Annotated in this window: 114 protein-coding genes and 2 pseudogenes (1 of these 116 running past the window's edge); 49 read left to right on the plus strand and 67 right to left on the minus strand. The window is 68.8% G+C overall.

Going from position 1 to position 109,328, the window contains the following annotated elements:
• Positions 1-82: 82 nt before the first annotated feature.
• Positions 83-862 (minus strand): cobalt-precorrin-6A reductase, encoded by a 780-nt coding sequence (locus AB0M70_RS31685; RefSeq protein WP_365825346.1) that lies wholly within the window; start codon positions 860-862, stop codon positions 83-85.
• A gap of 18 nt (positions 863-880) precedes the next feature.
• Here AB0M70_RS31685 and AB0M70_RS31690 point away from each other — a divergent pair, with 18 nt between their 5' ends.
• Positions 881-1,996, plus strand: coding sequence for a cobalt-precorrin-5B (C(1))-methyltransferase (locus AB0M70_RS31690; RefSeq protein ID WP_365825348.1), 1,116 nt, complete (start codon positions 881-883; stop codon positions 1,994-1,996).
• 44 nt (positions 1,997-2,040) lie between these two features.
• On the opposite strand, the gene cobM is transcribed toward AB0M70_RS31690, so the two are convergent.
• From cobM to AB0M70_RS31715, 5 genes are all read right to left on the minus strand, one after another.
• Positions 2,041-2,790 carry a precorrin-4 C(11)-methyltransferase gene (cobM, locus tag AB0M70_RS31695; protein WP_365825350.1) on the minus strand — a complete coding sequence of 250 codons (750 nt, stop codon included), beginning with the start codon at positions 2,788-2,790 and terminating at the stop codon, positions 2,041-2,043.
• Complete coding sequence (gene cbiE, locus AB0M70_RS31700; protein WP_365825352.1) at positions 2,787-4,046, minus strand: precorrin-6y C5,15-methyltransferase (decarboxylating) subunit CbiE; 1,260 nt, start codon at positions 4,044-4,046, stop codon at positions 2,787-2,789. The genes cobM and cbiE overlap by 4 nt, the downstream gene beginning before the upstream one ends.
• A gap of 238 nt (positions 4,047-4,284) precedes the next feature.
• On the minus strand, positions 4,285-4,812 hold the full coding sequence (locus AB0M70_RS31705; protein WP_365825354.1) for a copper chaperone PCu(A)C: 528 nt from the start codon (positions 4,810-4,812) through the stop codon (positions 4,285-4,287).
• Positions 4,809-7,097 (minus strand): heavy metal translocating P-type ATPase, encoded by a 2,289-nt coding sequence (locus AB0M70_RS31710; RefSeq protein ID WP_365825356.1) that lies wholly within the window; start codon positions 7,095-7,097, stop codon positions 4,809-4,811. Before AB0M70_RS31710 ends, AB0M70_RS31705 begins: the two co-directional genes overlap by 4 nt.
• Entirely contained in the window at positions 7,097-7,366 is a 270-nt protein-coding gene (locus tag AB0M70_RS31715) for a hypothetical protein (RefSeq protein WP_365825359.1), read from the minus strand. The genes AB0M70_RS31710 and AB0M70_RS31715 overlap by 1 nt, the downstream gene beginning before the upstream one ends.
• A 275-nt stretch (positions 7,367-7,641) precedes the next feature.
• Between AB0M70_RS31715 and AB0M70_RS31720 the strand changes: the two genes are divergently transcribed.
• Positions 7,642-7,914 (plus strand): DUF4873 domain-containing protein, encoded by a 273-nt coding sequence (locus AB0M70_RS31720; RefSeq protein WP_365825361.1) that lies wholly within the window; start codon positions 7,642-7,644, stop codon positions 7,912-7,914.
• A gap of 54 nt (positions 7,915-7,968) precedes the next feature.
• Here the strand turns inward: AB0M70_RS31720 and AB0M70_RS31725 are convergent, their stop codons facing one another.
• Complete coding sequence (locus AB0M70_RS31725) at positions 7,969-8,523, minus strand: MFS transporter (RefSeq protein WP_365825363.1); 555 nt, start codon at positions 8,521-8,523, stop codon at positions 7,969-7,971.
• Between the two features lie 61 nt (positions 8,524-8,584).
• Here AB0M70_RS31725 and AB0M70_RS31730 point away from each other — a divergent pair.
• Both AB0M70_RS31730 and AB0M70_RS31735 read left to right on the plus strand, forming a co-directional pair.
• Positions 8,585-8,959: pseudogene (locus AB0M70_RS31730) on the plus strand (SUMF1/EgtB/PvdO family nonheme iron enzyme); the annotation flags it as partial.
• A gap of 282 nt (positions 8,960-9,241) precedes the next feature.
• Positions 9,242-10,801 carry an FAD-dependent oxidoreductase gene (locus tag AB0M70_RS31735; protein WP_365825365.1) on the plus strand — a complete coding sequence of 520 codons (1,560 nt, stop codon included), beginning with the start codon at positions 9,242-9,244 and terminating at the stop codon, positions 10,799-10,801.
• Between the two features lie 105 nt (positions 10,802-10,906).
• Here AB0M70_RS31735 and AB0M70_RS31740 read toward each other — a convergent pair whose 3' ends face one another.
• The 4 genes from AB0M70_RS31740 to AB0M70_RS31755 form a co-directional block, all read right to left on the minus strand.
• Positions 10,907-13,576 (minus strand): catalase, encoded by a 2,670-nt coding sequence (locus AB0M70_RS31740; protein ID WP_365825367.1) that lies wholly within the window; start codon positions 13,574-13,576, stop codon positions 10,907-10,909.
• 56 nt (positions 13,577-13,632) lie between these two features.
• Entirely contained in the window at positions 13,633-14,631 is a 999-nt protein-coding gene (locus AB0M70_RS31745) for an iron-containing redox enzyme family protein (RefSeq protein WP_365825802.1), read from the minus strand.
• A 153-nt stretch (positions 14,632-14,784) separates the two neighbouring features.
• Positions 14,785-15,501: a HemK2/MTQ2 family protein methyltransferase gene (locus AB0M70_RS31750; protein ID WP_365825369.1), complete on the minus strand. Its 717-nt coding sequence runs from the start codon at positions 15,499-15,501 to the stop codon at positions 14,785-14,787.
• 213 nt (positions 15,502-15,714) lie between these two features.
• Positions 15,715-16,527, minus strand: coding sequence for an amidohydrolase family protein (locus AB0M70_RS31755; protein WP_365825371.1), 813 nt, complete (start codon positions 16,525-16,527; stop codon positions 15,715-15,717).
• Between the two features lie 342 nt (positions 16,528-16,869).
• Between AB0M70_RS31755 and AB0M70_RS31760 the strand changes: the two genes are divergently transcribed.
• Positions 16,870-17,265: a CBS domain-containing protein gene (locus tag AB0M70_RS31760; RefSeq protein ID WP_365825373.1), complete on the plus strand. Its 396-nt coding sequence runs from the start codon at positions 16,870-16,872 to the stop codon at positions 17,263-17,265.
• Positions 17,266-17,365: 100 nt separating this feature from the next.
• On the opposite strand, the gene AB0M70_RS31765 is transcribed toward AB0M70_RS31760, so the two are convergent.
• Together AB0M70_RS31765 and AB0M70_RS31770 are read right to left on the minus strand one after the other, a co-directional pair.
• A complete protein-coding gene (locus tag AB0M70_RS31765) occupies positions 17,366-18,343 on the minus strand; it encodes an alpha/beta fold hydrolase (RefSeq protein WP_365825375.1) in 978 nt (325 codons plus the stop codon).
• 271 nt (positions 18,344-18,614) lie between these two features.
• Positions 18,615-18,851, minus strand: a complete 237-nt coding sequence (locus AB0M70_RS31770; protein WP_365825377.1) for a hypothetical protein — start codon at positions 18,849-18,851, stop codon at positions 18,615-18,617.
• 264 nt (positions 18,852-19,115) lie between these two features.
• Here AB0M70_RS31770 and AB0M70_RS31775 point away from each other — a divergent pair, with 264 nt between their 5' ends.
• The 3 genes from AB0M70_RS31775 (at position 19,116) to AB0M70_RS31785 (ending at position 21,551) form a co-directional block, all read left to right on the plus strand.
• Complete coding sequence (locus AB0M70_RS31775; RefSeq protein ID WP_365825379.1) at positions 19,116-19,898, plus strand: hypothetical protein; 783 nt, start codon at positions 19,116-19,118, stop codon at positions 19,896-19,898.
• A 350-nt stretch (positions 19,899-20,248) separates the two neighbouring features.
• The gene (locus tag AB0M70_RS31780; protein ID WP_365825381.1) at positions 20,249-20,794 is read left to right on the plus strand and encodes a hypothetical protein; all 546 of its coding nucleotides are present in this window, start codon (positions 20,249-20,251) and stop codon (positions 20,792-20,794) included.
• Positions 20,795-21,104: 310 nt separating this feature from the next.
• Positions 21,105-21,551, plus strand: a complete 447-nt coding sequence (locus tag AB0M70_RS31785; protein WP_365825383.1) for a hypothetical protein — start codon at positions 21,105-21,107, stop codon at positions 21,549-21,551.
• A gap of 283 nt (positions 21,552-21,834) precedes the next feature.
• On the opposite strand, the gene AB0M70_RS31790 is transcribed toward AB0M70_RS31785, so the two are convergent.
• Positions 21,835-22,377 carry a hypothetical protein gene (locus tag AB0M70_RS31790; protein WP_365825386.1) on the minus strand — a complete coding sequence of 181 codons (543 nt, stop codon included), beginning with the start codon at positions 22,375-22,377 and terminating at the stop codon, positions 21,835-21,837.
• 275 nt (positions 22,378-22,652) lie between these two features.
• Positions 22,653-23,432 (minus strand): NAD(P)H-dependent oxidoreductase, encoded by a 780-nt coding sequence (locus tag AB0M70_RS31795; RefSeq protein WP_365825388.1) that lies wholly within the window; start codon positions 23,430-23,432, stop codon positions 22,653-22,655.
• A 139-nt stretch (positions 23,433-23,571) separates the two neighbouring features.
• Between AB0M70_RS31795 and AB0M70_RS31800 the strand changes: the two genes are divergently transcribed.
• Positions 23,572-24,429 (plus strand): helix-turn-helix transcriptional regulator, encoded by an 858-nt coding sequence (locus AB0M70_RS31800; RefSeq protein WP_365825390.1) that lies wholly within the window; start codon positions 23,572-23,574, stop codon positions 24,427-24,429.
• An 8-nt stretch (positions 24,430-24,437) separates the two neighbouring features.
• Here AB0M70_RS31800 and AB0M70_RS31805 read toward each other — a convergent pair whose 3' ends face one another.
• The 5 genes from AB0M70_RS31805 to AB0M70_RS31825 all read right to left on the minus strand — a co-directional run bounded on the left by AB0M70_RS31805 (position 24,438) and on the right by AB0M70_RS31825 (position 29,636).
• Positions 24,438-25,580 (minus strand): FAD-dependent oxidoreductase, encoded by a 1,143-nt coding sequence (locus AB0M70_RS31805; protein WP_365825392.1) that lies wholly within the window; start codon positions 25,578-25,580, stop codon positions 24,438-24,440.
• 5 nt (positions 25,581-25,585) lie between these two features.
• Positions 25,586-26,989 (minus strand): oligopeptide:H+ symporter, encoded by a 1,404-nt coding sequence (locus AB0M70_RS31810; protein WP_365825394.1) that lies wholly within the window; start codon positions 26,987-26,989, stop codon positions 25,586-25,588.
• A gap of 188 nt (positions 26,990-27,177) precedes the next feature.
• Positions 27,178-27,747: a cupin domain-containing protein gene (locus tag AB0M70_RS31815; RefSeq protein ID WP_365825396.1), complete on the minus strand. Its 570-nt coding sequence runs from the start codon at positions 27,745-27,747 to the stop codon at positions 27,178-27,180.
• A 168-nt stretch (positions 27,748-27,915) separates the two neighbouring features.
• Positions 27,916-28,242, minus strand: a complete 327-nt coding sequence (locus AB0M70_RS31820; RefSeq protein ID WP_365825398.1) for a nucleoside triphosphate pyrophosphohydrolase — start codon at positions 28,240-28,242, stop codon at positions 27,916-27,918.
• Between the two features lie 20 nt (positions 28,243-28,262).
• Complete coding sequence (locus tag AB0M70_RS31825; RefSeq protein ID WP_365825400.1) at positions 28,263-29,636, minus strand: CoA transferase; 1,374 nt, start codon at positions 29,634-29,636, stop codon at positions 28,263-28,265.
• Between the two features lie 112 nt (positions 29,637-29,748).
• Between AB0M70_RS31825 and AB0M70_RS31830 the strand changes: the two genes are divergently transcribed.
• The 4 genes from AB0M70_RS31830 to AB0M70_RS31845 all read left to right on the plus strand — a co-directional run bounded on the left by AB0M70_RS31830 (position 29,749) and on the right by AB0M70_RS31845 (position 32,440).
• The gene (locus tag AB0M70_RS31830; RefSeq protein WP_365825402.1) at positions 29,749-30,126 is read left to right on the plus strand and encodes a nuclear transport factor 2 family protein; all 378 of its coding nucleotides are present in this window, start codon (positions 29,749-29,751) and stop codon (positions 30,124-30,126) included.
• A 161-nt stretch (positions 30,127-30,287) separates the two neighbouring features.
• On the plus strand, positions 30,288-31,124 hold the full coding sequence (locus AB0M70_RS31835) for a helix-turn-helix domain-containing protein (protein ID WP_365825404.1): 837 nt from the start codon (positions 30,288-30,290) through the stop codon (positions 31,122-31,124).
• Positions 31,125-31,223: 99 nt separating this feature from the next.
• Positions 31,224-31,691, plus strand: a complete 468-nt coding sequence (locus tag AB0M70_RS31840) for a cupin domain-containing protein (protein WP_365825406.1) — start codon at positions 31,224-31,226, stop codon at positions 31,689-31,691.
• Positions 31,688-32,440: a GDSL-type esterase/lipase family protein gene (locus AB0M70_RS31845; protein WP_365825408.1), complete on the plus strand. Its 753-nt coding sequence runs from the start codon at positions 31,688-31,690 to the stop codon at positions 32,438-32,440. Before AB0M70_RS31840 ends, AB0M70_RS31845 begins: the two co-directional genes overlap by 4 nt.
• An 18-nt stretch (positions 32,441-32,458) precedes the next feature.
• Here AB0M70_RS31845 and AB0M70_RS31850 read toward each other — a convergent pair whose 3' ends face one another.
• Positions 32,459-33,265, minus strand: a complete 807-nt coding sequence (locus tag AB0M70_RS31850; protein ID WP_365825410.1) for a lysozyme — start codon at positions 33,263-33,265, stop codon at positions 32,459-32,461.
• Between the two features lie 296 nt (positions 33,266-33,561).
• Here AB0M70_RS31850 and AB0M70_RS31855 point away from each other — a divergent pair, with 296 nt between their 5' ends.
• A complete protein-coding gene (locus AB0M70_RS31855) occupies positions 33,562-33,987 on the plus strand; it encodes an MmcQ/YjbR family DNA-binding protein (RefSeq protein WP_365825412.1) in 426 nt (141 codons plus the stop codon).
• 94 nt (positions 33,988-34,081) lie between these two features.
• Here AB0M70_RS31855 and AB0M70_RS31860 read toward each other — a convergent pair whose 3' ends face one another.
• Complete coding sequence (locus AB0M70_RS31860) at positions 34,082-36,895, minus strand: glycosyl hydrolase (protein WP_365825414.1); 2,814 nt, start codon at positions 36,893-36,895, stop codon at positions 34,082-34,084.
• Positions 36,896-37,489: 594 nt separating this feature from the next.
• On the opposite strand from AB0M70_RS31860, the gene AB0M70_RS31865 reads away from it, so the two are divergent.
• Positions 37,490-37,960, plus strand: coding sequence for a nuclear transport factor 2 family protein (locus AB0M70_RS31865; RefSeq protein WP_365825416.1), 471 nt, complete (start codon positions 37,490-37,492; stop codon positions 37,958-37,960).
• A 57-nt stretch (positions 37,961-38,017) separates the two neighbouring features.
• Here AB0M70_RS31865 and AB0M70_RS31870 read toward each other — a convergent pair whose 3' ends face one another.
• Together AB0M70_RS31870 and AB0M70_RS31875 are read right to left on the minus strand one after the other, a co-directional pair.
• On the minus strand, positions 38,018-38,650 hold the full coding sequence (locus tag AB0M70_RS31870) for a DUF2461 family protein (RefSeq protein WP_365825418.1): 633 nt from the start codon (positions 38,648-38,650) through the stop codon (positions 38,018-38,020).
• A 47-nt stretch (positions 38,651-38,697) separates the two neighbouring features.
• Complete coding sequence (locus AB0M70_RS31875; protein WP_365825420.1) at positions 38,698-39,549, minus strand: LysR substrate-binding domain-containing protein; 852 nt, start codon at positions 39,547-39,549, stop codon at positions 38,698-38,700.
• An 81-nt stretch (positions 39,550-39,630) separates the two neighbouring features.
• Here AB0M70_RS31875 and AB0M70_RS31880 point away from each other — a divergent pair, with 81 nt between their 5' ends.
• The 8 genes from AB0M70_RS31880 (at position 39,631) to AB0M70_RS31915 (ending at position 45,436) form a co-directional block, all read left to right on the plus strand.
• The gene (locus AB0M70_RS31880) at positions 39,631-40,125 is read left to right on the plus strand and encodes a cupin domain-containing protein (protein WP_365825422.1); all 495 of its coding nucleotides are present in this window, start codon (positions 39,631-39,633) and stop codon (positions 40,123-40,125) included.
• A 123-nt stretch (positions 40,126-40,248) separates the two neighbouring features.
• Entirely contained in the window at positions 40,249-40,608 is a 360-nt protein-coding gene (locus AB0M70_RS31885; protein ID WP_365825424.1) for a DoxX family protein, read from the plus strand.
• Positions 40,609-41,044: 436 nt separating this feature from the next.
• Positions 41,045-42,109, plus strand: a complete 1,065-nt coding sequence (locus AB0M70_RS31890) for a TerC family protein (RefSeq protein ID WP_365825426.1) — start codon at positions 41,045-41,047, stop codon at positions 42,107-42,109.
• A gap of 508 nt (positions 42,110-42,617) precedes the next feature.
• Positions 42,618-42,959, plus strand: coding sequence for a metalloregulator ArsR/SmtB family transcription factor (locus tag AB0M70_RS31895; protein ID WP_365825428.1), 342 nt, complete (start codon positions 42,618-42,620; stop codon positions 42,957-42,959).
• A gap of 3 nt (positions 42,960-42,962) precedes the next feature.
• Positions 42,963-43,469: an SRPBCC family protein gene (locus AB0M70_RS31900; RefSeq protein WP_365825430.1), complete on the plus strand. Its 507-nt coding sequence runs from the start codon at positions 42,963-42,965 to the stop codon at positions 43,467-43,469.
• Positions 43,469-44,089: a dihydrofolate reductase family protein gene (locus tag AB0M70_RS31905; protein ID WP_365825432.1), complete on the plus strand. Its 621-nt coding sequence runs from the start codon at positions 43,469-43,471 to the stop codon at positions 44,087-44,089. The genes AB0M70_RS31900 and AB0M70_RS31905 overlap by 1 nt, the downstream gene beginning before the upstream one ends.
• Before the next feature lie 111 nt (positions 44,090-44,200).
• Positions 44,201-44,587 carry a hypothetical protein gene (locus tag AB0M70_RS31910; protein WP_365825434.1) on the plus strand — a complete coding sequence of 129 codons (387 nt, stop codon included), beginning with the start codon at positions 44,201-44,203 and terminating at the stop codon, positions 44,585-44,587.
• A 183-nt stretch (positions 44,588-44,770) separates the two neighbouring features.
• Entirely contained in the window at positions 44,771-45,436 is a 666-nt protein-coding gene (locus tag AB0M70_RS31915; RefSeq protein WP_365825436.1) for an MSMEG_1061 family FMN-dependent PPOX-type flavoprotein, read from the plus strand.
• A 400-nt stretch (positions 45,437-45,836) separates the two neighbouring features.
• On the opposite strand, the gene AB0M70_RS31920 is transcribed toward AB0M70_RS31915, so the two are convergent.
• Complete coding sequence (locus tag AB0M70_RS31920; RefSeq protein ID WP_365825438.1) at positions 45,837-45,968, minus strand: hypothetical protein; 132 nt, start codon at positions 45,966-45,968, stop codon at positions 45,837-45,839.
• 518 nt (positions 45,969-46,486) lie between these two features.
• Here AB0M70_RS31920 and AB0M70_RS31925 point away from each other — a divergent pair.
• Both AB0M70_RS31925 and AB0M70_RS31930 read left to right on the plus strand, forming a co-directional pair.
• A complete protein-coding gene (locus tag AB0M70_RS31925) occupies positions 46,487-47,065 on the plus strand; it encodes a phosphoesterase (RefSeq protein ID WP_365825440.1) in 579 nt (192 codons plus the stop codon).
• Complete coding sequence (locus AB0M70_RS31930) at positions 47,062-48,627, plus strand: alkaline phosphatase D family protein (protein WP_365825442.1); 1,566 nt, start codon at positions 47,062-47,064, stop codon at positions 48,625-48,627. Before AB0M70_RS31925 ends, AB0M70_RS31930 begins: the two co-directional genes overlap by 4 nt.
• A gap of 204 nt (positions 48,628-48,831) precedes the next feature.
• On the opposite strand, the gene AB0M70_RS31935 is transcribed toward AB0M70_RS31930, so the two are convergent.
• The 3 genes from AB0M70_RS31935 to AB0M70_RS31945 all read right to left on the minus strand — a co-directional run bounded on the left by AB0M70_RS31935 (position 48,832) and on the right by AB0M70_RS31945 (position 50,574).
• Entirely contained in the window at positions 48,832-49,368 is a 537-nt protein-coding gene (locus AB0M70_RS31935) for a hypothetical protein (protein ID WP_365825444.1), read from the minus strand.
• A gap of 197 nt (positions 49,369-49,565) precedes the next feature.
• Entirely contained in the window at positions 49,566-50,093 is a 528-nt protein-coding gene (locus AB0M70_RS31940; protein ID WP_365825446.1) for a DinB family protein, read from the minus strand.
• A gap of 103 nt (positions 50,094-50,196) precedes the next feature.
• A complete protein-coding gene (locus AB0M70_RS31945) occupies positions 50,197-50,574 on the minus strand; it encodes a cupin domain-containing protein (protein WP_365825448.1) in 378 nt (125 codons plus the stop codon).
• A gap of 106 nt (positions 50,575-50,680) precedes the next feature.
• Here AB0M70_RS31945 and AB0M70_RS31950 point away from each other — a divergent pair, with 106 nt between their 5' ends.
• Positions 50,681-51,523 carry an AraC family transcriptional regulator gene (locus AB0M70_RS31950; protein ID WP_365825450.1) on the plus strand — a complete coding sequence of 281 codons (843 nt, stop codon included), beginning with the start codon at positions 50,681-50,683 and terminating at the stop codon, positions 51,521-51,523.
• Between the two features lie 81 nt (positions 51,524-51,604).
• On the opposite strand, the gene AB0M70_RS31955 is transcribed toward AB0M70_RS31950, so the two are convergent.
• Positions 51,605-51,802, minus strand: coding sequence for a hypothetical protein (locus AB0M70_RS31955; RefSeq protein ID WP_365825452.1), 198 nt, complete (start codon positions 51,800-51,802; stop codon positions 51,605-51,607).
• A gap of 350 nt (positions 51,803-52,152) precedes the next feature.
• Positions 52,153-52,842, minus strand: coding sequence for a snapalysin (gene snpA, locus AB0M70_RS31960; RefSeq protein WP_365825454.1), 690 nt, complete (start codon positions 52,840-52,842; stop codon positions 52,153-52,155).
• Positions 52,843-53,498: 656 nt separating this feature from the next.
• Between snpA and AB0M70_RS31965 the strand changes: the two genes are divergently transcribed.
• Complete coding sequence (locus AB0M70_RS31965) at positions 53,499-54,017, plus strand: 2'-5' RNA ligase family protein (RefSeq protein WP_365825456.1); 519 nt, start codon at positions 53,499-53,501, stop codon at positions 54,015-54,017.
• 135 nt (positions 54,018-54,152) lie between these two features.
• Here AB0M70_RS31965 and AB0M70_RS31970 read toward each other — a convergent pair whose 3' ends face one another.
• The 3 genes from AB0M70_RS31970 to AB0M70_RS31980 are packed head-to-tail and all read right to left on the minus strand — an operon-like array spanning position 54,153 to position 54,888.
• Positions 54,153-54,401 carry a hypothetical protein gene (locus AB0M70_RS31970; RefSeq protein WP_365825458.1) on the minus strand — a complete coding sequence of 83 codons (249 nt, stop codon included), beginning with the start codon at positions 54,399-54,401 and terminating at the stop codon, positions 54,153-54,155.
• Between the two features lie 7 nt (positions 54,402-54,408).
• Complete coding sequence (locus AB0M70_RS31975) at positions 54,409-54,678, minus strand: hypothetical protein (RefSeq protein WP_365825460.1); 270 nt, start codon at positions 54,676-54,678, stop codon at positions 54,409-54,411.
• Between the two features lie 9 nt (positions 54,679-54,687).
• Entirely contained in the window at positions 54,688-54,888 is a 201-nt protein-coding gene (locus AB0M70_RS31980) for a hypothetical protein (RefSeq protein WP_365825462.1), read from the minus strand.
• Between the two features lie 396 nt (positions 54,889-55,284).
• On the opposite strand from AB0M70_RS31980, the gene AB0M70_RS31985 reads away from it, so the two are divergent.
• The 3 genes from AB0M70_RS31985 (at position 55,285) to AB0M70_RS31995 (ending at position 57,540) form a co-directional block, all read left to right on the plus strand.
• A complete protein-coding gene (locus tag AB0M70_RS31985; protein WP_365825464.1) occupies positions 55,285-56,052 on the plus strand; it encodes a DUF899 family protein in 768 nt (255 codons plus the stop codon).
• A gap of 104 nt (positions 56,053-56,156) precedes the next feature.
• Positions 56,157-56,606: a nuclear transport factor 2 family protein gene (locus tag AB0M70_RS31990; protein ID WP_365825466.1), complete on the plus strand. Its 450-nt coding sequence runs from the start codon at positions 56,157-56,159 to the stop codon at positions 56,604-56,606.
• Between the two features lie 157 nt (positions 56,607-56,763).
• Positions 56,764-57,540 carry a class I SAM-dependent methyltransferase gene (locus AB0M70_RS31995; RefSeq protein WP_365825804.1) on the plus strand — a complete coding sequence of 259 codons (777 nt, stop codon included), beginning with the start codon at positions 56,764-56,766 and terminating at the stop codon, positions 57,538-57,540.
• A gap of 230 nt (positions 57,541-57,770) precedes the next feature.
• On the opposite strand, the pseudogene AB0M70_RS32000 reads toward AB0M70_RS31995, so the two are convergent.
• Positions 57,771-58,025 (minus strand): annotated as a pseudogene (locus AB0M70_RS32000) (KR domain-containing protein); the annotation flags it as partial.
• 323 nt (positions 58,026-58,348) lie between these two features.
• Here AB0M70_RS32000 and AB0M70_RS32005 point away from each other — a divergent pair.
• From AB0M70_RS32005 to AB0M70_RS32015, 3 genes are all read left to right on the plus strand, one after another.
• Complete coding sequence (locus AB0M70_RS32005; protein WP_365825468.1) at positions 58,349-58,753, plus strand: hypothetical protein; 405 nt, start codon at positions 58,349-58,351, stop codon at positions 58,751-58,753.
• 160 nt (positions 58,754-58,913) lie between these two features.
• Complete coding sequence (locus AB0M70_RS32010; RefSeq protein ID WP_365825470.1) at positions 58,914-59,735, plus strand: serine protease; 822 nt, start codon at positions 58,914-58,916, stop codon at positions 59,733-59,735.
• Between the two features lie 120 nt (positions 59,736-59,855).
• Positions 59,856-60,230: a VOC family protein gene (locus AB0M70_RS32015; protein WP_365825472.1), complete on the plus strand. Its 375-nt coding sequence runs from the start codon at positions 59,856-59,858 to the stop codon at positions 60,228-60,230.
• A 122-nt stretch (positions 60,231-60,352) separates the two neighbouring features.
• Here AB0M70_RS32015 and AB0M70_RS32020 read toward each other — a convergent pair whose 3' ends face one another.
• Positions 60,353-60,841: a hypothetical protein gene (locus AB0M70_RS32020; RefSeq protein WP_365825474.1), complete on the minus strand. Its 489-nt coding sequence runs from the start codon at positions 60,839-60,841 to the stop codon at positions 60,353-60,355.
• Positions 60,842-61,224: 383 nt separating this feature from the next.
• Here AB0M70_RS32020 and AB0M70_RS32025 point away from each other — a divergent pair, with 383 nt between their 5' ends.
• Positions 61,225-61,572: an STAS domain-containing protein gene (locus AB0M70_RS32025; RefSeq protein ID WP_365825476.1), complete on the plus strand. Its 348-nt coding sequence runs from the start codon at positions 61,225-61,227 to the stop codon at positions 61,570-61,572.
• Positions 61,573-61,763: 191 nt separating this feature from the next.
• On the opposite strand, the gene AB0M70_RS32030 is transcribed toward AB0M70_RS32025, so the two are convergent.
• Together AB0M70_RS32030 and AB0M70_RS32035 are read right to left on the minus strand one after the other, a co-directional pair.
• On the minus strand, positions 61,764-63,092 hold the full coding sequence (locus tag AB0M70_RS32030) for a bifunctional GNAT family N-acetyltransferase/ATP-binding protein (RefSeq protein ID WP_365825478.1): 1,329 nt from the start codon (positions 63,090-63,092) through the stop codon (positions 61,764-61,766).
• Positions 63,093-63,297: 205 nt separating this feature from the next.
• Positions 63,298-63,675 (minus strand): DUF1801 domain-containing protein, encoded by a 378-nt coding sequence (locus tag AB0M70_RS32035; RefSeq protein ID WP_365825480.1) that lies wholly within the window; start codon positions 63,673-63,675, stop codon positions 63,298-63,300.
• Between the two features lie 128 nt (positions 63,676-63,803).
• On the opposite strand from AB0M70_RS32035, the gene AB0M70_RS32040 reads away from it, so the two are divergent.
• The 3 genes from AB0M70_RS32040 to AB0M70_RS32050 are packed head-to-tail and all read left to right on the plus strand — an operon-like array spanning position 63,804 to position 65,483.
• Positions 63,804-64,301 (plus strand): SRPBCC domain-containing protein, encoded by a 498-nt coding sequence (locus AB0M70_RS32040; RefSeq protein WP_365825482.1) that lies wholly within the window; start codon positions 63,804-63,806, stop codon positions 64,299-64,301.
• Positions 64,298-64,639 (plus strand): metalloregulator ArsR/SmtB family transcription factor, encoded by a 342-nt coding sequence (locus tag AB0M70_RS32045; RefSeq protein WP_365825484.1) that lies wholly within the window; start codon positions 64,298-64,300, stop codon positions 64,637-64,639. Before AB0M70_RS32040 ends, AB0M70_RS32045 begins: the two co-directional genes overlap by 4 nt.
• A gap of 49 nt (positions 64,640-64,688) precedes the next feature.
• The gene (locus AB0M70_RS32050; protein WP_365825486.1) at positions 64,689-65,483 is read left to right on the plus strand and encodes a DUF899 family protein; all 795 of its coding nucleotides are present in this window, start codon (positions 64,689-64,691) and stop codon (positions 65,481-65,483) included.
• A gap of 112 nt (positions 65,484-65,595) precedes the next feature.
• On the opposite strand, the gene AB0M70_RS32055 is transcribed toward AB0M70_RS32050, so the two are convergent.
• The 10 genes from AB0M70_RS32055 to AB0M70_RS32100 form a co-directional block, all read right to left on the minus strand.
• The gene (locus tag AB0M70_RS32055) at positions 65,596-66,156 is read right to left on the minus strand and encodes a cytochrome b/b6 domain-containing protein (protein ID WP_365825488.1); all 561 of its coding nucleotides are present in this window, start codon (positions 66,154-66,156) and stop codon (positions 65,596-65,598) included.
• A 165-nt stretch (positions 66,157-66,321) separates the two neighbouring features.
• The gene (locus AB0M70_RS32060) at positions 66,322-68,058 is read right to left on the minus strand and encodes a glycoside hydrolase family 18 protein (protein ID WP_365825490.1); all 1,737 of its coding nucleotides are present in this window, start codon (positions 68,056-68,058) and stop codon (positions 66,322-66,324) included.
• A gap of 148 nt (positions 68,059-68,206) precedes the next feature.
• Positions 68,207-69,109, minus strand: a complete 903-nt coding sequence (locus AB0M70_RS32065) for an amidohydrolase family protein (RefSeq protein ID WP_365825493.1) — start codon at positions 69,107-69,109, stop codon at positions 68,207-68,209.
• A gap of 290 nt (positions 69,110-69,399) precedes the next feature.
• Positions 69,400-69,921 carry a hypothetical protein gene (locus AB0M70_RS32070; RefSeq protein WP_365825495.1) on the minus strand — a complete coding sequence of 174 codons (522 nt, stop codon included), beginning with the start codon at positions 69,919-69,921 and terminating at the stop codon, positions 69,400-69,402.
• Between the two features lie 119 nt (positions 69,922-70,040).
• Positions 70,041-71,465: an FG-GAP-like repeat-containing protein gene (locus AB0M70_RS32075; protein WP_365825497.1), complete on the minus strand. Its 1,425-nt coding sequence runs from the start codon at positions 71,463-71,465 to the stop codon at positions 70,041-70,043.
• 144 nt (positions 71,466-71,609) lie between these two features.
• A complete protein-coding gene (locus tag AB0M70_RS32080) occupies positions 71,610-72,116 on the minus strand; it encodes a hypothetical protein (RefSeq protein ID WP_365825499.1) in 507 nt (168 codons plus the stop codon).
• A gap of 124 nt (positions 72,117-72,240) precedes the next feature.
• Complete coding sequence (locus AB0M70_RS32085) at positions 72,241-72,438, minus strand: hypothetical protein (RefSeq protein ID WP_365825501.1); 198 nt, start codon at positions 72,436-72,438, stop codon at positions 72,241-72,243.
• 120 nt (positions 72,439-72,558) lie between these two features.
• Complete coding sequence (locus tag AB0M70_RS32090) at positions 72,559-74,118, minus strand: MDR family MFS transporter (protein WP_365825503.1); 1,560 nt, start codon at positions 74,116-74,118, stop codon at positions 72,559-72,561.
• Positions 74,119-74,230: 112 nt separating this feature from the next.
• Positions 74,231-74,938, minus strand: coding sequence for a TetR family transcriptional regulator (locus AB0M70_RS32095; protein WP_365825505.1), 708 nt, complete (start codon positions 74,936-74,938; stop codon positions 74,231-74,233).
• Between the two features lie 129 nt (positions 74,939-75,067).
• Entirely contained in the window at positions 75,068-75,646 is a 579-nt protein-coding gene (locus tag AB0M70_RS32100) for a DUF6328 family protein (RefSeq protein WP_365825507.1), read from the minus strand.
• A 378-nt stretch (positions 75,647-76,024) separates the two neighbouring features.
• On the opposite strand from AB0M70_RS32100, the gene AB0M70_RS32105 reads away from it, so the two are divergent.
• Entirely contained in the window at positions 76,025-76,912 is an 888-nt protein-coding gene (locus AB0M70_RS32105; RefSeq protein WP_365825509.1) for a bile acid:sodium symporter family protein, read from the plus strand.
• Positions 76,913-76,990: 78 nt separating this feature from the next.
• Here the strand turns inward: AB0M70_RS32105 and AB0M70_RS32110 are convergent, their stop codons facing one another.
• The 4 genes from AB0M70_RS32110 to AB0M70_RS32125 all read right to left on the minus strand — a co-directional run bounded on the left by AB0M70_RS32110 (position 76,991) and on the right by AB0M70_RS32125 (position 80,458).
• Entirely contained in the window at positions 76,991-77,743 is a 753-nt protein-coding gene (locus AB0M70_RS32110; protein ID WP_365825511.1) for a GNAT family protein, read from the minus strand.
• 101 nt (positions 77,744-77,844) lie between these two features.
• Entirely contained in the window at positions 77,845-78,987 is a 1,143-nt protein-coding gene (locus tag AB0M70_RS32115) for a DUF475 domain-containing protein (protein ID WP_365825513.1), read from the minus strand.
• Positions 78,988-79,204: 217 nt separating this feature from the next.
• Entirely contained in the window at positions 79,205-79,606 is a 402-nt protein-coding gene (locus AB0M70_RS32120; RefSeq protein ID WP_365825515.1) for a hypothetical protein, read from the minus strand.
• 162 nt (positions 79,607-79,768) lie between these two features.
• A complete protein-coding gene (locus AB0M70_RS32125; RefSeq protein WP_365825517.1) occupies positions 79,769-80,458 on the minus strand; it encodes a TetR/AcrR family transcriptional regulator in 690 nt (229 codons plus the stop codon).
• Positions 80,459-80,567: 109 nt separating this feature from the next.
• Here AB0M70_RS32125 and AB0M70_RS32130 point away from each other — a divergent pair, with 109 nt between their 5' ends.
• Entirely contained in the window at positions 80,568-81,989 is a 1,422-nt protein-coding gene (locus tag AB0M70_RS32130) for an MFS transporter (RefSeq protein ID WP_365825519.1), read from the plus strand.
• 35 nt (positions 81,990-82,024) lie between these two features.
• On the opposite strand, the gene AB0M70_RS32135 is transcribed toward AB0M70_RS32130, so the two are convergent.
• The 3 genes from AB0M70_RS32135 to AB0M70_RS32145 form a co-directional block, all read right to left on the minus strand.
• Positions 82,025-82,528, minus strand: a complete 504-nt coding sequence (locus AB0M70_RS32135) for a hypothetical protein (RefSeq protein WP_365825521.1) — start codon at positions 82,526-82,528, stop codon at positions 82,025-82,027.
• Positions 82,529-82,605: 77 nt separating this feature from the next.
• The gene (locus AB0M70_RS32140; protein WP_365825523.1) at positions 82,606-83,496 is read right to left on the minus strand and encodes an aminoglycoside phosphotransferase family protein; all 891 of its coding nucleotides are present in this window, start codon (positions 83,494-83,496) and stop codon (positions 82,606-82,608) included.
• Positions 83,497-83,649: 153 nt separating this feature from the next.
• The gene (locus tag AB0M70_RS32145) at positions 83,650-85,032 is read right to left on the minus strand and encodes an NAD(P)-binding domain-containing protein (RefSeq protein WP_365825525.1); all 1,383 of its coding nucleotides are present in this window, start codon (positions 85,030-85,032) and stop codon (positions 83,650-83,652) included.
• Between the two features lie 253 nt (positions 85,033-85,285).
• On the opposite strand from AB0M70_RS32145, the gene AB0M70_RS32150 reads away from it, so the two are divergent.
• Positions 85,286-85,654, plus strand: coding sequence for a metalloregulator ArsR/SmtB family transcription factor (locus AB0M70_RS32150; RefSeq protein ID WP_365825527.1), 369 nt, complete (start codon positions 85,286-85,288; stop codon positions 85,652-85,654).
• A gap of 272 nt (positions 85,655-85,926) precedes the next feature.
• Positions 85,927-86,670, plus strand: a complete 744-nt coding sequence (locus AB0M70_RS32155; RefSeq protein ID WP_365825529.1) for a hypothetical protein — start codon at positions 85,927-85,929, stop codon at positions 86,668-86,670.
• Between the two features lie 134 nt (positions 86,671-86,804).
• Here the strand turns inward: AB0M70_RS32155 and AB0M70_RS32160 are convergent, their stop codons facing one another.
• The 3 genes from AB0M70_RS32160 to AB0M70_RS32170 are packed head-to-tail and all read right to left on the minus strand — an operon-like array spanning position 86,805 to position 89,274.
• A complete protein-coding gene (locus tag AB0M70_RS32160; protein ID WP_365825531.1) occupies positions 86,805-87,860 on the minus strand; it encodes an ArsO family NAD(P)H-dependent flavin-containing monooxygenase in 1,056 nt (351 codons plus the stop codon).
• The gene (gene arsB / locus AB0M70_RS32165; RefSeq protein WP_365825533.1) at positions 87,857-88,969 is read right to left on the minus strand and encodes an ACR3 family arsenite efflux transporter; all 1,113 of its coding nucleotides are present in this window, start codon (positions 88,967-88,969) and stop codon (positions 87,857-87,859) included. The genes AB0M70_RS32160 and arsB overlap by 4 nt, the downstream gene beginning before the upstream one ends.
• Positions 88,969-89,274 carry a metalloregulator ArsR/SmtB family transcription factor gene (locus tag AB0M70_RS32170; RefSeq protein ID WP_365825535.1) on the minus strand — a complete coding sequence of 102 codons (306 nt, stop codon included), beginning with the start codon at positions 89,272-89,274 and terminating at the stop codon, positions 88,969-88,971. The genes arsB and AB0M70_RS32170 overlap by 1 nt, the downstream gene beginning before the upstream one ends.
• A gap of 191 nt (positions 89,275-89,465) precedes the next feature.
• Between AB0M70_RS32170 and AB0M70_RS32175 the strand changes: the two genes are divergently transcribed.
• Together AB0M70_RS32175 and AB0M70_RS32180 are read left to right on the plus strand one after the other, a co-directional pair.
• On the plus strand, positions 89,466-89,885 hold the full coding sequence (locus tag AB0M70_RS32175) for an arsenate reductase ArsC (RefSeq protein WP_365825537.1): 420 nt from the start codon (positions 89,466-89,468) through the stop codon (positions 89,883-89,885).
• Positions 89,886-90,118: 233 nt separating this feature from the next.
• Positions 90,119-90,949: an LLM class F420-dependent oxidoreductase gene (locus AB0M70_RS32180; protein ID WP_365825539.1), complete on the plus strand. Its 831-nt coding sequence runs from the start codon at positions 90,119-90,121 to the stop codon at positions 90,947-90,949.
• 371 nt (positions 90,950-91,320) lie between these two features.
• Here AB0M70_RS32180 and AB0M70_RS32185 read toward each other — a convergent pair whose 3' ends face one another.
• The 4 genes from AB0M70_RS32185 to AB0M70_RS32200 form a co-directional block, all read right to left on the minus strand.
• Positions 91,321-91,986: a hypothetical protein gene (locus AB0M70_RS32185; protein WP_365825541.1), complete on the minus strand. Its 666-nt coding sequence runs from the start codon at positions 91,984-91,986 to the stop codon at positions 91,321-91,323.
• A gap of 230 nt (positions 91,987-92,216) precedes the next feature.
• Positions 92,217-92,594, minus strand: a complete 378-nt coding sequence (locus AB0M70_RS32190; protein WP_365825543.1) for a hypothetical protein — start codon at positions 92,592-92,594, stop codon at positions 92,217-92,219.
• Positions 92,595-92,900: 306 nt separating this feature from the next.
• Positions 92,901-93,656 (minus strand): hypothetical protein, encoded by a 756-nt coding sequence (locus tag AB0M70_RS32195; protein WP_365825545.1) that lies wholly within the window; start codon positions 93,654-93,656, stop codon positions 92,901-92,903.
• A 220-nt stretch (positions 93,657-93,876) separates the two neighbouring features.
• Positions 93,877-94,245, minus strand: coding sequence for a DUF6193 family natural product biosynthesis protein (locus tag AB0M70_RS32200; protein ID WP_365825547.1), 369 nt, complete (start codon positions 94,243-94,245; stop codon positions 93,877-93,879).
• A 385-nt stretch (positions 94,246-94,630) separates the two neighbouring features.
• Between AB0M70_RS32200 and dnaE the strand changes: the two genes are divergently transcribed.
• A complete protein-coding gene (dnaE, locus tag AB0M70_RS32205; protein ID WP_365825549.1) occupies positions 94,631-98,110 on the plus strand; it encodes a DNA polymerase III subunit alpha in 3,480 nt (1,159 codons plus the stop codon).
• Positions 98,111-98,380: 270 nt separating this feature from the next.
• Here dnaE and AB0M70_RS32210 read toward each other — a convergent pair whose 3' ends face one another.
• The gene (locus AB0M70_RS32210) at positions 98,381-99,232 is read right to left on the minus strand and encodes an aldo/keto reductase (protein ID WP_365825551.1); all 852 of its coding nucleotides are present in this window, start codon (positions 99,230-99,232) and stop codon (positions 98,381-98,383) included.
• A 62-nt stretch (positions 99,233-99,294) separates the two neighbouring features.
• Positions 99,295-100,323, minus strand: a complete 1,029-nt coding sequence (locus tag AB0M70_RS32215) for an alcohol dehydrogenase catalytic domain-containing protein (protein WP_365825553.1) — start codon at positions 100,321-100,323, stop codon at positions 99,295-99,297.
• A 245-nt stretch (positions 100,324-100,568) separates the two neighbouring features.
• Between AB0M70_RS32215 and AB0M70_RS32220 the strand changes: the two genes are divergently transcribed.
• A complete protein-coding gene (locus AB0M70_RS32220; RefSeq protein WP_365825555.1) occupies positions 100,569-101,462 on the plus strand; it encodes a helix-turn-helix transcriptional regulator in 894 nt (297 codons plus the stop codon).
• A 643-nt stretch (positions 101,463-102,105) separates the two neighbouring features.
• Here AB0M70_RS32220 and AB0M70_RS32225 read toward each other — a convergent pair.
• Complete coding sequence (locus AB0M70_RS32225; RefSeq protein ID WP_365825557.1) at positions 102,106-103,419, minus strand: hypothetical protein; 1,314 nt, start codon at positions 103,417-103,419, stop codon at positions 102,106-102,108.
• Positions 103,420-103,718: 299 nt separating this feature from the next.
• Here AB0M70_RS32225 and AB0M70_RS32230 point away from each other — a divergent pair, with 299 nt between their 5' ends.
• On the plus strand, positions 103,719-104,069 hold the full coding sequence (locus AB0M70_RS32230; protein WP_365825559.1) for an ANTAR domain-containing protein: 351 nt from the start codon (positions 103,719-103,721) through the stop codon (positions 104,067-104,069).
• Positions 104,070-104,275: 206 nt separating this feature from the next.
• Here the strand turns inward: AB0M70_RS32230 and AB0M70_RS32235 are convergent, their stop codons facing one another.
• A complete protein-coding gene (locus AB0M70_RS32235; RefSeq protein ID WP_365825561.1) occupies positions 104,276-104,743 on the minus strand; it encodes a MarR family winged helix-turn-helix transcriptional regulator in 468 nt (155 codons plus the stop codon).
• Between the two features lie 103 nt (positions 104,744-104,846).
• Here AB0M70_RS32235 and AB0M70_RS32240 point away from each other — a divergent pair, with 103 nt between their 5' ends.
• Complete coding sequence (locus tag AB0M70_RS32240; protein ID WP_365825563.1) at positions 104,847-106,061, plus strand: amidohydrolase family protein; 1,215 nt, start codon at positions 104,847-104,849, stop codon at positions 106,059-106,061.
• Positions 106,062-106,291: 230 nt separating this feature from the next.
• Here the strand turns inward: AB0M70_RS32240 and AB0M70_RS32245 are convergent, their stop codons facing one another.
• Complete coding sequence (locus tag AB0M70_RS32245) at positions 106,292-106,840, minus strand: YciI family protein (RefSeq protein ID WP_365825806.1); 549 nt, start codon at positions 106,838-106,840, stop codon at positions 106,292-106,294.
• A 280-nt stretch (positions 106,841-107,120) separates the two neighbouring features.
• Here AB0M70_RS32245 and AB0M70_RS32250 point away from each other — a divergent pair, with 280 nt between their 5' ends.
• Positions 107,121-107,738: a dihydrofolate reductase family protein gene (locus AB0M70_RS32250; RefSeq protein ID WP_365825565.1), complete on the plus strand. Its 618-nt coding sequence runs from the start codon at positions 107,121-107,123 to the stop codon at positions 107,736-107,738.
• A 4-nt stretch (positions 107,739-107,742) separates the two neighbouring features.
• Positions 107,743-108,585: an alpha/beta hydrolase gene (locus AB0M70_RS32255; RefSeq protein ID WP_365825567.1), complete on the plus strand. Its 843-nt coding sequence runs from the start codon at positions 107,743-107,745 to the stop codon at positions 108,583-108,585.
• Between the two features lie 185 nt (positions 108,586-108,770).
• On the opposite strand, the gene AB0M70_RS32260 is transcribed toward AB0M70_RS32255, so the two are convergent.
• Positions 108,771-109,328, minus strand: the final stretch of a protein-coding gene (locus AB0M70_RS32260; protein ID WP_365825569.1) for a hypothetical protein. 1,677 nt of this gene lie beyond the right edge of the window; the window shows 558 of its 2,235 coding nt (coding positions 1,678-2,235); the start codon falls outside the window, past its right edge; its stop codon occupies positions 108,771-108,773.

The following is a 109,328-nucleotide window of genomic DNA, read 5'->3' on the forward strand; positions in this document are numbered from 1 at the left end:
ATCAGGGACGAGGGTGAGCGCGCGGCGGCGGACGCCGGGATGAAGCTCACGGTCACCGGCGCCACACGGCTCCTGCTCGGCGTCAGCCGCTCTCCGGAAAGAGACCGGAGCCCTGCACGTCCCTGATCCAGTCCAGTGCCTGCTCCGGCTCGGCCACGACGCGCACGGCCTCGGGCACGGGCGGCCTGCGCACCACCACCACGGGCAGCCCGGCCTCGCGGGCGGCCGTCAGCTTGGGCGCCGTGGCCGCACCCCCGCTGTCCTTGGTCACGACGACGTCGATGGCGTGGCGGCGCAGTAGTTGCCGCTCTCCGTCCAGGGTGAAGGGGCCGCGGTCGAGCAGGACCTCCATCCGGGCCGGGTGCGGGGGCTCGGGCGCGTCGACGGACCGCATGAGAAACCACAGCTCGTCCAGGCCCGCGAAGGCCGCAAGCCCCATCCGCCCGCTGGTCAAGAACACCCTGCGGCCCAAGGCGGGCAGCAGCTTCGCGGCTCCCTCGAGCGAGTGGGTCTCGTGCCAGTCGTCGCCCGCCACCGGGACCCATCCGGGGCGACGCAGCGCGAGCAAGGGAACATGGGCGGTGGCGGCGGCGTGTGCCGCGTTGAAACTGATCTTCTTGGCGAAAGGATGCGTGGCGTCGATGAGTGCGTCCACCGTGTGCTCACGCAGCCACGCGGCCAGCCCTTCGGCCCCGCCGAAGCCGCCCACGCGTACGTCGCCGGGCGGCAGCCGGGGGGCGGTCACCCGGCCGGCCAGGGAGTTCGTCACCCGGAGCCCTGGCAGGGCGGCCGCCGGCGGTGCAGCCAGAAGTTCGGCCAGGCGGCGGGCCTCGGTGGTGCCGCCCAGGATCAATACGTGCACGAAAGCTCGGTTCCCTTCATGAATGAGCCCAAGGGCGGTCGTGGCGCCCAACTCAAGCACACCGGCCTGCGGCCCGGCTGGACCACCGGTGCCTGTGCGACCGCCGCGGCCACCGCCGCGTACACCGCGCTGCTGACCGGCGAGTTCCCCGACCCGGTGACGATCACGCTGCCCAAGGGGCAGACCCCGTCGTTCGCGCTGGCGGCCGAGGAGCTGACCGGCTCGCACGCCATGGCGGGCATCGTCAAGGACGCGGGCGACGACCCGGACGTCACCCATGGCGCGCTGGTCCGCGCGACGGTGCGGCGGCTGCCCGCGGGCGCCGGAGTCGTGTTCAAGGCGGGTCCCGGCGTGGGCACGATCACCCGGCCCGGCCTGCCCCTGCCGGTCGGCGAACCGGCGGTGAACCCCGTCCCTCGCCAAATGATGCGCGACCACATCGCCCTGGCCGCGCAGAAGTACGGCGGTACCGGCGATGTCGAGGTCATGGTCTCCGTCGACCACGGCGAGGAGATCGCCCGCTCCACCTGGAACCCCCGGCTCGGCATTCTCGGCGGTATCTCGATCCTGGGCACCACCGGCATCGTGGTGCCCTACTCCTGCTCGGCGTGGATCGACTCCATCCGGCGCGGGGTGGACGTGGCGCGCGCGGCCGGACGCACCCATCTCGCCGGGTGCACGGGGTCGACGTCCGAGAAGACGGTGGTCGCCGAGTACGGCCTGCCCGAGGATGCCCTGCTCGACATGGGGGACTTCGCGGGTGCCGTACTGAAGTACGTGCGCCGGCATCCGGTGGACCGGCTCACGATCTGCGGTGGCTTCGCCAAGCTGTCCAAGCTGGCGGCGGGCCACCTCGACCTGCACTCCGGCCGCTCCCAGGTCGACAAGGGCTTCCTCGGCGAACTGGCCCGCCGCGGCGGCGCGAACGAGACGCTCGCCGCCGAAGTGGCCACGGCCAACACGGGCCTCGCGGCGCTCCAGCTGTGCCAGGCCGCCGGGGTGCCGCTCGGTGACCTGGTGGCGGCCGCCGCCCGCGACGAGGCACTGGCGGTGCTGCGCGGTGCGCCCGTCACCGTCGACGTGGTCTGCATCGACCGCGCGGGCACGGTCGTGGGCCGCAGCACGCTCCGGTAGTCCACGGTGCCGCCGCTCGGCCCGCAACCTGCCCGTCGGGACCGTCAGCAGGAATGCCGCTCCCGCTCGGGCGAGTACAGGTGGCTGTCCCGGAAGTGCTCCGCGCCCAGCGAACGCCCGACCATGATCACCGCGGTGCGCAGTACGTTCGCCTCCTTCACCTGTGCGGCGATCTCGTCGAGGGTGCCGCGGATGATCACCTCGTCGGGGCGGGAGGCGTAGGCAACCACGGCAGCGGGGCAGTCGGCGCCGTAGTGCGGCAGCAGCTCGTCCACCACACGGTCCACGTACTGGGCAGCCAGGTGCAGCACGATCAGCGCGCCACTGCGACCGAGGGTGGCCAGGTCCTCGCCCTCCGGCATGGCAGTGGCCCGGTTGGCGACGCGGGTGAGGATGACGGTCTGACCGACGGTCGGCACGGTCAGTTCCCGCTTGAGGGAAGCCGCCGCGGCGGCGAAAGCGGGCACGCCGGGCACGACCTCGTAGGGCACTCCCGCCGCATCCAGCCGCCGCATCTGCTCGCCGACCGCACTGAACACGGACGGGTCCCCGGAGTGCAGCCGGGCCACGTCGTGCCCCGCTTCGTGGGCACGGAGCAGCTCGGCGGTGATCTCGTCGAGGTTGAGCTGCGCGGTGTCCACCAGCCGTGCGTCCGGCGGGCATTCGGCGAGCAGTTCACGCGGGACGAGGCTGCCCGCGTACAGGCAGACCTGGCAGGCGGCGAGCGTACGGGCGCCGCGCACCGTGATCAGATCGGCGGCGCCGGGCCCGGCGCCGATGAAGTACACGGTCATCTGTCTGCTCCTGCAACGGGATCGGTCGGGTCGGATGTCTGGTGAGCTTGAGCGGCCGTCTTCTGCACGGCCCACTGGGTCACCGGCATGGCCTGGCGCCAGCCGGTGAAGCCGCCCACCGGCACGGCGTGCGCGACCGCGAGCCGCACCAGGTCACCGCCGTGGCGCCGGTAGGCGTCGGCGAGCAGCGCCTCGGACTCCAGCGTCACGGTGTTGGCGACGAGCCGCCCACCGGGGGCCAGCGCCTCCCAGCACGCTTCGAGGAGGCCGGGCGCGGTCAGGCCGCCGCCCACGAACACGGCGTCCGGGGGCGGGAGTTCGGCCAGCGCGGCGGGTGCGGCGCCGGTGACGACCCGCAGCTGGGGCACGCCGAGGCGGGCGGCGTTGCGCGTGATGCGCTCGGCGCGCACCGGGTCGCGCTCGACGGTGACCGCCCGGCACGAGGGGTGGGTGCGCAGCCATTCGACGGCGATCGAGCCCGAGCCGCCGCCGATGTCCCAGAGCAGCTCCCCGGGGGCCGGCGCGAGCGCGCCGAGGGTGGCGGCGCGCACATGCCGCTTGGTGAGCTGGCCGTCGTGCTCGTAGGCGGCGTCCGGCAGGCCCGGCACCGCCCCGAGGCGCAGCGCGTCCGGAGCGCGGCGGCATTCGACGGCGACGATGTTGAGAGGGTCGCCGGGCGGGTGCTGCCATCCATCGGCAGGGCAGGCTTGCGTCGTACGTTCCCGCTCTCCGCCCAGCTGCTCCAGGACCCGCATCGTGCTGGGGCCAAAGCCCTGTTCGCGGAGCAGCGCGGCCACTTCGGCGGGCGTGGCGGCGTCGGCGCTCAGAACGAGGATCCGGCGGCCCTCGTGCAGCGCGGCGGCCAGGCGGGCCAGCGGCCGGCCCACCAGCGTGACGACCTCGGTCTCCTCCAACGGCCAGCCGAGCCTGGCGCAGGCCAGCGCGGTGGACGAGGGGTGCGGCAGGACGTGTACGGCCCCGGGGCCCAGCTCCTCGACGAGGGTGCGTCCGATCCCGTAGAACATCGGATCCCCACTGGCCAGCACCACAATGGCGCGCCCTGCGTGTGCGGCGAGCAGGCCAGGGACGGCCGGCCGCAGAGGTGAGGGCCAGGCGACCCGCTCCCCGGCACAGGCGGCGGGCAGCAGCGCCAACTGTCGCCCGCCGCCCACCAGGACGTCGGCGGCGAGCAGCACCGCGCGCGCGGACGGGGAGAGCCCCTCCCAGCCATCGGCTCCGATACCTACGACGGTCACGGCGGTATCGGCTGCACCCGCTGACTGGGACGGTGCAGATCGTGCGGGGGCCACTGCTCGATACCTCGGGGCTCAGGGGGACAACGAAGGCGCACTTTACTGGGCATGGTCCTGCACGTCAGAGCCCGGGTGCCATCAAGGCAACCCCCCGTCGGCCCCACTGAGCAGTTGCTGATCATGCGCTCAGTCCTACCGTGCGACAAGCGGTCCTACGGTGCGACAAGAGGAGCAGGGCCGGTCAGCCCAGAGATACCGGTCGCACGACCTCCGCGCTGACCCGTACCGTGCCGCTGTGCTCGAAATGCAGGTCGAACGCGATCCTGTCCCCCACACGCCAGTCGCGGTCGGCGGGCACCGTCACATCGCTCGATCTCGGGGTCATGTCCAGCGTGCCCTGGGCGGGCACCTGGAGGCGGTTGGCGGCCGCACGGTAGGCCGCGCCCTTGGGGGTCATCCGGTGTCGGCTCAGGGCGATCCCGTCCGGCACCGCCGGTGACGTCACCTCGGTCAGCTCATCGGCCGAGCTGCCCTGGTTGGTGATCCGGAAGAAGGCCGCCGTTTCGGTGGCCTCGCCCGTCGGCTGGAACACGTGGGCCCGGGTGACCCGCAGGTCGGGCGGCGTGCCGGCGTGACCGAGGGAGGTCCAGGCGGTCAGCCCGCCCAGAGCGACAAGGCACGCGGCCACCGGCGCGGCGACGGCGAGCGCGGACTGCTGGAGACGCTGCACCGGCCGGGCAGGCCCGGTAGTGGTTCCGGACGTGGTCACCAGCTGCTCCTCGCCCGTTGCCGGGGCTTGTGCGTGCGGGCGGGGGTGGGGCCTGGCTGCCAGGTCCGCAGGCGCAGGCTGTTGAGGACGACAAGGACCGAACTGACGGACATGGCCGCGGCGGCCAGCATCGGATTGAGCAGTCCCACCATGGCCAGCGGCACGGTCACCACGTTGTAGCCGAACGCCCACATCAAGTTGGCCCGGATCGTGGCGAGCGTGGTGCGCGACAGACGGACCGCGTCGGCCAGAGCCTCGATGTCGCCGCGTACGAGGGTCACGTCGGCGGCGCCGATCGCCGCGTCCGTGCCCGCGCCCATGGCGATTCCGAGGTCCGCCGACGCGAGGGCTGCCGCGTCGTTGACGCCATCGCCCACGACCGCGACCCGGCGGCCCTCAGCCTGCAGCGCGGCGACCAGGGCCGCTTTGTCCTCGGGTGAGCAGGCGGCGTGCACGGTGTCGATGGCCAGGTGGGCGGCCACTGCCTGGGCCGGGGCCGGGCGGTCGCCGGTGGCCAGGACCGGGTGGACGCCCAGGCGGCGCAGCCGGTTCACGGCCCGGTAGCTGCCGGGGCGGATGACGTCCCCCACGGCGATGAGCGCCATGACCGTCCCGTCGATGCTGACCTGCACGGCGGTGTGCGCGGCTTCCTCGGCGGTCCGCAACGCGTCGGCGAGCGTGTCGGGCACCTCCTCGGCGACGGCGGACACCTCGACGAGGTGCTCCTCGACCCGGCCGCGTACACCGAAGCCGGGCACTGCGACGAAGTCCCGAACGGGAGGCAGGACTTCATCGGCGAGCGTGCGCACGGCGTGCACAGTGATCGCCCTTCCCAGCGGATGTTCGGACGCTTCCTCGACCGCCGCGGCCAATCGCAGCACCTCGCTCTCGGCCAAGGCGTCGGGGACGACGGTGACCTGGGCGACGCTCATGAGGCCCGAGGTGAGCGTGCCGGTCTTGTCCAGCACGACGGTGTCGATGTGCTGCAAACTCTCCAGCGCCTGCGGTCCTGTCACCAGCACGCCGAGCTGCGCACCGCGCCCGGTCGCGGCCATCAGTGCCGTCGGCGTGGCAAGTCCCAACGCGCACGGACACGCCACGACCAGCACCGCCACACACGCGGTGACCGCGGCCTGTGCATCGGCGCCTGCCCCGAGCCAGAAGGCCAGCGTGGTCACCGCGAGCGCGAGGATCACCGGGACGAACACGCCGGCCACGGAGTCCGCGAGCCGCTGCGCGCGTGCCTTGCCGGCCTGCGCCTCGGTCACCATCCGCGTGATACGGGCCAGTTGGGTGTCCGCGCCGACCGCGGCGGCCCGTACGACCAGCAGTCCGCCGGCGTTGACCGCGCCCCCGATCACCGTGTCTCCGGGGCCCGCCTCCACCGGCTCGCTCTCACCGGTCACCAGCGCCTGGTCAACAGCGGAGCTCCCCTCCACCACGACACCATCCGTGGCCACGCGCTCGCCCGGACGGACGAGGAAGGTGTCACCGACGGTCAGCCGCTCCACGGGGATCAGTCGCTCATGCCGCCCCTCACGGACGGCGACGTCCTTCACGCTCAACCGGGCCAGCGACCGCAGCGCGGCCCCCGTCCCCCGCCGCGCGCGCCCCTCCAGGAACCGGCCAACGAGGACGAACAACGGCACGCCGACCGCCGCCTCCAGATACAGATGGGCGACCCCGTCAGCGGCGGAGGGCATCAGCGTGAACGGCATCCGCATGCCCACCTGGCCCGCGCCACCGAAGAACAGCGCGTACACCGACCAGCAGAACGACGCCACCACGCCGAAGGACACCAGCGTGTCCATCGTCGCCGCCGCGTGCCGCACCCCGCGCAACGCCCGCTCATGGAAAGGCCAGGCCCCCCACACCGCGACCGGCGCGGCCAGCATGAAGCAGAGCCACTGCCAGTTGCTGAACTGCAGCGCCGGGGCCATGGAGAGCACGAGCACCGGAACCGAGAGCAGCGCGACCACGATCAGCCTCGACCGCTCGGCGCGATCCGCCGCCGACTCCTGGCCGTCGTCGTCCGTGTCGCCCGCCCGCTCTGGTTGGGGCAGCCGGGCCGTGTAACTCGCCTGTTCCACGGCGGCCATGAGCTCATGCGGGCTGACCTCGCCGGGGTGACTGACGCGCGCACGGCCCGTGGCGAGGTTCACGCTCGCCGCGACCCCGTCGAGCTTGGCCAGCTTCTTCTCGACGCGCCGCACACACGCCGCGCACGTCATCCCGCCGACCGCGATATCGGTGACCGTCAGGGACGGCACAGAAACGGCTCCCATCAGTGACCGCTCCCGTGGTCCATGTCCATCCCGCCCGCACCGCCGGAGTCCGACCCGCCGCCATGCCCGCCGGAGCCGTCGCCGCTGCTGGTTTCGTGCATGCCTGGAGCGACCGGACCGACCGCATGCCCCACGGCGTAGGAAACCCCGAACATCACGGCGAGCAGCAGGAGGAACCCGAAGAGCGCAGGCGGCGGGAGCCATCGGAGCTTCGAGCGCTCGGATGACGGTGACGCGGAGGCATCAGCGCCTCCGTAGGCTTGGCTCACTGCTTCTCCCGGTCGTCTCGGCCACCCGCTCCCCTGCGTCGTGTCAGGGCGCAGTACACGCGGTGTCTTGCCAGTGGTCGGATACGGGAACGGACACGTTCCCGGCTCACGCCGTGAACCGCATCACTTCCACCCGTCCGGAGTACGTGGCCACGCCACTGCGCCGATCGTCACCGTGCCGGCACGGCCGCTCATCTCCTCGTGCGTCCATGGTGGTTGCTCACGCGCCCAACGCCGTACGGAGTCGTCGCTGATTCTTCGGGCAGGCTGAACGCATGACCGACATCTACGAAGGCCCTGTCACACTCGTCATCAACGGAGAGGCGACCGAGGTGATGGCCGCTCTGCAAGCCGTCGACCACCAAGCGTCCAGGACCTGGTCGGGCACGGTGCACGCCGACGGGCTGCAGGCATCGTTCTGGGCCGCCGTGCAGAGCAGCAGCGTCACGGTCCGCATGCCGGACGGTACCCAGGGCACCGCCCGGATCGACATGGACGCGGAGAGTGGAAGCGCCGCGATCACGGGCGACGGCCCTGCACCCTTCTGAGCCACCCCTGCCACCCGTCCTGGCGCGCCCGGCGGGTGCCGCAGCTCGCTCGCGTCAGCTGCCGTGCCCGAGTGCCTGTGCGCGTCGGGCGTGCAGCTCCCGCTGGACGCGGTCCACGTCGTCGGCGTAGGGGCGGTAGAGGAACGTCAGGAACACGACGTTGATCAGCATGAGGATCACCAGGGCCCACAGGAAGACCGTGCGCAGGCCGATGGCGTCACCGAGGAAGCCGGCGCCGAGACTGAAGGTGGCCCAGGCGATCGCCTCGAAGATGGACACGTAGAGCGCGAAGGCAGCACCCCGCAGCTCGGGTGGGGTAATGGCCATGGCCATGGGCCGGTTGATGCTGGGGTTGACCCCCTGTGTGGCGCCCATGAGGGCGAAGAAGACGCCGAACACGGCAATGCTGCCGTGGTCGAACTGCGTGCCGAAGAAGGCGATCAACGCGAAGACGAACTGGGCAGCCTGAAGGACCGCGACCAGTCCGTGGCGCGGGCTGCGCCGGGTGGCCCAGTCGGCCGCGACACCACCCAGCAGCGTGCCCAGGAAATAGCCGATACCGAAGGGCAGCAGCACGATCGACGCCCTCTGCGTGCTGAAGCCGTACACGTCCCCAGGAACACCACCCCGAAGGTGCCCACCAGGAGGTGTCCCAGAGGAGGCGTGAGACTGGGGCGACGAGCTCACCCCGGCCGGACGCTGGTTGTGCAACATCTGGCAAGGACCGTTCCCCCACGCCAACACCGGCGACGACGGCTGGCTCGCGACCGCGCCCGTACGCACGTATCCGCCCAACGGTTTCGGCCTGTACGAGGTCGCCGGAAACGTGTGGGAGTGGTGCGCGGACTGGTTCGCTGCCGACTACTACGCGCACTCCCCCGCCCTCGATCCCCCGGGCCCCCGCGACGGCGAGCGCCGCGTCATGCGCGGCGGCTCGTACTTGTGCCATTCCTCCTACTGCCACCGCTACCGGGTGGCTGCCCGTTCGGCCAACACGCCTGCCTCCAGCAGCGGCAACTGCGGGTTCCGTACGGTGAGTGCGTGACGGGGCGCCACCCTGGGGTCAGGAGGTGTCGTGCCTGCCCGCGGGGGCGGCTGACCGCACCGGCTCCCGGCGTACGGCCGCGGAGGATTCCGCCCACCGCACCGGCTCACGAGCGAGGCCCCGCAACCACTCCCGCTCGCGCGGTCCAGGTCGACGTGGTGGATTGGGTCTGGCCCTCGCGGGGCACCCGTGCCTGCCGAGGCGACACTCCTCTTGGAAAGCAGGCACACACTCGTGACGCACCCCGATGACGTACTCCCCGGCCGGCACGAATCCTTTTGGATGGACACCAGCCCGGCCACGGCCCACCCCTCCCTGGACGCCGCAGCCGAGGTGGATGTCGCCGTGGTCGGAGGCGGCATCGCGGGGTTGAGCACGGCATGGGAACTGGCCAGGGCGGGGCACCGCGTGGCCATACTGGAGGCGGACCGGATCGCGGCCGGGGTCACCGGCTACACCACGGCCAAGGTTTCCGTGCTGCACACGCTCGTCTACGACCGGCTGCACCGCACGCGTGGCCTCGATGCCGCCCGTTCCTACGCCCGGTCCCAGCAGGGCGCGCTCGACCGGCTGCGCGAGATCGTGGCGGAACTGGACATCGACTGCGATCTGGAACAGTGCAGTTCGTTCACCTACGTGGCCCAACCAGGTGACGCGACGGGCGAGAAGACCCTGCGGGCCGAGGCGAAGGCCGCCGCGGAGGCAGGGCTGCGGGCCACGTACGTCGAGGAAACCGGGCTGCCGTTCGCGGTCGGCGGGGCCGTGTGCGTCGCCGACCAGGCACAGTTCCACCCCCGCAAATACCTCCTCGCCCTCGCGGAGGACTTCGGCCGACTCGGCGGGGTGATCTACGAGCGGACCCGTGTCACCGACCTCTCGGAGGGCTCCCCCTGCCAGGTCACCACCGAGGCCGGTCACACCGTCACCGCCCAGCACGTCGTGGTCGCCACCCACTACCCGATCTTCGACCGCGCTCTGCTCTTCTCACGGCTCACCCCCTCCCGCGAACTGGTGGTGGCGGCACCGCTGCCCGCCGGCGATGATCCCGGCGGCATGTACATCACCGAGGACGAGGGCAAGCGGTCCGTGCGGACGGCCCCGTACGGCGACGACGACTCGCAGCGGCTGCTCATCGTCACCGGAGAGGGCTTCACGCCTGGCACCGGAGACCCCACGGAGAGCTTCGCCCGCCTGGACGCGTGGCTGCACGAGCGCTTCCCGACCGCCGGTCCGACCGCATACCGCTGGGCCGCCCAGGACAACTCCTCCACCGATACCGTTCCGCTGATCGGCCCCCTCCACAAGGGCTCCCGGAACACCTACGTGGCCGCCGGCTTCGGCGGCTGGGGCATGACCAACGGCATCCTGGCGGGGCAGTTGATCACCGCCCAGATCGCGGGAGAGTCCCCTGCCTGGGCGGACCTGTACGACCCACGGCGGTTGAAGAGCGTGGCCAAGGAGGCATCCGGATTCCTCTCCGCGCAGGCGAAGGTGGCCAAGCACTTCGTCGGGGACCGGCTGAGCACCGGTCATGTCGACTCCGTGGCGGAGATCGCGCCCGGCACCGGAGCGGTGGTACGGGTCGACGGTGAGCGGTGCGCGGTGTACCGCGACCCGGACGGCACCACGCACGCGGTCTCCGCACGCTGCACCCATCTGGGCTGTCTGGTGGCGTTCAACGAGGCGGAGACGTCATGGGACTGCCCGTGCCACGGATCGAGGTTCGACGTCGAGGGGGCGGTGCTCCAGGGGCCCGCGGTCCGGCCGCTGGAGCGGGTGGGTGAGTTCCCTGACCGAGACACGAAGGGCACGGACACAGGCGGAGGCGCCACGCCGAGCTAAGGCCGGCCTGCAGGAGCCGACCGAGAAAAGGTCCGCGCGGTCACATGGACCGCGCGGACCTTTTTCGGTGCGAGGTGGCCCGGCCGTTTCACCCCTGAAAGAGGGTCAGACCAGCGTGGGGAAACGCTCCCAGACCCGATGTGCGCCCATCAGGTCGGTCAGAGCGTCCAGCGTGCCGGTGCCGGTGTCACCGCTGACCACGCCCGGCGCATCCGCCGGGATGCCTGCTGCGGCCAGTGTGGTCTGCGCACCGTTCCAGCCGCCGATCGCCTTGCCGTGCCGGAAGGCCTCGGACAGCAGCAACAGGACCCGCGGGTCGGTGGTGGTGGGCGCGGTCGTCTTGCGAGCGCTCTTACGGCCCTTGCCCGCCTTCGCGTCCCTGGCACCGAAGGCGTCCGCGCCCGCGCCGGGCGCCCCCGCCAGGAGCAGCGCGTCGAACTCGATGGACCTCGCGGTGGTGTACGTGCGCTGCACGGTGACCGGGTCGCCCGTGGCGTCCAGTTCGCCGCCGGCCGGGGCGATGACCAGGGGGACCATCCCGCCGTCCAGGATGGCCCGACGCGCCGCGCGGACCCCGTCGAGGTCGCAGCCCGCATCGGCGACGATGCCGATGATGCGGCCGTCCAGCGGCCAGGTGTCTCCGACCTGGGAGAGCGCCGGGCTGGGTGCGGACTTCGCCAGCTTCACCGTCGCGGACGGGGCGGGCAGGCCAAGACCGGTCGCCACCTGCTCACACAGCACGGGATCGATGTTGGCGAGGACCTTCAGCGCACGCTCCTTGATCGACTTCTCGTAGCACTTGCCCAACTCGAAGGTGTAGGCGGCGATGATGTGCTCGCGCTCCACGGCCGTCATGCTCAGCCAGAACAGCCGGGGTTGGCTGAAGTGATCGTCGAACGAGGCGGGAGCCTCGCGAACCTTGCGGCCCTGCGGGACCGTCACCGGCCGCTCGACGTAGGCTCCCATGTCCTCCCCGGCCATGAACGGGCAGCCGCCGTCCAGGGAGTTGGGATGGTAGGGAGCCACGCCCCTGTGATCGGCCGTCTGATGCATGCCGTCGCGCAGCATGTCGTTGACGGGCGCGTGCGGGCGGTTGATGGGCAGCTGGCCGAAGTTGGGCCCGCCGAGCCGGGTGAGCTGGGTGTCGAGGTACGAGAACAGGCGGCCGGCGAGCAGCGGGTCGTCAGTGACGTCGATGCCGGGCACCAGATGCCCGACGTGGAAGGCGACCTGCTCGGTCTCGGCGAAGAAGTTCGTCGGGTTGGCGTTGAGGGTGAGCAGACCCACCGGCTGCACCGGAGCCAGCTCCTCGGGAACAATCTTCGTCGGATCGAGCAGATCGATGCCCTCGAAGGTCTGCTCCGCGGTGTCGGGGAACACCTGGATACCCAGCTCCCACTGCGGGTACGCGCCGGCCTCGATGGCGTCGGCGAGGTCACGCCGGTGGAAGTCGGGGTCCACGCCGTTGGTGATCTGGGCCTCCTCCCAGACCAGGGAGTGCACGCCCAGCTTCGGCTTCCAGTGGAACTTCACCAGGGAAGTCGCCCCGTCGGCGGCGACCAGCCGGAAGGTGTGCACGCCGAAGCCCTCCATCATCCGGTAGGAGCGCGGGATGCCCCGGTCGGACATGTTCCACAGCGTGTGGTGGGTGGCCTCGGTGTGCAGGGTGACGAAGTCCCAGAAGGTGTCGTGGGCGCTCTGGGCTTGGGGGATCTCCCGGTCGGGGTGCGGTTTGCCGGCGTGGATGATGTCGGGGAACTTGATGCCGTCCTGGATGAAGAACACCGGGATGTTGTTGCCGACCAGGTCGAAGGTGCCCTCGCCGGTGTAGAACTTCGTCGCGAACCCGCGGGTGTCGCGGACCGTGTCGGCGGAGCCGCGCGAGCCGAGCACGGTGGAGAACCGCACGAAGACCGGGGTTTCGACGCCCTCGCCCAGGAAGGCCGCCTTGGTGACGGCGGCGGCGGTTCCGTAGCCCTGGAACACGCCGTGTGCGGCGGCGCCGCGGGCGTGCACGACGCGCTCGGGGATGCGCTCGTGGTCGAAGTGCGTGATCTTCTCGCGCAGGTGGTGGTCCTGGAGCAGGATCGGACCCCGCTCGCCGGCCTTCAGCGAGTGGTCGGTGTCGTACAGCCGCGCGCCCTGCGCAGTGGTCAGGTACATATCGCCCTGGGCCAGCTCCTCGGGGGACCCGGCACTGGCCTGCCCGGTCGGACCGACCACGGCGGGACCGCTCTGGTCAGGCTTGGGCGGCAGCGGCGGGCGGGGCGTGGTGGGCTCGGCGACCGTGGGCGACTCGGCACCGGGCTTGCCGGGAACACCGTCGGCGGGGCCGGCGCCCGGGGTGAGAGCGGCAACGGCCTTCTTCGCCACGGCCTTCAGGGGGTTCTTCGTACGCCCGCCCTTCGGTTTCTTCGCCGCGATCTTCTGCGTCTGGGGCTTCTTTGTCGGGGGCTTCCTCGTCGGGGGGTTCTTCGGCGCAGTCGCCGTCTTCTTCGTCGCACCTGCCGACTTCTTGGCCGCCGTAGCCGTTTTCTTGGCCGCCGTAGCCGTCTTCGTCGCCGTAGCCGTCTGCTTTGAAGCAGTCGTCTTCCTCGTGACAGCCGTCGTCTTCTTGGCCGTGGCCCCCTTGGCCCTGGTGGCCGTCGGCACGGTCTTCTTGGCGGTCCCCCTGACGGCTTTCGGGGCCGCCGTGCTTCCCGCGGGTTTGTCCGCGGCTGTCTTGGACCGGGTGGTCTTCGTCGACAGCTTCTTGGCAGGCTTCTGGCTCGGCATGCGCTCTCCAACGGTGGGGGGGGGTACGTGGGTGATGCTGTGCAAGGGGATGCGGACTACGACGTGCCATCGCCTATCGGCTCGCGCAGTGCGCTGCGGCCGTCACGCCAGGAGGCGAGCAGGTGCTCGCTCAACTGGCCCTCCAGGAAGCCGGTGGAGCGGATGCCGAACGCGATGTCGGAGGCGAGCGCGGGCTCGTCCTCGAGGAGACCGCCGATCACCTCGCGGCGGACGATCTGCTCGTGGACGGCATCGGCCTCCACGTGCTCGTCGTAGAAGAGCTGGGCAGCGGGGCCCGCGCCCGCCTTGCGCAGGGCCTGGGCGAGACGGCGGGACCCCGGTGGCGAGGTGATCTCGACGGCCGCGAAGTGCCCCACCAGGGCACCACGCAATCTGCGGTGCAGACCGAAGAGGGACATTTGGTTGACGGTCGCCAGAGCCTGCGCGGGGACCGCGTCGAGATAGCGGCCGTAGAGGGTGTCCAGGGCGAGGTCTGCCATCAGGTCGGCGTAGAGCTGGGCGTGGATGTTCTCCGCGCGCCCGCCGCCGAACTCGTCGAACTCGATGGCGACCATGGCGGCCTTGGCGCGACCGCGCAGCCGAGGCACGACCCACAGGTGCGGGTCGGCCTCCTTGAGGTGATAGATCGAACGCAGCGCGACGTACTCGCGCAGCTGCCAGAGTTCGCCGGACTTCTTGAGGTGGTGAGTCACGCTGTGCCCGTCGTCCCCGATGGGTTCGACGAGCAGTTCACCGACCGCTTCGTCCACGCTCGTCGCGGTGGGCGTGTCCGCACGCAGCGCGGTGAGGAAGCGGTCCTCGGCGGCGGCCCGGAACCTCAGCAGGTCGGGGTCCCATTCGCACAGTTCGTCGACGCCGTCGAAGCCGCGGTAGTGCAACTCGTAGAGAACATAGAGGCAGAGCTGGAGATCGTCGCCATACGGTTCGGCCTGAAGGACATCTGCCGGGCCGGGCAGCGTCCCGGTGTTTCCGCGCAGGGCACGCAGCACCGCGCGCGAGAGCTCACCGCGCGGCATCGGCAGGACCGGGGCCATGGCGCGAAGCTGTTCCGCGGCGGTCACGACCGCTCTCCTTGTCCGCGGGCGAGGGCGGCGTCGAGGTCCACACGGCTGTCAACGAGGACCACTCCGGCCGAACCCGCGACCCGCGGAGACCCCATTAGGCCGACGGTGTCCCGGCGCCGGCAGTCAGCGTTTGACGGCACGGATGACCACCAGTTCTTCCTCGTTTCCCTCGGAGCCCACCAGCCCGCGCTCACGCAACCAACCCAGCCGCCCCCGCATGACGGGGCCCAGCGGGACCTGTACGCGATCGCTCACACCGGCCCGCAGTCCGGCCTCCTTCAGACGCCGTACGGTCGCCTCGGGCCCGCTGACCCCGGAATGCACCAACAGCAGAACCCCGCCGGGGCGCAACGCGACGGGCGCGACGGCGCAGATCCGGTCCAGGAGGGCACGCCCGTCGAGACCGGCGTCCCAGGCGCGGGCGAGACCCACGCGGGGCAGGGCCGATCGGGGAGCCGGCACGTAGGGCGGGTTGCTGACGATGAGGTCGAAGGACCGTCCGGGCAGGGAGCCCAAGAGGTCGCCGCGGTGAACGGCGACATGCTGCCGTGCAAGCAGCGCGTTCAGGCGAGTGGTCAGGACAGCACGACGGGATATGTCGACAGCACTCACCCTGGCGCCGAGCCTGGCAGCGTGAGCCGCCAACACGCCGCTGCCCGAACACAGGTCGAGGACATCCAGACCGGACACGTTCTCCCGTCGGATTGCTTCGGCCAGCAAACGGGTGTCGGCCTGCGGCGCGTAGACACCCGGAAGTATCAGCACTCTGCCGAAACCCGGCCGCGCGTGCGGGGCGTGGACGGTTGTCACAGGGCCTCCGAGCTGGTCTTGGATGCTCATGAACCGTGGCACGCAGCAGCCGGTTCAGATCAAGACTCCCCCTCCCCCGGGAGGGCCACCACTCGGGAGCCGCCGCGCGCCCGGGCTGTGCCGCACGCGTGGCCGGCGGGCGCGGCTCCCCTCGGATACGCCTACCGCCTCAAGACGCCTCTGTGCGGGGCAGGCACCGCGAAGGCCTGCCCCGCGGGGGACTGCACCGGGCATTCCGTGCGGTCAGAGGCGGAAGATCCTGCGTGCGTTGCCGGACAGGAACAGTTCGGTGGCTTCCTCGTCCAGGCCCAGCTCGCCGAGGTGTTCCAGAGCCTGAGCGGGCGTGATCATGGGGTAGTTCGAGCCGAACAGCACCTTCCTACGACCCCGACCTCGCAAGTAGTCGGTCAACTCGGTCGGGTAGCGGCGAGACGTGTAGGCACTGGTGTCGATGTAGACGTTGGCGTGCTTGTCCGCCACCGCGATCATCTCCGTGGTCCACGGGTAACCGATGTGTCCGCACACGATGATCAGTTCAGGGAAATCGAGCGCGACCTGGTCGATGTAAGGGATGGGGCGGCCGGTCTCCGACGGCCGCAACGGGCCTGTGTGCCCGACCTGCGTACAGAAGGGGATGCTGAGGTCGACGCAGGCGGCGTACAGCGGGTAGTACAGGCGGTCCGTGGGCGGGAGCTGCCACAGCCAGGGCACCATCCGCAGGGCCACGAAGCCGAGCTCCTGCACCGCGCGGCGCAATTCCCGTACTGCCTCGACCGGTCGGGTGAGATCCGCGCCGGCCACCCCGCGCAGCCTCCCGTCGGCCTGAGCGACGAATGCAGCCACCTCATCGTTGCTGATCAGCGGCCCCTGCGGCCCGTACCAGGCCGCCGAAAGACCGATCTCCACGTCGGCGTCCGCCATCGCCGCCACCGTGGCCTTGACCGGCAACGGCTCGTCCAGCAGCCGACCCCCCGTCCAGCGGCGCAACGACTCGAACATCTCATGGTTGGAGTGACGGAGCGTGGGGTGTTGCATCCACGCATCGACGATCGACATCAGATCTCCTGCCTCTCCGCCGACGCTGCAGCCTCGCCGCCGCCCCAGCACCTAAGCAACCGCTTACCCGGAACCTAGATGCTACGTGTCATCGCTGCGGAAGAGGGCTCAAAGCGCCACCGCGCAGACGCCGGTGAGGAAGGTGAGGAAGGAGTAGGGCGCGACGCCCGTGCGCGCCCCAAGCCCCAGTGGGCGCTCATGACGATGAACTCGGGTGATCCTGTTTCACAGGCGCCCCTCCTGGTCACCCGATCCTGACAGCCTCCGGCGCGGAGGCTGCCGAGCATCCCAAGACAGAGAGGACGGCACTTCACCATGGCCACGAAAAGGGCACGGGACATCATGACCGGCGGCGCGCAGTGTGTTCAGGGGCACGACAGCGCCCTCGAAGCGGCGCGCAAGCTGACGGAACTTGAGGTGGGTGCGCTGCCCATCTGCGGCGAGAACAACCGGCTGGTCGGCGTTGTGACCGACCGGGACATCGTGGTGAAGGTCCTTGCGAAGGGGCTCGACCCCGCAGAAGTGGAGACGGGCACCCTGGCGCAGGGCGAAGCCGTCACGATCGGCGCAGACGACGACGCGGAACAAATCTTCACCACAATGACCCAGCACAAGGTCCGGCGCCTGCCCGTGATCGACGGCACTGCCCTCGTCGGCGTGGTCGCGCTCGCGGACGCCGCCCGAGCTCTCGACACCCCCGACGCGGGACGCCTCCTGGAGGCGCTGTCGACCGACTGAAACTCGCCCGCCCGCTGCAACGCGCCCACCGGCCGTAGTCCAACTCCCCCACCATTTCAAGGCCGTTGCCCGACGCGTTGGCTCCGTGAGGTGGGCCTCCTCAGGGCAGCGGGAGGAGGGGGGTGCGGGGCGTGCACGTCCAAGTGGCGCGGTGTGCGGGGTCGAGGGCGTCCAAGGTCAGGTTGATCACGTTGGGCGAGTACAGGGTGTCGAGGTGACCTGACCTGTCGGTGGGGCACACGTGTTGGAGCGTGATGTTGTCGACCGCTCCCGGGCGGTTGGCCGGGGAGCTGAGGAAGCCCGACGTGTAGGGGGTGACCATCTTGTCGTAGGTGGTGGCCACCACTGTGTAATCGACCCCGGGCATGGTGTCGCCGCCCGCGTTGAGCCGCTTCAAGAACGGTGACCCCACCATCTGTTGCCGCGATGAGGGGCCTACGACCACGTCGGTCGCCGGGGCCACCGCCTTGACCAGGACATCGAGGCCGTTCGCCGTCGTTCCGTGATTGTCCGGGGCGAGCCCGATCAACCGGTGCACCTTGTCGGCACCGCCCTCGAACTTCAGGTACTGGCGCGGCATGAGCCCGCCCAGCGAATGCCCGACGAGGTCCACTGTGCGGGCTCCGGTGGTGCGCAGCACGCGGCTGACATAGGTGGCCAATTCCCTGGCCGAGTCCTCGATCCGGCCGGTTCCCTTGGCTCCCAGGGCATTGAGCGGGCTGCCGTGGGCGCCGTAGTTGAGGGCGTAGACGCAGTAGCCCGCATCGGCGAGGGCGGGCGCCATCGCGTTCCAGCTGTTGTACGCGTTCATGGCCGTCCCGTGCACCAGCACCACGGGCCGGGGGTGGGCGCGCAGGTCCGCGCCGGTCGAGCAGGGGCGCTTGGGGTCACCCTGGGCACCGGGCGGACTGGAATTGGCGGTCGCGGGCGAGAGCAGGGTGGGCACCGTGGCCCCGAGCGCGGTGTCGTGGTGCGGCCGGGGTTCGTCAGGCGCGCTCGCCGCGGCGGGCGCGGGCGAGCAGGCGAGCGCAGCAAGGAAGCAGGCAGCGGCGGTCGTGGTGGCGAAACGCGAGCGCATGGGGGGACCTTTCCGGCAGGCGGAGGGGACCCAGGCAATCTGCAGGGGCGCACCCGGGCACCTCCACCAACAACGGCGTGACCGTTCCGGGGTAACGACGCATCACCCAGGCGCACCAGGTTCTGTGATTCCCGCAGGCAGTTCCTGTGGGCCAGGCGCACGTGCACGAGCTGGTTCGCGCATGGCGCAGGAGTGCGCCGGTTCAGTCCGTCGCGCCCCACTCGCCGCCCATACCAGCGCTATCCCACGCGCACGCGATGCGATCGGCCGGTCACGCCTTGCTGACATTGACGGGCCGGGACCACACTTCCGGGCCGCCGCCCTTCCAGTGGATGAACATGCAGGTCTCGACCAAGTAGGAGTCGGCCTCGTCCATCCCGGCGCTCCGCAGCAACGCAACGATGTCGGCGATGGTGTGCGCGAGCCCGAGGATCTGGCCGTCCACGCGGACGCGGCGGCCTCCGGTCATGGAGGGCGGGGATACGACGACGGGCAGCGGCTCGACCATGCCGCCAGCCTCACCCCTGACGGCCGCATCCGCATCCGCACGCAACCACAGGCCCTGTACGCCTGCCCCTCCCCCACAGCCCTGACGCCGACAACAAATCTTACGGAATCACGTCCGGTTTAGTGACATTTTTGCCGTCTATGCGCCGTATGACTGTTACATCTCCTATGGGGCGTCTTGATGTGAGATGCGTAACTTCGTAAGTGTCGCCGCACCGAAGCGGACATCCCCCACCGAAAACGACCCGAGAGGGCCCCACTCACCATGCGTACCCCCCGCACCCTGCGCACCACCGCCATCGCTCTCGTCGCCACCGCAGGCATCAGTCTGGGAGCCGCTTCTGGCGCCATGGCCGTCACCGCCCCCCAGACGGCCGGCCCCAGGCCCATCAGCGTCGAGTCCGTCGCGCATTCCAAGGCCAAAAAGGCCAAGACAGTCAAGCTCCGCGACGGCTCCACCGCCCGGGTCTACAAGCTCGGCAAGAACAAGGCCAAGGCCGTCATCTCCGGCCCCAAGGGCACCACGCTCATCGCCAACCGCAAGGCCGTCCACGTCAATCACAACGGCATGCACATCAAGCTCACCCCCAGCGGTTCCATCACCTCGTGGATGGACAAGGCCAAGCCCAAGCCGAACCCGCACAAGCGTGTCCTGGTCGCCACACCCAAGCTTGCCGACGGCACCACCGCGAAGGTCTACAAGCTGTCCACGAACCACTACCAGGCCGACGTCGCGGGCGCCGGTTCCCTGGACGCCAACGGACGCGCCGCCTACGGCCAGAACAACGGCATGCACATAGCGCTCCAGCCCGACGGCAAGCTCACCTCCTGGATGGAGAAGGCCGGACAGGACGAGCCCGCGCCCGCGCCGACCCCCGACGACGAGGTGCAGCCCGACCCCGAGCCCACCCCGGACGACGAGGTCCAGCCCGACCCGAAGCCCACCCCGGACACCGACACCGTCAAGCCCGCCCCGAAGCCGGACACCGCCAAGCCCGACGAGCAGCCGGCCCCCGCCACCGGCGCCGTATTCACACCGGCCGCCTGAGGCAAGAACCGGAGCCGAGGGCCCGCCGATGCCCCTACCGATGCAACGTCGGGCCCTGGCACTCGTCCTCGGCACGTTGCCGCCGTCGCCTTGCCGACGGCGGCAACGTTCGCTGAGCCCGCCGGCATGCAGAACCCGCGACCATCTCCGCAGTCACCGAAGGGCCCGTCCCCCGCCCCGCCACATCAACAGCGGGCCCGGTCTCGGCACTCGGTCGGCCCTGTCAGACGCGCGGCAGGCACGCACCCAGTGTCGGATGGCAGCAAGCGCGGCGGGTGCCCCTTCCTCTCCCCCCCAGGCGGGGGCCTCGCCGCGCGTCGACCATCCGTACGGCCCCGGAGATCCCTGACATGCGCCGCATAGCCTGCACTCTTGTCGCGTCCGCCGCTTTGACGCTCACCACGACCGCCACGGCGTTCGCCGGTGACGGAGTGACCGCCTCGGTCTCCCCGACCACTGCCGCCCCCGGGGCCAAGGTCGAGATCACGGTCTCCTGCCCCAAGTCGGACGAGGAGGCCATCAGCGCCAACAGTCAGGCCTTCTCCGGCGGCGCTGTCCAGCTGACCATGTACGGCGGCGGTGGCGCGAACCTCTACGGCGACCAGACCAACTACCGTGGCTCCGCCGTTCTGGCCGGTGCCTCCGGCTTCAACGGCCACGGCCCCAACGGAGTCGGCAAAAGGTCCTCCTGGGACATCGACGGAACCTGTCCCACGGGTGAGCAGTGGAACACCAGCATCACCGTCACCAACAAGGCGTGGCACGGCACCAGAGCCGGAGTGGGCGGCAGCAGCACCGAGGGGAACGCGGGCACCATCGCCATCGGCGCCGCGCTGGTAGCCGGAGTGGGTTACATCGCCTGGCGGCGTTCGAAGACCTCCACGCCCGCTGGCTAGATCGCCTGAAAGATCTCCTACTGCTCGCCGAGGACGCCGGGGGTGTCGTGCACGACGACACTCTGTTCCAGCGCGGCCCGTTGCATGCGGAAGCCGTTGGCCGGTGCGGCCTCGTCGCTGGCGCCGAAGGATATGCCGAACAGCAGCTTGAGGCCTTGGGAACGTCCAGGAACACGCGGACCGTGTCGGCGTAGAAGCCCAGCATGGTCTGCGGGATGCCTGGCGTACGCGTGCGACCGCGTCGCAGCCGGCGGCAGGGGATCGTTGTCTCGGCTTGTGGCGGAGGGCCCTTGATTGGGAGCATCGCCGCATGTTCGAGCTGCTCCCCGACGTCGGTCTCCGGCTGCCTGGCCGTGCCGGCACCCTAGGTTTCGGCATCGACGAACGCTCCGCCCAGTGGGCCGTCGCCACCGTCGCGGACGTTCGCGAGGGGTGGGTCTGTGGCGCACGGTGGGCCTTCAGTGCGCAGTACCAAGGCTTGACGCTCGAGGCTTACGGCGACACCACGGACCGCAGCGGCCGACACCAGGACACCCCTGGCCTGGCCCACATCAGTCTCACTCGCGACGCCCACACGCTCGCGGGCCCCTCTGCCTGCCCAGTGATCTTTGATGGCATCGACCTCTTCGGCTACCCGGCCACCGAGGTTTCGGACGCCCTCAGTGAGGGCTTGCCCACGACGCTCCGGCTCAGCGGCGACGGTCTCTACCTCGCCGCCGTATCCGTCCACGCACAACCCGTACCTGTCGAAGGCTGATCAGCACGGCGAGCCCGCTCGACGAGATCGCGCACTCCTCCACCGACCTCGCCTGAATCCGACCACCCGCCTGGCACCTGACGTGCAGGCATCGCGGCCCTCTGCTCGCGCGCAACCTCGTTGCGACCCTTGCGCCCGCCATGAAGACGGGTGATCTCGGCGCATCCCTCGTCGGTGACGCGCCGCATGCCCTTGCGTACGGCCATCAGCCACCTCCTGCATGTGAAGGCCCGGCCTCTCACGAGAGAGACCGGGACGATTCAACGGGAGGCGGTCAGTAAGGTCAGTACTTGCCGTTCGACAAAACCTCGCCGCTCTTGTCGTAAACGGTCACCAGACCGTTCTCCGAGTCGTAGCAAGAGCCGAACGCGCTCGCAATGAGCTTCCCGTCAGACGCGTGCGGCCCCATGATCCCGCCGGTGAAGTCGGTGAACACTTCGGCCGCGTCGAGTACGTCATTGTTCTTGTCCGCGCCGGAGACCTTGGTGACGTGTTTGGCAGCTGCTTTCTCGCTCGTGCTGCCGCCCTTGGCGACGCACGCCTTGAACTGGTCTGCCTGGCTTCCCTTGTTTTCGGCGGGCGGGTCCTTCTTCGCATCGCCGGACTTGGGCTTGTCGTTGGTCGTGGCGGCTTTGTCGCTGCCGGCCCCGTCCGTGGAGTCGCCTCCGACGGCGGCGCCGATGGCAGCGATCACGACGATGAGAGCGACGACGCCGAGGCAACCGAAGCCAAGGATCTTCCCGGTCTTGGACTTCTTCGGGGGTTGGGGCTGGGACGTCTGCTGAGGCTGCGTTCCCCATCCAGGCGGTTGCTGCGGTTCACTCATGGTTCCCCCCTGGGACTCTGCGATGAGGGGAGCATCATGTGCCGGACGTGCCGTCGGCGGAGGCGGTACGGCGGGCTATGACACGAATAGGTGGAGCCAAGAAGCGCCGGTGTTCTGGAATCGAGCCCGTGTTTGGCTGACCTCCTGGCGGGGCGTATCCCGTGCCCGAGTCGGACGTTCCGTGGAACGGCGGGCACGCGCACTCGGGTACGTCGGCAGCACTCCCCCACACCCCTCGTGCGGCGCCCCCAGTTCATCCTGTCCGGCGCCGACGCTCAGCCCCGCACGTGCAGCCCGAACCCCGTGCGGCCCGCGGGCTCCAGCCCCTCCTTCAGGTGCAGCGAAGGGATCTCGTAGTCACCGAAGTTCTGCTGCCGGAACGCGAGCGGCTCGGTCGACTCCAGGGTGAGCAGGCGCTGTTCCCAGGCTTTGGCGACGTCCGGGTACTCCTCGTCGGTCAGCCGGTCGGTGCCGTAGAGGACGAACGGCGGGAGTACCTCGATGCCGGGGTAGTAAAGGATGCCGTGGTGGATCGGGAACAGCAGGTCGTCGATAGGGCCATTGATCCCGCGGGCGGCGTAATGCGACTCCGGGCCGCCGGCGGTCACCGACAGCAGGGCCCTGCGGCCCGCGAGGGTTCCCTCGCCGAAGCGCTCGCCGTACTTGGTGTCGCTGTGCTCACCGACGCCGTACGCGAAGTGGAAGGTGAACACCCGGTCCACCCAGCCCTTGAGAATCGCGGGCATCGAGTACCACCACAGCGGGAACTGGAAGATGATCGTGTCGGCCCACAGCAGCTTTTCCTGCTCGCTGCGGACGTCCGGGGTGAGCGCCCCGGCGTCGAAGGCCCGGCCCGAATCCCGCGCGACCTGCAGCGGACTTGAGGCATGCGGGCCATAGTCCGCGGCGTCCACGACCGCCTTCCAGTTCATCGCGTACAGATCGCTCACCCGCACCTGATGCCCGGCGTTCTCCAAGGTGGACACCGCGAGGTCCTTCAGCGAGCTGTTGAGCGACTTCGGCTCCGGGTGGGCGTAGACGATCAGCGTCTTCATGAGAACTCCTTCGGATCGGATGCCTTCGATTCTGGGCACCGGGGCGTCCGGTGTTCAGGGGCGCCGCTTCCGTCGGACGGGTCTTCCTGGTACCGGCAGTACCACCTTCGCGGGGCCCGCCGCGGCCATACTGGACGGCATGGACGATCTCGCGAGCTTCCTGCGGACCCGGCGTTCCCGGGTCGACCCGAAGGCCGTCGGCATCCCCACCGGCAGCCGCCGCCGGGTCGAAGGGCTGCGCCGCGAAGAGGTCGCGCACCTGTCCGGAGTTAGCGTCGATTACTACGTACGCCTGGAGCAGGGACGCGCGACCCAGCCCTCCGAGCAGGTCCTCGACGCGCTCGCCCGCGTCCTGGGCCTGGATGAGACCGAACGAGAGCATCTCTCCCGGCTCGCCCGGCAGCGCCGCCGGCGCGCGAAGGCGCCAGGTGGGCGGGTCCGGCCGGAGGTTCTGCGCATCCTCGACCTGGTCACCGACGCCCCCGCGCTGATCATGGACCATCGTCTTGACGTGCTCGCCGGCAACCGCCTCGCGGGGCTCCTCTTCGGCCGACCGCTGCCGGGCCTGAACACCGCCCGGCACATTTTCCTCGAGGAGGCCGAACGCGGCCTGTACGCGGAGTGGGAGAGCTGCACCCTCGACGTGGTCGGACACCTGCGCCTGGCCGCCGGCAAGTACCCCGATGACCCCCGCCTGGCCTCGCTCATCGGCGAACTGGCGATGGGCAGCGAGCGTTTCCGTCGCCTCTGGGCCCGTGCGGACGTGCGCGCCCGCACACATGGTCGCAAGGTGTACCGGCACCCGCTGGTCGGACTGCTCGAGTTGCACCAGGAGAACTTCGCCCTGCCCGACGCATCAGGCATGGAGCTACTGGTCTTGACCGCGGCTGCCGGCAGTCCCGCCGCGGACGGGCTGCGCCTGCTGGCGGGCCTAGCCGGCCCAGGCGCGGACAGCAGTGACGTACTTCCTACGGCGAACGCGCAGATCCGCGAGTGACGCAGATGTCAGGCGGATACCGGGCGGGCGGGATGCTCGGCGTCGAGGATGAACGCCATGGTGTCATTCACCGGCGGCAGGCCGAGGACCGCGCGGGCGGCGGCCTCGCCGAAGACCGGTGCGTTCTTGAAGCCCTTGCCGGAGAACCCGGCACAGACGAAGACCGAGGGCATGGCCGGGTGTTCGCGCATGAACTCGATGCGTGAATGCGTATAGGCCTCGAAGTACGCCTGGGCACGCATCGGGTAGTCCTCCAGCGTCGGGAAGAGGTCGCGCGCGACCGCGCGGATGGGCTCGAGGTCCTCGTCGGCGATCCGCAGGGGCGCGGTGTCCGGGGACTCGACGGGCAAGTGGTCGCGGAAGCCGACGCCGAGCTTCATGGCCAGGCCGTCGGCGGTCGGCAGCCCGTAGGAGTAGTGGGGTTCGGTGCGCAGGTAGGGGAGCATGCCGTCGAGTGTGCTGCCGGCCTTGGGCAGGTACCACGAGGAGATGAGGCGCCGCGTCGCGAGGTAGGGGGCCATGTCCGGGAGGAGGGTGGCGGTCCATGCGCCTGCCGCGACGACGACCCGGTCGTAGCGTTGCGTGCCGTTGCCCGTCACGATGTCGACCTGGCTGCCGACTTGGGTGATGGCAGTGACGCGGCATTCGCGCAGGATGCGTGCGCCGCGTGCGAGGGCCGCGTCCGCGGCGGTACGTACGGTGCGTTCGGGAAAGATGATCCCGGCGCCCTTGTCGAGGATGGCGATCTCGTCCTCGTGCAGCCGGTAGTGCGGGAACCGGTGCTGTGTTTCCTCCCGAGTGAGTACCTCGGCGCGGCTGCCGAGCAGGGCGGCGCTCTCGAGCGCGGTCTGCGTTGCGGGGCTGGCGGTGCTGCCGATGGCGAGGGCGCCGGTCAAGTTGCGCAGCGTGCGCCCGGATTCCTCTTCGAGCTCGCGCCATATGAGGTCCGAGCGCCCGGTGACGGGCAGGTACCCGAGATGTTCTACGTCGATGTGGCGGAACAGCCTGGTTTCGCCCCCGGCGGCTCCACGTGAGTGTCCGGGGCTGAAGAGTTCGTAGCCGGTCACATCGGCGCCGAGCTTGGCGAGCTGCCAGAGCGTCTGCGCTCCGATGGTTCCCGTTCCGATGACTGCGATGCGAGGAGTGGGCATGTGGATCACCTCTCGATTCCGGCGTACAGGCTGCGGTGGATGGGCCTGCGACACGCGAACAGGGTCAGGCCCGCAGCCACTGCTCCGAGCGCGAGCGTCAGGAAGTAGGTGTTGTTCGAGACGGCGGTGAAGTACTGGCCCAGCAGGCCCGAGAGAGAGGAACCCAGCGCCAGGGTGAGGAAGTTGATGGCGACCATCTGCGCGGTGAAGGCCTTCGGCGCGATCTGTGTGGCCAGGGAGAGGCCGATGGGCCCGACGAAGATCTCGGAGCTGCCCATGATGAACATGAACACGATGATGTACGCGAACGGAATCGTGGTGCCGTCGTACAGCGCCGAGATCACCATGATGAACGCGAAGCCCAGGCCTATCTGCAACAGGCCGATGGCGAATTTGGTGCCGGCCTTCGGCTGACGTGCTCCCATTTTCTTCCAGATGGCGGCGCCGACCGGAAGCATGGCCACGCCGGACGCGGACGAGATCATGGTGATCCAGCCGACGGGGAACGACCAGTCACCGATGTCGAGGTCCACGCGGCTCTTGACCAGCAGCGAGATCGCGGTGAACTTCGCGAAGAGCAGCCCGAAGTACAGGGATGCGCTGAGGAACAGCGGGATGTAGGAACTCACGCGGCGGCGTTCGAAGGCATCCACATTCGTTGAGCGCAGGATGAGCGTGAAATAGACGGCGGCGGTGAGGAGGGTCCCCACCGTGACGATCATGGAGAGTCGCTCGGCCTTGAGGAGGCCGGACAGGGCCGCCAGCGTGATGACCACGATCGAGACGGCAGCGATGCAGAGGGCTTTGCGCAGTGCTGTGGTGGGCAGCGGGTTGACGACCTGGCGGGCACGAGGCGGCAGGGCCGGTGCCGAACGGACGTACTGGACGAGGGCGATGACCATGCCGACCGCGGCGAGCCCGAACCCGACGTGGAATCCCCACTGGTTCTGAGCGAGGCCCGTGGTCAGCGGGCCGAGGACGGCTCCCGTGTTGATCGCCATGTAGAAGTAGGAAAAGCCGGCGTCCTTCTTGGCGGCGCTCTCGCTCGCGAGGATGAAGCCCACGATGGAGGTGATGTTGGTCTTCAGCGCGCCCGTGCCGGCGACGATCAGGACAAGACCTGTGCCGAGCCCGAGCAGCCCCGGCGTGACGGCGAGCACGATGTGGCCCAGGGCGATGACGATGCCGCCACCGAAGACGAGCGCATGGGGGCTGACCAGCCGCTCGCCGGCCCAGGCGCCCAGCAGTTGGGCGAGATAGACGGCGCCGCCGTAGGCGCCCGTGATGCCGACCGCCGCGGCGGCGGGGAGGGCGAGCCCTCCCTCGCTCAACGCATCGAGGAGGTAGAAGGCGAGGATGCTCTGCAGGCCGTAGAAGGAGAAGCGTTCCCAGAGTTCCGCGAACGCCATTCCTCCGACACCTCGGAGTTCGGATTGCGCGTTGTGGGCACGCTGCGGGGACGTAACAGACAAAACGACTCCCAAGGTGTCTCAGAAGGTGAGCGCGGGCTGTTGCCGAGTGCTACGTCGCCAGGGCGCGCGGGTGCGCCGGCGTGCCGGACGGGAGGTCGTCCGTCCGGCGTGGCGTTGCGTGCTGGTCAGTAAGTGGGGGGCGCCATGGCCCACATGACCTTGGCGGGGTGGCTGCCCGTACGTTCGCTGACCTTGTGGGGGTGACCACTGTTGTAGCTCACCGAATCGAGCGGGCCCAGGATGTGGGTGGTGGTGCCGACCTGTAATTCGACCTGGCCTTCCAGCACCACCAGGAGCTCTTCGGAAGCGCCGTGGGTGTACTGGTCCGTGCCGGTGTCGCCGCCGGGCTCGAAGGTGCCGAGGAGCACTTCGAGGTGATCGAAGTGCGTCGGGGTCAGCTTGACCTTCGATGCCTTGTTGCCGAACTGCCTGCTGGTGGCGTCCGCGAAGCGCAGAACCGGCCGTGTCGGCGTACTGCTGGACGCGAAGAGATCACCGACGTTGAGCTTCAGCACACCGCAAATCTTCTGCAAGGTGCTGACGCTCCCGTTGGCGCGCCCGCGCTCGAGCTGCGAAAGGTAGCCGACCGTGATGCCGGTGGCTTCGGAAACCTGCTGCAGCGTCAGCTGGAGAGCTTTCCGACGACGCCGGAGGCGGTCCCCGAGCGTGACATCGGACTCTTCGGTCTCGGACATGCGAGGGACGCTACACGAGACTTTGAGATCTGTCTCAAAAAATTTTACTCCGAGTGCGCTCCACTATGACTGGCGTTGCGTCGGATCCATTCCGCCATGGGATTCGGCAGGTCAACTGACGTAGCGTTGCTGCCTGTTCGTCGCCCGTGGCGGGCCTGTCAGGCGCGATCAGCGATTCCCGCTCATGACGACGCGCTCGGCGAAGCCGCCGCGCTCCTTCGCCTTGGCCTCACGGATCTTCTCCAGCTGCTCCTGGGTGACCCCCAGATCCGCGGCAAGGGCGTACACAACCTCCAGCACGTCCGCGAGTTCCTCCGGCGCTTGGGCGTCGTCGGCGCCCAAGAACTCGGCAACCTCCTCGCCGAGCTTCTCTCGCAGCCGGGCCCGGTACTCCTCCGCGTCCGCGGTATGGATAACGGGCTCCGCACCGGCTTCGCGGATGATCTGCGGAATCCGGTCCCGCACCAATTTGCTGTGCTCCCTGTAGCGCTCCACTGCTTGCCCCTCTCGTGTCGTCAGGCGCCGCCCCAGGCCGGGGCGTTGGTCCCCCACAGGCCCGGCGGGCGTACCCAGTTCGTCGGGCCCCCCTCGTACGAGAGGGGCGGCAGCGCGTGCCGCAGTCGGCCCATGGGGCTGTCGGTCTCGGTCAGCCAGCGCTCGGCGTCGAAAATCTCAACCTCCCCCGGAGCGGGAGCCAGGTCGTGGACCAACCAGTGCACGGTCTGCGTCAAAGCCAGGCGGATCAGCCGGGTGCCGCCCGTTCGGTGCTGCTCGGTGAGCGCGCGCAGGACCCCGGCCGCGAGCAGATAGCCGGTGCCGTGGTCGAGCGCCTGGGCGGGCAGCACACCCGGCGAGTCCGGCGAGCCCTCCAACGCGGCGATGCCGGTAGCCACCTGGACCAGGCTGTCGAAGCCGCGCCGCTCGTGCCACGGCCCGTAACGGCCCCACGCGGAGAGTTGGGCGATCACGAGACCCGGACGACGCTCGGCGAGCGCCTCGGGCGTCAGGCCGAACCGTTCCAGCGCGCCCGGCCGGTAGCCGGTGACCACCACGTCCGCCGTGTGGAGCAGGTCGCCGAAGACGTTGCGGTCGGTGGCCTGTGCCAGGTCCAGTGTGGTCGAGCGTTTCCCCATCCCTGTGTCGTTGTGGGCTTCCTGGCTTTCCGGCAGGTGCGGGGCGTCGATCCGCAGTACGTCGGCGCCGAGCAACGCCAGCGTTCGGGTGGCGACCGGTCCGGCCAGCACCCGGGTCAGGTCCAGGACGCGCAGCCCCGCGCACGGCAGTGCGGCATTACCGAGCATCCGCTCGGGGGCTTCATCGATGCGCGTCGTCGTCAGCAGCGGCTGGCCCGCGACCATGACCCCCTGCTCACTCTGAGCCCAGTCCTGAGGGCCGCGCGCCGCGACGGCCAAACCGCCCCTCGCGTACACCTTCTCCTCCACCTCGAGCGCGGTAAGGCCCGCGATCGTCCGGGCCACCGTGTCCACTGCCTCTTCGCCGATGTCCCCCGGCGCCCCGAGAGCGTCGAGCAATCGGGCCCGGTGGTGCGGGTAGTTGGCGTGCGTACGAACCCATCCGTCGGCCGCCCGCCAGAAGCGGGACAGCGGCGAGAAGGTCGACCACGCCTTGCCGTCGACCCGCACCAACCGGTCGCTGAGGAACGCCGTCGCGACCGCCTCGTCGTCGACCCGCACCCGTGGCACGGGCCGTCCCGTACGCAGGGAAGCAAGCTCGGCAGCCGCGATCGAGCAGACCGCCACCGTGGCCCGAGCCAGCTCCATGACGGGCAGCCGCGCCGGCAGCCCTCCGGACGCACCGCCGTAGGACACGCGCTCGAGCAGCGCGGCATCGGCACCCAGTGCCGCCCAAGCCTGCGAAGTCCCAGCCATGATCGGAGAATTCATACCCGCACTGTGGCACTGAGGGCCATCTGCGGGAAGAGCGTCGCCATCGGGCACCCGGCAGGCGGCGTGTTGTCAGTGCGCCTGTCAGGATGCGGCCATGGAGGCATCGAAGGTCGTTGAAGCGTTGTGGGACCGCATGCAGGCGCGGGACTGGGAGGGGCTACGTGGATTGCTGGCCGATGACGTCGTAGTCGAGTGGCCCGTGAGTGGAGAACGGATCGTGGGCCGCGACAACTTCATACGCATCAACGCGGAGTATCCGGAGGGGTGGTCGATCCACGTCCTTCGGATCGTGACGGACGGCGAGAGTGTGGTCTCTGAGGTGGAGGTCCCGCACGACACCATGGGGGTCCACCGCGTGGCGTCGTTCTGGACCGTTCACGACGGCCACATCGTGGCTGGGCGAGAGTACTGGACCGAGCTGGCTACGGACCCCTCGCCGGAATGGCGGGCTGCGTACGTGCAGCGCATGTAGGTCGGTTGATCAGCCCTAGGCCTCGGCTGCTCAGAGATCGCCCGGCAACACTCCGGCACACCTCTCCATAAGGGGCCGTGGACAGTGAAGTGGCCGGTGAACACGGTGTGTTCGGTCGGGTGATGGTCCCGGCAGTCTGGCCGGTTCGTACACTGACCAGCGTGGAGCACCATACGGCTACCAGGATCGCTGCACCTCCGGCGCCCGCCCTGCGGCGGTACGTCGGCTCGTATATCGGTTTCGACCTGCGCGGGTTCCCGGCAGGGGTGCACTGTGGTCCGCCGGGACGCATGCTCACTGCGGTGATCAGCCTGTCCGACCCGTTGGAGGTGGCGGCGGGCGTCGACGACGGCTCACCGCTCACCCGATTCGACAGCCTGGCCGGCGGCCTGATGTGCCGCTCCGTCGCGATCCACCACGACGGACGCCAGCACGGCGTGCAGGTGTCCCTGACGCCACTGGGAGCTCGGGCCATCTACGGCATGCCCGCCGCCGCGCTCACCCATCAACTGATCCCACTCGAGGAGCTCCTTGGAGCACTTGGCCTCGAGCTGGTCGACCGGCTTCGGGCCGCGCAAACATGGGCCGCGCGGTTCGCCCTGCTGGATGAGTTGTTCCTGCGCGCCGTGGCCCGCGGCGCAGGCGGCGACGGCGTGCCCCGGGTGCGCCCCGAGGTGGCCGAGGGATGGCGCCGTCTCGTCGCCGCGCGGGGCCGCCTCCCGGTGGGAGCCGTCGCCGCAGAACTGGGCTGGAGCCGCCGCTACCTCACCGACCGCTTTCGCGGTGAGGTGGGCCTGTCGCCCAAGACCTTCGCCCGCGTTCTGCGCTTCGAGCACGCCCACGAACTGGCGACGGCGCGCGACCCGCTTCCCTGGGCCGAGCTGGCGAGCGTCTGCGGCTACGCCGACCAGGCCCATCTCGTCCGGGACTGGCGCGAGTTCACCGGCCGAACGCCGACAGCCTGGCGTCGCGGTGAACTCCTCCTCGGCACCGGATAGTCGCCAAGGGTTTCGCTCCAGCGGCCCGTCGCGCCCACTTTCCGTTCCGTTCCCTTTTCTTCAAGACCACTCGATCACCGTCCTGTGACGATGGCCGGCATGAGACTCCTCAACCACGAACACAACGCCATCGACCTGCGCAGCACCCCCGTGCACCTGGGACTGGGATCGCGAGCGAAACCCATCGAAGGCTTCGCCTGGGACCCGCAGATACTCCAGGCATACAGCGCCGCGGTCGCAGCCGACGGCGCCGAGGGCCGGATCGTGACGATCTTCGACGGCGAAGGCCGCGGTGACGACTGGGAGCGCCACCCCGTCGGCGACGAACTCATCGTCTGCCTCAGCGGATCGGTCACCGTCACCCGCGACGTGAACGGCGGGCCCGAGCGCGTTGAGCTCGGCCCGGGCGAGGCCACCGTCAACCCGGCCGGAACATGGCACGCGGTCGACATGACGGGACCGTCGTCCATCCTGACCATCACCGCTGGTCTCGGCACCGACCACCGTCCCCGGACCGACGCCCGCCCCACCGAGCACGCCGGCACGCCCGGCACACAAGCCCTGTGACAACCCGCGTCGCCTGCCTCGGCGACAGTCTCACCCGCGCGCAGCTCAGCGTCGACTACCTCGGCCTTCTCGAGCGCCGACGCCCTCCCGGCGACGTACGACTCACCCGCTTCGGCGCCAACGGCGACTTCACCTACAACCTCTTGCAGCGCCTCGATGCCGTCATCGCGGACCCGCCCGACGTGATCACTGTGTTGATCGGGACCAACGACGCCCGAGCGAGCCTCGCCGGCTACCCCGTCGAGCAGGCCATGAAGCGAAAGCATCTCCCCGAGCGCCCGTCGGCCGGCTGGTTCCAGCAGTGCCTGGGAGCCGTCGTCGAAAGGCTGCGAACGGAGACCGACGCGACGATCGGTCTGCTGTCGCTCCCGGTCCTGGGACAGCAGCTCGACGGAGCGGCGGCGCTGGCGTCACAGACGTACAGCCGGATGATCGCTGAGGTTGCCGCCGCCCACAAGGTGACCTGTCTCCCGCTCCACGAACGCCAGATGGAGGAACTACGCCAAGCAGGCCCGCCGCCGATCCCGTACCGGGAGCCGACGCTCGCAGCGGGCGTCGGCGCCCTCGTCCGGCACGCCGTGCTGCGCCGCAGCCTCGACGCGATCTCGCGGCGCCGAGGTCTCGTGCTCACGGCCGACCACATCCACCAGAACAGCCGCGGCGCCGCCCTGGTCGCCGAGGTCATCGACACCTGGCTGGCGTCCCAGGGCGCGAAGCCGGCTCACGCACCTGAGGACATGGGAAGGTGAAGGGGTGGAGACCGTCGGTCAGCCGTTCGCCAGCGCTTGCACGCGGTCCAGGCCCCCGTTGAACCGGTCGTGGTCGCCGACCGTGGGTCCCTTGGACGTGTACTGCCAGATGGTCTGGTACTTCCAGCCGCCGGGCAGGGCTCCGACAGACGAACCGTAGCGCGGCACCCACAGCGGATTGGTCTTGCCGAAGCCGGTGTAGTTGCCGGTGCAGTTCTTCCACCAGTTGGTCGAGGTGTAAATGACGACGTCCCGGCCGGTCCTGGCCTTGTAGGTCCTGAAGAAGTCCCTGACCCAGTTGACCATGGCCTGCTTGCTCAGTCCGTAACAGGTGGCGCCGTAGGGGTTGTACTCCATGTCCAGCGCACCGGGAAGTGTCTTGCCGTCCTTGGACCAGCCACCGCCGTGAGCGAGGAAGAAGCGGGCCTGGGTCGCGCCACTGGAGGTGTTGGGCAGGGCGAAGTGGTAGGCACCCCGGATCATGCCGACGTTGTATGCCCCGTTGTACTGCTGGGTGAAGTACGGGTTCTTGTAACTCTTGGACTCCGTGGCCTTGATGTAGGCGAATCTCACCCCGGACTTGCGCAGCGTGGACCATGCGACTTTGCGCTGATGACTGCTGACGTCCACGCCCTCGGTTCCCGCGGCGGCGGTGAGTCCCACGCCGCTCCTGGTCGTTGCCTCATGCTTGAGGATCTGGGAGCCGGCGTAATCATCGTCGGGGTGCGTGGGCTCGGGAGCTGCAGGTGCGGCATCTGCCGTGCCGGACAGGACCAGGGCAAGAGCGCAGACGCCGCCACCCACGGCGGTGAGGGCAGTCGACATCCGGCGAGGTGTACGGGCGGGCACAGACACAGACACAGACATGAGACTCCTCCTCTAGGGCATTTCAGCCTGCATGGAGACGGGGGCCATCCAGCGCTGGGCGCGCGGAGAATGCACTCTTATCACCTGAAATGCCCTACGCGTGGCGCATTGCTCCTCGGTTTCAGCGACGGTTGTCTGCGCACCGCTGCCCGGCTGGTGGGTGTTCCCACTCGGCGGGCTCCGCCCGGTCACGTCTACTTTGGAAGAGGTCGTAAAAGCATCAAGACGGGATCTGGGCTATGCCACATGCTGTGATGTTCGAGGACGACGACCCGTTCCTGGTACGGCTGCGCACGGTGGCGCTGGCGTTCCCGGACGCGGAGGAACAGATCGCCCATGGCCGGCCGGGCTTTCGGGCCGGCAAATACTTCGCCTGGTACGGCGGTTCGACCAAGGGCTCCGCTGACGACCGTATCCGCTACGACCGGGCTCTGATCGTCTTGCCGGACGACGCGGACCGTGCAGCCCTCGCCGGGGACAAGCGTTTCTTCGTCCCCGCCTACCTCGCTCCGTCCGGCTGGATCGGCATCGACCTCGCAGCCGGCGGCACCACGGCCGCCCAGGAGGTGGACTGGCAGGAGGTGGCCGAACTCCTCGACACCTCCTACCGTCAGGTGGCCGGCGTCCGGCGGGTGGCGCGCCTTGATGCGGAAGGCGGCCCGGCGGGCCCGCAAAAGTGACCTCCGCCAGTCCTGGCCGAAGCCGCCGGACCCGCGTCGCTCTCGCGGGTCCGGCGGCCGGCTCAGGGTGTAGCTGTTTCTTCCCCGTCGCTCCTCACTCGTAGGGAATGACCACCACGGTGTCCGCGGCACCTGTCTTCAGCTTCGCCGTGCCGTTGCCGATGGCGTTCCAGACCTCCAGGCGGACGCTGCCGCCTTTCAGTTCGCCGAGGCTGCCGGTGGCGGACTTCAGGCCCTTGGCCTGGGTGTATTCCTCCCAGCCGGTGACCGGGTCACTCGCGAAGTACTGGTACGTCTCCACGCGGTCGTAGGTCCCGTCGCCCGTCAGGTCGTAGGAGACGCGGGCCTGCTGGCCGAGGGCGACGGTCGTTCCCGCGTCGACCTGGAGTCGGAAACTGGTCGAACTGCCTGACTTCACCTTGCCGTTGACGTTCTTGATGACGTAGGTGAGGGGCTGGTTCGGGCTGCCGTCGTGGTTCGCGCCGCCGGCGGAGGCGATGGTGTCGGAGCCGGTGGTGGTGGAGGTGGAGGTCGTCAGGGCGCCGCCGGTGGTGAGGCGGAAGGTGTTGCCGGTGGGCGGGTCGGTGGGCTCCTCCGGTTCCTCGGGGGCGGTGCCGTTGCCGGTGGCCGTGGAGCGGGCCGGGACGTTCAGCTTGCCTCCGTCGGAGAAGGTGACGGTGACGACCGAGGAGGTGTAGTTGTGGGCGGCGTACGTACGGGTGGTGCCCTTGGTGAAGACGGCGGAGGTGGGGATGGAGCCGGTCACCGAGGGGGTGGGGGCGCCCAGGGCGTCCAGGGTGGTGAGCCAGTGGTAGGTGTGGGCCTTGGACTCGCCGGCCTCGGGGGTGTAGGAGCCGTTGCCCGCGTCCCACTTGGACTTTGCGGCGGCGGGGTCGGCGAGGGACTGGAATTCCCAGAGGATGTCCCGCCATTCGACGGCCGGTCCCCCGTTCTCGCGTTCCATCTCGGCGAGGTTGCGTTTGATGGCGGCCGGGTGGGCGGCCAGGTGGAGGGAGGAGCCGGAGGTGATGGGCAGGGCGTTGATGCCGTGGATCTCCTCGGGGTTCGCGGTCCACCAGGTGGAGTAGGCGCCGCCGCTGCCCCAGACCATGCCGACCGTGTCGTGGCCGAAGCCGGAGGGGAAGACCTGCTCGTCGGCGTCGAACCAGTACTGGGCGATCGCTTCGGACTCGGTGGTCAGAAGGTGCGAGCCGAGGTCCCGGAGTGAGGCGTCGCCGGTGGCCGAGCCCCACAGGACGAGCGCGGCGCTGAGCTGAGTGGACTCGGAGGAAGACTCCTGGTTGTTGCCGGCGGCGAAGCCCTGGTGGCCGGAGGCCCAGCTGTGGCCGGCGTAGACGTCAAAGCCACGCAGGAAGGGGTAGGCGGAGTCGGTGCGTGAGGGGTTGGCGGTGTCGCGGATCAGCGTCTTCACCATGCCGCCCCAGGCGGAGTCGGCGGCCCAGGCCTGGTCGTACTGGGCGACGATGGCGGCGGCGTAGATGTAGTAGCCGTAGTGGAAGTGATGGTCGTTCAGTTCGGCGTCGCTGCCGTACGAGGCCGGGTAGCCGATCAGCGTCCGCCAGTCCTTGTCGTAGCTGAACTCGTGTCCGCCGCCTGCCGTGAACCAGGCCTGCAGTTTGCCCTTGAGCAGGCCGATCAGTTTGTCACGGGTGCCGGTCTGGCCTATCTGGTCGGCGACGGGGACCAGTTGGGCGAGACGCCCCAGGGCCTTGCCCGTCCAGTACGTGTCGGTGGCGCCGTTGAACGGGTCGGAGGCGTTTGCGACATCGTTGAGGTAGCCGGTGAGGCGGGCCTTGTCCACGGCGGAGACGGACGGCAGCGTCGGCAGGACCGGGGACGCTTTCTGGGTGGTGGTGAAGGAGGTGCCCTCGCGGACCTTCATCGTGCCGCGCGGGGAGACGTAGGTGAGGTTGGTCAGCGCGGAGTCGGTGGCCTGCCATTGGTGGCGGTAGAGCGCCTGGAGGGTGCCGGTCTCGGTGCCCTCCTTCGGGGTGGTCTCCAGGGCGTAGGTGGCCTTGGTCTGGCCGGATGCCGTCGAGGACCAGGAGACCTTCGAGCCGGTGACGAAGGAGTACGCGTACTTCTTGTACGTGGCGAGGTCGCCGGTCGACGGGAGGACGGCGACGGAGAAGTAGTTTTTCGCCGAGGTCAGGGGCGCGGTGAGGGTGGAGCCGGAGAGGGACCAGTCGGTGCCGGAGGGAGCGAAGAGCGCGTAGTGGTGGCCGCCGACGGTGATGCCGATGACGTTGCCCTGGTCGGAGAAGACGGTGGGCGCGTTGGCGGTGGTGACGCGGGCGTCGCCGCCGGAGCCGGTCGCGTAGACGAAGGGCAGGCCGTGGCCGATGGTGGTGCGCAGGGTGCGGGTGCCGTCGGACCAGTAGGGGGTGACGGTCCAGTCGGACCACGAATCGGCTTTGGTATCGGGCGAGTTGAGGCCGGTCAGCCCGAGGGTGAGGTCCCTCTTGTGGGCGTACTCGTACTGGCGGCCGTCGCCGACGATCGCGGCCGAGGTCGGGTAGCCGACGTCGAGGCCGCCCGAGGCTGCCTGGTAGGTGAGGGGGTGGCCGTACATCGGGGTGGAGTACGGGTTGTCCGGGTAGCGCTGGAAGGCGAGAGAGGACCACCAGTCGTTGGTGGGTACGGGCTTGTCCTTCGCGGCGGCGGTGACCTTGGGGGTGACGGCGCCGCCGACGTTGTTGGTGGGGCCGACGGTGCCTGCGGGGCGGGTGTCGGAGTAACTGCCGGCGCCGACGGGGATGGTGGCGGCGGAGGCGGGCGCGGCGGCGAGGGCAATCAGGCCGGTGGCGGCGAGCGCGGCCGAGGCGAGGCCGGCGACGGTGCGTCTGAGGGGTGGCCACACGCGGGACGTGCGGCGGTTGGTGGGCATGGGAGGCAGCTCCTCGAAGTCTTGACCGGACGGTCTGCTGAGAGCGCTCTCAGGCGCGGTGAACGTAGGACTCCCGAAGGGAGGGTGTCAATATCCGTGACAGAAATAGGAGTTGGCGATCACGGGGTGAAGCGGTGAGTTCATGAGATGACGGCAAGTAGGTGCGGCCTCCAGGTTTCCGGAAGGCCACGGCCTGCTGCGGCCCTGTACGGCCTGCCGCGACCCTTACGCCCGGCCCGTCCGGCCCGTCTTGCCCAATCAGCAGGTGCTCACGCGTCGCGTGTCGGCGCGCAACGCCTCGAGCACCGATCACGCTTGCGAGATGAGCACGAACGGCGGCATCGACGGGCGGCGGGTCCTCGCCGGCGCGCAACTCAGGCGCGCACAACGGGGTCGTATCGCGGGCTCGCATCGCGTCGCGGGAGCCCCCGTCGGGCCATCCCCGCACGGGCGCCGTACGGGTCGCACCGTCCGGTCATTCTTGGGATGCTGGTTCAACTGCCCTACCTGAAGGCGGAGTTGAAACCATCGAACCGCGCGCGGAGCGCCGTGCGCGGTAGGTAAGCAGTCGCACCTTCGGCCGGAGGAGACATCGTGGACCGCACCGGCGAGCACCCCTCGACACCGAGTCACGGCAGCAACATCAGCACCGGAGAGCAGGACGACGGCGCTCAAGGGCTCGCCCTGCCCCACGCCCGAGCGGCCGAGAGGCGCCGTGACGTCGCACGCATCTTCCGAGACATCGATACGTTCGACCCGGACAAGTTCGTCGCCCACCTCACCAAGGATGTGGTGTTCCGCTTCGCCAACAGCCCTGAACTGATCGGCCGCCCGGCGGTACGGCAAGGGGTCGCCGACTTCTTCGCCACCATCGCGGGGCTGTCGCACCGTCTGCTGCGCAGCTGGGAAATGGGCGACATCGTCATCGTCCAGACCGAGGTCACCTACACCCGGACCGACGGCAAGCAGGTCACGGTACCCAATGCCGACATCCTCACCTTCCGCGGCGACAAGGCGCGGCAGTGGCGCATCTACATCGACCTCGCGCCGGTGTACGCCGACTGACCGATCGCCCCCCGACCGAGTGTGGTTCCTCAGCCCCCGCACAGCGCCCTCGTGATGTCAGGCGGCGCGCTTCACGTGACGGACCAGCCACATCAGCAGGGCGTCCAGGTCGGCAGCGGCCGAGAGGACCCGGTCGACCGCCTCGGGGGTGTGCAGCCACGCCTCGCCCCCCAGGTGGCGGGCGGCGATCAGAGAGCGGTGGCGCAGCAGGTCCGTACGGGGATGGTCTGTCGGGTAGCCCCGCGGAGGGCGTTTCATCACGTCCCCGGAGATGTCGTACCCCCTCGTGCGCACGTCCTCGACGAGGGTGGACAGTTCGCGCCCGCTCCCCTCGGCGGCCACCGCCTTGCGGAACATGTCCACCTGTCCGGGATCGGGGTACCACCAGGCGCCCTGGATCCGCAGGCCGTCCAGGGAGAACTGAAGGCCGATCTCGATCTTGCGGCCGAGCCGGATCACCGCGCTCTGGTGCTGCCACCACCAGGAGTCGGTGCGGTAGTGCCAGACGGAGAAGTCCTCGTACCGGGGGTCGGTGTCCGCGACAGCGTTGAGCAGGGCGATCATCGGCTGCCGGACCAGGCGTTCACGATCCGCACGGTAGCGCTCGCGAATCGCTTGGGACGGCTCGCCCTGGAGCTGGACCAAGACGTCCATGGCTTGCTCCGGCCAGCCGGTGAACTGCTCACGCATGCGCGCAGGATAGCCCGCAGGGAGGGCGGAGGGGTGGGGTCCGGTGCTCAGTGGCGGTACGCGGCTGTCGCCGTCTCGACGAACGATCGGATCAACGGGTTGGCGTCGCCTTTGTTCCACACCGCGACCACGCGGCTCGGTGCCATGTCGATCAGCGGCACCACGGCCAACTCCGCGGGCAGGTCGTGCCCGAGCGGGGCCAGGCCGATCGTGCCGCTCCACAGCACGGCCTGTAGGCACTCTTGGACGGCGCGCACGATGGGGCCCTCGCGCGGCCTGCCGCCGTTCCAGTACGACTGCCAGATCGGGTCGGTGCCCTGCGGAAACTGGAACCAGCGGCGCTCGCTCAGCTCGGCAAGCCGCAGCCGGTCGCGGCGGGCCAGCGGATCGTCGGCGCGCAGGACTGCGCCCACCGGATCACTTCGCAACGCACGCACCGTCAGGGCAGACTCGTCGAACGGTGCTCGCGTCAGGGCGATGTCGACCAGACCGGCGCGCAGCCCACACGTCGGATCGGTCAGATCGGTGTCCCGGATGTGGATGTCGACGCCGGGATGGGCTCGGCGGTATGCAGCGGCCAGCCTGACCACTCCCGGGTCCGTGCCGTCGCCCAGGATGCCGACGGTGAGGCTCGCCACGCCGGCCGCCGCGCTGACGCGTACCCGGACGCGGTCGGCGTGGTCGAGCAGAGCGCGCGCCTCGTCGAGCAGCACCGCGCCCACCGCAGTGAGCGTGACGCCGGTGGGTGAGCGGGCGAAGAGCAAGGCCCCGATCTCGGCCTCCAATTGCTTGATCGCCCGGCTCAGTGGCGGCTGACTCATGTGCAGGCGGGTGGCGGCCCGACCGAAGTGGAGTTCCTCGGCGACGGCAATGAAGTAGCGCAGGGTTCGTAGCTCCACGCTGCAACGATACCCATCAGGTATCGGCTTTGCGGGACAGGTCTTGGACACCGACAGGGCCCTGGCGGTGGACTCGTGAGCATGACCGAAGAAGCGAAGCACCGTAAGTCGCAGGCCGCCCCCGCCGTATCGGTGGTGGGTCCAGGCGACGGCGAGACGATCGTTCTGGGCCCCACGCGTATGCGCGTCCTGGAGGACGGCAGCCACACAGGGCACCGCCTCGCGATAGCCGAGTCCGTCCTCGCTCCGCACACCCAGGGACCGCCCCAGCACCGCCACGCCCAACACGACGAGGGCTTCTACATCCTCTCCGGCACCGTGCGATTCACCGTCGGGGACCAGGAGTACGACGCCACCACAGGCACGCTCGTCATGGTTCCGCCCGGTACCCCCCACACCTTCGCCAATCAGACGGACCAGCCCGCCGTCATGCTCAGCACCTTCACCCCCGACATGTACGTGCAGTACTTCCGGGACCTTCAGGACGTGCTCACCGACGGCCGGCCGCTGACACCACAGGCCAACAGCGACGCGATGCACCGATACGCGACCGAGCCTGCCGTGGACTTCACCTGAGGTCGACGGGGGGGACGGCCAAGTCGCGCTCCTTGCAGCAGCGAGGCCCTGGCGTCCAGACAACTCCCGAACGTCGACGTACTCGACAGGTCCCCGTGAACCGGTCACCCATGAACGGAAGACATGAACATCGCCTACTGGATCGTCGCGGGCCTGCTCGCACTGTTCTACATCTACGCGGGCACGCTGAAGGTGCTCCGCAGCCGCGATCAACTGCGACCCATGATGGCCTGGGTCGACCGCGTGCCCTTGCCCGCCCTCAGAGCTCTGGGAACGGTCGAAATACTCGGCGCGATCGGCCTGGTCCTCCCCCCGCTGACCGGCATCGCGCCCTGGCCGGCGACAGCCGCGGCCATCGGCTTCGTCCTCCTGCAGGCCGGTGCGATCGCCGTGCACCTGACCGGGGAAGACCGTCGTATCGCACTCAACGCCGGGCTCATCACCACCGCGGCCGCGACCATCTGGCTGTCCACCGCGCTGTGACCAAGCACGACCCTCACCCCGGGGAAGCGACTCCACCCGTGTGCTGGCCCAGGAGCATGGCATCCGGCAGTCACTGGACAGGCGCCGTCCGCACAGTCGAGCAACTCAGCCCACCTCGCCAGGAATTGGGCGGTGCTGCCGTGCGTGAGCGAGCGCGGTGCTCGGACCCACGGCGATGCGAGTGTCCGGCGCATGCGAGAACCGTGCGGGTGACACTGATCCCTGCTCCGGCCGCGGCCGGAGCAGGGATGAAGGGGCCGCGGCGACAGCCCCTACGGAGGAGACGAATGCCGTCAGCACCAGCCTGCCCTGCTGACCACAGCGGGAGCGGCCATGATCACGGCGCAGGGAGCGGTGACGGTCTCAGGACAACCGCGGTCACATCCCGCAGACTCGAAGTAGGGCTTCCGGTCGACCGCGTCTGAGAGGTCAGATCGTGTACGACGTGCCGCTGTGGTTGTGGCTGGTGTTCGCCGTCACCGTGCTGGTGTCGCTGGCGGTCGATCTGCTTGCGCACCGGGAGGCGCACGTGATCGGTTTCCGGGAAGCCGCCGGCTGGAGCGCAGTCTGGGTGGGCCTGGCGATCACTTTCGGCGCCGTCGTCTTCCTCGTAGTCGGGGCGGATGCCGGTGTGGAGTACACGACCGCGTGGCTGCTGGAGAAGAGCCTGTCGGTCGACAACCTCTTCGTCTTCGCCCTGATCTTCGGCTACTTCAGGGTGCCACGCGCCTACCAGCACCGCGTGCTCTTTCTCGGAGTCCTCGGCGCCCTGGTCTTCCGCGGCATCTTCCTCGCCGCCGGCGTGGCGGTGGTCAGCCGCTTCACCGCCGTCCTGTTTGTCTTCGCGGCCATCCTCTTCTACAGCACCTACAAGATCCTCAAGGGGGAGGACGACAGTTTCGACCCAGGCAAGAGCATCGCCGTGCGTCTGCTGCGCAAGGCCATTCCTGTGCGGGACGAGTACGCAGGGGCCCATTTTTTCGTCAAGGAGGCCGGTCGGCGCGTCGCGACCCCGCTGCTGGCGGTCGTGGCCGCAATCGAAGCCGCTGACCTCGTTTTCGCCGTCGACAGTGTCCCCGCGGTCCTGGCCGTCAGCAGCGACGCTTTCATCGTCTACACCAGTAATGCCTTTGCCATCCTGGGGCTGCGCGCCCTGTACTTCATGCTCGCCGGCCTGCTCGACCGCTTCCATTACCTCAGCGTGGGCCTGGCGATCATCCTGGCCTTCATCGGCGTCAAGCTCATCCTTCAGGCGTCCCACAAGACGATCAGCGGCGCCGTACCCGAGATCCCCTCGCTCATCAGCCTCGCGGTCATCGTCATCGTCCTGGCCACGTCCGTCGGCATCAGCGTGCTGCGCCCTCCGCCTGACCACGCCCCCGTCCCACCTCCGGACACGGCCGAGCACGCGGACCCCATTTCGGACGAGAACACCTCCGGCGACCCCCCGCAACCGCCGAGCAGGCCGCGCGATGAAGGCAGCCCACCTGACCTCAGGTGAGCGCAGGATGCCCGCCGCCGAAACTCGCCCGCCAACCCCTTGCCGAACAAATTGGGCAAAACCCTAACAAAAGATCTTAAAGTTGTCGTAAAATCTCGTCTATGAAAGCCCAGCCGAGATCCAGACCGAAGCCGTCGCCCCGATACGTCTGCCGCTCGTGCAAACAGCCGGTGGCCGCCGTGTTGGAGCGGCACAAAACCATGGGTGTCTACGTACCTCTCTGGGTCGCCGGCCCCTGCCACCATCCGCAGTGCGACCAGTACATACCGGAGCAGGTGCCGATCAGCTCAGTACGCAGTGCCACCTGGAAAAACCTGACCGGTTGGACAGGGCACCCCTGACCGCCCTGGGCCACACCGGCCCAACGGCTTGCCCCATGAGCTCGGGCGGGACCTCCCGGGCCCGGTAAGAGCCTGGGGTTCCATTCGCCGCCTATGCGCCGACTGAGCCGCGATGGGAGGGGGCTCTTTTCCCTTGACGTATGCCGTTATCGGCATACGATTGATCCATGGCACGAGCAGCGACGACATCGGACGTCTTCAACGCGATCGCCGAGCCCCAGCGCCGGGAGATCCTGGCACTCCTGCGGGCGGGCGAGCGGTCGGTGACCGAGCTGGCTCAGGAGTTGGGGATGACCCAGCCCGGGGCGTCCAAACACCTGCGGGTGCTCCGGGAGGTGGGGCTGGTGCATGACCGCAAGGCGGGCAAGCAGCGCCTGTATGGCCTCGACGCCAGCGGGCTGCGGCCCGTCCACGAATGGACCGGCGGATTCGAGCAGTTCTGGAACGAGAGCTTCGACCGGCTGGACGCCTACGTGCAGGACCTGAAGCAGACAAGGGAAGCGGAGTAGCTGATGAGCTCGACAGAGCACGGAACGACGGCGCAGACCGAGACAGCCGACCGCGAGATCGTCATTTCCCGGATCATCGACGCCCCACGAGAGCTCGTGTTCGAGGCGTTCACCGAGGTACGGCACCTGTCGCGATGGTGGGGACCGGAAGGGTTCACCACCACCACGCGGGCGTTCGAGTTCCGCGTCGGCGGAGAGTGGGACTTCGTGATGCGCGGACCGGACGGGACGGACTACCAGGAGTGGATCACCTGGACCGAACTCACCCCGCCGGAGCGGATCGAGTTGCTGCACGGTGAGACCCGCGACGACGCGAACGCCTTCGAGTCGGTCCTGACGTTCGAGCCTGATGGCACGGCGACCCGGATCGAGATGCGCACGCTGTTCCCCACCAAGGAGCTGCGCGACGAGGCGGTCGAGAAATACCACGCGATCGAGGCCGGCCGGCAGACCCTGAGCAACCTGGCTGCCTACGTCACCGCGGACGTCCGCAAGGGAGCGGAGAGCTGATGGCCGGGAAGGTGTTCTTCAGCGTGTCGATGTCGCTGGACGGCTTCATCGCGCCCGAGACCTCCGAGGAGTTGATGGGGAAGCAGTGGATGGAACTGCAGCAGTGGGTCTTCCCGCAGCGGTTCTTCAGGGAGAACCTGCATCTGGGCGAGGGCGGCGAGGAAGGGCGCGACAACGACATCGTGCGCCAGACCTTCGAGCGCACCGGCGCGAGCGTGATGGGCAAGAACATGTTCGACGCCGGCGAGCAGATGTGGCCGGAGGAGGCGCCGTTCCACACGCCGGTCTTCGTCGTGACGCACGAGAAGCGTGATCCCTGGGAGCGGCCCGGCGGGACCACCTTCCACTTCGTCAACGACGGCATCGAGTCTGCCCTCGACCAGGCCCGCGAAGCCGCCGGCGACCGGGACGTCCGGATCGCGGGCGGCGGCGCGACGATCCTGGAGTACGTCAACGCCGGCCTGATCGACGAGTTCTCGATTGCGCTCTCCCCCGTGTTGTTCGGCTCCGGAATCCGCCTGTTCGACGGTGTGGACGCCGGCCGCGTGGCCCTGGAGCAGGTCCGCTCTGAGCCCTCCCCGAGGGTGACGCATGTGACCTACGCCGTCCGGACGCGGTGACTGATCCGAACTCGGCGCTCCCACACCAGCGGCATGGGTAGGCACAAATAGACGCGCTCAGTCGATTGTCCGCCTGCCACCTGGGAGTTGAGCGCGTGAGACGATCGCGATGTGCCGAGCCCCGACGCTTCCTTCCGCCGCCGTCTGCTGATCGAGTCGCTGACCATGTTGGCGGCTGACGCCCAGACCCAGGCGGACTGGCTGGACGAACACCGTGTGGCGACAGACGAGATCGCCCTGGACTTCGAGCACGCCTCCACCATGGCTGCAGCCCTGGTGGAGGAGGGACAACTCATCGGCGAAGTGATGGCGGACCTGCGTGAGATCGACGTGGTCCTCAGCGAAATGTACGACGGCGATGACATTGATCTGTGGGCAAGGGGCGTCCTCTCCACGGAGGACGGCTGGGCTCGGGCCCGACAGTTGGCCCGTCGGGTTCTCGTTGCGGAACTGGGCGAATGGCAGCAGCCACTTCCGGTGATCACTGTTATCCGATGACGGGCCGCGGGCTGGGCCACCTGGATGTTCCGCTCGATGGTCTGGCACAACCCTCCTCGCCGAGAGCCGCCTCGCCGCGACCACGTCCCTCCCGCTGCACGCCGCGGCGTAGCGACCGGTCAACGCGGACGAGATCACCTATTGATCTTCGCGCGGTCTTGGTCGTCTTTTAAGGTCATCTCCATGACGACTGACACGGGGACCACCAGCTCGCTCTTCGACGCCCTCCGGGCCGACGCCCTGACCAGCCCAGATGAGTTGCGTGAGCTCTACCCGCAAGCGAACCCGAACGCACTTCGCAAGGAGATCGACCATCTGACCGAACAGACGCGCGCGCTGATCGGCTGCTCGTCCCTGGTGTTCATCGGCAGCGCCGACGCCGAAGGCAACACAGACGTGACGCCGCGCGGCGGCCCGGCCGGCTTCGTCTCCGTGCTGGACGAGACGACCCTGGTGATCCCGGACGCCACCGGCAACAAGCGACTCGACACCATGCACAACGTGCTGCAGACCGGGCACGTCGGCCTCCTCTTCCTCATCCCCGGCCGCCCGACCACGCTGCGCGTCAACGGCCGCGCCTGCGTCTCGGCTCGCCCGGAGTTGCTCGCACAGCTCACGCCGGTCGGCAAGCCGCCCGTATCCGCACTGGTCGTGCACGTCGACCAGGTCTATCCCCACTGCCCCAAATCGCTGATACGCGCCCATGCGTGGCAGCCGGAGAAGTGGATACCCGCGGACGCCCAGCCGAGCAGCGCCGAGGTGACGTTGGCCCAGTTGAACCTGCCGGGCCTGACGGTTGAACAGATCGAGGAAGCGGAACGGGAGTCGCTGCGTCTGCGCTTCGAGTGAATCGGACTGAGACGAAGGCGAGCCGAGGGCGGCCACGCGAGGGGCAGCCTGTGACCGCGTGAGTCTAGTGGGAGGTACGGCAGGTGAGACCCAGGACCTGGCTGTGCGCTCGTGACGGTAGGAGTTCAACACACCCAAGGCGGTGCGGGCCCGCCTGGAGGATCGGTACAGGGTGCATTTCCGCCTCAAGTACTACTCAGTGACCACGGCAAGCAGCTCGAAAGGTCTTTCGCCCCAGAAGTCCCGGCCGCTCCGACTGCGCAACCGTTCGCAATCTCCAATTCGCGGAGCGGTCACAGCCGGACCAGCCGGGCCCTCACGAAATCGGCTATGACTCACCCGCCGGAATGACGCCTGCCACTGCTCAGTACACGCTCTGCTGCACGCTCACCGCGGAGGTCTACTTTCTGTTTCTCTTCACCAACCCCGTGATCATCACTATGGCCAGAACCACCGCTACCACCACAACGGCTACCTGACCGGCAACCGGCCAGCTCTCCCCGCTTCCTCCCTTTGCGATGATGACTTCCATCCCGAACCTCCTGGACTAGTTCGTCAACAGGTTGCCGTGCATTGCGGGCCCGTCCTTACCGACCCACAACCCACGACGTAAGTCACTGGGCGCCGCGCGGCCCGATCTGCCGACTGCTCGCCGCCTTGAGCGCGCTTCTTCTCCCCTCGCCACCGTGCCAGTTCCCCCGGCCACCCCAGCTTCCGCAGTTGCGCCGCGCCGATCGTGTTGAGCTCGGCGGCCGTCCCTTTGCCTCGCGCTCGGTCCGGCTTCGGCGTGCCGATCGTAGGCCTACTGCCGCTTGTTGGACCTGAACGCTCAGCGGTGTCTCGCCGGATCACGAGCCCGGCAGCCCAAGGAGCGCCCCGCAACTCGAGCGAGCGGGTCCGCGCCGAGCGCCGAAGACGGTGGGACTCCTATGCCGGCAGACCACCACAGTCAGGACAGCCGTGGTAACAGAATTCGCCGAAATACTTCTCCTGGTTCATGCGGGACTGGTGGGCTGACCGCGCCCAACTCATCGATCACAGGAGGCGCGCGTGAATCTCGTCGTCAACGGCGACGCGGAGAGCGGGGTCGGCGGTACCGCCGACCCCGTCTCGAAGGTCCGTGGCTGGAACATCACCCAGGGAGCCCCGGCGCTCATCGCCTACAGTCTCGGCGGTGGTTACCCGACCGCGTCGGACCCCGGCCCGGCCCGCCGCGGAAGCCGCTTCTACTCCGGCGGCAACAGCCCGCGCACCGTGCTGATGCAGGACATCGACCTGCCCAGGAGCGGTCCGACCGGACGCCGCGCCGTCGACGCGGGCAAGGTCCGCTACACGCTGGCCGGCTGGCTCGGCGGATTTGCCTCGCAGGAGGACGGCGCACGCCTGTCCGTAGAGTTCCGCGACGCCAAGAACACCCCCCTGGCCCTCAGCGTCCTGGGCCCGGTCAGCGCGGGCGACCGGCAGAACAAGACGGGGCTCCTTGAGCGCACGGCCGAAGCCGCCGTGCCGCCCACCGCCCGCTCGGCGCGGATCCTGCTCGTCTTCACACGCAGCGGCAGCGGTACCTCCAACGACGGCTACGCCGACGCCCTTTCCCTCACCCTCAGCGCCACCGGAGGCCGTCGATGACCGTCAACCGCCGTGACCTGCTCAAGTCCGCCGCGGCCACCGGCGCGCTCAGCCTCGCCTGGCCGCTCGCCCCTGGCCTGACCCCGGCGCAGGCCCGCGAGGCGGCCGAGACCCTGGGCGCCCAGTACGATCCCGCACCCTTCACCCTCGGCGTCGCCTCCGGTGATCCGCAGCCGCACTCCGTGGTGCTGTGGACCAGACTCGCGCCCGAACCCCTGGCCGCCGAGCAGCAGCTCCCCGAGGTCGTCGAGGTCGAGTGGGTCCTGGCCAAGGACGCCGGGCTGCGCCGCGTCGTCGCCCGGGGCACGGCACCCGCCTCGGCCACGCTGGGCCACAGCGTGCATGTCCCGGTGGACGGCCTGGCCCCCGGCCGCCACTACTGGTACGCGTTCAAGGCGCTGGGCAAGACATCCCGTGTGGGGCGTACGAAGACGGCGCCGCGCGGACGCGTCGACAAGGTCACCTTCGCGGCCGCCAACTGCCAGGCCTTCCACGACGGTTTCTACGCAGCCCACCGCGGCATCGCCCGCGAGAAGGTCGACTTCGTCGTCCACCTGGGCGACTACATCTACGAGCACGGCCAGGTCGGCGGCGTACCCGAGCAGCACGTGCGCGACCACGACGGCCCCGAAATCCTCACCTTGGCCGACTACCGCAAACGCCACGCTCTCTACAAGGGCGACCAATCGCTGCGCGAGGCGCACGCCGCCCACCCGTGGTTCTTGACCTGGGACGACCACGAGGTCGTCAACGACTACAGCGGCACCGGCGGCGGCGCCCCCTTCATGCGGCGCCGCGCGGCCGCCTACCAGGCCTGGTACGAGCACATGCCCCACCGCGACTCCTTCGGCGGCTCAGCGCTGCCCGACCCCGAGATCCACCGGGTACGGCGCTGGGGCGACCTGCTGGAACTGGCCATCCTCGACCTGCGCTCCTACCGCTCGGCGCAGAACCTGCCCGACGGCACCATCCTGGGCGCCGAGCAGAAGACATGGCTGAAGAAGACCATCGACCGGGCCCCCGACGCCTGGCACATATGGGCCAACTCGATCATGCTGAGTCAGCTGCGGGGCCGTCCCGGCGGCTCCTACATGTTCACCGACCAGTGGGACGGCTTCCTCGCCGAGCGCAAGGAAGTCCTGGAGCACGTGCACCACAGCGGCCTGGAGGACCTGGTCGTCATCACCGGCGACTGGCACTCCGCCTTCGTCGACGACCTCCGCACCGACTTCGACGAACCGCAATCCCCCCTCGTCGGCACCGAGTTCACCGCCCACTCGATAACCTCCGGCGCCTACTCCCCCGACTGGAACGCCACCAACGGGCCGCTGATGGGCCAGGCCAACCCGCACCTGAAGTACTTCGAGGGCAACCGGTACGGCTACGACGTGTACGAGGTGACACCGCGACGCTTCAGCGCGCACATGCGTGTCATCGACGACCGCCGTGACCCGCACTCCCCCGTCAGCACACTGACCACGTTCCATGTCGACCGCGGCACGAGTGGGTCCTACGAGGACAAGGACACGAAGAAGTCGCCTGCGCAGTACCGCAGGGACTGACACGTAGCCGCCCGTACGCCGCCATCATCCTGCCCGTGCCCTGGCCAAAGCTGCCCAGGGCACGGGCAGGCCCCCGTCCTACACGAGGTCCGCGACCTGATCACACACGTCGCCGTTGTGCCGTCCTCTCGCCTCCGGGGCCGGAGAACCCCATCCCACGTCTCCGGGCGACTGTCACTGAGGGCCCTCAGTCCTTGATCGACCTCACGCTTCGGTGTCCAAGGCCCCCCGTGCGACGATCTGGAACGCGGCCTCCAAAGGCTTCTTGGCCTCGAAGGCCGCCATGAAGCGTGCGTCATGCTCCTCGAGCCGCCCAGTTCCCTCTGCGATGGCTGCGCGAATCCAGGCTCCGGTGAGCAACTCCCACTGCCGCAGCGCCTCGCGCAGATCCTCGGCGGCCACAGCCACAGAGTGCGGGCCGGCTATCGTCACGGCGGCCGCCGCAGCACTGAACTGCGTCCAGGCGTCGTGCACGCTGCTGCGGGCGCCTTCCCAGTCCGGGACAGCGCCTTCACCCTGCAGCAGGTCGGACGCCTTCCAGCAGGCATTGGACAGCTGCTTCGCGCACGTGACGAAGCTCGTGTACGTCTCGCGCCGCAAGTCGGCGACCCAACGCTTCTCCTCCGCCCGGTGCTGAGCATCGACGGTCCGCAGCTGGGTGCTGAGGGTCAGCAGACCTCCTCCAAGGCCTCCGACAGCGCCAATTGCCGCACCGAGTATCGCCGCAACGCCAGCCTCCACCCGCCGCCCTCTCGTCCGCTTTGGAACGTCCTACCCCCTCCCGCCTCGACTCAGGCAGGCGATCTTCACCGGACTACCGTGCACGCGTGTGCGCCGAGGGCTCGGCCCACAGGTCTGCTCGGACAGGCCCTACGCTGGTCGTCTGCGACGGCCACGCCCACGCGCCCGGGCACGGCCGTCTGCACCCCATCCCTACTTCACGCCCCGGCCAACCCGTCGATGCGCTCTCGGATCAGGTCGGCGTGGCCATTGTGGCGCGCGTACTCTTCGATCATGTGAACCATGATCCAGCGCAGCGAGACCCCTGCATCACCTACGTGGCCGGCTTCCTGCTCCGACAGGTGACCGGCGTCATCGAGTGAGGCGGCAGCGATGAGCTCACGTCCCCGATCAACCTCCCGCTGCCAGATCGCCATGGCCTCCTTCAGTCCTCGGTCTTCCGTCAGTGCAAAACCGTCGACGTTGCTCTCTTCAAAGACTGTCGGCAGGTCCTGACCTGCGAACACGTGCTGGAACCAGTTGCGTTCCACCACAGCCAGGTGCTGGACGAGGCCCAGCAGGGTCATCGACGACGGCGCGGTCGAAGCCAGCCGTAATTGATCGTCTGCGAGGCCTGAGCACTTCAGGACGAGAGTGGCGCGGTGAAAGTCGAGCCACGCTTCCAGCATGGCGCGCTCATCAGCATGCGGGGGCGGGACAGGGCGCCCATCCGGTGTCGTAGTCATGGCTGCAACTTGGCACACACCACCACGTCCTATACGGGCCTTCGCTGGCGACGAACACGAGCGATCACCCCATCCCGTCGGATCAACGACACCCATCCGCCTCTCAGTTGAGGGTCTCGGCCGCCTTGGTCATCGACCCTCCGGCATCCCCGGTGTTGATCGTTCCCGACGGCTCGAACAACAGGATCGCGGTCTCCTCGTCCGCCACAGGGCAGTGCTCGACACCGCGGGGGACCACGAACAACTCGCCGGGTTCCAGCACCACATCACCCTCCCTCAGCTGAATGGTGAGTCGTCCGCTGATGACCAGGAAGAGTTCATCGGTGTCCTCGTGGGTGTGCCAGACGAATTCCCCTTTCAATTTGGCCAGCTTGACCTCGTAGTCGTTGAGGACAGCGACCGTCTTCTGCGACCACAGCTCGCTGAACTGCGACAGCTTGGCGGCGATGTTGACAGCAGCAGGAACAGCAGACCCCGACATGGAGCATCCCTTCACAAGGCTGAACAGACGGGAACGGCTTCAGCCCCTCCCGCGGGCATCACAACCCTGCCGCGCTCGGACTCCGCCGGTCTTGTACGTTCCTGGCATGACCGGTGACCGCCCCCGCACGTCCATCAGCGCCTGGAAGCCGTCAGTCCCAGGAATCGCCGAGGTCTTCCACGCACACTTCACCGACCACGCGTACCCGGCCCACACCCACGACACGTGGGACCTGATGATCCTCGACGACGGCTCGGTCGACTTCGCACTCGACCGCCACCGCCATGGCGCGACCGGCACCGCCAGCGTCCTCCTGCTGCCACCCGGCGTCCCCCACGACGGCCGGACCGTCACCGCGGCGGGCTTCCGCAAACGCAACCTCTACCTCGACGACTCCGTACTCCCACAGCACTTGGCCGGCCGCGCGGTGGACGCTCCCGTCGTCAACGACAGGCTGCTGCGAGATCGGATCCACCAACTGCACGCCGCTCTCATTCACCCCGGAGACCGGTTCGAAGCCGAGTCCCGCCTCGCGTTCATCCGCGAACGGCTCCACTTCCACCTCGCCGCGCTCCAACACCGCGCGCCGGGGCGTGAGGCCAATCGGCTCGCCGCCGAGCTGCGGGCCCTACTGGATGCACGCATCCCCACCGGCATCACCCTGCGCGAGGCCGCCGCCATCCTGCACGCCCACCCCACGCACCTGATCCGATGCTTCAAACAGACATACGGCCTGCCGCCACACAGCTACCTCACCGGCAAGCGCATCGATCAGGCCCGACGCCTCCTGCTCGACGGACACCGGGCCGCTGACGTCGCCACAACCGTGGGATTTCACGACCAAGCCCACTTGAACCGGCACTTCACCCGCCATGTGGGCACCACACCAGTGCGTTACACGCACACGCGCACCGATGCAGCAGTGTCCGTGGCTGCCCGTATGGCCTGAGCTGCATGGCCCTGGTCTGCGCCGCCAGGACCTGTCAGTGGTATTCCAGATCCCAGGCCTCGGCCTTTTGCTGGACATCCTTCAGCGGCCGTCGCACCGATCGTCGTCCGCGGGTACGGGCTTGGTGTCGGCCGCAAGACAGGAGGAATACACCGGTGGCGGCGCGGGCCTCGGCTCCGGTTTCGCGAGAAAGCCGGTGGCGGCGGCGAGACCGGCCGCGCACAGCACCGTCCACGCGGCAACCCACCTGCGGCGACTCATCCGAATCGGCTTGGCCATCCGGGCATCCTACGAGCACCGCGACGGGCTGTCGCGTATCGCGGCATCCTCATCCACCAGACCACCAACGGATACGGCGAGCTCGCAGGCCCCGGCTGGTGGCCTGACCGAGGCAGTGGCCTGACCGAGGCGGTGGCCAGGTCGCCTTCCCACTGACCGCCAGTGGGAAGGCGACGCCGCACCCCCCGCGGCCAGTGCACGTACGTGTTCACGCACCCGTGCCGGCCGCGGCAGCGCGACGCCTTCTCCCGACGTAGGGCCAGGTGGAGAAGAGCGGGCTGCACGCGGCGGGCGGGCGCCCGGGGGCAGTTGGCAGTAGGCGGGCGTGCCCTGCGGGGGCGTAAGGCAGGTCAGCGGACCTTGGTCAGCTCACCCTTGTCCTTGAGATTGGCAATTCCCCTGGCCCACAGGTTGTTGACCCGCTGGCGCTCTGTCGCGTTGGGGTAGGCGTTGGTGCAGGACGTGCCGGGGCCACCGCCCGACATCAGCTCGCTGCACGGGCCCGAGTAGTGGTCGGGCAGACCCAGCACGTGACCCGTCTCGTGCGAGGTCACCCGCGTGGAGTTGTACTGCTGGTTCTGGCGGTAGTCCAGGAAGATGTAGCCGTGCCCGCGCCCATCGGTCGAGGCATAGGAGCCGCGCGAGTCGTTGCCCTCGCGGTACTCGAAGTCGGCGGCCGAACTGGACTCCTGCAGCTTGACGTTGCTGACCGAGGAGTTCCAGATCTGCGTGCTCTGCGCTATTTGACTGCGGAAACTCGGCGCGCGGGTCGTGCGGTAGCGCACGGTGACGACCTGGATGCCCGGCTGCGCCGCCTGCTTCGCCAGCGCCGACTTCATGACGGCATCGAAGAACTCTTGGTTGGCGGACGCCTCCTCGGCGGAGCCCGCGTACGCCGATGTGGTGTTCGTTGAGGCAGACTTGAGCGCGTCGGGTGCGGGCGCCGCGAAGGCCGAGGGCGCGGCCAGCGAGCCGACCAGGGCAGCGGCGCCGAGGACGGCCAGGAGGCTGGTGCGGGATCTGCTACGGGATCTGTTCATGGGGGTGAGTCCCTTTTTCGGATGTCCGATGGCCTCGAGGGCCGGGGCGTCCGGGAGCCTTCGGAGCGCGAGGGCGCCGCAGGTCCCGGGACCGAGGCCCGTTGGGTGCGGGCCTGCGGTCGCAACGAGTATCGGGACGACGGGGCTCATCCGCACCGATACCATTCGGCGATAGCCGCAGAGCATCAACTGTTATACGTAGGAGGGGAGTTGGCGTTCTACGCGCTCGGGCTTGGCGCCGCTTTCAGACACTCGACCCGGCGATGACCGTCCTCACTCGGCGCACCGGGCCATCGCGCTCTCCCGCAGCGTCGGGCAGCCACCATCGCATGGTGCTCGGCTGATCCAAGGCGGATGCCCCCGGTCGAGACAGCCGACTGCCCCTCGGCGACTAGCCCTCGGCGACCGGCTTGATCGACGCCCTCGCCGCCACTCGGGATGGCCGAATCCGAGCGCCGTGCGGGGCCGGGCAGCTGCACGCGAAACGTATCCGCTCATTCCTCGCACAGTCGGGCTGTGTCTGCTGAAGTGCGCCCTGGCACGGGCCTATGCGCAGGTGACAGAGATCCACCGTGTCGGAGACACTGCTCCTCGGCGACAATCAGTGCCGAAGATCGCTTCGAGCAGCAGAAAGTGGGGCGAGGGCGGCAATGCCCATGCCGGGAACGACAGCAGTACTGGCATTGCTGCCGGAGGCCGAACCGCTCCTGGAGCTGGCCGCTCAGGTGGACGAGCGGGTGGTGCGGCCCGGCGTGCCGGCGCACGCGACGTTGCTCTATCCGTGGCTGCCCGCTGCGAAGGTCGGCCCCAGCGAGCTGGAGCGGTTGCAGGCCATTTTGGTGCGGGCCGCGCCGGACGTCGGCCGGATTCACCTGCGGCTGGCCGAGGTCGAACGAGGTGGTGCGTTCGTCGGTGTTCCGGTGCCCGAACTGCGATCACTGGCCACCGCTGTTCGAGAGGCGTACCCCGGACAGGCGCCCTACGGGGGCCGGTTCGGGCAGAACCCGCCGGTGCACGTCACCGTGTCCTTGGACGCGACTGACCGTACCGCCGCCGACATCGCGCATCGCGTCACCGGCCGTCTACCGATCTCTGCCGAGGTGTCCACCGTGCACGTGGTCGCGCTCTCGCCTGACGGCTGGCAGGTGCTGGCTGAACTGCCGCTCACTGCATGACCGGGAGAGGTCTACGAGCGGGCCTCAGCTTTGGTCGGCGAAGACCATGCCGGCACTCCCCGTCGCTCTGCCCGCATCATCATCTGAGTCGCACGGACACTCGGGACAGGGGCTCGTGGAGACGAGCCACGGGCGTCAGGGGTGGCAGATGCAGTCGCAGAGCCGGCCGGTGTATTTGTGATTGCGGCGGCAGCGGGCGTGCATGCGGTCTGCCCAGCCAGCGAGTTCTGCGGCGTGTTCGGGGTGGAGCGAGGTCGCCTCGGTGAGAGCTTGCGCGGTCTCGCACGCGGTGGATGTATACGGGCGCGCGTCGATCAACGCGAGGATGTTGTCCGGAAGTTGCTCGCGGGCATCGCCGGGCGGAGGTGGGGACCAGTCGGTCATGGCTGCCTCAGGCTTCGAAGTAGGCGACGGTGATGATCGTCCGCCGGATGGTCAGGGTGTAGACGATCCGTACTTCGGTGCCCGGTGCTCGGTACTCCCACATCGGCCCACCCTGTTCGATCCTCGGGCGGATGGCGCCGGCGGTCGGATCGGCGGCGATCACGGCAAGGGCCCGGTCGACGGCGACTTGTTCGGCTGGGTTGAAGCCTGTTGCTTGCCGGGCCGCGGTGGGGCCGAGGACGATACGGGCTCCGGCCTTGCGGTGCTGGGGCGCCATAGTGCTGGATTATGCCGCTGAGCCGCTGACGTCGATACCGTGTTTGGCGTACAGGTCGACGCGCAGCGTTTCCCAGTCGCTTGTGGGTGTCTTGCCGTCGCGGATGCCCTGCCAGTAGGAGGCGAGTTCCTCATTGCCAGCCTCTCGGGCGGCGGTGATCGTCTCGTCGAGGTCGGCGATTTCCTCGGTGGTCCACGGCTGGTCGCTCATGCCGTCCTCCTGGCTGTGGATTCACGGATCGTGATTCCGCTTGGCACTAGGAGCGTAGCGCTCGCCCGGCCGGACGGGCTGCCGTGCGGCCGGATTTGGTGTTGACCGAGCGATTGCTGTCGTGGTGTCCGGCGTGGATGAACGCGATATAGCGCCACCTCCCACGGCCGCGTCATACCTCCCACGGCCGCGTCCACTCGCCACCGGCCGGCGCGAGGCTGGGGACGGCGCTTGATCGTCCATGTTCACGAGGTCAATGCGCAACCCTGGGGTTGCACACAGGCTGACTCTTGTGCAACCTTTGAGTTGCACAAGAGAGTCACCGGCCTGGCAGATCACGAGGTCACCCCGCACAAGCTGATCCACCCACGTCCCGCCCGTCACCTGGAGACGACGATGACGCTTGACGCGACCAACAGTGCGACCCACCACGAAACAACCCTGCCGCGGCCCGCGCTGGTTGACCGGGCCACCTGGCAGGCAGAGATCGACAAGCTGCGTATCCGCGAGAAGGCGCACACCCGCGAAGGGGACGCGATCGCAGCGGCCCGCAGGCGACTGCCGATGACAGAGGTCGACCCCTCGATCTCGCTCACCGGACCGGAGGGACCCGTGCCGCTGCTTGAGGTGTTCGAAGGCCGACGGCAGCTGATCGCCTACTTCCACATGTGGCACGACGGACAGAGCGCCGCCGAACAGTGCGAGGGCTGCACGTTCTTCAACGGCCAAGTCCGCGAACTGTCCTACCTGCACTCCCGCGACATCACGTACGCCACGTTCTGTCAGGGCCCCTACGCCGAGAGCGTGCGCTATCGCGACTTCATGGGCTGGGAAGTGCCCTGGTATTCGGTGCGCGAATGCGCCGAAGAACTCCTGGCCGGACGACCGTTCTTCCTGCTCTCCTGCTACCTGCGCGACGGCGACCGGGTGTTTGAGACCTACTGGACCACCATCCGTGGCTACGAAGCCATGTCGCCCAGCCACGGGCTGATGGACCGAACCATCTATGGACGGCAGGAGACGTGGGAGGACTCACCGGCCGGCTGGCCCCAGCCATGGGACGCCGGCGACCGTGGCGTCTGGCGCACCGACGGGCGACCGGCCGCTCAGTGGTCCCGGCTGGCCGCAGGCCACAGCGACGACCTGGGCACCACCGAGCGCTGACCGAACGACTCGAAAAACCTCGCAGCTGCCGGGTGCACAAGAAAGCCCACAACGACGACTGATTACCGCCAGCAAGGGCCTTCTTGGCTGGTCATGCTGGCGGCATGACACAGACATTCACTACAAACTCACTGGCTGTCCTCACCGGCATGTACGCAGCTGAGGCGAAGTACCTCGCGGCCGGAGGCCCTGGCGAGGCGTCATTCGACCTGCTCGCCCCCTTCTTCGCACCGGACGTCGAGCTGCATCAGGCAGAGGCTTTGCCCTACGGCGGCACGTGGCGTGGGCACGAGGGCATGACGCAGTTCTTCCGCGTGATGGGACAGGTCTGGGAGTCCTTCGACATGGTGAACCAACAGTTCCTTGCCACCGGCGAGACCGCGGTGGTACTCACCCAGGTCCGTGCGCGCGCCCGTGCGACCGGCCGTGAGCTCAGCTTCCCGATCCTGCAAGCGATCAAGGTCAAGAATGGGCGGATCACCGAGGTCCGTCCGTTCTACTGGGACACGCGGGCCATCGCCGACGCCTGCACCATGCCGACGCCGACAGACTGAGCTCGGCTGCCACACCCGCGACGAGAGCGGCTTCAGTCCCTGCCCGACGGCAAGGTGGATCGGTGGACGTATGCGGAGGCGCTGGAGGGACATCCCGAGGCGGCGCTACGTTGTGCAGGTGACTGGAAACGACGCCGACCGGCGGTGGTCCGAGTCCATGCCGGCGGTCTACGAGCACTATCTCGTGCCGGTGATCTTTCGGCCCTTCGCCGAAGATCTCGCCGCCCGAGCATCAGCACTCCACCCGCGACGGATTCTCGAACTGGCCGCGGGTACGGGCGCGTTGACGTCCCATCTGCTCGCCGCTGCGCCTTCGGCCGAAGTGACGGCCACCGACCTCAACGAGGCTATGGTCACTCTGGGGTCGGCCCGATCCCCCGGCGCGGTGTGGCGCCAGGCCGACGCGCAGCGGCTGCCGTTTCCGGACGGAGCCTTCGACCTGGTGGTCTGTCAGTTCGGCGTGATGTTCTTCCCCGACCGGGTGGCAGCCTTCACCGAGGCCCGCCGTGTGCTGGCTCCGGGTGGCCGGTTCTTGTTCAACACCTGGGGCCCTCTCAGCACGCACGCCTTCGGATCCGCTCTGCAGGCCGGGCTGGAGCGGGCCTTCCCTGCTGACCCGCCGCAGTTCCTCCCCACCGTCCCCCACGGCTACGCCGACCCCGCCGTCGTGGCCGACGACCTGTCGTCCGCCGGGTTCACTGTCGAAGAAGAGCAGGAACTGACGCTGGAGGGCCGGGCAGCGTCGGCCGCCGACGTCGCCACCGGTTTCCTCACCGGGACGCCGCTGCGCGCGGCCGTCGAGGACCGCGGGGGCGGGCCGGCTGTCCGGGCCACCGTGATCGAGGAGTTGACGTCCCGTCTGGGCCCCGGACCGGTGGCAGCGCTGATGACGGCGTACGTCTTCCGCAGTGCGGCCGAGCGCCGCGACGAGTGAGGGATCCTCGATGCAACGGGCCCTGACAATCGTCCGCCCCCGGGCAGCACGCCGCACGAGCCGGCATCGCATCGCCCCCTCCATCGGCGTCCGTGGACGCCTAAACAGCTGCTGCGGAGCGGCGGCGCTGGAGGAGCGCGATGGCCGTGGTGGGGGTCAGGGTGAGGACGGAGATGGCGGTGCCGACCACGGCGGGGACCCTGGTTCCGAGCGAGGTATCGAGGGCCGAAGGTGCCCGCCACGGACGAGAACAGGACAAATACGGCCAAATCGTGATTGGCGGTCAGTTCGGGCAGCAGGAGCGCGCCGTCTACCTTCGGCGCGAGGAGCACAGCTTTCCGGTCCGCGTTCTGGTTGAGTTGGATGCCGTCGTCACTGACTGCGGCCAGGTGCACCACCGCGGTCAGCGGGTGATCCCTGTCCACGGCGGAGACGGCGGAGACGACATCGTCGCGACGGCTGACCTCGCAGGCGACGATGCTCACGGTGGTGACGCCTGCCGCACCCGGGCACCTGCGCCATGTCGTTCCCCCTGCACTGCCGGGGGCGGCATGCGCCGTACTCCGCCGCGCGGCGGAGGTGGATCATCACGTGGGACGACGTTCCTGGCCGGGCGGTGCGAGAAGTTCGGGGTATGACGACGGAACCTGCCTCACCCGCCTCCCGCGTGCCGCCATCGACAGCGGCCCGGCCGCCGGTGCCGCCGCCCCCGCGCTGGGCGGTACGGGCCGCTCACGTCGCCGCGTGGTCGACTGTCCCTTCCACACTGTGGCGTCTTGCGCTCGTGCTCGGGATGCCGGTCGGGGTGATGGAGCGCGAGGAGTTCCTTGCCGCGTTTCCCGACAACTCCGCGCTGCTGGCCCTGGCTTACGTCCTGCTGCTCGGTGCGGTTGCGGAAGGTGCCTCGTACCTGACGCTCGGCCTGGTGCGGCCCTGGGGGGAGGTGATGCCGCGCTGGGTTCCGTTTCTGGCAGGGCGCCCGGTCAACGCTCACCTCGCGGTCGCCACCGCGTCGTTGGGGGCCCTCACGGTAATCGTCCTATGGTGGGTCTTCTTCTTTGGCGCACTGCTGACTTCCCCCGGCCCGCACCCCGACATCTCAGCCGGCGCCATCCTCTTCGTCGCCGCCTACGCTCCCCTCCTGCTGTGGGGTCCGCTCCTGGCGGCGGTGACCTGGTCCTACCACCAACGCCACCGTCATCCGTGGCGCTAACAGCATCCACCGGGCAACCTCACTGTTCCGTTCCGCGACTTTCCCCAGTACAGAGGGGGGGCTGGCCCCAGCATCGAGCGACCCGGTGCCCGGATGGTCCGACGCGCTCCACGTGACGAGGCTGAGTACGTACAGATCCACCCAGGAACAAGGGACCTTTGTGTTCAGCTTCAAGCCGCCGCACCGCCGTACCGTCCGCGCCGCTGCCGTCGGCGCTCTCGCCACCGCGGCCTGCGCCACCCTCATGACCGGCAGTGCCACAGCCATCGTCAACGGATCGGACTCCACCCAGAGCTACCGCTTCATGGCGACCGTTCCGATGTCGGCTCCCGAGGCCGGTCTGTTCGACGGGAACTGCGGGGCCTCACTGATCGACAAGCAGTGGGTGCTGACGGCGGCCCACTGCGTCGAAGGTGAGGGCCTCGAGCTGGAGGGCATCGTGCGGCTGGGCAGCGAGCACCGCACATCTGGTGGCACCGTCCGCAAGATCGACCGGACCTTCGTCCACCCCGGCTACGTGAACGGCGACAACAAGGCCGCCAACACCAACGACATCGCGCTGATCCGCCTTGACCGCCCGGCCGCCGGCCAACCCATCAAGGTTGCCGAGCGGCCTTCGAAGCCCGGCACACCGACCCGCATCCTGGGCTTTGGCACGACCGTCGACACCGAGTTCGCGTTTCCCGACCGTCTGCAGGAACTGAACACGCGCAGGGGTGCGAGATCCGAGTGCGCGCCCGGGTACGCCGACCGGACCCGGCTGTGCACGATCAGCACCGTACCCAAGGCCATGGCGTGTTTCGGGGACTCTGGCGGACCCCAGATGCAAAAGAGCCGGGGCGGACGCTGGGAGCTGATCGGCGTCACTTCGGGGCCCGGAGCCCCCAATGTGCCCTGCTCACAAGGCCCCGGCCTCTACACCAACGCGTCCGCCTACGCCGGCTGGATCCACAAGACCATGAAGGCCAACTCCGCCCCGTAATCCAACATTTACGACAGCACGCACCACGGCGATTGGCGGTGTGGCCGCACCGCCAGTCGCTGTGGGTGGCGGCCTCTAGGCTGTGCATCACGCAGCTAAGTGATCAGTCCGGAGGTAGCCGTGCCCCTGCAGATGAAGTTGAGTGCGATCACTCTCGACTGTGCTGATCCGTTGGCCTTGGCGGCGTTCTATCAGCAGGCCACCGGCTTCGAACTGCACCCGAAGTCGGATGCGGACTTCGCCGGGCTCAATCGCGAGGACGGACTCTTCCTGGGCTTTCAGCGGGTGGACGATTACCGGGCTCCCAGCTGGCCCGACCAACGCCTGCCGCAGCAACTTCACCTCTGCTTCAAGGTGGAGGATGGTTTGGACGAGACCGAGGACCAGCTCTTGAAGTTGGGCGCGGGCAAGCCGGAGTATCAGCCCGATCAGGAAAGGTTCCGGGTCTTGACCGATCCGGCCGGACATCCCTTCTGCGTCGTCAGCGAGTCGTAACCGGCTCCCACAAGAGCGGTTGGCGGAATTGTGGGCGGCCTGAGGAACGGGCAGCGGCCCCCTTGGCCTTGGGGCCGCTGCCTAGTACGGGCGGGGTGCGCTCGCTCTTCCTTCTTGGCCCCTCAGTCGAGGAGCACCATCTCCCGCCAGCAGATCCCCAGGTCCCTGTGGAGGTTCTCCTTGCGCTGGAAGCCGGTGGGGACAGGGGTGTTGGCGTCGAAGTAGAAAGCCATGACGAACAACTGAGCGCCCATGTGCGTCTTCTTCAGGTGGTTCTCGAGCTTGTCCACGTCCGCCTCGATCTCCTTGACGAAGGCGGGCTTGTTGTACTCGGTGGCGCGCAGGGTCTTCAACTCAACGATGATCCGCTCGCCCGGCACCGCACTGGAGCCGTTGAGCAGCAGGTCACTACGCTGCTGGCCATCAAAAACGTACTGTTCACGCCGTACGTCCCACAGCGAGTTGCGCGCCCGTAGGTTGCCCGCGAGTTCAGCCTGCAGCCACCACTCCCACCCCCAGTCGAGGAGCTGCACACGCTCGGCCCGCGCGCCGTTCTGACTCATCCACTCGAAGACGAACTCCCGGAACTCCTTCACCGTGATCGAAGGCATGGGGCCTCCCTCTCGTATCGGTCGCCGGTACGTGCCTTCCCAAGGGGTCTACTGCACGGCGAGAGGACGGTCCATCGCCCGGACCGAAGCGGACCATCCCCCGCCGCACCGGCGCCGCCCTGGCTGACCGAGCGCTCGTATCCACTCTGCATGGCGGCAGTCAGACGCAGGCAGCCCCGGCTCAGCGAGCAAGCCGACCCCGCCTGGCACGCGCCGAGGCCCGGAGCGCCCCCTCGGGGCCCCATCACAGTCCCCTCACCCCGCAGACCACCATTAGCTCACTGACACACGTCCAGAAATCTATGTTCGCCGGATTAGACATTGAATGGCGGCGGTAGCCATACTGTGCGCGTGCCCAGCCCCCGCATGTCTGGAGTTGCCCCATGACTGACAGCGTCAGCCGCCCCACCTGCATCGTGGAGCAGTACACGATGCAAGGCAGCTGGGTTGTCGTCGTGCGAGGTGACCTCGACATGGATTCCGTCCCCGCACTGCGCGAGGCCATGGAGAGGGCGGCCAGCGCGCTCCCGGTGGTCATCCTGGACGCCCGCGAAGTGAGCTTCGCGGACTCCACCGCGTTGAATCTGCTGCTGCAGATCCATCAGGCGACCACACTGCGCATCGCCGCTCCGCCGGCCCAGATGCTGCGCATGCTGGAAGTCACAGGCGCCGACCAGGTTCTGAACCTCTATCCGTCCACGGAACGGGCCTGCGCAGCCGCCACCGGATGAGTTCCCGGCGCCCGGTGCCTCTGATGGCCAAGGGTGATCAAGGTTTCAGCGAAACCGGGTCGCCGCGCACCGGTCGTCGACCTTCGAAGCGGAGCGCATCACTCAGAAGCAGGGCGCATCACTCAGGAGCCCCCGGAACCCGCAAAGGTTCCGGGGGCTTGTGCCGTGTGCGTCCCGTGTGCGGTGCCGGGTCAGAAGCGTGCGTGCGTGGTGATGTCGGACTCGAATTGGTCGATCATCTGGGGCGTCACCGTGGGGCGGCACTGGGCGATCGCCTCCAGGTAGCCCGCCGTGCTCGCGCCGGGCTGGGCCTCCGCGGCGGCCCCCTGCCCGCCACCCGAGACGGCGGCCGAGGCGCCACCCACGACGCCGGCCGAGACCAGGTCGCGCTCGAAGGAGTTCTGCGCGGCGATCCGGGCGGCGTGCTCGATGTCAGCGGGCGTGAACTGGTCGCTCGCTGCCACCAGTGCGTCGACGTCGACTTCCGGCCTGCCGTCGGTGTAGCGCGCCCAGATCGCCGCGCGGGCCGCCTTGTCCGGCGTCCCGATCGGGATCAGGTAGTCGAAACGACCGGGCCGGAGGAAGGCGGGATCCAGGGAGCGGATCGAGTTGGTCGCACAGATCAGGAGCCGCTCGTCGCGCTCCCGGAAACCGGGGATGAGCTTGAGGAGTTCGTTGGTCACCCCGTGCATCCCGCCGGGCTGCGCCGGTTCCTGGCGTACCGGGGCGATCTCCTCGACCTCGTCGATGAAGACCAGGACGCGTTCCAGCTCGGCGATCGCCGCGAAGGCGGAGCGCAGGGCCGCGGCCAGGTTGCCCCCGTCGGCCAGCCGCGAGGGAAGGATCTCCACGAACGGCCAGCCGAGCCGCGAGGCGATGGCGCGCGCGAAGGTCGTCTTGCCGGTGCCGGGCGGCCCGAAGAGGCCCACTGCCCGGGGCGGGCGCACACCGTGTCGCGCCGCACGCTCCGGCTCGGCAAGCGGCAGCACGACCCGTCGTTCGATCAGGTCCTTCTCGCGCTCCATGCCGACGACCTTGGCCCACAGGTCGCCGGGCAGCAGCCGGCCGCCGAGGTCATCGAGGAGGCTGGCGGCGGGCCCATGCACCGGCTCGACCTTCTCGAAGTAGGCGACGGCCGGGCGGCGGGTATAGCCCGCGTTAAGAAGTCCGTCGCCGAACAGGTCCTCTTCGGGCAGGACGTAGGCGATCCGGCCGACCCGCGCGGCGACCAGGCGGCGCTCCAGTTCGACCAGGAGTGCGCTGGCCAGGCCACGCCCCCGCCAGGCCGGGGCGATCGCGATCCGCATCACCCAGGCCCGCTCCCCGGCCACACAGGCCAGGGCCATCCCGATGGGCACGCCCTGGTGCACGGCGACGACGCCCGGCTGGCGGGACGTCAGGGCACTGATGCACTCGGCCACGGTGAAGACGGACTCCTGGCCGAGCTCGGCCGTGGTGTCCATCAGGTGGACCACCGCGGCGAGATCGCTCTCGCGGTAGTCGTGAATCAGCCAGTTCACAGGCCTCGCCCCTCGATCGTTCTCGTTGTCGCGCCGCTGCGGCGAGGCTAGGGCGCGGAAGGGCACGGAGTGTGTGCCACTGTGCACAAGGCGCGAGGTGAGACTGCTCCGAACCGTCGCTGGGCACAGGGGCCCGAGCATGCGTAGAGCTCTGCTTCACACCGCCCTGCCGGGCCCCCTCACCGGCCGGCTGCGAGGCTCGCCCTCACATCCACAGCACGCCGTCGTCCTCGTGTTCGCGGACGCGATAAACGATCATGCGGCGCAATAGATCTGCCGGCACCGGGCTGCCGTACGGGAGCTTGACCGTGCCCTTGCCGGTTGCGATGTCGCTGAGATCGACGTCGAAGGCTTCGCGGGTGCTGGGCGTGAACGCGAAGTTCACGTGCTTCGCGTGCCCGCTGATCACGAACAAGATTGTCCCGGAGGGGTGCACCCAGGCAGGGTGGCCCCACTTGATGGCTTCGGTCGCCTCCGGCACCGTTTCACGGACCAGCGCACGCAGTTCCTCGAGCAGCTCACGCGCCTGGCCGGCGAATCCTTCGATGTACGCGTCGGTCGTCTGGGCCCTGGGCTTGTTCATGGGATCAGTCTGCCCAAAACGGAACGCCGACCACAGGCGTCGAACTGCAATCCACCGGTTGCAGGTCGGCGCCCGATGTGCAATCTTTGAGTTGCAGATCCGTACACGGCAACCCTGAGGAGCGAGCCATGAGCGACACCACCCGTACCGACACCGAACTCGCCGAGCTCGACCGGATCAGTCGACAGATCGACATCGACGCCCCCGCGGAGCGCGTCTGGGAGTTGATCGCACGTCCCGGCTGGTACATCAACGACGGCACGGTCGACGCCGACCCCGACCTGCGGCACGAGGACGACGTCGCCGTGCTGCGCCATCCGACAATGGGCGAGTTCCGCTTCCGTACCGTGACCCTGGACAAACCGCGCTATGCCGCGTTCCGCTGGATCGGCACCCCGTCCCGGGATGAGTCGACGCCCTCGACACTGGTCGAGTTCTGGATCGACGAGCGGTCCGGTGGAGGGGTGACGCTGCGCGTCGTCGAAAGCGGATTCTCCAGCCTCGCCGAGGACGCGGCCGCGTGGCTGAAGGAACGTGAGGGCAACGACGAGGGGTGGATCATCGAGCTGGGGGCCGCGAAGGCGTTCGTCGAGAAGTCCGCATCGGCCCCGACGGCGACTTCGTGAACGCCTCCCTCCCCGTCGTGTGTGCCGCCCTGGGGGACCCGATGCGCTGGGCGATACTCACCCGGCTCGGCGAGGGCCCGATGTCAGCGTCCGCGCTCGCCAAGGTCCTGCCGGTGAGCCGCCAGGCGATCGGCAAGCATCTGGAGGTGCTGCGTGAGGTAGGTCTTGTGGAGTCCGAGCAGCGTGGGCGCGAGGTGGTTCACCTCGCCATCGGCGCCCGGCTCGGCGCTCTGGCACGGGAACTGGACCGGATCGGCAACTCCTGGGATGCGCGCCTGCTGCACATCAAGGAGCTGGCCGAACAGCCCGGCCCCGACACCCCGAAAACCTCCGGCTGACACGGAACGACCGGTGCCGGCAGGCGGCGTACGACGACGGGAGACGACCATGACCGAGCACGAAGCACACCCGCAACCCGATCAGCACGCCAACACGGCGAGGGACGTCCACCACACCTCCGCGCTGCCACCGGTCGCCGGCCGGGCCGCCTTCCAGGCCGAACTGGACCAACTACGGCTGCGCGAGAAGGCGCACACCCGCGAAGGCGACGCGATCGCCGCAGCCAGGCGCCGGCTACCCATGGTCGAGGTGGCCGCCGACCTCGAACTGACCGGGCCCAACGGGCCGGTCACCCTGCTCGACGCGTTCGAAGGACGCAGGCAGCTCATCGCCTACTACTTCATGTGGCACGACGGCCACGACACCGCCGGGCAGTGCGAGGGCTGCACCTGGGTCACCACCCAGGTGCAGGAGCTGTCCTACCTCCACTCCCGCGACATCACCTACGCCGTCCTCTGCCAGGGCCCCTATGAGGAGAGCCGCCGCTACCGGGACTTCATGGGCTGGCAGGTGCCGTGGTACTCCGCGCTCCCCTCACGGGACGAACTCCTGGTCGGCCGCCAGGTCGGCATGATGCACCTGGTCTGCTATCTGCGCGACGGCGACCGCGTCTACGAGACCTACTGGACGACGCTGCGTGGCGTCGAGGTCATGGACTACAACTACGCGCTCATGGACCTCACCGCGTACGGACGCCAGGAACAGTGGGAGAACTCGCCTCCCGGCTACCCGCGCGACCAGGACACGCCCCCGGAGCACCCCTTGCGCAGCGGGGGACGCCCCATCTCCCAGTGGCCCCGGATCAGCGCCGGACGCTCCGACGACCTCACGCCTCGGCCGTGACAGCACGGTCTGGTCTCCGCGCCGGGCGGCCCTGATCCTGCAACAGCGGCGCAGACGTCTACCGCTGTCGGCGCGCCCGGGAACCGGCCGAGTAGGGACGAGTGCGTGTGCTTCATGCCATGCGGCGCAGCAAGCGGTCACGATCGATCAGTTGGTGTTTGAGCACCCACCCGACGTGCAGCGCCAACGCGGCGAAGAAGACGACGTGCGCCACGATGTGGGCGACGAGCAGGTCGTCACCGGAGAGCAGCAACGCGATACCGGTGAGCGGGATGGCGAACGTGGCCGCGTACAAAGCGGTCTCGATGCCATGTGCCAGGCGTCGCTCCAGTGGCGTCAGGCCAGGCGCCCACGGAGGCAAGGGCGTGGCCAACCTCCATACGAGCCGGGCCAGACCGAGGACCAGCTCGGTGACCCCCAGCACCACGTGCGCCGTGAGCAGCGCGTCATCGCCGAAGGGGTCATACCCGTCCTCCCCTCCCCGACCCCGGCCGTGGCCCTTCCCCGAATCCCCACCCCGCCCACGCCCTCGACCCCGGCCATGGCCGCTGTCGTCGACGTCAAGCAGATACCCCACGGCGAACTGCGCGGCCATCGCCACGAAAACCGCCCAGTGCAGCACCTTCGTGACCAGCCCATAGCCGTGCGCACCATTGCGCAGCTGAATTCCCATGCCTCCAAGTTGCCCCGCCCCCCGCCCCTCCAGGCATGCGGCACATCTCCGAGGGGGATCGTTGGCAGTCTCGGCGATTGGGGTCAGCCGGGAATCGCGTTGCGGGACGATGGCGTGGTCGAAGGCGGGTCGGAGGGCTGCCCCTCCGACCCGCCAGATCGTGCGCTAGGGAAGGCTGTGCACCTTCGGGCCGACGGCGTTCGACCATGCGTTGCCCGCTGTCGCGTCCCAGTTCGTGGACCACGTCATGGCGCCGCGCAGCGACGGGTAGGTCTTGGAGGGCTTGAAGGAGCCGCAGCCAGTGCCGCGGGTCAGGCAGTCCAGGGCGTTGTTCACGACCGAGGGGGCCACATATCCGCTGCCCGCGCCGCGTGTCGACGCTGGGACGCCGATGCCGACCTGCGAGGGGTCGAGGCCGCCCTCCAGTTGGATGCAGGCGAGCGCGGTCAGGAAGTCCACGCTGCCCTGGCTGTAGACCTTGCCGTCACAGCCCAGCATCGAACCGCTGTTGTAGTACTGCATGTTGACGACGGTGAGGATGTCCTTCACGTTCAGCGCCGTCTGGAAGTAGCCGCCGGACGTCGACTGCATGTCGATGGTCTGGGGCGCCATCGTGAGCACCATGTTCGGGCCCGCCTTCGCGGAGAGCTGGCGCAGCGCCTTGGTCATGTAGGTGGGGTTGAGGCCGTTCTCCAGGTCGATGTCGACGCCGTTGAATCCGTACTCCTGCATCAGCGCGTAGGCGCTGTTGGCGAACGCGGTCGCGGAGGCGTCGCTGTTGACGGAGATGGTGCCCTTCTCGCCGCCGACCGAGAGGATCACTGACTTGCCCGCGGCTTTCTTCGCGGCGATGTCCGCCTTGAAGTCGGCGGTGGAGGCGTAGCCGACGGCCGGGTCGAGGTTGAAGGTGATCTGGCCCTGCGTGGTGGTGGCGTCGGCGAAGGAGACGGCGATGATGTCGTACTGCGAGGAGACGTCCCGCAGCTTCTGCACGGTCGCGCCGTTGTCGAAGTTCTGCCAGTAGCCGGTCAGCGCGTGCTTGGGCACGGTGCCGCCGTCTCCGCCGCCGCCTTTGGGGGTCCGTACGGACACAGACGTCGACTTCGCGGACTCCCCCGCCGCGTTCGTGGCGCTCACCTGGAAGGTGTAGGTGGTCTCCGGCGTCAGTCCGGTGACGGTCGTGGAGGCTCCGCCGGGAGAGGCGACCTTGGTGCCGTCGCGGTACACGGTGTATCCGGTGGCCGTGGACACCGGGTTCCAGGACAGATCCACCGAGGTGGACGTCGTCGTGCCCGCCTTCAGGCCCCCCGGCACCGCCGGTATCTCCACCGGGTCGGTGCCGCCGCCCCCGTCGGGACCAAGGACGCTCACATCGTCCACGTAGTACGCGCTCTGCCCGTACCAGCCGTGGGTGTACACGGTGACCGACGTGGTGTTCGCGCCGGTGGTGAAGCTGGTGTTGAGCTGCTGCCAGGAGGTGTTGCCCGGCGTCCAGGTCGACACGTCGGTGGTGCCGGTGCCGCGGGCGCCCAGATACGCATAGCTGCCCTGTACCCAACTGCTCAGCTTGTACGTGGAGTTGGGCTTGACGGTCACGATCTGGGAGCACTCGGCGTTGCTCTGGCCGGCTGGGGTGGCCTTGAGCGCCTTGGCGCCGCTGTGCACGGGCGAGGTGACGGCGGCACCGCTGTTCGCGGTGCACGTCCAGTTGCTCAGGTCCGACTCGAACCCGGCGTTCTTGGCCACGTTGACGTCGGCGGCCTTGGCGTCCGCCGCCGTGCTGTCCGCCGACTGCGCCGGCGCTGCGAGCGCGGTGACGGCGAGCGCGGCAGCGGCGCCGACGGCGATAGCCGCGCCGAATCTCTGGCGAAGGCCAGCTCTGCCCTTACGTACACGGTCCACGGAATGCCTCCAGGGGAGAAGCGAAGGACGAAGGTGAGAGCCGGTGGCCACCGCTACTGTGCGCAAAGCTGGTCCAGACCAATCGAGTTGTCAAGACCTCTGGCAAAGCCAACCGCCCGCGAGGCAAGAAAGCCGCCCTCCGGTGGCCTCAGAGGCTGAACAGTTCTGCCGCATTGTCGTGACACACGGCCCGCAGCCAGTCGCGCCCCAGTTCCAGACGTTCCAGAGCCTGGAGTTGATGGAGGTAGGGGTAGGGGATGTTGGGGAAGTCGGTGCCGAGCAGGATGCGGTCACCGAGGTCGGCGAGACGGGGTAGGGCCTTGCGGGGGAAGGGCATGAAGCTGTCGGTGAAGTCGGTGAACGTCATCGTGGTGTCGAGGCGTACCTGCTCGTAGCGATCGGCGAGATCGAGGAACTCCTCGTACTCGGGCATGCCCATGTGCGCGATGATGACGCGCAGCTTGGGGTGACGGGCCAGAACCCGGGCGACGGATTCGGGTCCGGTGAACTTCCCGGGTGCGGGCCCCGATCCGCAGTGCATCACCACGGGAACCCCCGCCTCGGCCAACTGCCCCCATGCCGTCTGGAGTCGCTCGTCGGCCGGATCGTACGCGCCCACCTGGATGTGGGCCTTGAAGATCCGGGCGCCGGCTTCGAGGGCCTCGCGGACGTAGGTGCCGGTATCGGGCTCGGGGTAGAGGGTGGCGGTGTGCAGGCAGCGGGGGGTGCGATCGGCGAACTCAGCCGCCCAGTTGTTCAGCCACCGGGCCATGCCGGGTTTGTGGGGGTAGAGCATGGAGGTGAAGGCCCGCACGCCGAAATCACGCAGCAGGGCCGCGCGCTCGGCTTCTTTCCGCCGATAGGTGATGGGCCAGGGACGGCCGCCGATCAGGGCACCGCCGGCGTCGAAGTAGTCCCAGACCTTGTGCAGGACGCGTTCGGGCATGAAGTGGGTGTGCACGTCGATCAGCCCGGGCAGGCCGAGCCCGGTCCAGAAACCGCGGATGTCATCGGCCTCGCTGCTCACGGTCGTGCGGGGGGTGGTACTCATCTCCTGCTGCCTCCTTGGGTGCTGCCTGCCTCCTGCGCGGATCGCCCGCCGTCGCTCCCGGCGTACACCGTCTTGTGCACGAGGCCGACAAGGAAGAAAAGCACGGCAGCACGACCGGATACGAAGGTGGGGCCCCCGCGGATTCTGCGAATCGTCAATCAGCGTGCCGGGGGCGGCTGTCCTTCCGCCCGGCTGGGAGAAACACGACGACGTAGTCCTCGAACCCTTGATGCAGGCCCCATTCCTCAGCCTCGAGTGCAGCGTGGGACGCGTCTTTGGGGAGTGTGTGTTCATACGCTGCGGGCGCAGGTGTGCCAATACGCCGCACTCCGCGAGGTCTGCTTGATCACCTCGTCCGGGGCCGGCGGGGCGGGCCAGAACTGCAGGAGGTAGCGGTCGATGATGCTGCCGCCGTCCAGGACAGAGAGCTCCTGGTCGACGGTCAGGTCCATGGCGCTTGCGCCGTAGCGCACGCGATGCGGGACCACGTTCAACTCCACTGTGCACAAAGGGGCTTCACCCCACGGAGTGAGGACCGCTGCGGTGGACGCGGGGTGGAACGGAGCTTCCACGATGTCTTCCCACGCCTCGTCGAGCGTCGGCTCGCTCTCGTGTACTTCGACGGTCAAGCCCACGCGACCGGTGTGCAGGCCGGTGGTCAAGAAGAGGTGGCCGGGCACGGCAGCACCGCACAGGCCGTTGTTCTGTCCGGCGCGGCTATCGGACAGCGGCCCGTCGAACACCTCTGGCCGGCTCTCCACGTAGAACTGCCGATAGCTGACGCGCAGCTCGCCGTCGTACACGGTCAGCATGCCCACTGCCTCTCGATTCAGAACTGGTGACGTAGGCCTGGCGCCCTGAGCCAAGGCTCAGGGCGCGGCACCGGCCCACCCCACACTGACTCGGGTGAGCGCCCCCTAGGTTGCTCGGCTCAGTCGTGCAGGCTCTCCCCGAAACGCGAGCCCTTGGCGAGGCCGAAGTCGGCTGAGCTGAGGGACTTGGAACCAGATCCGGTGAGGCCGGACGACGTGCCCGGCAAGGTCCACAGGCCGCCGCTGCGGTCATTCTCGAAGGAGGCTGTCACGGCCAGGTCGCCCTTGCCGTTGTTGTCGTAGTCGGCGATCCGAACCTGTGCACCGAAGAGGTCCCCGGCTTCGGCGGCACCCGGTACACCCGTGGTGTCCTGGGAGATGCGCACCACCGCGGACTGTGAAACGCCCGAGGCCGAGCCGCGGAACACGGTCACGTCGCCGGCGTTGTCCAGGTCGCCGAACTGTTCGCCGTTGGCGCCCACCACCAGTTCGGCCTTGCCGTCACCGGTGATGTCACCGATCTCCACCGAGGCTCCCCAGTTGTCGCCGTCCTCGTTGGCGCCGGGCACACCCGCGCTGTTCTGATGCAGGACCACCGGGTCGCCGAAGCCCGTTCGACTGCCGTAGCGGACAGTGACGTAGCCGGACCCGCCGCTGGGGTCGTCGACGGAGAAGAACTGGGGCCAGGTGAGGGACGTGGCCATGTCGTCGAAACCGTCACCGTTGATGTCGCCGAGAGCGACGGCGGTGTCGCCGTCGGACACGCGTTGAATCCGGTTCGGAGTGCCCTCCTGGCCGGTGAAGATGTCGGTGCCCGGGCGCCCGGTTCCTGCGTCGCCGGTGACCGCGAGGTCGTCCCTGCCGTCCCCGTTGACGTCGCCCACGGCAGCCTCCGTGTACCGCAGACCCGCACCCGAGACCGACAGGTTGTACGAAGGCGTGGGCTTGCTGTCCCGGGCGAGGCCGCCCTTGTACACGGCGATCGCGCCCGGCTCGATCACCGCAAGGTCCGCGCCGCTGTCGCCGGTGAAGTCCCCCACCGCGACGTCGTAGCCGTGGGCCTGGTGCTGTTGCGGGTTCTCCACGGTGGTCGTGGTGCTGGTGGCGAACGGCTTTGCGCCGCCCCACAGGATGGTGACGCTGCCCTGGCCTTCGTAGGTCTCCACGTCCTCGCCGTCGGCGCCCACGACGAGGTCCGCGTATCCGTCGCCGTCCAGGTCACCGCTGGCCAGCGAGATCCCGAAATGATCGCTGTCTTCCGGGGTGCCAGGCACCCCGGCGGAACTCTGCGTGAGAGCGACCTTCTGGGTCGTCAGACCGTCGGCCGCCCCCAAGGCCACGACCACCTCACCGGCGGCCTCCGCTCCGTTGACGGTCTTGTACGGTGCGCCGATGGCGAGGTCCCGGTGCCCATCACCGTTGAAGTCATCGGCGAGCTTGGCAGGAGCAGCGGCCGCGGGCGCCACTGGGCCAACGGCGAGCAGACCACCGGTCAGCGTGGTGACGGCCGCGGCGGCAACGACGGTGCGGAAGGGCAGGGGCATGAGGTTCTCTCCTTGGAGCCGTGCTGAACGATGCCGTAGACGGTTCAAGGGGTCGAAGGGTTGTACGAGAGAGGGGGAACGGAATCAGACGTTCGTGCTCCCTGGTGCAGCCCTGCCGTCTGCCCGGATTTGCAGTTGTCGCGATCACCGTGATGGCCGTGGGCTGCCCGGCTCCCCCGCGCCGCCTCCCGGCCGGGCAGGGAAGAACTGCACCAGATAACGCTCGACCCCGACGACCGGCTCCGGTGACTCCCTCAGCTCAGCAACCTCAGCACGTCCCGTGCAGTGCGCCCGCACCCACCACCGGCCCTTCCCTCCGAGCTCGATCAGGTCGTCGGTTCGTCCCAACGAGGGCGTCCACACAGCGACATCACCGCTCACCGACTCGAACCCCACCTCGCCTCGCACCTCCCAAGCGACGCCGTCCTCCACAGGCGGGTCCGCGTCCCAGACCTGCACGGTCACCGCTGCAGTGTGCGTGTGGCCGGCACTGCAGAAATCGACGCGACCGGGAAACGCGTTCACGAACGCATCGGCGCTGAACGCATCAGGAAACTCGATCGGCAGGTCAGCGTCCCAGAACTCCTGGAAGGAAAACGCAAAGGAGTCCACGAGCACATACAGGCGCTGCACCCTGACCAGTTCAGCCACGTGAGTCACTCCGACCGGTCGTCACGGACGAGCACCACGATCGCCTCGTCGTGATGTCGCGCCGCAGGCCGGGCCCTTCAAGGCGCCGGTAGCGCGCGTCTACTGGGGTCATCTGGTCACCGCCTCACCGGCTGGCACCCTTGGGCCACGCAACCCGCACGGGGACGCCGGTTCGCTCGGCGTAGGCAACGACGTCCGCTGTGCCGCAGAGTGCCACCAGCTCCTGCGTCCGGTACCGGCTGATCTCATCGGCGGGGAGGGCTCGTACCTGCCGCTCCACGTCCTTGGTCAGTCCACGGTGGCCGGTGATGCCCACCCTCATAGGGCTGTCCCCCTACCGATAGACGCCATGCAACCGCTCCTCGCCTCGCGTACCACCTTGGGCGGCGAACCCGTGTGCAGCGGCCGGCGCACGATGCGTGCCCTCTCCACGATGCACCGGTTAACCCACCGGCGCCGCCGTCGGCGTATCGGAGGCGGTGTCGGACTCCTGGGCGAGGCGTTCCATGCCGCTCGTGTTCTTCAGCGGCTTCTCCTTGATGAACAGGACAGCGATCAGCGCGAGCAAAGCGAACGGTGTGGCCACCAGGAACAGATCGCCTGTGGCGACGCCGTACGCGTGCTCCACGATCTCCCGCATCGGGGCCGGCAGCGTGGTCATGTCGGGCACACCGTGACCGGCGGCCTGGCCGGAGCCGGCGGGGACGCCCGCCTGGTCCAGGCCCTTGGTCATCTCGGTGGCGACGCGGTTGGCGAGGATCGCACCGAGAACGCTGGTGCCGATGGTGCCGCCCAGGCTGCGGAAGAAGGACAACACCGAGGTGGCGGCGCCCAGTTCAGAGGCGGGCACGTCGTTCTGGGCGGCCAGGACGAGGTTCTGCATCAGCATGCCGACGCCGATGCCCATGACCACCATGAAGACGCTGAGCAGACCGAAGTGCGTGTCCGCGTCGATGGTGGAGAGCAGGCCCAGGCCCACGGTCATCGCGACGCCGCCAATGACCAGATACATCTTCCAGCGGCCGGTGGCGCTGATGAGCTGTCCCGCGACCGTGGAGGAGACGAGCAGGCCGAGGATCATCGGCAGGCTCATCAGGCCCGCGACCGTCGGCGACTTGCCGAGGGACACCTGGAAGTACTGGGAGAGGAAGACGGTGCCGCCGAACATCGCCAGGCCGACCAGCAGGCTCGCCAGCGTGGTCAGCGACACGGTGCGGTTGCGGAAGATACCCAGCGGGATGATCGGCTCGGCGACCCGCGATTCCACGTAGACAGCGGCCACGAGCAGTGCCACTCCCCCGCAGACCAGGGCGGCCGTCTGCCAGGACGCCCAGTCGAACTGGTTGCCCGCGAGCGAGACCCAGATGAGCAGCGCGCAGACGCCCGCCACGATCAGGAACGCGCCCAAGAAGTCGATCTTCGCCTCGCGGCGGACGGTGGGCAGCTTCAGGGTGCGCTGCAGCAGCACGATGGCGAGCAGCGCGAAGGGTACGCCGATGAAGAAGCACCAGCGCCAGCCCAACCACGACGTGTCCACCAGGACGCCGCCGATGAGCGGTCCGGCCACCGTGCCGACGGCGAAGACAGCACCGAAGATGCCCGCGTACTTGCCGAGCCTGCGCGGCGGGATGATGGCCGCCATCACGACCTGCGAGAGGGCCGTCAGCCCGCCGGCCCCGATGCCCTGAGCGACGCGGCTGAAGATCAGCAGCCCCACGTCATGGGAGAAACCGGCAAGGAGCGAGCCGACCACGAACATGCCCAGGGAGAGCTGGAGCAGCAGTTTCTGGTTGTACAGGTCGGAGAGCTTGCCCCACAGCGGCACGGTGGCCGTCATCGCCAGGAGTTCGGCAGTGACCACCCAGGTATAGGAGGCCTGGCTGGCTCCGAGGTCGGCGATGATTCGCGGCAGTGCGTTGGAGACCACGGTCCCGGCGAGGATGGCGACGAACATGCCCGCCATCAGCCCGGACATGGCCTGGAGTATCTGCCGATTGGACATGGAAGTCGAAGGCGCCTCTTGAGGCACCGCTGTTGCAGTCACATCGTCTCTTTCAGAGTTCAACGCTGGGCCCATCACACGCAGGGGGCTCCAGAAAGAAATGCGGTTCCGGTCAACGCCGCCCGGACTTGGCCGCCGGTGGCGGCTCGGGCAGGCCGGCCGCCAGGTGGTCGAACACCTCCAGGAAGACGTCCTCGAAGGCCGCCTCGTCCTGATGCACACACCAGTGCTCCACCGCGATCCGTACGGCCGAGGTCCCGACGGCAGCAACCAGCCGTGGGTACAGCCCCAGCGCTCGTCGTCGCTGCTGAGCCTCGGCCTCCGTGCTCTCCGCACGATCTCCGGAGAACGAGGGCGAGCCAGCGCCGATGCGCTCGGCGACGGCTTCGGCCAGGCCGAGCTCGTCCGCCATGTGCGCCCCGATACTGCGCGCGAGGAGTTCGGGAGACCGGCGCAGCACTTCGGCGTGCAGTCGCCACAGCTCCTGTTGCTGCTCGATCTCCTGCAGTTCGACCGCCATCGCGTCGCGGAGGGCGACGAGCGGTGAGAGCTCGCGTGGCGCCTCGCGCACAGCGTTGCGGACCCGGGCACTCGCCTCCGCGCCGACCAGGACGAAGACCTCGTCGCGGGAGTCGAAGTAGTTGAAGAAGGTGCGGGGCGAAACGCCCGCTGCCTCACTGATCGCGTCGACGGTGGTGTGCTCCACCCCGCGCTCCGCGGCGATCCGTACCGCCGCCTCTACCAGCGCAGCCCGCGTCGCCCGCTTCTTGCGCTCTCGCCAACTGCCCGTGACAGCCGTCTCGTCATCCACATGTTGCATGCTACGCAAAAATGCAGAGCCTGCAAAATGTGTGCCGGGCGCGCGCACGCTCGGGTCTCCTGGGTACCGGACCCTTCGGGGGCATCACCCCAGCGGGCCCGGCCGACGAGCGGCTCACGCCGCTCACTTCTACGGCTGCACCTCGACCTCGCCATTTCGGCGTGCGGCGGCACGGCGGCGCAGCCGCATGGGCAGCACATACCAGCAGAACGCGAACCAGAGCATGACCGCGCCGACCAGCACCTCGGCCAACACGCCAGGGACCACGAGGCGCAGGATCAGCAGGAGCGTGCACCCGATGGTCAGGGCGAGGAGCACCATCCCGGCGATCATCAAGCGGCCTGCGGCTTCGACCACTTCGTCCTTCATGCGTTGCCCGGACAGGAAGCGGTGGATGGATACCGGCGCTATCAGTGAACCCGTTGCCGACGCGCCCAGGACGACAGTGACGACGTAGATGACTCGGTCGAACGTACCCAGCTCCCGGAAGAGGGGAGTGAAGGCCACACTGAGCAGAAACCCGAAAAGGATTTGCACGCCAGTCTGAGCAACCCGGGTCTCCTGGAGAATTTCATTCCATCGCCGGTTGACCCGTTGACGGGCATACTCCGGCGGTTCGCCGCCGTTTGTCCCGCCGTCAGATTCCCGGTGTCCAGGACAAGTTGGGGTTTGTTCTACGCGCTCAACCGACGGCTCCGCCAAGGTCATGGTTTCCTCCTGATCCAGAAACGACGGATGCCCCGTGGCGGCCTTTTCATGCGGACCCGCGCGGTTTCCCAGCGCGAGGCCGCGAGTCGGCGGGCGGACCCGAGCAGGTACTCGCGCAACTCTGCTCCGCCGGTCTCGGCATGGCCGGCGTTGTACGCGGACACAAAGCACCTCTCGAAATGCTGTTATCCGGACCGGGTGCACACGAGGCGTGGGCCGCCATGATGTACCGCACCACAAACTCACCGGTCGGCAAAAGGACGGGCCGTCCCTGCATCTCACCCACAGCGCCTCCCCTCCCCCGGCTCGGCGCAGGCCGGACCTGCGTCCGGAGAGTGTGGCTCATGGCTCGGCACCTTCTCCGCGCAAAGGACACCGATGAACGACTCCGCACTCATCACGACCGGCCTGCCGATCGCTCTGGCGATCATCATGTTTGGTCTCGGACTGTCCCTGACCACCGGCGACTTCAGGCGAGTCACCCGGACGCCGAAGGCCGTGGTCGTCGCGTTGGTGCTGCAGGTTCTGGTGCTCCCGGCCGTGGCGTTCGGGCTGGTCAAGAGTTTCAACCTTGACCCCTTGCTTGCCGTCGGCGTGATGCTGCTGGCCGCGTCTCCCGGTGGAACCACGGCCAACCTATTCAGCCACCTCTTTCGCGGAGACGTTGCTCTCAACATCACGCTGACCGCGATCAACTCGGTGCTCGCCGCTCTCACCATCCCCGTCATCACCAACCTCGCCATCGGCCATTTCGACGCCCAGGGCGACCTCGGCCTGCAGCTCGGCAAGGTGGTGCAGGTCATCGCGATCGTGCTCGTGCCGGTCGGTGTCGGCATGGCGGTCCACCGGCGCTCCGCCGACTTCGCCGCACGCGCCGACCGCCCGGTCCGGGTTTTCTCCATCGCTGTGCTGGTGATCGTCTCGGCGGGTGCCCTGCTGGGCGAGCGGGAGAATCTGGCCGACTACATGCAGCAGGTCGGGCTGGTGACCGGCATCTTCTGCCTCGCGAGTCTCACCCTCGGCTACGGCGGTGCTCGACTGCTCCGTCTCGACAAGCGCCAGGCGATAGCGAGCTCCATGGAGGTCGGCATTCACAACACGACCGTGGCACTGACCATCGCGCTCAGCGTTCTGGACAGCACCGAGGTCGCGATCCCCATCGCCGTCTACTCCGTGCTCATGTACGTCCTCGCGGCCGCGTTCGGCTACCTGATAACCCGGCGGCACTCGGACGCCGAGGAGAGCCTGAACCAAACGATCGGGTGACGACACCAGGTCCCTGACTCCAGCCGCCGGGGGTCCCGTCGTCACAGAAGCGCGCAGCCCGCCACCATGGGGACGGCCTTACGAGCCGGAGTCGGCCGTTGCCGAGCGGGCGGTGTGCGAGGCCGTGTTCATGAGCGTGCTCAGCGGGTGGCGCTGCTCGCCGTCCTCCCGGAAGTTCTCCGGTGCCAGCCAGGCGCGGAACGCCTCGCGTAGCGCGGGCCATTCGCTGTCCACGACCGAGTACCAGGCCGTGTCCCGGTTGCGTCCCTTGTACACGACCGCCTGGCGAAACACGCCCTCAAAGGTGAAACCGAGCCGCTCGGCCGCCTTGCGTGAGGGTGTGTTGAGCGCGTCGCACTTCCACTCGTAGCGCCGGTAGCCGAGCTTGTCGAAGGCGTAGGCCATCAGCAAGTACTGCGCCTCCGTGGAGAGGGGGGTGCGCTGTATCAGGGGCGAGAACACCACGTAGCCGACCTCGATGACCCCGTTGGCCGGGTCATGGCGCATCAGCGACAGGGTGCCGACCGCTCGGTCCGCCGCACGGTCGATCACCGCGTAGTGCAGCGGGTCCGCGCTGCGGGCCGCGGCCTGAGCCCAACGGCGGTAACCCTCCTCGCTGTCGAAGGGCTCCTCGGGCAGGTAGGTCCAGTTGCGTCCGTCGGTCTCGGTCGCGTACGCCGCGTACAGGTCGCCGGCGTGCCGCTCGGCGTCCAGCGGCTCGAGGCGGCAGTACGCGCCGTCCAAGTCGACCCGGGCGGGGGCCGCTCGGGCGGTCCAGCCTGGAAGGGGATCTCCGACGGGCTGGTCGTAGGCGTTGAGGCGTGCGGTCACAGGGTCTCCTCGATGTCTGCTCTGGGGCAACGGTACGGCCGGGCAGCGGCGGCGACTGAGCCTGCGGACCTGTGGGCAAGCGGGCCGGGTGGGCCCGGTTGCTACGTAGCGGTGTCAGCCCTGGCTCGATCGACTCCGGTGCCATTCTCTGCTGCCGCGATCCTCTTGTTGCGGCGTACCGACGACCAGAACGACGAGGCGATCAGGATGACGCCGACGAGACCGGTGATGACCTCATTGATCTCGTACTGGATTGTCACCAGGAGAATGGCGGCGAGGGCGCCGATCGCGTAGTGGGCGCCGTGCTCCAGGTAGACGTAGTCGTCGAGGGTGCCCTGGCGGACCAGGTAGACGGTGAGCGAACGGACGTACATGGCGCCCGTTCCCAGGCCGAGCGCCATCAGGACGATGTCGTTGGTGATGGCGAAGGCGCCGATGACGCCGTCGAAGGAGAACGAGGCGTCCAGGACCTCCAGGTAAAGGAACATGAAGAAGGCGGCCTTGCCGGCCAGGACCACCGCGGGCGCGCCGCTGCCGCTCTTCTTGCTCTCCTTCTCGGCCTCCTGTTCACGCTCCTCCTCGTCCTCCAGGCGACGCTCGAAGAAGCCGGAGAGGCCGCCCACGACGAGGTAGGTGATGAGGCCGGCGACACCGGACAGGAGCACCGTCTCCGCCTTGTCCACGTGGGTGCCGCCGTGCTGGTGGGCGTGCGTGGCGACGGTCATCGCGGCGATCATGAGGACGATGAGCGCGATGCACACCGACAGCATGTCGATCTTGCCGAGCTTCGCCAGCGGGCGCTCCAGCCAGCCGAGCCACTTGATGTCACGGTCGGCGAAAACGAAGTCGAGGAAGATCATCAGCAGGAACATGCCACCGAACGCGGCGATCGAGGGGTGCGCGTCGGTCACCAGCTGCTGGTACTGGTCCTTGTCGTTGACCGCCAGGCGCACCGCCTCGATCGGTCCGATCTTGGCGCTGACCGCGACGATCAGGACGGGGAAGACCAGTCGCATGCCGAAGACCGCGATCAGCACACCGATGGTGAGGAAGATCTTCTGCCAGAAGGCGCTCATCTTCTTCAGGATCCCGGCGTTGATCACCGCATTGTCGAACGACAGCGAGATCTCCAGGACCGCCAGGATCGCCACGACCCCGATGGCCGTCCATCCGCCGTAGAACACCGCCGCGACCAGGCCGAGCGCGGTGACCGCGAACGACCAGCCGAACGTTTTCACAACCACTGGCTTCTCTCTCATGGGACGTCGGGCCGGGGTGCCACAGCGCCGGGGAGCGGTTCATCGAACGCTCTCGGACTCTGATCACCAACACTTCCCTCACCTGGTGCCCTTTGGCGGCACTTCACACTCCCGGTCTGGAACTTGCCGTCAGGTGCCGCTGCCCATTCCCGCCGCTCCTAGACCCATCTGGCCGCACGACCGTCGATTGGCGGCCCGCCGCTCAGATGGCGGGCTGATCGGGGTCGCAGCTGGCGCGGCGCAGACCGATGGTGCGCAGTGCGGCGCGCAGGGCGGCTTCGTCTCCGTGCCGGACGGTGTGGACCTTTCCCTCGGCTTCTTCGAGTAGGCGCGAGGGGAGGGCAGGTTCCGCCGAGACATGCCAGATGACGCCGCTGGGAGGATCCAGGCTGCGCAGCTCGCGAAAGGCCGCGGCAAGCTCGGCCGGGGTCCCGGGGACGGCGGTGTCGATGACGACGATGTCCGGGAGCAGGACCCTTGCCTGAGCCAGGGCCACCGAGGGGCTGGCTGCGTGGGAGATCACTCGGTAGTGCGGGCCGTGATGGATCAGCGGGCGCAAAGACCTGATCATGTCGTCGTCGGCCATCAGCAGCACGGTCATCATGCAGCCAGCATGCTTCCTAGCGCTCTTCGCCGCCTGCCCATGACCGGGGCCCCAAAGTGGCGTGAGCCCGGTGACAGCCCGGCTGCGCCGACGCGAGAGCCCCGACCAGCGCGCCGATGACACCCCCGGCCGGTGACGGTGAGCGATAGTGGCGGCGGGCGGTCACGCCGTGTCGAGTTGGCTGCGGATGTGTGTCAGGACGGCGGAAATGAGCTGGTCGAACTGTGCGTCTGCGGGAGGCAGGGGCAGTACGGCCGCCTGCCGGAGGGTGGGGATGTCGAGGTCGGCGTGCGAGGTGAGCCAGGCATCGGGGACGAGTGAGCTGCTTTCGGCGCCGGCCCGGTCGGTGGGGTGGTCGACGAGAAGGGTGAACGACAGGACGAGCAGGGAGAGGTGGCGGTGCGCCCCGAGCGCCGCCGGAAGACCGAGGCCGACGCTCTGCAGAAGCCGGAGGAAGCGGTCGAGGTTGATCAGGCGGTTGGGGTGCACGGAGGCCGGGGGTGCGTCCTCGTCGAGGGAGACGAGCAGGGCGCGGGGCCAGCGCCGGTAGAGCGCGCGCAGCGACCGGGCGTAGTCGGCGACGGAGGTCTCCCAGGTCTCGGGGTGCAGGGCAGGCGGGTCCCAGGCGTCGAGCATGAGGTCCACGGCGAGCGCGACGACGTCCTGGCGGTCCTCGACGTAGTTGTACAACGCCCGCACGGTGACGCCCAGTTCAGCGGCCAGGGCGCGCATGGTGACGGAACGGAACCCTTGTGAGCCGGCCATCTCCAGGGCTTTGGCGGCGATGCTTTCGCGGGTGAGGACCGGGCGGCCCTTGCGGGTGGCGGGGCGGCGGCGGGGAGCGGCAGGCATGACGTCAGCCTACGACCCCCATCCTTAAACTTCACACCCGTTGACTTTTAGGGGCGGCGAGCTGCACGCTGACCATCCGCCCCGTCCGCGCCTGGAGGTCGAGCACCGCATGACAGCGCAGAACCCGTCCCGCCGCTTTCCGCCGTTCAGCGGGGTCTTGGTCCTCGTGATGGTCTCCACGGGGCTGGTGGTCGTCGACCTCACGATCGTGACGGTCGGACTGCCCCTGCTCAGCGCGGACCTCGCCGAGGGGGCCTCCGCAGAGTCGGTGGTCGTGACGTACATGGTCGCCATGGGGGCGCTCACCCAGGTCGTCGGGAGCCTCTCGGACCGGTGGGGCCGACGCTCGTTGTTTCTCGCCGGGATCGCCGTGTTCACCCTTGCCTCCCTGGCGGCGACCGTGGCACCGGACCTGGCGTGGCTGAACATCGCACGCGTCGTCCAGGGCGCGGGAGCCGCAGCGATCATGGTGAACGGCATCCCGCTGCTCTCGGACCGCTACAGCGGCGAGGAGCGCAATCTCGCCATCGGAGCCTGGGGATCGTTCGCGACCGCATCCGGGCTCCTCGCCCCGACGCTCGGCGGGCTGCTGATCGACGCCTTCGGATGGCGGGCCGTCTTCGCGATCAACCTCCCCCTCGGCGCGGTGGCCTGGGTACTGGCCGCACGCATCCTGCCGCGCCCCGTCCCCGCAGCTCCCGAATCCGGGCGTCCTGACTGGGCCGGCAGCGCGCTGCTCACGCTCGGCCTGGGCACCGCCACCTTCCTCATGCTCCGCCCGGACGAGACGCCGTGGTCCTGGCAGCACACTGCCATGCTGGCCACCGCGTGCCTGGCGCTGGCAGCCTTCCTGGCCGTCCAACTGCAAGTGCCCCAGCCCATGGTGGACTTACGGATGTTCACTCGGCCCGCGTTCTCCGGCGCGATGCTGGCCGTCCTCCTCTCCCGTGTCCTGACCATGGGCGGCTCGGTCTACCTCGTCCTGTACTTCTCCGAGGGGCTGCGGCTGAGCCCGACCGAGGCAGGCCTGTTGATGACGCCGATCTTCCTCGCCCAGATCGTCATGGGCATGGTCGGTTCCAAAATGCTCAGCCGCTGGGCGCCCGGCCACGTGATCGGCTTCGGTTATGCGCTCAAAAGCGCCGGCCTCCTGGCCCTGGCATTGCTGATCACGCCCGGCACACCGTGGTGGGCCCTGCTGGTGCCACTCCTGGCGTGGGGAGCTGGTGGCGGGATCGCCGGTGCGCCCGTCATGGCCGTCGCCGTACAGGTCGCCCCTCCCGAACGGGTCGGCATGGTCGCCGGAACCGTATCCACCCTGGCTTCCCTCGGCGCCGGCGTCGGCACCGCGGCTCTGGGCGCGGTCTACACCCTCCAAGGCGGCCAGGGCAGCCAGGCGGTCACCGAAGGGACGCAGGCCGTGCTCGCCTCGGCCGCACTGCTCGCGGTCCTCGCCGTGCTCACGACCGTGACGCTCATTTCGCCGGGCCGGGTGCCTCGCCCGGACCGCAGGGAAGAGCCCGTTTCCTGAGTCGCCTCTCCGGCGGCGATTGCGGCCGTCACCAGTCAGCTGAAGCCATGTTCGGTGAAAGCACAACCCCCGCGTTCGGCGTAGGGCAGTGCCTGCCGGGATACGAGCCGCGGAGCCTGCCGGAAGTACTGATGGAAGCCCGAGGCCCGGAACCTCAAGTCAAATGAGTGGCCTTCGATGTGCCAGAGCGGGCATGGCGCAAAGTTCGGACGGGCATCATCCGGCACCAGCCGATGCACTGTGTCGACCTCCAAGTCCAAGGCGAGACCTTTGAAGTCGAGGTCTCCCTCAAGGTCGAAGACATCCTCGAAGACGAGTGTCACCGGAGAGACCCAGAACGAAAAGTGTGTCGCGGGTGGGACCGGGTGGACCCAGCGGACGATGTAGTCGAGGTCGAGGAGAAGACGCGGCAGGATGTCGTCAGTCGGCTGGACGGACAAACCATGGATGGTGGCGTCATGCCACCCCATGTCCTCGAAATCTGCGTCGCTCCAGGTGCTCTTGGAGAGACCTGATTCCTCGTGACTACCGTTGGCCATGCCCGAATCCAACCAGACACCTCAACTGAAGCGCGGACTAAGGTTCCGGGCTACCAGGATCTACGGTCGGGGCGCCATCACTCCGTCGATTCCAGAATGCGGGCGAGCGTCTGGTGCCCCATCTTGCTCATCGGCGGATTGCTCTCCACGTAGTACCAGACGACCCCCATCGCCTGCTCGAACGCCCATGCCTTGCCCCGCTCCCACTCCAGATCGTCACAGGCCAGGGTTCGCCTAAGAGTTTCCCGCGGGCCCGGCTGCAACAAGTGCCAGGCGCTGACCAGATCCAGCGCCGGGTCGGCCGGGCCGAAGCCACCGGTGTCGAGTACCCCTCCGAGCCGGTCTCCCGCAACCAGCACATTGCCGGGAATCAAGTCCATATGGCTCATCACGTCGGCACCCGTGCGCGGCAACTCCCGAAAGTGGCCCCATAGTTGGCGCAGCCGGGGCACGTCGAGCAGCCCCTCACTCTCCTCGAAACACTTCGCCATCCAGTCGTCGTGGTGAGCGAGAACGCCGCCGCGCCCTTCGCCACTGAAACGCCGCCCCTGCGTATCGACGCCCCGCAAGGCTGCGATGAAGACCGCAAGGTCCTCGGCGAAAGCGTGCGACCCACTCGGGTCAGCATCAAGGGCGATGGTTCCCGGCACCCATGTCTGCACCAACCACGGCATGGGGTAACCCGCTCCAGGCTTCCCCAAGGCGACGGGTTCTGGGGCAGGGAACTGGGACACCTGTGCCAGCTCCGCGCTCGCCTGCGCTTCCCGTTCCAAAACCGCCAGGGTCTCGTCAGCATCGGCCAGACGCAACGGGAAACGCACGGAGAGGTCATGCCCGATACGGAAGATGGCATGGACCGTCCCAGTCGAGGCCAGGAGCTGGATCGCCTTGCCGCTCCACTGAGGGAACTGATCTCGGATCAAGGTCGCAACGATCTCAGTCGTCACGTGCACTTGGTCATCGTGCATGATCAATCTCGCAGGCCCTTCACTCGTCCAGTTCGCAGCGCCGGAGCAGAACAGATCGACAACGACGAGAGCCAGTATTCAGACGACAGGGTGCAGATCAACTGGAATTTGCGGCCACCCAGGCGTCTCAGCCGACGTATGCGGGGAGTCGGGTCAGCAGGTGCCGGAGGAGGTCGGCGCGCCGACCCCGATCTGCAGGGTGCTCGGTGCGGCGCAGCAGCCGCCGTCCTGTTCCTGCGCGGCTGCAGGTTCGTCGAACAGGCCCGCGCCGCCGCAGACCCCGGTCTCCGGCAGGGTCAACTCCACGCGCTCGGCGGCTTCTTGGTCCCCGGCGAGGGCGGCGGCGATGGAGCGGACCTGCTCGTAGCCGGTCATGGCCAGGAAGGTCGGGGCGCGGCCGTAGGACTTCATGCCGACGAGGTAGACGTCCTTCTCCGGGTGCGAGAGCTCGCCCACGCCGTGGGGGTAGACGGTGCCGCAGGAGTGGACGTTGGGGTCGATCAGCGGGGCGAGCTCGATGGGGGCCTGGAGGCGCTCGTCGAGGCCCAGGCGCAGCTCGGAGACGAAGGAGAGGTCGGGGCGGAAGCCGGTGAGGACGATGACCTCGTCGACCGGATCGAGGCGGCGGCCGTCCTCGGAGACCAGGGTCAGCTGGTCGCCCGTCTTCTCTACGGCGGTGGTGCGAAAGCCGGTGACGGCATCCGCGTGGCCGTCGTCGACGGCCGCCTTGGCCGCCAGGCCGAGCGCGCCGCGGGCCGGGAGCTGGTCGGCTTCGCCGCCGCCGAAGGTGGCGCCGCCGATGCCGCGGCGAAGGACCCATGCGGCGTGGGTGCCGGGGGCGTCCTTGGCGAGGTCGGCCAGGTAGGCGAGCGCGGTGAAGGCGGAGGCTCCGGAGCCGATGACGGCGCTGCGCTTGCCCGCGTAACGGGCGCGTACGGCAGGGTCCTTGAGGTCCGGTACGCGGTAGGAGATGCGGTCGGCGGCGGCCTTCTCGCCGAGCGCGGGCAGTCCGTCGCCGCCGATCGGGCTGGGCGTGGCCCAGGTGCCGGAGGCGTCGATGACGGCGCGGGCGGTGATGCGCTCCTCGCGTCCGTCGGCGTAGGCGATGTGGACGGTGAAGGGCTGCTGGTCGCGGTCGGCGTCCACGACACGGTCACGGCCCAGGCGGGAGACACCGGTGACCGTCGCACCGAAGCGGACCCGCTTACCCAGGACGTCGGCCAGCGGCTGCAGGTAGCGCGAGGCCCAGTCGCCGCCGGTCGGGTAGGTCGCACCGTCGGGCGCGGACCAGCCGGTGGGCGCCAGGAGCTTTTCGGCGGCGGGGTCGACGACCTCGGCCCAGGTGGAGAAGAGGCGTACGTGACTCCACTCGCGCACGGCCGCTCCCGCTGTGTCGCCCGCTTCCAGGACGAGGGGTTCGATGCCCCGCTCTACGAGATGAGCGGCGGCGGCCAGCCCGATGGGACCGGCGCCGATCACCACGGTGGGCAGGGCGGTGGTGGACGCGTGGGCGGTCGGCTTGCACGGCTCGCTCATGGTGACTCCCTCATTCTTGTTTCGACGTCTGTCGATGGCTTGCGCGGCCAGGATGCCACCTGTTTCGACAGGCGTCAACATAGACAGCCATCTAAACAGGAAAGCCTCGGGAGATCACCCATGGAGCAACTCGATGCCACGGTCAGCAGTGGCGGGCGGTCCGGCCCGGTGGCACCGCACGCTTGAACCAGGCGGCCACTTCTACGACAACCCTCACCTAGGGCATTGCTTCGACATGTGTCAACATAGACGTATGTCGAACACGAAGGTGCTGCCGCTGCTGGAGGCGCAGGGCGTCGAGCCGTGCTGCCCGCCCCTCACCGAACGGCCGATGAACGCCGACGAGGCGGAAACGGCCGCCCGGATGTTCAAGGCGCTCGGCGATCCCGTACGCCTGCGCCTGTTCTCCGCGGTCGCCTCGCACGAGGGCGGGGAGGCATGCGTATGCGACATCTCCGACGTCGGCGTCTCCCAACCGACCGTCTCTCACCACCTGAAGAAGCTGAAGGAGGCCGGTCTGCTCACCTCCGAGCGGCGCGGCACCTGGGTGTACTACCGCGTCGAACCGTCCGTGCTGGCCGCGATGGGACAGCTACTGACCCCCGCAGCCGCCGCGACCTGACCTGACCGATCATCCGCCTTACCCGCAAGCGTCGCACCGGCAACAGCCAAGGGCGTACAGCAGCCCTTGCCCTACCAGGCGGCTCGACCTGGGAACGATGGCCCACTGGCCCCGGGTTAGCGACCTCTGGCGTTTTTCTGGAGTGCCAGACGCTGCTTGGCAACCGGCATACCCTCCATCTGACTTGGCGTGATCCAACAACGGTTGGCGCCGGGAAGGTGGGCGGGGTCGTGGGGACCGTAGGAAAGCAACGCCGGCGGGGGCAGCGCGAATTGATCAGCCTCTACCGGGTGGCAGGGCTGCACCGCGAGCGGGAAAGTGCACGGCGGACCGGCCTGCGGTTCATCGTGGCCGCCCGTTCCGCCGCGGGCGCCGCGGTCCTGTTCGGGCTGTTGGCCGGCGTGCTGCTGTGGTGCCGGCCCAGCCTGGCAGGCCAGCAGCAGGCTCTGGCCGTCGGCGGTGTGGCGTTGGGGCTGGGGACGCTGTGGGTGGTGGTGCTGTGGCGTGCAGCGCGCTGGTTGAACGGCGGAATGCCGGCGGACAGTGGCAGCAAGCCGGAGACGGTGGCCGCCGGGCTGGAGCCCAACAACTCTGGAGATCCGGAGTGGCTGTGGAACCTGATGCGGCTTGCACACCTGGTGCTGCTGTGCGTGCCGGTGGCCGGTCTGCTGCTCACCCTGGCAGGTGACTTGGCGACGCCCGAGCCGAAGGTGGTGGGCTGGGACTCGACACGGTGGTGGATCACCGGTTTCAGCCTGCTGGTGACCGGTCTCATGGGCGGGACCATCGGCGGCCTGGCCTTCGGCATGGTCGACTCCAGCAGCGACTGCTGGACCCCGCGCGGGGCCGCACGACGGCTGCTGGTGTACGCGGTTCCCTTCCTGCTTGCCGCGCCGTGGCTCACCGGTCTGCATACGGCTTGGAGCGGCGCACTCGCCGGTGCGGCAGCACTCTGGTTGCTCATCGGACCGATCGAGCATGTCGCGAAGCACATACCCGGCTCATCCGCCGATTGATGGCAGGAGCTCCAAGAAACAGCGCCTAGCTAGCGGGCCGTTCGGCCGTATCATCCCCGACCTGCAGCACCAGCTGATCACCGCGCGAAAGGCCGCCTTCCATGTCTTTCTCGCTGCCCCCCTGCGTGCGGTGTTCAGTGCAGCAGCCTGGCGATCTGCCTGGCCGCGTCGCGGGCGGGGCGGCCCACCCCGATGAGGGTGGCCGACGCGGGTCCCGTCCAGTCTCCGTAGCCGAGCAGGTGCAGGCGCGGTTCGTCCGCGGCCTGGGTGCCGTGCGTGGGGATGTGCCCGCGTGGTCCGCGAAGGCCGAGCGGGGCGAGGTGGGAGAGTGCGGGGCGGAAACCGGTGCACCAGATGACGGCGTCAGCCTGCGCCCGGGTGCCGTCGGCCCACTCGACGCCGTCCGGGGTGAGACGGGTGAACATCGGCTGGGCCTTGAGGAGTCCGGCTTCGCGGGCCGCACGGACGGGGGGTACGGCGACGATGTCGCCGAGCGAGGCCACGCCACCCGTGTCGGACTGACCGCTGTCCAGGGCCCGGCGCCTGGCGGTGGCCACGTCGAACAGGGCGCGGCCGTCGATGTCGTCGGCAAGGAAGCGGGCCGGACGCTGGGTGACCCAGGTCAGGTCGCTGTCGTGGGCGAGGTCGGCGGCGATCTGTGCGCCGGAGTTGCCGCCGCCGACCACGATGACGCGCCGGCCGGTGAAGTCGCGCGGGCTGCGGTATGCGACCGTGTGCAGCTGCTGTCCGTGGAACGCCGCCCGGCCGGGAACAGCGGGGATGAACGGGCGCCACCAGGTGCCGGTCGCGCTGATGACCGCCTGGGCCTGCCAGCTCCCGGCATCACTCTCGACTCGCAGGGCATCGCCCTCGCGGTGCACGGCCTTGACGCGCACCGGGCGGTGTACGGGCAGGTCATAACGGCGTTCGTAGTCGCTGAGGTAGCCGACGACGTGGGCAGCGTCCGGATAGACCTCGCCCGGCTGGCCGGGCATGGGGCGGCCGGGCAGCGAGGAGTAGGCGGCCGGGGAGAACAGGTGGAGGGAGTCCCACGCGTGCCGCCAGGCGCCGCCCGCCTCGGTCTGGGCCTCGAGGATGACGAAGTCCAGGCCGAGGCGGCGCAGGTGGTATCCGGCGGCGAGTCCTGCCTGCCCGCCGCCGATCACCACCACATCCACCGTGTACGTCACGGGGCCGTCGTCAGCGATGGGGCGCTGAACTTCCTGCGCCACGCCAGCGAGACGTACACCAGGCCGATCAGCACCGGGACTTCGATGAGCGGACCCACGACGCCGGACAGGGCCTGGCCGCTGGTGACGCCGAAGGTGGCGATGGCGACCGCGATGGCGAGCTCGAAATTGTTGCCCGCCGCGGTGAAGGCGAGGGTCGCGGTGCGGTCGTAGGCCAGACCAAGGCCCTTGCCCAGCAGGAAAGTTCCGAAGAACATGACCGCGAAGTACACCAGTAGCGGCAGCGCGATCCGTACGACGTCCAGCGGCTGCGAGGTGATCGTCTTCCCTTGCAGGGCGAAGAGGATGACGATGGTGAAGAGCAGTCCGTACAGGGCCCACGGTCCGATCCGGGGAAGGAAGTCGGCCTCGTACCTCTCGCGGCCCAGTTTCCCCTCGCCCATGCGGCGGGTGAGGAATCCGGCCAGGAGTGGGACGCCGAGGAAGATGACGACGTTCAGCGCGATCTTCCACATGGAGATGTCCAGGTGCTCCCCGTCGCCCAGGCCCAGCCAGCCCGGCAGCAGGTCGAGGTAGAACCAGCCCAGCAGGCCGAAGGCGATGACCTGGAAGACGGAGTTGAGGGCGACCAGGACGGCTGCGGCTTCGCGGTCGCCGCAGGCCAGGTCATTCCAGATGATGACCATGGCGATGCAGCGGGCGAGCCCGACGATGATCAGGCCGGTGCGGTACTCGGGCAGGTCGGGAAGGAAGATCCAGGCCAGCGCGAACATGACGGCGGGGCCGACGATCCAGTTGATGACCAGCGACGACGCCATCAACTTCTTGTCGCCGGTGACCGTGTCCAGCTTGTCGTAGCGCACCTTGGCGAGGACCGGGTACATCATCACCAGCAGACCGAGCGCGATCGGCAGGGAGATTCCGCCGACCTCGATCTTAGCCAGCGCGTCGTTCATGCCCGGGATCAGCCGCCCCAGGCCCAGGCCGACGGCCATGGCCAGCAGGATCCATACGGCCAGGTACCGGTCGAGGGTGGAAAGCTTAGCGACGATGCCCTCGCCGGACGGCGCGCCCTGGTCCGTCTGCGGGGTGGTCTCCGTGCGGCTCATCAGCAGGCCCTCTTGTTGTCACCGGCGGTACGGGCGGAGGCGGCCAGCTCGGCGAACTGCTGGGAGACCGAGGCCAGGACCTCGGGGCGCAGCTTGTAGTAGGTGAAGCGGCCGCACGGCTCGGTCTCCACCAGGCCGGCCTCGCGCAGCACCTTCATGTGATTGGAGAGGTTGGTCTGCTTGGCGCCGGTCTCCTCCACCAGGTGCGTCGTGCAGAGCGTCTCCCGGGCGAGCAGGGTCACGATGTGCAGACGGAGCGGGTCACCCAGGACCCGGATCACATCAGCATCGACTGAAGTCAGCATGGGCTGATACTGTCACATCACTCTGCACTGATACCAGTCCAGGCTGAACTGTACGGCTCTCGGAGCCGGACCCGGACCCGGACGCAACGGCGCCCCCGTCGTCCCCGTACAACCGCCTGCAGGAACTCGCACGTCCGCCGCTTCCAACTCCCCCGCCCTACCGACCGCTCATCACCACGAAGGAAGCCGCCATGACCACCTCTCCCCTGGCCTCCGTACTCTTCGTCTGCGTCCACAACGCGGGGCGCTCCCAGATGGCCGCCGGATTCCTCAACCATCTCGCGGGCGACCGGATCGAGGTCCGCTCCGCGGGCTCCGTCCCCGGGGACCAGGTCAATCCGGCCGCAGTCCAGGCCATGAAGGAGGTCGGCGTCGAGATCGCCGACCAGAAGCCGAAGATCCTGACCACCGAGGCCGTGCAGGCATCCGACTACGTCATCACGATGGGCTGCGGCGACGCCTGCCCGATCTTCCCGGGCAAGAAGTACCTCGACTGGGCGCTGGAAGACCCCGCGGGCCAGGGCGTGGAGGCCGTGCGCCCGATCCGCGACGAGATCAAGACGCGCATCGAGGCCTTGATCGCCGAGATCGACTCCACGCAGGACGCGTGAGCGTCGCGTCGGCTGACGAGGGGTCGCCGTGCGCTGCGGAAGCAACGTGGAACTTGGGTACGACCGCTTCCCGGTCAGCGGTGTCCGGCCGAGGTGCTTGACCTCAGCCGGACAACCGCTATGCATGAGGTGAACCCGGTAGGTGGACGCCGTAAGTGAACGCGGTGAGCGGGCGGTCGGGCGGCTCGGCGCCGGCCTGAGCCAGTACCCCTGGGCAGTGAGGTGAGTACTGCATGCACATTGGCGTCACCGTGGGACTGACAGACCGTTCCATCGGTCCAGCCGAACTGGCCAGAGCCTTGGAGGAACGCGGCTTTTACTCGCTGTACGTTTCCGAGCACACCCACATCCCGACCTCGAGCCGCGTTTCCGGCGTGACCGGCGAGAGGATTCCCGAATACTGCAAGCATCTGCTCGACCCGTTCACTGCGCTGGCAACCGCTGTCGCGGTGACCAGCGAACTGCGGGTCGGGACGGGCATCTGCCTGGTGGCCCAGCACGATCCCATCGCACTCGCGAAAGCTGTGGCGACCCTCGACCACCTGTCGAAGGGCCGCTTCACCCTGGGCGTCGGCTTCGGCTGGAACCGTGACGAGATCAAGCACCACCGAATCGCGTACGCCCGTCGCAGGGACATCGTCTGGGAGTACCTCGCTGCCATGCGAAACCTCTGGCAACCAGAACCCGCTGGCTTCGAAGGCGAGTTCATTTCCTTCGGCCCGTCAGAGGCATGGCCGAAGCCGGCCAACGGCAGCGTCCCGATTCTGATCGGTGCACCTGCGGGTCCTCGGTTGTTTGAACGGATTGCCACACACGCTGATGGCTGGATGCCCATCGGTGCTCGTGGTCTGAGCCAGCACCTACCAGTGCTGCGAGGCCTGTTCGCCGAGGCGGGCCGAGATGAGAGCCTGCCCCGGGTCACGCCTTCCGGCACGTTGCCGAGCCGAGGAAAACTGGAGCACCTTCGCCAGCTCGGCGTCACCGAGGTCCTGTGCCAGCTGCCCTCCGGCCCCGCGGACGAGGTCTTGCCCGTACTGGACGAATACGCGCAGTACATCGAATAGGTCCGCCCCGCCCCTTCCCGGCTCCGCCTCTGATGCGGGGCCCCCGCACGGACGTACAACATCGTTGCGGGCCAAACCCTGGTACGTGCTCAACCACCTTGCCGCTGACGGTTATCGGTAAGGGCTCGATGGCCGCACCTCAGATGCTGAGGTTGTGGCGGCCCGGCGTCCGGTTGTCGCGCCCTGCCCGCGCAGGTCGTTCGCCTATACCCGGAAATCGGAGCTGAGCGCCGCGATCGCGCCCTCATACCCCCACCAGCACCCTCCCGCTGCAACTCAGCAGCAACGCCAGGGCGGACGGGCCGCCCTCGACGACGCAGTTCACGCGCATCTCGCCCAGGTCCATCAGATCCGCGGGCCCCGGCGAGCAATCAACCGCCGTGGAGGCCCCACTCGTCGAGGCCACCGTAGACGTGGGCCTCAAGGCATTGAGGTGCGTCAAGGCCGACGGCCTCGCCGCGGTAGACGGCTATGAGTGAGTCCTTGTCACGCCACCAGGTGTCGGTCAGACCCTGCACTTCAGGCACCTGCTCGTATCCGTCGAGATCCAGGGAGTCGACTGCCTTGCCGGTGGTCCTCGTGATGGTCTTGGCCCAGCGTCTGGCGTGGGCGGCCAGCGCCAGCGATTCCACCCAACCGTCCGTACTGGCATGCAGTGGCGCCCATCGGGAGCCGTGGATCCCGAACTCGTCGCCGGGGCCGATCATGAATCCGTAGGCCATGGACACCCGACAGTCTCCGACCGGGATCAACCAGCTCTCCGCGGCCGAGCCCTCGGGAATGTCCGCGTCCAGGATGCGCGGACCACCCTCGTAGAAAGGGGCCGGAGGCAGGGCGAGACCGCCCCAGCGGTCCTGGAAGGCCGCGACACGGTCAATCTCCGCGGCCGGGATGCCGTGCCTGATCCACGCATCGCGGTGGCGCCCGATGCCCTGCCGAGGAATGCGGATGCCCTCCACCTCCACGAACCTCCTCGCCCTGCGGGTCAAACCGGCAGGCGCGACCGGGATTGGCGATACGGGAAGGGCGGCCGTCATGGTTCCGGAGTCTAGTTGCGGGGCCCGGCAGCGCCTCGGGTGGCAGTCCGGCCTAGGTCTTGCGGGCCGGGAATCGCGCCTCGGTGGGCCAACTCGCGTACTCCAGGGCCAACTACCTCGCTCAGACCAACTGGTGTGACTGTGCACCTCACTTGGCGCCGCTCGCCCGTTGTGGTGCTCATTTCGAGGTGGGCAACGTCTGCGGGCCACGTTCCTCTCGCGGCTGACGGCTAGGGCAGACCCACCAGCCCCCAATTGCGGCCCGCAGCCTCGGTGGTCACGTCGCCCCATTCACGCAGAAGCGCGGTGAAGTCCTCGAAGTTGTCCGGACGTCCTGCCCAGCCCTCGCACTCGGCGGCGAACGGTTCGCGTAGCTCCTCGAGGCGGGACTCCACCTGCGCCCACGCGCGGGCCTTGCCGGGCAGGGCCTCGGGCGGGCACGCCAGCAGGACACGCGGGTGCCAGCAGTCGGTGGCCGCCGGGAAGAAGCCTCCGCCGCCGGTCAGCGCAGGATCGTTGGCCGGGTCCGCATCCCAGATCAGACCGCTGAGGAAGCTGTCCATCGCCTCACGCACCGAGGTGTCGACGAGGGCCGCATGTCGTCCCACGCATCCCCCGCGCGGGAGTGTGGGCGAAAGGAGCCAGTGGTGGTGAAGAAGTCGTACTCGGCGCACCATGCGGACTCCCGGGCCGGAAGCCACACCCAGCCGCCGCTCCGCCCGCCGCTGCCGTACTCGCCGTCACGCTCCGGTGGCCGGAGGGCGCCATCCGCCAGCGCCTCCACCCGCTTCTCGACGGGTATGGCGCTCAAATGCTTCCAGTCCGCCATGAACAACACGAGATCCAAACCCATGGCGGCAGCATAAGCAGGACCGATGCCGGGATCCGAGATCGGCCGACCCTTCCGCCTCGCATCAGCGGCGGTGTGTGGCAGCCCAATTGGCACTGACCTGGTCCGCTACCGAGAAGCTTGTTTCGCAGTCCGGGCATGTAGCACTGCCGAAGACGTAGGTGATCGCTCTGGCGACTTCGTGGTGTCCGTCGGTGAGCGCGATGTCGTGGAGCCGTTGGCTGATGCCGTGCATGTCGCCGGGGTTGGCGGGGTGGAGGGGCCTCGTGTCGACGTCATCCTCTGAGAGGGCGTAGTCACCAGTCGTCGAGAAGAATCCGCGCTCACCGATGACGATGAACAAGTTGGCTTCGCAGTCGGGGCAGGAGATCTCGTATTCCTCGTGCACGAGGCCCGAGGCCAGGTCTTCGCTCCAGCTCACGACGCCTTCGAAGCTCAGCATGGATTCCAGGAGGTAGACGTACTCGTTCCGATCGGACGCCGTGCGGAGGTGTTCGTTCGCCAAGGCCAGCAGGGTCTGAACTTCCGTCACATGCTGCGCGCGGACGTCGCCGGCCCCGTGCGGCTGGTCGGAGCCTGCCAGGATCGCGCCCGCCAGATTCAGGGCGCTGACCGCCTGCTCCCGGTCGCTGCTGCCCGCTGTCTCAGCCAGCCATGGCAGGGCCGCGAAGCTGGCCGAGTAGACACTGCCCTGGTGACACAGCGCTGACCAGAGATCGTTCCACCGCTCGGGGCTCGGCGCGGATGCGATCTGGTCCAACCGTGCCGGTATGTCTTCCGCGGATCCGTAGGCATGGCTGAGTTGCGACCAATCCGTCATGCCGGAATCTAACCAGGCCGGTGAACCGACACGTCTAGCGTGCCCTCCGATGCCGCAGGGTGGTGGTCGAGCCTGAACCGAGGGACTTCCCCCGTTCTCGCCCGACAGCCCTGAGGCAGCCTCACTCGGATCACCCAGACGTCGGGTGGCACAAACCTCCAGCACCCTGCCGCCTGCCGCCTGCCGCCTGCCGCCTGCCGCCTGCCGCCAGGGAGCGTGCTCAGTCGGTTGCTGGACCGGGTTCGGGCGACAGGTGACATACGGCCAGATTGACGGCCTCGTGTGGCGTGGCGAACAGGCCGAGGTTCGGGGTCAGGAAGCCTGTACCCACCCCGTACATGCCATAGCCGCTTGTCGTCAGGCACGGTCCCGTCGGGTTCAGCTTCGGGCGCGTGGTGGTCGAGAACCGCAGCGTCCAGACGCTGGTGAACGGGTACAGGCTGCGTAGTTTCGGCTCGGCGTATGCGGCCTCGATCAGGTCCCGGTAGGCGGGTGCCCAGGGGTAGGGCAGCCCACTCGCCTCCGCACGAAGGCGCTGCCATTCTGCTTCGGTCTGGCGCGCGTACTCAGCGTCGGGATGTATCGGCATGACACCCGAGTCTGCCGGATCCACTGCCGCCCGTGGTGCTCAAGTGCCACCTGCAGTGCACATCGCCTCCGCCACTAGAGCGCTCAGAGGTGACTGAGAGCTCGCCTCATTTGCCAGATAGAACGCTCAGTCACACCCTTGGCGACTTTTCGAGCTGCGTGACACTCCGCCAGCCCGCACCACCCACGTGCAAACCACAAACGGCCGCAGGTCACCGTCAGTGCCAACTAGCTCGACCAGACGCCGTCTATCTCGAAAGGTCACACCCGTCGGCCACGGTGAGGACAGGGAGGAGCGACTCGCCGTGTTCGATTTATGTTCGATACATTGATGTCAGATCGAGCCATCTGGCTTGAACGATGTCTCGTGGATCGGAGGTGGGAGCGTGCACGCCTCGCCATCGTTCTCCCACCTCCACGTCGCCTCGGGCTACTCCCCCCGCTACGGCGCCTCGCTCCCCCACGCTCTGGTGCGTCGCGCGGCCGAGCGCGGCATCGGCGCCCTGGCGCTGACCGACCGCGACACGGTGGCCGGGACGGTCCGCTTCGCCAAAGCCGCGGACGCCGTCGCGGTCCGGCCCCTGTTCGGCGTCGATCTTGGCGTCGAGCCCGTCTCCGTGGCGGAGCCCGGGGCCGCGCGGCGGCGCGTACCGGTGCGTGGGGGCGCGCATGTGGTGGAGGCACGCTGGCGGGTGACGCTGCTGGCGCAGGATGTGGGTGGCTGGGCGCGGCTGTGCCGGATCGTGTCGGCCGCCCATGCCTCGCCGGTGGGAGGGGTGCCTCTCGCGCCGTGGCCGGTGTTGGAGGAGTACCTGGGTGATGGCCTGGTGGTGCTCCTTGGCCCGTCCTCGCAGCCCGCTGCGGCGTTGATGGCCGGGCGTCCGGACCGCGCCGAGCAGCTGCTTGCGCCGTGGCGCGTGATCGCGGGGCCGGGGCTGCGGCTGGAGGCGGTCGACCTGGGACGCAGCGGCACCGGCGCGGGCTCGCTGCGGCTGGCGGCACGCACCGTGCAGCTGGGCGACGATCTGGGCGTACCGGTCGTGGTCTCCGGTGCGGTCCGCTACGCCGATCCGGCCCAGCACCGGCTCGCGGACGTCCTGGATGCGGCCCGGCTGCTGCGGCCGATCGACCGGCGCAGCCTGGATGGCGGAGGACGGTGGCTCAAAGGGCCCGGCGAGATGAGCGAGGCAGCCGCGCGGATCGCCGCGGCGGCCGGGCACGGCAGTGAGCGGGCGGCCGCGCTGCTCGCCGAGACCGAGGCGACCGCCGCCTCCTGCACCCTGACCGCAACCGGCCTGGGTATGGGCCGAGCCCACTTCCCCGAACCCCACGTGGTGGGCGCCGACCGCTCGCGCGGCGGACCGATGCGACTGCTGCGCCGGCGCTGTGAGGCCGGCATGCTCGCCCGCGGCCTGGACAAGGACGCGGTCGCGCTGCGGCAGCTGGACCATGAGCTCGATGTCATCGGACGGCTCGGTTTCGAGGGCTACTTCCTGGCCGTCGCCCAGGTCGTCGCGGATGTGCGGGCCATGGGCGTGCGGGTCGCCGCCCGTGGCTCCGGCGCCGGGTCCATGGTCAATCACGCCTTGTTCGTCGCCACCGCCAACCCGCTCGAGCACCGGCTGCTGTTCGAACGTTTCCTGTCGCAGCGGCGCACCTCGCTGCCCGACATCGACCTGGACGTGGAGTCCGCGCGGCGCCTGGAGGTCTACGACAAGATCTTCGAGAGATTCGGGGGTGAGCGGGTCGCGGTGACCGGCATGCCCGAGACCTACCGCGCCCGCCACGCCCTGCGCGACACCGGCCTCGCGCTGGGCATCGCCCCGCAGACCGTCGACGAGATCGCCAAATCGTTCCCGCACATCCGGGCCTGCGACATCCGCTCCGCGCTCGCCGAGCTGCCCGAGCTACGCCAACTCAGCGCCCGGAAGGAAGAGTTCGGGCAGCTCTTCGAAGTAGCCGAAGGCCTGGACGCGTTGGTGCGCGGCTACGCCATGCACCCGTGCGGCGTGATCCTGTCCAACGCCGCCTTGCTGGACCGGCTGCCGGTGCAGCCCACCCCGGGCGGCAACTACCCGATGCTGCAGGCCGACAAGGAGGACGTAGAAGACCTGGGGCTGCTCAAGCTGGACGTGCTGGGAGTGCGGATGCAGTCCTCGATGGCGCACGCGGTCACCGAGATCCACCGCACCACCGGCAAGCTCCTGGACCTCGACAACCCCGACCACGTCCCCCTCGACGACGAACCGACCTTCGAGATGATCCGCCGCTCGGACACCATCGGCTGCTTCCAGATCGAGTCGCCCGGCCAGATGGACCTCGTGGGCAGGCTGCAGCCCCGGCACATGCAAGACGTCATCGCCGACATCAGCCTCTTTCGCCCCGGACCGGTCAAGGGCGGCATGCCCGCCCGGTTCATCGCCGCGCGCCACGGCGCGGCCCCGCACTATGCGCACCCCGATCTGGAGCCCATCCTGGACGACACGATGGGTGTCGTGATCTGGCATGAGCAGATCATCGCGATCCTCGCCAAGATGACCGGCTGCGACCGCGCCGCCGGGGACGTCGCCCGCCGCGCCCTGGCCAATGCCGAACGGCTGCCCGGCGTGGAGGCATGGTTCAGGGCGGCGGCCATACAGCGCGGCTACCACCCTCGGGTGGTCGACGAAGTCTGGTCCACGATCCGGGAGTTCGGGGCGTACGGTTTCTGCCGGGCACACGCCGTGGCCTTCGCCGTGCCGGCGGTGCAGTCGGCCTGGCTCAAGGCCCACCACCCGGCCGCCCTGTACGCAGGGCTGCTGGAGCACGATCCGGGCATGTGGCCGATGCGGGTCATCGTCGCCGACGCCCGCCGCCACCAGGTGCCCGTACTGCCCGTGGACATCAGCCGCTCCCACACCGAACACCGGGTGGAAGACACCGCGGACGGACCGGGCGTGCGTCTGGCGCTGTCCACGGTGAAGGGAATCAGCGAGGCCGAGGCAGCCCGGATCGCCGCCCACCAGCCCTACGTCTCACTCCAGGACTTCTGGCAGCGGGCCCGCCCCTCACTGCCGATCGCCGAGCGGCTCATTCAAATCGGCGCCCTCGATGCGACCAAGGGCACACTGACCCGCCGCGACCTGCTGCTGCAGGCCCGCGAGCTGCACCGCCACACCCGCAACCGCGCCACCACCGACGGACAACTCGCCCTGGGCGGCGAGCTGGTGAGCGCGGAGCCCAGCGGGCTGCGCGAGATGAGCAGCCGCGAACGGATGAGCGCCGAACTCGACGTCCTCGCGATCGACGTCTCCCAACACCTGATGGAGCACCATCACCGGCTGCTGCGCGAACTCGGCGCCACCGACGCCGCCCACCTCAAACACCTGCACCCCGGGCAGAGGGTTCTGGTGGCCGGGGTGCGCGCGTCCACCCAGACCCCGCCCATCCCCTCCGGCAAGCGCGTCATCTTCGTGACCCTGGAGGACGGGTCAGGCCTGGTGGACCTGGCCTTCTTCGAGGACTCCCATGCGGCGTGCGCCCACACCATCTTCCACTCGGGCCTGTTGCTGGTGCAGGGAACGGTGGAGGCCCGCGGTGGGCGCCGGACCGTGGTCGGCCAGGTCGTGTGGGATCTGGAAACGGTCGCAGCCACCCGCCGGGATCACGGCCCACAGGCCGCCCTTGACCTCCTGGGGCACACCACCCCCGCACCGACCCCCGCCCGCAACGGCGCCCGGACGGCTCCGACCCGCACACTCAGCGACGGCACCGCGGGCGCGAAATTGTCCGCGTGGTCCGACCTTCAGCCCGCGGGAAGCCGCGCGGCGGACTTGCGCCGCTTGGGCGACCGCTCGCCCGGCTCGGCCAGTCCTTCAGAGCTTTAGGTGTCTCACGGCGTGAGCCTCCTCCGCACAACTCACCGGACGCGGCTCCTTTCCGAGGGCTGCTGCTCGCCCTCAGAGGAGCAGCTGGTGAGGTGAGGCGCGGTCATGGCGGTGGTTGCGGTCAGCAGCGCGGCACGCAGGATCGTCCGGCGCCGGGCGGGGTGCGATCCTGCGAGTGCATAGCGATTCCTTTCATCCGGCCAGTCGAACGGGGTGAAGGATGGGCCGGACGGCTCCAGACCAGCCGCTCACTCCCTGGGTGAGCGTCGGTCAGGCGTCCAGGCGGCGCTGGGCGAGCCAGGTGACGATCTCGGGGTCGTGGTGGTCGAAGAACAGGGAGCTGCCGGTATCGAGGGTGGCGATCTGGGCCATTTGCTCGTCGGTGAGACGGAAGTCGAAGACGTCGATGTTCTCGGCCATGCGCTCCGCGCGGACAGACTTGGGAATGGCGACGACGCCTCGCTGGGTGAGCCAGCGCAGGACGACCTGGGCGACGGACTTGCCGTACTCCTTGCCGATATCGGCGAGCAGCGGGTTGGTGAACAGGTCATTCTTGCCTTCGGCGAAGCCACCCCAGGACTGGATCTGCACGCCGTGCTCGCGCATGAGGTTCTGATAGTCGGCGCGCTGGAAGAAGGGGTGGGTCTCGACCTGGTTGACGGCCGGGGTGATCTCGTTGTTGACGATCAGGTCGACCAGGCGGTCGGGGTAGAAGTTGGCGACACCGATCGCCTTCGCGAGGCCCTCGCCGTTGAGGTCCTGCATCGCGCGCCACTGGCCGTAGACGTCACCGAAGGGCTGGTGCATCAGGTACAGGTCGAGGTGGTCCAGGCCCAGCCGGGTCAGGGACGTCTCGAACGCGCGGCGGGTGTGTTCCTGGGCGGGGGCGTCCTGGACCCACAGCTTGGTGGTGACGAACACGTCCTGGCGCGGGATGCCGCTGGACTTGAGGGCGCGCCCGACGGCTTCCTCGTTGCCGTAGGCCGCGGCGGTGTCCAACAGCCGGTAGCCGGCGGCCAAGGCGTCGGAGACGGCGCGCTCGGTGTCCTCGGCGGGGATCTGGTAGACGCCGAAGCCGAGGAGCGGCATCTCGACGCCGTTGTTGAGGGTGATGGTCTGCATGAGGGGGTGTCCTTCACTGTGCCGATGCCGATGCCGGTGCGGGTGTCGGGCGGGGCGGTGGGTCAGGGGCGGATGAGGGCCTTGAGGGTTCGGCGGTCGGCCATGGCCCGGTAGGCGTCCGGGGTCCGGTCGAGGGCGTATTCCTCGTCGAAGACGCGGCCGGGGGCGATGGCGCCGTCCAGGACGTCGGGCAGCAGTTGCTCGATGTAGGCGCGGGCGGGGCTGGCTCCGCCGATCAGGGTGATGTTGCGCATGAACGCGGGCGGGCCGATGGGCCCCTGCTCGTACTGGGGCACGCCCAGGCGGCTGATGGTGCCGCCATCCAGGACCGCGCCGAGGGCGGTGTCGAGGGCCGGACGGGTACCGACGGCCTCGATGACCTTGTCGACGCCGCCGGTCAGTTCGCGGACGCGGGCGATGCCCTCTTCGCCGCGCTCGGCGACGACGTCGGTGGCGCCGAACTCGCGGCCCAGGTCGGTGCGGGCCGTGTGGCGTCCTGCGAGCACGATCTGCTCGGCCCCCAGGCGGTGCGCGGCGATGACCGCGCACAGGCCGACCGCGCCGTCCCCGACCACCAGCACCGTGTCACCGCGGCCGACGCCGGCGGTGACGGCGCCGTGGTGGCCGGTGGTCATCACGTCCGACAGCGTCAGCAGAGAGGGCAGCAGCGCGGAGTCGGCGGCCACCGGCAGCTTCACCAGGGTGCCGTCCGCGTAGGGGACGCGGACGGCTTCGCCCTGGCCGCCGTCGACGCCGTCGAGGCCGTAGCGGCCGCCGTTGCGGCACGAGATGTGCAGGCCCTTGGTGCAGTAGTCGCAGGTGTTGTCGCTGTAGGTGAACGGCGCGACGACCAGGTCACCGGGGGCCAGGGCGGTCACGTCCGCTCCGGTGTCCTCGATGACGCCGAGGAACTCGTGGCCCATGGGGCGGCCAATGTCGGCGGCGGGCATCGAGGCGTAAGGCCACAGGTCGCTGCCGCACACGCAGGAGGCGATCACGCGGACGACCGCGTCGGCCGGATCGGCGATCTTCGGGTCTGGCCGGTTCTCGACGCGGACGTCGCCGGCTCCGTACATCACTGCTGCACGCATGAGGGGTTGCTCCAAACAGGGGGGTGAGATCCGGCCGCGACGAGCCCAGCGTCAGGGGCAGAGGCCGCGTCAGGGTCAGCATTCGAGCCGTCGCCCGACATCCTGATCCTCACGCGGGGTGCCGGCGTCTTGCTCATTCAGCTTCGCCCGAAGTCCGGCGACGTGGCAGGGCGGGCTCTTCAGGGGTAATGACAGGGCCCCCCTCGCCGGTGCGCGGCGGGTACCCGGCGAGTGAGACTGGAGCCATGGCATCGACGAGCGCACCCAGCGAGGGCGCCGAGCTGGGCCGCTACCTGCGCGCCCGCCGCACCCAGACCAGCCCCGACCACGTCGGTCTCACCGTCGGCGCCGGCATACGCCGCACTCCAGGCCTGCGCCGCGAGGAGCTCGCCACCCTCGCCGGCATCAGCATCGACTACTACGTACGTCTGGAGCGCGGCAAGGAGACCCGCCCCAGCCCCGCCGTCCTGGACGCGCTCGCCCGCGCCCTGCACATGGACGACCAGGAGCACCAGCACCTGCGCGAGCTCGCCGCCCGCGCCGCGCGCTACGTCGCCGAACCGCCGCCCGCGCCGAGCCGCACCGTGCGCCCCCACCTCAAGCTGCTGCTCGAGTCACTGCGCCCCAACCCGGCGTACGTCATCAGCCGCAGCATGGACGTGCTGGCATGGAATCCCGGCGGCCTCGCCCTCTACACGGGCCTGGACGACTGGCCCGTCAAACACCGCAACCTCGCCCGGTACCTCTTCCTCCACCCGGCCGCACGCGATCTCTTCCCCGACTGGGACCGCCAGATCACCGCGTGCGTCGCCCGCCTGCGCGCCATCGCCGGTACCGCACCCGACGCCCCCGACCTCACCCACCTCGTCGGCGAACTCCTCCTCAAGAGCCCCGACTTCGCCGGCCTGTGGGAACGCTACGAAGTGACCGGCCGCAAGCCCGCCCACAAGTCGTTCCAGCACCCCCAGGTCGGAACGATCACCCTCACCTCGCAGGCCCTCCATGTGGAAGGAACCCCCGGCCAACGCATCGGCGTCTACACCGCCGAGCCCGGCACCCCCGACCACGACGCCCTGCTTCTGCTCGACATGACCGCGCCGTCTCTCGTGAAGCCCAGCACTCCATCGCGCAGGAACTGACTTCCGTCCCCAAGCCGTCGTCGGCGCCGAGCCTGCTCATCGAGGACCCCTCTTTGACCCCCTGTTGATCTCGTACACGCGTCACGTCAGCTTTCGGCGTTGCCGCTCACGTGTTTGGAACGATCATGGCTCCGTCGTGCTTGCCGCCCTGGCACATCTCAGGTCCATAGGATCCCAACGGGCCGGGCACTACACGGCCTCCTTCTTCAAAGCACGTATCCCCGAAGACGGCGGGACCGTCGCTGGGCGCCGCCTGGGCGACACCCGCAAGTCCGAATGCTGCTCCCATTCCCATCACCAGTGCTGCTGCAACCTGCGCAGATCGACGCATGAACGTCTCCTCCTCAACCAGGACAGCCCGAACGGCCGCCACCACAGGGAGGCTGTCACCGGCAGCAGGTGTGCGCTGGAGCCCCTCCGCCCGTGCCACGTAGACCACCCGATCGGTCCTCTCCGATGGGCCCCCGCATGCCTCTGTCAGGCTCGCGCTCTCCACACCCGGATCTCATGAGTACCGGCCGCGGCACACAGACCAGATCAACAGGGGTTCACGACGGGCGCTTATGCGGCGTTCAGCTGCCTTTCTGCACAGACGACGCGCGAGCAGTGAGCTGCTCAGGCTTCGTCGTGCGCAGGCGTGCGGTCAGTCCCTGGCATGCAAAGCGGTGAGGCGTGAGCCATCGGCGTACACGAGCCGGTTGTCGCCCAGGAAGAACGGTGGGCCACCGACGGCCCGTCGCCAGGTGACCTTTCCGTATACGTCCACGGCAAGCACCACGCCCTTCCTGCCCTCACCGGGCACGTACCAGATCCCGCTTCCCAGCGGCTGCGCGGCGGGGGTGAGCTCGGCGGGGCGGGCCGCATTGTCAACCTTCGCGGGGGCCGGATCCCGGAATCCGCGGCCGGCCCGGTAGGCGAGGATGCGCGTTCCGTACGCCACCGGATATTCGCCGGGCCGCAATCGCAGTCCGAACTCGCCGTCGTTGTCGTCCCCGATGAGTGCGCCCGCCGCGTCCGGCAGGGTGAGACGGTAGCCCATCATCAGGGGGATCGTCGGATCCTGGCGGCAGCCATCGCGAACGGCTGCCTGCGGTTGGTTCCAGGCGAAGTCCCGCTGCCAGACCGGTGCGGGAGCTTGGTTCACGGTGTCGTACGCCGCTACCCGCACGCGGCACGCGGGGCCGCGCGGGGCCGTGACCACCAGGGTGCGGTACGTCGTGGGGTAGACCTGGGCGATCTCGCCCGGTGGGAGCTTGACCCGCCAGCCGTGGGGCCGCTGCTCACCTTGGCGGAGAACTTCGATACGGCCGTCGGCGACGAACGTCAGGGGGTGGCAGTCATGCGGCCCCGGCTGGCCCGGCACCTTCCAGCCGCGCTGCTGAAGGCAAGGTGCGGCGAAGACAGCAGGGCCACGGGTTCGCCGCGTCCACTGGACCTGGCCGGTGTCGCTTCCCCAGGCGGTAAGGGTGCAGGAGGCGTGTGCCCGACACGTCGCAGCCACAGCCTGACGCCCCGACAACACGGTGATCATGCTCAGCTTCCCTGCGGGGCGCGGCGGGGACGGCGCGAGCCGTCGAAACCGGCCGGTGTCCGGATCCACGGAAGCAAGGGCGGGAAGCCGACCCGCCGCAGCGGCACCGACGAGCACGATCGGGCTCAGGCCGGAGCTGGCTGCATGGGGTCGGCCGGGGCGCGCCGTCAGGGCGAACTCGGCCGGGAGACGCGTGCGCCACAGGGCGCGTCCGTCCTCATCAATCCGCGCGATCCATCTGCCCTGCCCGACCATGCCGTTGCGGGAGTCCACCAGCGACCAGTCACCCACGGCGTTGGTCGGTACGGGCAGCGGCACGCTGAAGGCCCTGTCGGGCTCGGTCCGCGCGTCGAGCCTCGGCGGCTGCGGCGCGAAGCAGCCGACGAGCGTGACCAACAGGAGCGGCAGGACACATAGTCTGCGCATGAACACCACAGTGCTCGCAGCGCGCACGACGGGGTGAGCACGGGACGTCACCAACTCGATCACAGTTCGATGCGTTCCCTTCGGCCCAGCAGGACTTGCCCGACGCCTCACACTGCACCAGCGCCTCGTGTCGCCAGCTGAAACGCGTACGGGCCTCTGCCGTCACCAGTGCCCTGCGCCACCGTGACCCTAGCGAGGGTCGCGTACAAGGTTGGCCGGGTGGGCGAGAGTTGCGCTCCTCATGATCAACGGGAACTCTGTGGACATGGGCACCATCCCCAGACCCCGGAGGGCCTGCCTTGTCCACTGACGCAAACCGCGTTGAGCGCACTCCCGCGCCCGTAGCCGACGATTCCGAGACGGTTGTCGATCTGCAAGACGAGGTCGAGCAGTTGAAGCAAGCCGTGTGGTCCCACGCGACGGTCGACCAAGCGATCGGCGTGGTCATCGCGCTGGGGCAGCTGAGCCCGGACGACGCGTGGGACGTCCTCCGCGAAGTCTCGATGCGCACCAACACCAAACTGCGTGACGTCTCCCAACAGATCGTTACGTGGGGGCGCACGGGCCAGCTCGCCGACGAGCTCCGCCGCGAGTTGGAGCGCCAACTAGGCCAACAGCAGTCCAACGGCACGCCGGCGGACGGCGAGTAGCCGTCCGCATTGCCGGGCACGGCAGGGCAAGGCAAGCGGGGCAGGCCGCTCGCCATGCGTCAGTGTGTGCCGACGACGTGACGGGTTCCTAGCGGAGGGCCGGAAGAAGTCCTGCACCGGGCCGGAAAGCGTGCCCGGCGTGGCTCGCTTGCAGGTTCGCGCGCGGCGTTGCCCGGACGGCCCCGCGTTGCCGGGACACCGCTCGCTCAGTCGCGGTCGGCTACCTGTTTCCTGGACCACTCGGTGGCGTCGGCTCCGTAGCGGGCCAAGAGGCGTGCGAACTGGATCCGCTCTTCCGGCGACCACGTGGCGGTGATCTCCTCGAACGCTCTGCGCTGTTCGGCGGCGAAGCGGTTGCGTTCGGCCTCGCCGTGTTCGGTGAGTTCGAGCACGGTACGGCGTCCGTCGGACTGGGACGCCGCCCGGCGCAGCAGTCCATCCGCGATGCAGGCGGCGACTGTCCGGCTGGCCACCGGCTGGGCGACGCCCATCTCGGCAGCGAGGCCACCGACGGTCGTCTCGCCCGGCGCGTCGGCGATCACGTTGAGTACGAGGTTGCGGGACAGGTCCTTGCTCGATGCCGGTGCACGACGACGCAATCGTGACAGCGCCGGTCCGATCTGGTCCAGCGCCAGGTCGTCGGAGGACTGCTCGGAGAAGAACGCGCTGCTCATGGGACCGAGTCTAGGCCCGGCCCCCACATTTGCATACCTACCGATAATTACATAGCTTTAGGTATGTAAATCTTGGACGGGCGAGGAAACGAGGCGGACCGCTATGGCGCTCACTGCAATCACAGGCGCGCAGGTCTTCGACGGGGAGAAGTCGATCGGTGTGCGGACCGTGGTCATCGACGACAGGCGGATCGCCCAGATCGGCGGCGACGTTCCTCACGGCAGCGAGATCATCGGCGGCAGCGGCGCCACCCTGCTGCCGGGGCTCATCGACGCCCATGTTCACTCCGCTCCGGGTTCACTGGCGCTCGCCCTGAGGTTCGGGGTGACAACCGAACTGGAAATGCAGGGGATGAACACCCGGGAGAACCGAGGCCCCATCACCGAGGACGACACGCAGGCCGACGTGCGCTCCTCGGGTTTCGCCATCACGCCCCCCGGTGGCCATCCGAGCGAGCTGATGCCCGAAGGCTTCCGGCCGAAGTGGGATCTGCCCCCGGTGATGCCGCTGATGCCGTTCTCCACCACTCCCGAGGAGGCGGCCGCCTTCGTGCCACAACTTCTCGCCCGCGGCTCCGACTTCATCAAGTTCATGATCGACGACGGCAGCGTGGAGGGACACCCGGGGCTGCCCTCGCTCGACCAGGCCACCGTGAACGCCGGTGTCGCCGAAGCCAAGAAGTACGGCGCCCTCACCGTGGCCCACGCGCTGACCGTGGATGCCACCAGGATGGCCGCCGAAGCCGGCATTGACGGCCTCACCCACGTGTTCATGGACCAGCCGCACACCGCCGAGATCATCAGCATCATCAAGGACGCGGGAATGTTCGTCATTCCCTGCATCGCTCTCAACGCCTCGATGATGGGAATCACCGGCAGCGAACTCGCCGATGACCCCCGAGTTGCCGCACGCCTCGACAGCGCGTGGGACCGGACGCTGCGCTCCAGCTACAACCGCTACCCACAGGGCAAGCTCGACGACGTGTACGACACGGTGCGCGCCCTGGACGCCGCCGGCGTCGACGTGCTGGCCGGTACCGATGTCTCCATGCCCGAGACGTTCTTCGGGGGTCTGGCGCACGGAGCGAGCCTGCACCACGAGCTGCAGTACCTGGTGACGGCCGGCCTCACTCCCGAACGGGCCCTGCGGGCGGCCACCGCGACCACGGCCCGCCGTTTCCGCCTCAGCGACCGGGGCCGCATCGCCGAGGGACTCCGCGCCGACCTCCTGCTGGTTGACGGAGACCCGACCCACACAATCAGCGACACCCTCAACACCCGCGCCGTCTGGCGCCGCGGTACCCGCCTGACGGCATGACCGCCGGCCCCTCGGGGGAAACGCTCAGTTGTCCGCTCTCTGCTCGCCGCGGCACGGCGACCTTCTACGGTCCGCTGCATGCCGGGTGCCGAACTGCTGGAACGGTTGGCGCGCAAGCGGCGCGGCGCGCGCCAACCGGTAGCAAAGGGTGCGATGACGCCGACTCGAGGGGCGGCGCCTTCTCCCCTCGTTTCATCCTGCGAGGTGAGATCAACCGGCGCCGGCGTGGCTTATCGCCGCCCGCCGAACTCCCAGTTGTGCACTTCGATGTCCGCGTACCGGTCGGGCGTCAGAACGGCACGTGCCGCTTCCGGATTCGGTGCCCTGAGCAGCACCGCCGTACCCACCCAGGTGTCGCCGTCGTCGGACAGCAAAGGCCCGTACGCGATCAGTTCGTCCTGGTCGAGGGGCAGCTCGAGATCGGCGGCCGGGCCCTCGCCGAGACCAAGCACCAGATACCGATCGCCACCAGCCCGGCCGCCATCGAAATCCCACATGGTGCGCCCCAGCACGTTGCGCCACCGGCGTACCAACACATCCCTATACGCGCCGGCCTGGTAGTTGGGCTCGTCGAAGGCGAACGCTCGGGCAGCGGCGGGATCGGGCAGATCGACGATGTGCACACTGCCGGTGGGCGTCTCACCATCATCGGCGAAGGTCGGGCCGCGAGCGATCAACTCCTTCGCATACCGATCCATGTAGGACCAGTGCTCCTCCGTCAACTCCTCACGCAACGCAAGGGAGCGGGGCCGATCACGGTGGTAGCAGAAGAACTCCATGACCACGGAGCCTTCCCGAGCTGAGCCATCAGTTGCAAGTGGCTTTCAAGACCACCGCCGGAATAGGGGCCCGCACCTTCCTAGGGTCGACTTGTCCGAGATGGTGAGCTCACCCCCGATCGTGCGCGCGGCGAGTCTCGCCCATGTCCGACGCCGCGGTGACGACAGAGGCCCGTGCCCCGCTGTCGCTTGCCGGTGGCGGCATGTAGACAGCGGGGTCGAGCAGCGTGTCGGCCGAGACGAGCGATGAGTTTGGGCGGTGGGTCGAGTCTGCCCCTATATGACTCGCATCATCGCTGACATCTCCGTCTCTCTCGACGGCTTCGTCACCGGGCCCGACCCCGGCCCGGACAACGGCCTGGGCACCGGTGGCGAGGCCCTGCACACGTGGGCGTTCTCCGATGACCCTGACGACCGCCGGTTCCTGCGCGAGGGGACCGCCCGCTCGGGCGCCGTCGTCCTCGGGCGCCGCCTCTTCGACATCGTCGACGGGCCGCAAGGCTGGGACGACACGACGGGCTACGGCGCGGGCGAGGTCGGCAAGCCCGCGTTCATCGTCGTGACAAGCTCACCGCCGAGCTCGGTGCGGACGACCAATCTCGACTGGACGTTCGTCACCACCGGTCTACCCGACGCCGTCGCCGCCGCGCGCAAGCGAGCCGAGGTGGCGTCGTCGGACAGCGGGAAGGACCTCGACGTCATCCTGATGGGCGGCGGTGCCACGATCCGCTCGGCGCTCGACGCAGGGCTGGTCGACGTACTGAATCTGCACCTTGCGCCCGTCGTGCTGGGTGCCGGTACACCGCTGTTCACCGGCGGCTCTGCACACACGCTGGTGCAGCGGAGCGTGACCGCGACATCGACCGCGACACACCTGACCTACGACGTTTCCCGGTGATTCGATGACCACTGTCAAGGTAAATGAGATCGCCTTGGGCATTGAGTCGTTCGGTGACGACGACGCGCCATTGGTCCTGCTCGCGGGCGGAACGACCATGCTCTCCTGGCCCGACGCCCTGTGCGAGCGCCTCGCCGCGGGCGGGCGTCGTGTGGTGCGCTACGACCTGCGCGACAGCGGAGAGTCGACGACCGCGGACCCGCAGGCCCCCGCCTACACCCTGCGCAGCCTCGCCGCCGACGCGGCGGCCCTTGCTGCCGCGCTCGGCGGGGAGCCTGCGCACCTCGCGGGGATCGGCGTCGGCGGGATGGTCGCCCAGGTGGCCGTGCTCGATCATCCGGGCGCGTTCTCCGCGCTCACGCTGGTCGGCACCCGCGCGGTTGCCCCGGGCCCACCCGATGATGACCTCCCCGACCATGATCAGGCGACGATGAGCCTGTTGTTCGCCAGTCCGATGCCCGATTGGAACGACCGAGAGGCGGTCGCGGAGTTCGCGGCCACCGGCGCGGAGATCCTCGGCAACGACCCCGTCGCCGCGCGCGACATCGCTGCCCGCATCTGGGACCGCACACCCAGCACCACACCCCCGGTCCAGATGGCCAACCAGATGGGCATGGTGTTCTCCCGGCTCGACTGCAAGCCCCGCTGGCGCGAACGCCTGCCCGAGATCGAGGCCCCCACCCTCGTCGTCCACGGCCGCCGCGACCCGTTCTTCCCTGTCGGCAACGGTGAGGCTCTCGCGCGCGAGATCCCGGGGGCCCGGCTGCTCCTCCTCGAAAAGGCGGCCACCGCGATCCCCGTTGCGGCGATCGGCGAGGTCACCGACGCGATGCTCAGGCTCGGGTAGAGGACGGTCGGCGCCAGCATCAGCGCTTCGTGTCGTACGTGCGAGTTGCAGTCGCCGTGGCTCGTCCCCCCGCCCGAAGCCGGAAGCCGGAAGCTTCTCGTTACGCCTTCGCACTCGAGGATCGCTCCCTACATGACTCGGGCGGGACCGTTCAAGACCCGGCCGACCAGGGCCGGTTGGGTTGGTCAGGCAGAGGAGCGGCCGCGCCGGCGCAGACGGCTGCGCACTTTGAGAAGAAGTCCGACCACGAAGAGAGCCGTCATCGACAAGACGAAACCGTTCCCGCCCGTCGTCCGGACGGTGTCCGCCTTGAGGCCGCTCCAGAAACCCTCCTCCGCGGGGGTGGCCGAACCACCCAGCCAGACGGACCCGTCGGCGGCGGTCACTTGCCGTTCGACAGAAGCCTGTGCGGATTCGGCGAACCGCGGGTACCGCTCGCGCATCTCCGCCTCCCCGACCGCGGTGAGACCGACCCGGGTGAAGTCCGCGCCACCGTATACGTACCGGGTGACGCGCGTGAGCCGTCCCTCGGTCGTCCTGCGGGTGATGTCGAACTCCTTGCGCCGGTAGGAGCGGACGTAGTCGTCGAAGACATCCCTGGGGCTCCGGCCACTGTGTGTCGACACACCCGGTTCCTCGCTGGCGATCACACCGTCGAAGGACGTCCGGTGACCCTGCTGGTGACGTTTCCTGACCCACTGAGCGACGATCCTTGCCAGGAACGCCCGGCGCAGAGGCGCGTA

Origin of the sequence: Streptomyces sp. NPDC051214, from assembly GCF_040682375.1 — a bacterium.
In the GTDB taxonomy this organism is placed as follows: Bacteria; Actinomycetota; Actinomycetes; order Streptomycetales; family Streptomycetaceae; genus Streptomyces.

What these genes read in the sequence shown, in the direction of transcription:
- AB0M70_RS31900 (WP_365825430.1), top strand. Translation starts at nt 42,963, where the DNA reads ATGAGCTCGACAGAGCACGGAACGACGGCGCAGACCGAGACAGCCGAC.
- AB0M70_RS31780 (WP_365825381.1), top strand. Translation starts at nt 20,249, where the DNA reads ATGCGCCGCATAGCCTGCACTCTTGTCGCGTCCGCCGCTTTGACGCTC.
- AB0M70_RS31690 (WP_365825348.1), top strand. Translation starts at nt 881, where the DNA reads ATGAATGAGCCCAAGGGCGGTCGTGGCGCCCAACTCAAGCACACCGGC.
- AB0M70_RS32090 (WP_365825503.1), bottom strand. Translation starts at nt 74,118, where the DNA reads ATGTCCAATCGGCAGATACTCCAGGCCATGTCCGGGCTGATGGCGGGC.
- AB0M70_RS32020 (WP_365825474.1), bottom strand. Translation starts at nt 60,841, where the DNA reads ATGCCTTCGATCACGGTGAAGGAGTTCCGGGAGTTCGTCTTCGAGTGG.
- AB0M70_RS32065 (WP_365825493.1), bottom strand. Translation starts at nt 69,109, where the DNA reads ATGAGTACCACCCCCCGCACGACCGTGAGCAGCGAGGCCGATGACATC.
- AB0M70_RS31785 (WP_365825383.1), top strand. Translation starts at nt 21,105, where the DNA reads ATGTTCGAGCTGCTCCCCGACGTCGGTCTCCGGCTGCCTGGCCGTGCC.
- AB0M70_RS32170 (WP_365825535.1), bottom strand. Translation starts at nt 89,274, where the DNA reads ATGCTGACTTCAGTCGATGCTGATGTGATCCGGGTCCTGGGTGACCCG.
- AB0M70_RS32185 (WP_365825541.1), bottom strand. Translation starts at nt 91,986, where the DNA reads ATGACGGCCGCCCTTCCCGTATCGCCAATCCCGGTCGCGCCTGCCGGT.
- AB0M70_RS31825 (WP_365825400.1), bottom strand. Translation starts at nt 29,636, where the DNA reads ATGGCTGGGACTTCGCAGGCTTGGGCGGCACTGGGTGCCGATGCCGCG.
- AB0M70_RS31800 (WP_365825390.1), top strand. Translation starts at nt 23,572, where the DNA reads ATGGACGATCTCGCGAGCTTCCTGCGGACCCGGCGTTCCCGGGTCGAC.
- arsB (WP_365825533.1), bottom strand. Translation starts at nt 88,969, where the DNA reads ATGAGCCGCACGGAGACCACCCCGCAGACGGACCAGGGCGCGCCGTCC.
- AB0M70_RS32130 (WP_365825519.1), top strand. Translation starts at nt 80,568, where the DNA reads ATGACAGCGCAGAACCCGTCCCGCCGCTTTCCGCCGTTCAGCGGGGTC.
- AB0M70_RS31840 (WP_365825406.1), top strand. Translation starts at nt 31,224, where the DNA reads ATGAGACTCCTCAACCACGAACACAACGCCATCGACCTGCGCAGCACC.
- AB0M70_RS32225 (WP_365825557.1), bottom strand. Translation starts at nt 103,419, where the DNA reads ATGCGCAGACTATGTGTCCTGCCGCTCCTGTTGGTCACGCTCGTCGGC.
- AB0M70_RS32210 (WP_365825551.1), bottom strand. Translation starts at nt 99,232, where the DNA reads ATGCAGACCATCACCCTCAACAACGGCGTCGAGATGCCGCTCCTCGGC.
- AB0M70_RS31975 (WP_365825460.1), bottom strand. Translation starts at nt 54,678, where the DNA reads ATGGCGCCCCAGCACCGCAAGGCCGGAGCCCGTATCGTCCTCGGCCCC.
- AB0M70_RS31795 (WP_365825388.1), bottom strand. Translation starts at nt 23,432, where the DNA reads ATGAAGACGCTGATCGTCTACGCCCACCCGGAGCCGAAGTCGCTCAAC.
- AB0M70_RS31870 (WP_365825418.1), bottom strand. Translation starts at nt 38,650, where the DNA reads ATGCGTGAGCAGTTCACCGGCTGGCCGGAGCAAGCCATGGACGTCTTG.
- AB0M70_RS31940 (WP_365825446.1), bottom strand. Translation starts at nt 50,093, where the DNA reads ATGACTACGACACCGGATGGGCGCCCTGTCCCGCCCCCGCATGCTGAT.
- AB0M70_RS31995 (WP_365825804.1), top strand. Translation starts at nt 56,764, where the DNA reads ATGCCGGCGGTCTACGAGCACTATCTCGTGCCGGTGATCTTTCGGCCC.
- AB0M70_RS32025 (WP_365825476.1), top strand. Translation starts at nt 61,225, where the DNA reads ATGACTGACAGCGTCAGCCGCCCCACCTGCATCGTGGAGCAGTACACG.
- AB0M70_RS32145 (WP_365825525.1), bottom strand. Translation starts at nt 85,032, where the DNA reads ATGAGCGAGCCGTGCAAGCCGACCGCCCACGCGTCCACCACCGCCCTG.
- AB0M70_RS32250 (WP_365825565.1), top strand. Translation starts at nt 107,121, where the DNA reads ATGACTCGCATCATCGCTGACATCTCCGTCTCTCTCGACGGCTTCGTC.
- AB0M70_RS31980 (WP_365825462.1), bottom strand. Translation starts at nt 54,888, where the DNA reads ATGAGCGACCAGCCGTGGACCACCGAGGAAATCGCCGACCTCGACGAG.
- AB0M70_RS31905 (WP_365825432.1), top strand. Translation starts at nt 43,469, where the DNA reads ATGGCCGGGAAGGTGTTCTTCAGCGTGTCGATGTCGCTGGACGGCTTC.
- AB0M70_RS31765 (WP_365825375.1), bottom strand. Translation starts at nt 18,343, where the DNA reads ATGCGCTCGCGTTTCGCCACCACGACCGCCGCTGCCTGCTTCCTTGCT.
- AB0M70_RS32215 (WP_365825553.1), bottom strand. Translation starts at nt 100,323, where the DNA reads ATGCGTGCAGCAGTGATGTACGGAGCCGGCGACGTCCGCGTCGAGAAC.
- AB0M70_RS32135 (WP_365825521.1), bottom strand. Translation starts at nt 82,528, where the DNA reads ATGGCCAACGGTAGTCACGAGGAATCAGGTCTCTCCAAGAGCACCTGG.
- AB0M70_RS32085 (WP_365825501.1), bottom strand. Translation starts at nt 72,438, where the DNA reads ATGAGGGTGGGCATCACCGGCCACCGTGGACTGACCAAGGACGTGGAG.
- AB0M70_RS31745 (WP_365825802.1), bottom strand. Translation starts at nt 14,631, where the DNA reads ATGGCCCCGGTCCTGCCGATGCCGCGCGGTGAGCTCTCGCGCGCGGTG.
- AB0M70_RS31920 (WP_365825438.1), bottom strand. Translation starts at nt 45,968, where the DNA reads ATGGAAGTCATCATCGCAAAGGGAGGAAGCGGGGAGAGCTGGCCGGTT.
- AB0M70_RS31810 (WP_365825394.1), bottom strand. Translation starts at nt 26,989, where the DNA reads ATGGCGTTCGCGGAACTCTGGGAACGCTTCTCCTTCTACGGCCTGCAG.
- AB0M70_RS31775 (WP_365825379.1), top strand. Translation starts at nt 19,116, where the DNA reads ATGCGTACCCCCCGCACCCTGCGCACCACCGCCATCGCTCTCGTCGCC.
- AB0M70_RS31755 (WP_365825371.1), bottom strand. Translation starts at nt 16,527, where the DNA reads ATGTCGATCGTCGATGCGTGGATGCAACACCCCACGCTCCGTCACTCC.
- AB0M70_RS32235 (WP_365825561.1), bottom strand. Translation starts at nt 104,743, where the DNA reads ATGAGCAGCGCGTTCTTCTCCGAGCAGTCCTCCGACGACCTGGCGCTG.
- AB0M70_RS31790 (WP_365825386.1), bottom strand. Translation starts at nt 22,377, where the DNA reads ATGAGTGAACCGCAGCAACCGCCTGGATGGGGAACGCAGCCTCAGCAG.
- AB0M70_RS31950 (WP_365825450.1), top strand. Translation starts at nt 50,681, where the DNA reads ATGACCGGTGACCGCCCCCGCACGTCCATCAGCGCCTGGAAGCCGTCA.
- AB0M70_RS31965 (WP_365825456.1), top strand. Translation starts at nt 53,499, where the DNA reads ATGCCGGGAACGACAGCAGTACTGGCATTGCTGCCGGAGGCCGAACCG.
- AB0M70_RS31740 (WP_365825367.1), bottom strand. Translation starts at nt 13,576, where the DNA reads ATGCCGAGCCAGAAGCCTGCCAAGAAGCTGTCGACGAAGACCACCCGG.
- AB0M70_RS31990 (WP_365825466.1), top strand. Translation starts at nt 56,157, where the DNA reads ATGACACAGACATTCACTACAAACTCACTGGCTGTCCTCACCGGCATG.
- AB0M70_RS31970 (WP_365825458.1), bottom strand. Translation starts at nt 54,401, where the DNA reads ATGACCGACTGGTCCCCACCTCCGCCCGGCGATGCCCGCGAGCAACTT.
- AB0M70_RS32175 (WP_365825537.1), top strand. Translation starts at nt 89,466, where the DNA reads ATGACCACCTCTCCCCTGGCCTCCGTACTCTTCGTCTGCGTCCACAAC.
- AB0M70_RS31770 (WP_365825377.1), bottom strand. Translation starts at nt 18,851, where the DNA reads ATGGTCGAGCCGCTGCCCGTCGTCGTATCCCCGCCCTCCATGACCGGA.
- AB0M70_RS32245 (WP_365825806.1), bottom strand. Translation starts at nt 106,840, where the DNA reads ATGGAGTTCTTCTGCTACCACCGTGATCGGCCCCGCTCCCTTGCGTTG.
- AB0M70_RS31855 (WP_365825412.1), top strand. Translation starts at nt 33,562, where the DNA reads ATGTTCGAGGACGACGACCCGTTCCTGGTACGGCTGCGCACGGTGGCG.
- AB0M70_RS31710 (WP_365825356.1), bottom strand. Translation starts at nt 7,097, where the DNA reads ATGGGAGCCGTTTCTGTGCCGTCCCTGACGGTCACCGATATCGCGGTC.
- AB0M70_RS32220 (WP_365825555.1), top strand. Translation starts at nt 100,569, where the DNA reads ATGGCATCGACGAGCGCACCCAGCGAGGGCGCCGAGCTGGGCCGCTAC.
- AB0M70_RS32100 (WP_365825507.1), bottom strand. Translation starts at nt 75,646, where the DNA reads ATGACCTTGGCGGAGCCGTCGGTTGAGCGCGTAGAACAAACCCCAACT.
- AB0M70_RS32105 (WP_365825509.1), top strand. Translation starts at nt 76,025, where the DNA reads ATGAACGACTCCGCACTCATCACGACCGGCCTGCCGATCGCTCTGGCG.
- AB0M70_RS32120 (WP_365825515.1), bottom strand. Translation starts at nt 79,606, where the DNA reads ATGATGACCGTGCTGCTGATGGCCGACGACGACATGATCAGGTCTTTG.
- AB0M70_RS32005 (WP_365825468.1), top strand. Translation starts at nt 58,349, where the DNA reads ATGGAGCGCGAGGAGTTCCTTGCCGCGTTTCCCGACAACTCCGCGCTG.
- AB0M70_RS31895 (WP_365825428.1), top strand. Translation starts at nt 42,618, where the DNA reads ATGGCACGAGCAGCGACGACATCGGACGTCTTCAACGCGATCGCCGAG.
- AB0M70_RS32150 (WP_365825527.1), top strand. Translation starts at nt 85,286, where the DNA reads ATGTCGAACACGAAGGTGCTGCCGCTGCTGGAGGCGCAGGGCGTCGAG.
- AB0M70_RS32240 (WP_365825563.1), top strand. Translation starts at nt 104,847, where the DNA reads ATGGCGCTCACTGCAATCACAGGCGCGCAGGTCTTCGACGGGGAGAAG.
- AB0M70_RS31815 (WP_365825396.1), bottom strand. Translation starts at nt 27,747, where the DNA reads ATGTCCGAGACCGAAGAGTCCGATGTCACGCTCGGGGACCGCCTCCGG.
- AB0M70_RS31850 (WP_365825410.1), bottom strand. Translation starts at nt 33,265, where the DNA reads ATGTCGACTGCCCTCACCGCCGTGGGTGGCGGCGTCTGCGCTCTTGCC.
- AB0M70_RS31720 (WP_365825361.1), top strand. Translation starts at nt 7,642, where the DNA reads ATGACCGACATCTACGAAGGCCCTGTCACACTCGTCATCAACGGAGAG.
- AB0M70_RS31985 (WP_365825464.1), top strand. Translation starts at nt 55,285, where the DNA reads ATGACGCTTGACGCGACCAACAGTGCGACCCACCACGAAACAACCCTG.
- AB0M70_RS32075 (WP_365825497.1), bottom strand. Translation starts at nt 71,465, where the DNA reads ATGCCCCTGCCCTTCCGCACCGTCGTTGCCGCCGCGGCCGTCACCACG.
- AB0M70_RS32180 (WP_365825539.1), top strand. Translation starts at nt 90,119, where the DNA reads ATGCACATTGGCGTCACCGTGGGACTGACAGACCGTTCCATCGGTCCA.
- AB0M70_RS32195 (WP_365825545.1), bottom strand. Translation starts at nt 93,656, where the DNA reads ATGACGGATTGGTCGCAACTCAGCCATGCCTACGGATCCGCGGAAGAC.
- AB0M70_RS32095 (WP_365825505.1), bottom strand. Translation starts at nt 74,938, where the DNA reads ATGCAACATGTGGATGACGAGACGGCTGTCACGGGCAGTTGGCGAGAG.
- AB0M70_RS31945 (WP_365825448.1), bottom strand. Translation starts at nt 50,574, where the DNA reads ATGTCGGGGTCTGCTGTTCCTGCTGCTGTCAACATCGCCGCCAAGCTG.
- AB0M70_RS32050 (WP_365825486.1), top strand. Translation starts at nt 64,689, where the DNA reads ATGACCGAGCACGAAGCACACCCGCAACCCGATCAGCACGCCAACACG.
- AB0M70_RS32125 (WP_365825517.1), bottom strand. Translation starts at nt 80,458, where the DNA reads ATGCCTGCCGCTCCCCGCCGCCGCCCCGCCACCCGCAAGGGCCGCCCG.
- snpA (WP_365825454.1), bottom strand. Translation starts at nt 52,842, where the DNA reads ATGAACAGATCCCGTAGCAGATCCCGCACCAGCCTCCTGGCCGTCCTC.
- AB0M70_RS31830 (WP_365825402.1), top strand. Translation starts at nt 29,749, where the DNA reads ATGGAGGCATCGAAGGTCGTTGAAGCGTTGTGGGACCGCATGCAGGCG.
- AB0M70_RS31880 (WP_365825422.1), top strand. Translation starts at nt 39,631, where the DNA reads ATGACCGAAGAAGCGAAGCACCGTAAGTCGCAGGCCGCCCCCGCCGTA.
- AB0M70_RS31760 (WP_365825373.1), top strand. Translation starts at nt 16,870, where the DNA reads ATGACCGGCGGCGCGCAGTGTGTTCAGGGGCACGACAGCGCCCTCGAA.
- AB0M70_RS32200 (WP_365825547.1), bottom strand. Translation starts at nt 94,245, where the DNA reads ATGCCGATACATCCCGACGCTGAGTACGCGCGCCAGACCGAAGCAGAA.
- AB0M70_RS32040 (WP_365825482.1), top strand. Translation starts at nt 63,804, where the DNA reads ATGAGCGACACCACCCGTACCGACACCGAACTCGCCGAGCTCGACCGG.
- cobM (WP_365825350.1), bottom strand. Translation starts at nt 2,790, where the DNA reads ATGACCGTGTACTTCATCGGCGCCGGGCCCGGCGCCGCCGATCTGATC.
- AB0M70_RS32035 (WP_365825480.1), bottom strand. Translation starts at nt 63,675, where the DNA reads ATGAACAAGCCCAGGGCCCAGACGACCGACGCGTACATCGAAGGATTC.
- AB0M70_RS31930 (WP_365825442.1), top strand. Translation starts at nt 47,062, where the DNA reads ATGACCGTCAACCGCCGTGACCTGCTCAAGTCCGCCGCGGCCACCGGC.
- AB0M70_RS31735 (WP_365825365.1), top strand. Translation starts at nt 9,242, where the DNA reads ATGGACACCAGCCCGGCCACGGCCCACCCCTCCCTGGACGCCGCAGCC.
- AB0M70_RS32055 (WP_365825488.1), bottom strand. Translation starts at nt 66,156, where the DNA reads ATGGGAATTCAGCTGCGCAATGGTGCGCACGGCTATGGGCTGGTCACG.
- AB0M70_RS31885 (WP_365825424.1), top strand. Translation starts at nt 40,249, where the DNA reads ATGAACATCGCCTACTGGATCGTCGCGGGCCTGCTCGCACTGTTCTAC.
- AB0M70_RS31915 (WP_365825436.1), top strand. Translation starts at nt 44,771, where the DNA reads ATGACGACTGACACGGGGACCACCAGCTCGCTCTTCGACGCCCTCCGG.
- AB0M70_RS32140 (WP_365825523.1), bottom strand. Translation starts at nt 83,496, where the DNA reads ATGCACGATGACCAAGTGCACGTGACGACTGAGATCGTTGCGACCTTG.
- AB0M70_RS31860 (WP_365825414.1), bottom strand. Translation starts at nt 36,895, where the DNA reads ATGCCCACCAACCGCCGCACGTCCCGCGTGTGGCCACCCCTCAGACGC.
- AB0M70_RS32070 (WP_365825495.1), bottom strand. Translation starts at nt 69,921, where the DNA reads ATGCTGACCGTGTACGACGGCGAGCTGCGCGTCAGCTATCGGCAGTTC.
- AB0M70_RS31955 (WP_365825452.1), bottom strand. Translation starts at nt 51,802, where the DNA reads ATGGCCAAGCCGATTCGGATGAGTCGCCGCAGGTGGGTTGCCGCGTGG.
- AB0M70_RS32255 (WP_365825567.1), top strand. Translation starts at nt 107,743, where the DNA reads ATGACCACTGTCAAGGTAAATGAGATCGCCTTGGGCATTGAGTCGTTC.
- AB0M70_RS31750 (WP_365825369.1), bottom strand. Translation starts at nt 15,501, where the DNA reads ATGAGCATCCAAGACCAGCTCGGAGGCCCTGTGACAACCGTCCACGCC.
- AB0M70_RS31805 (WP_365825392.1), bottom strand. Translation starts at nt 25,580, where the DNA reads ATGCCCACTCCTCGCATCGCAGTCATCGGAACGGGAACCATCGGAGCG.